The following is a 113733-nucleotide window of genomic DNA, read 5'->3' as shown; positions in this document are numbered from 1 at the left end:
CGGCGAAGGACTCCGAGGTCCCCGACCAGTCGGCGGCGAGCAGTCCGTCGGTGAGCGCGCCGTACTGCCACTCGTACCGCTCCCCCGCGGGCAGCCGTACGGAGCCGGTGTAGAGCACTCCCCCGCCCGGCGAACCGGCCCTCGCCAGCTCGGACTTGAGGTGGTGCAGCGCCCAGAGGTCGCCGCCGGGCAGCGGCGGCTCCGCGCCGTCCGCCTCGCCGGCGCCCCGGGCACCGCGTCGGCCCCCGGCCCCGCGATCGCCGTCCGCGCGCTCCAACGCCGTCAGTCTGCGCTCCAGTTCGGCGACGCGCTCCTCAAGCTCCACGCCTCGATACTACGTAACTACGTAATCCTTCGAGAAGGTGGTGCCCGTGCCGCGGCACACGGGAACACGGGAACACAGCTGAGCCCCCGCCCCGGAAACCCGGGACGGGGGCTCAACTCACGTCACGCCTCGCGCGGGCGCTCCAGCGTCAGCAGCAGTCCCTCGACCGCGCCCGGACCGATCCGGCCCTTGACGTCCGCCGCCGTGATGGACTTCAGCGCCCAGCCGTCCTCGGCGTGCTTGTTGAGGATCTTCTCCAGCTTGTCGCCGTCCAGGGCGTCGCCTATGAGCGATTCCCGGAACGTGACGACCTTGTACTCGTACGACATGGTGCCTTCCCCTCCTGGTTGATCCTGGTTGACGCCTGGTCGATCCTGGTCGACGCGTGGTTGACCTGACCGGACGGCGCTCAGGCCAGCAGCGCCGGAATCGTCGCCTCGTGCGCGTCCCTCAGCTCGCCCAGCGGGATGCCGAACTCGCCCTGCACCTCGATCTCCTCGCCGTCCACGACCCCGATCCGGGTCACGGGCAGCCCGCGCGCCCCGCACATGTCGGTGAAGCGGAGCTCCTCGCTGCGCGGTACGGCGACGACCGCGCGGCCCGCCGACTCGCTGAACAGGAGCGTGAAGGCGTCCAGCCCGTCCGGTACGACCAGCCGCGCGCCGTGCCCGCCACGCAGGCAGGACTCCGTCACCGCCTGGATCAGACCGCCGTCGCTCAGGTCGTGCGCCGCGTCGATCATGCCGTCGCGGGACGCCGAGATCAGGATCTCGCCGAGCAGCTTCTCGCGGTCCAGGTCCACGGCCGGCGGCAGCCCGCCCAGGTGGTCGTGGACGACCTGGGACCAGGCCGAACCGCCGAACTCCTCGCGGGTGTCGCCGAGCAGGTAGAGAAGCTGGCCCTGCTCCGCGAAGGCGATCGGCGTACGGCGGTTGACGTCGTCGATCACGCCGAGCACGGCCACGACCGGCGTCGGGTGGATCGCCGTCTCGCCCGTCTGGTTGTAGAGCGAGACATTGCCGCCGGTCACCGGCGTGCCCAACTGAAGGCAGCCGTCGGCCAGTCCGCGCGTCGTCTCGGCGAACTGCCACATCACGGCCGGGTCCTCGGGCGAACCGAAGTTCAGGCAGTCGGAGATCGCGAGCGGGGTGGCGCCGGAGGCTGCCACGTTGCGGTACGCCTCCGCCAGCGCGAGCTGCGCGCCCGTGTACGGGTCGAGCTTCGCGAAGCGGCCGTTGCCGTCCGTCGCCATCGCCACGCCCAGGTTCGACTCCTCGTCGATCCGGACCATGCCGGCGTCCTCGGGCTGCGCCAGCACCGTGTTGCCCTGGACGAAGCGGTCGTACTGGTCGGTGATCCACGCCTTCGACGCCTGGTTCGGCGACGCGACCAGCCGCAGCACCTGCTCGCGCAGCTCGGCCGAGGTGGCCGGGCGGGCCAGCTTGTTCGCGTCGTCCGCCTGGAGGGCGTCCTGCCAGTCGGGGCGCGCGTAGGGCCGCTCGTACACCGGGCCGTCGTGGGCGACGGAGCGCGGCGGTACGTCGACGATCTGCTCGCCGTGCCAGAAGATCTCCAGACGCTCGCCCTCGGTCACCTCACCGATGACCGTGGCGATGACGTCCCACTTCTCGCAGATCTCCATGAAGCGGTCGACCTTGCCGGGCTCGACGACCGCGCACATGCGCTCCTGCGACTCGCTCATGAGGATTTCCTCGGGCGAGAGGGTCGCGTCACGCAGCGGTACGGTGTCCAGCTTGACCCGCATCCCGCCGGAGCCGGCCGACGCCAGCTCGCTCGTCGCGCAGGAGAGGCCGGCGCCGCCGAGGTCCTGGATCCCGGCGACGAGCTTCTCCGCGAAGATCTCCAGGGTGCACTCGATGAGGAGCTTCTCCTGGAAGGGGTCGCCGACCTGGACGGCGGGCCGCTTGGCGGGACCGGTGGACTCGAAGGTCTCGCTGGCCAGCACCGAGACGCCGCCGATGCCGTCGCCGCCCGTGCGGGCGCCGTACAGGATCACCTTGTTGCCCGCGCCGGACGCCTTCGCGAGGTGGATGTCCTCGTGCTTCATCACGCCGATGCAGCCGGCGTTGACGAGCGGGTTGCCCTGGTAGCAGGCGTCGAAGACGACCTCGCCGCCGATGTTCGGCAGGCCGAGGCAGTTGCCGTAACCGCCGATGCCCGCGACGACCCCCGGCAGCACCCGCTTGGTGTCCGGGTGGTCGGCCGCTCCGAAGCGCAGCGGGTCGACGACGGCGACCGGGCGGGCACCCATGGCGAGGATGTCGCGGACGATGCCGCCGACGCCGGTGGCCGCGCCCTGGTAGGGCTCGATGTAGGAGGGATGGTTGTGCGACTCGACCTTGAAGGTGACCGCGTACCCCTGGCCGACGTCCACGACGCCCGCGTTCTCGCCGATGCCGACGAGCATGGCGTCGCTGGCCGGGGCCTTCTCGCCGAACTGCCGCAGGTGGACCTTGCTGCTCTTGTACGAGCAGTGCTCGGACCACATGACGGAGTACATGGCCAGCTCGGCGCCGGTGGGACGGCGCTCCAGGATCTCGCGGATCCGGGCGTACTCGTCCTCCTTGAGGCCGAGTTCCTTCCAGGGCTGCTCGGCGTCGGGGGTACCGGTCGCGTGCTTGACCGTGTCGAGGTTCTTGATGGTCATCAGGCGCTTACCAGCTTCTTCAGGATCGAGGTGAAGAATCCGAGGCCGTCGGTACGGCCCGTACCGATCAGCGGTTCCACGGCGTGCTCGGGGTGCGGCATGAGGCCGACGACATTGCCGGCCGCGTTGGTGACCCCGGCGATGTCGCGCAGCGACCCGTTCGGGTTCCCGTCCAGGTAGCGGAAGGCGACCCGGCCCTCGGCCTCCAGCGCGTCGAGCGTGCGCTCGTCGGCGACGTACCGGCCGTCGATGTTCTTGAGCGGTACGGAGATTTCCTGGCCGGCGGAATAGTCGGCGGTCCAGGCGGTGTCCGCGCTCTCCACCCGCAGTTTCTGATCGCGGCAGATGAAGTGGAGATGGTTGTTACGGAGCATCGCCCCCGGAAGGAGATGCGACTCGGTGAGGATCTGGAAGCCGTTGCAGATGCCGAGAACCGGCATACCGGCCTTCGCCTGCTCAATGATCGTTTCCATCACCGGCGAGAACCGGGAGATGGCACCGGCCCGCAGATAATCGCCGTAACTGAAACCGCCTGCCAGGACAACCGCGTCGACCTGATGGAGATCTTTGTCGCGGTGCCACAGCGATACCGGCTCGGCACCGGCGATACGGACGGCCCGCAGGCTGTCCCGGTCGTCGAGGGTGCCGGGGAAGGTGACGACTCCGATTCGAATGTTACTGCGGCCCGCAGGGCCTCCGTCGGGGGTGGCGGCGGGCGACGGGTGGGCGGTCACTTCGACCCCTCGGCCGTCGCGGTCGCGGCGGCGGCCCCGTCGAGCCCGCCGGCGTCGCCGGCCTCGTCAGCGTCGTCGATCTTCACGACGAAGTCCTCGATGACGGTGTTGGCGAGAAAGGTTTCGGCCATCTCATGGATGCGGGCGAGGGCGGCCTCGTCGACCGGCCCCGCCACCTCCAGCTCGAAACGCTTTCCCTGGCGGACGTCGGCGATCCCCTCGAAGCCCAGGCGGGGCAGTGCGCGCTGCACCGCCTGGCCCTGCGGGTCGAGGATCTCCGGCTTGAGCATGACGTCGACTACGACGCGTGCCACGTGCACTCCCGGTGGTGTGGTGCGGCTGGTTCTCGCTGTTGCGTTCTCCGGGGAATCCCCCAGACCCCCCGAGGTACCTCAGCGTACCCGGCCAGAAAATCTACGCGGGTAGATATGTCCGTTTTCTGGATCCGCGCGAACGGCGGGGCGGCCGGGCCGCCCCGGGACAACGCCGGGAAAAATCCCGGAAAAAAATCTCGCCAGCCATTGCCGCAGGACACGCTGATGTAATTGGCTGGGCTTCACAATGCGGTCTCTTTCGCTGTACAAAGGAATACAGCGGAAAGAAGCATTGCCCCATAAGAGCCGGAAGGCCGGTATCGCAGCACGTCAACACGTTTCCCGCACATGTCGGGCACGTTCGGACGTGAGCGGGTGCCGCAAGAAAGGACCTGAATCCGTGGCGCAGCGCGTAGTGGTCACGCTCTCCGACGACATCGACGGCGGGGATGCGGCGGAAACGGTCGCGTTCGGCCTGGACGGGAAGTCGTACGAGATCGACCTCAATCCCGCCAACGCGAAGAAACTGCGTAAGGCCCTGGCCCCCTTCGTGGCGGCGGGTCGAAAGCAGACAAATGCCAGTAAGCACGGCAAGGTGCGCGCACGTACGGCCTACCGGCACACGGCGCTCGCTCCCGACCCGGCGGCGGTGCGGGCCTGGGCGCAGTCCCACAAGGTGGAGGTGCCGGCGCGCGGCCGGATCCCGAAGCGGGTGTACGAGGCGTTCCACAAGGCGAGTTGAGCGACGGGCGGGCGCGGGCCCCGGAGGCGACGTGGACCGGGCGCGGGCCGGGCGCGGGGCCGGGCGCGGGTTCGTGCTCGATCCGGGCGTGGGCCCGCGCCCGTTCCGTACGCGGTTCACGTCCGTTCCGTACGCGGGTCCGCGCCCGGATCGAGCCCGGCTCACGCCTGGTTCGCACCCGGTTCGTGCCCGGGCTCACGCCGGTCGAGTGACCTGGCTCCGCACCGAGTTGCACAGCACCCCCACTGATCGGCTAGAGTTTGGAGCACGCCGAGGGGCAAGGCCGAAAAGCCGAAGCCCAGGCAGCGTGCGGGTGTAGTTCAGTAGTAGAACGCCCCCTTTCCAAGGGGGAGGCGCAGTGTGCAATTCCTGTCACCCGCTCTACATCACTTCCGGTCCGGCTCAATGGATCAGGTAGAGTGATGGACGCATCGGTCAGCCGGTGCGATGCGGACGTAGCTCAGTTGGTAGAGCGCAACCTTGCCAAGGTTGAGGTCGCCAGTTCGAACCTGGTCGTCCGCTCGTAAGAATGAAGGCCCTGGTCTCCGGACCAGGGCCTTCTTCGTGTCCTCCTCACCTGCTCTCCTCTCCTCTCCTCCTCATGAGCCTCCGCCCACCGCCGCACGTCCCGCGAAATGACAAATGTCATCGGAGACGGTGACAGGGCGCACTGCCGAAGGGCCCGCTCCGCCGGAACCCTGAAGACATGACTCAGGCATCGACGCAGGTTTCGGCTCACCCGCCCCGGGACGACGGCGCCGCACCCGCCCCGGTGATCGACGTGGACGCCCTGCGGCGTACGTACACCGGCGGATTCCACGCGGTCGACGGGATCTCCTTCTCCGTGCCGCGCGGCGAGCTGTTCGCACTGCTCGGGACGAACGGCGCGGGCAAGACGTCCACCGTCGAGCTGCTGGAGGGCCTGGCCCGGCCCAGCGGCGGCACGATCCGGGTGCTGGGGCACGATCCGTACACCGAAAGGGCCGCCGTGCGCCCCCGGGTGGGCGTGATGCTCCAGGAGGGCGGCTTCCCCTCCGACCTGACGGTCACGGAAACCGTGCGGATGTGCGCCGGGTGCACCAGCGGCGCGCGCCCGACCGGTGAGGCGCTGGAACTGGTGGGGATGGGCCACCGGGCGAACGTACGGGTCAAGCAGCTCTCCGGCGGCGAGAAGCGGCGCCTGGACCTGGCGCTCGCGCTGCTCGGGCGGCCCGAGGTGCTCTTCCTGGACGAGCCGACGACGGGGCTGGACGCCGAAGGGCGGCGCGACACCTGGGAGTTGGTGCGGGAGCTGCGGGCGGGCGGCACCACCGTGCTGCTGACCACGCACTACCTGGAGGAGGCGGAGACCCTCGCCGACCGGCTGGCGATCATGCACAGGGGCCGGATCGTGGTCTCCGGCACCCCGGCCGAGGTGACCGCGGCACGGCCCGCGCGGATCCGCTTCACGCTGCCCGCCGGCGTCCCCGCCGGACGGCTCCCCCTGTCGCTGCAGGCGGCGGAGCGCGGCGACGGGCAGATGGAGATCCGCACCCGGCGGCTCCAGCAGGACCTGGGGGAACTCCTGCGCTGGGCCGAGGGGTCGGACGTGGAACTGGCGACGCTGGACGCCCGGTCCGCCTCCCTCGAAGAGGCATTTCTGGATATCGCGTCGGAGCGCGCGGAAACGGGGGACTCACGATGAGCAGGACGGACGGCAGGACCGACGGCAGGACGGACGGCGGAACGGATGCTGGGGCGGATGGTGGGACGGTCGAGGTGATCGATCCACGAATGACGCGTCCGGCAGGCGCGGCGGGCACGGCGGGCACGGCGGAGGACCCGCCCGGCGGGCCGCGGACGACGGCCGCCGGGCGGCTCAAGGCGCTCGGGCGGGCGGAGTACGTCATGCTCGTCCGGAACAGGACGGCGCTCTTCTCCGCGCTGATCGTGCCGGTGGCCATGATCGGGGCGATCAAGGCGTCGCTCAGGGAGGTCGACCTCGACAAGACCGGAATGACCGGCATCGAGGTCGCGATGGCCGGCAGCATCGGCATGGTGCTGATCATGGGGGTGTACGCCAACCTCTCCGCCGCGTACACGGCCCGCCGCGAGGACCTGGTGCTCAAGCGGCTCCGTACGGTCGAGGCGTCCGACCGCGAGATCCTCGCCGGTACGGCACTGCCCGCGGTCGTGCTGGCCTTCGCGCAGTCCTGCCTGATGATCGCGGGCGGGGTGGCGTTCCTGGGGGTGCCCGCGCCGGAGAACCCGCTGCTGCTGCTCGGCGGGCTGCTGGCCGGGCTGCTGCTGCTCACCGCGCTGGCGGCCGCGACCTCGGCGTTCACCCGTACCGTGGAGAGCGCCCAGCTCACCACCATGCCGCTGTTCCTGATCTCGGTGGTGGGCTCCGGTCTCTTCGTACCGCTGGAGGTGCTGCCGGACCGGGTGGCCTCCGTCTGCGAACTGCTGCCCGTGACCGGCGTCATGACCCTGATACGGGCGGGCTGGCTGGGCGGTACGGAGGGGTACGACCTCCTCGGGGCGGCGCTGACCGCCGTGGCCTGGATCGTGCTGGCTGGCTTTGCCGTACAGCGGTGGTTCCGCTGGGAGCCGCGCCGCTGAGAACCGCCGAGGTCCGTCGGGCGCGGGGAAAGGACTCCGGAGGACATGATCAGGCTGACCGGCCGGTGGAATCCGCGGAACCTGGGCCACGGGTCCGCCACGACCAACTCCGCCAGGGTCGAGCTGTACACCCGCTACTCGTTCTACGGGATGGGGGGCCTCGAATTCGGGGCGCTCACCCCGAGTCTCGTCGGCCGGGGGGAGTCCTGGACGGTCCCGCTGGTCCTCGTCCAATCCGTACTGTGCTGCGCGCTCTGCCTACGGGCCATGGAGTGGCGGCTGGGCCGGTACCCGCAGCCCGTACGGCTGATGCTGGCGGCAGGCGGGCTGTCGGCGGTCCTGATCCTCGGGCTGCTCGTGCTGACCGGGACCGGGACCGAGACCGGCGAGTGGCCCAAGGACGGGGGCTTCGGCGCCCTGCTGATGGTCCTCGGGGGCTTTGGAGTGGCATCGACCATCCTGACGTGATGGGCCGCAATCTGGCAGTGATCGCGCTGAAGAGCGAACTGGCGGTGCAGCTCGCCGAGCGCGGGCGGCCGGAGGCGGTGGCCCAGATGACCGAGGTGCAGCGGATCGCGCGGGAGTCGCAGCGGGAGCTGCGGGAGGTCGTACGCGGCTACCGCGAGGCGAACCTGCACACCGAGCTGGAGGGCGCCCGGGGCGTGCTGGAGGCGGCCGGCATCGACTGCCGGATCGACGGGATCGAGACGATCGAGGGCGGAATGCTGAACGGCGGGCGGGTCGGCGGGGAGGGCGGTCGGCGGGACGGCGGACAGCGCGGGAGCATGGGGCTTCTGACCGGGGTCCAGTCCGCGCTGGGGTGGGTGGTGCGCGAGGCGACGACGAATGTCCTGCGGCACGGGGACCCGCGGCGGTGCACCGTACGGCTGTCGGAACAGCCGTCGGAGACGGGAGAATCCGGAGGGGCCGGGGAGCCCGTAAGGTCCGGGAGATCCGGGAAGTCCGGCGAGGCCGGGGAGTTCAGCGGCTGGGAGGCGGTTCTGATCGTGGAGAACGACGGCGTGCCGGAGACCGATCCGGTCGAGGGCGGCGCGGAGGCCGGGGGCGCCGCCGGCCGGCGCGCGAAGGGATCCGGGCTCGCAGGGCTGCGGGAACGGCTGGCCGCCGTGGGCGGCACGCTGGAGGCGGGCCCCACGAAGGGCGGCGGCTTCCGGCTGACGGCACGAATCCCGCTGCCGGAACAGCCGCGGCCGCGGTCCCGGCCGGGATCAGCGCGGGGGCCGGGGCCGGGGCCGGGAGCGGGGCCGATGGGCGCCGGTTCGGGCCCGGGTGCCGGTTCGGGCGCGGAGGTGGCGGTCTGATGTCCGTACCGTCCGAGCCACCCGTACCGTCCGTACCGTCCGAGCTGCCCGTATCTTCTCAGCCGTCCGGCGCTCCGCCGTCCCTCCCCACCGTCCCGGTACGGGTCCTCCTGGCCGATGACGAGCACCTGATCCGGGGTGCCATGGCCGCGCTGCTCGCCCTTGAGGACGATCTGGTCGTCGTCGCCGAGGCGGCCACCGGCCCCGAGGCGCTCGCGATGGCGCGGGCGCACCGTCCCGATGTCGCCGTACTGGATCTCCAGATGCCGGGAGCGGACGGTGTGAAAGTCGCCACATCCCTCCGGGCCGAACTGCCCGGCTGCCGGACGATGATCGTGACGAGCCACGGCAGGCCCGGCCACCTCAAGCGGGCGCTGGCCGCCGGGGTGCGCGGCTTCGTGCCCAAGACGGTCAGCGCGCGGCAGCTCGCCGAGATCATCCGCTCGGTCCACGCCGGTTACCGCTTCGTGGACCCGGAGTTGGCCGCCGACGCGATTTCCGCCGGGGACTCGCCGCTGACCGCCCGCGAGGCCGAGGTCCTGGAGCTGGCGGTCGACGGTGCGCCGATCGCGGAGATCGCCGAGCGCGCCTCCCTGTCGCAGGGGACCGTACGGAACTATCTGTCGTCGGCGGCGACCAAGCTGGGGGCGGAGAACCGGCATGCGGCAGCGCGTCTCGCACGCGACCGGGGTTGGGTATAGTTGGCCTCGCGCCACCGCGCAACGGTGCGGAAGCACAGCGGCGCATGCGGACGTAGCTCAGTTGGTAGAGCGCAACCTTGCCAAGGTTGAGGTCGCCAGTTCGAACCTGGTCGTCCGCTCAGAGAACGGGAAGCCCCCGGCCGAATGAATCGGCCGGGGGCTTCTCGCGTACACCCGCGCTACCCGCGCTACCCGCTCTACCAGCTCTTGCCGGTGAGGAGTTCGTACGCCTCCAGGTACTTCGCGCGGGTCGCGTCCACGATCTCCTGCGGCAGCGGGGGCGGCGGCTGCTCGCTCGCGCGGTCCCAGCCGGAGGCGGGCGAGGTCAGCCAGTCGCGTACGTACTGCTTGTCGTACGAAGGCTGCGCGCGGCCCGGCTCCCAGGTGGCGGCCGGCCAGAAGCGCGAGGAGTCGGGCGTCAGCACCTCGTCCGCGATCACCAGGCGCTCGCCGTCGAAGCCGAACTCGAACTTCGTGTCGGCGAGGATGATCCCCCGGTCGCGCGCGATGTCCCGGGCCCGGCCGTAGACGTCGAGGGTCGTCCGGCGCAGCAGGGACGCGTTCTCGGTGCCGATCAGGCGCACCACCTCGTCGTACGACACGTTCTCGTCGTGGTCCCCCACGGCAGCCTTCGTCGCCGGCGTGAAGATCGGGGCGGGCAGCTCGGAGCCGTCGACCAGCCCTTCGGGGAGCGCGAGCCCGCAGACGGTGCGGGACTCCCGGTACTCGGCGAGGCCCGAGCCGGTGAGGTAGCCGCGCGCGACGCACTCCACCTGGATCATGTCGAGCGACTCGCAGACGAGCGTGCGGCCGGCCCAGTCGGCGGGGGCGCCCGCGGGGACGTCGGTGGAGATCACGTGGTTCGGGACGAGGTCCGTCAGCCGTTCGAACCACCAGAGCGAGAGCTGGGTGAGGACCCGGCCCTTGTCCGGGATCTCGGTGGGCAGGACCCAGTCGTACGCGGAGATACGGTCGCTGGCGACCATCACCAGGTCGCCCGCCTCGTTCCGGTACAGATCACGCACCTTGCCGGTGTGGATGTGCACCAGACCCGGCACCTGAAGGGGCTCGGGCTTTTCTACGAATCCGGACACCGTTCCTCCGCGTGGTTCTGTCCGATCAAGGAGATCGTCTCGATTCTCCCGTATGCCGGAAGCCGCAGCTCGCAGGGGTGGCCGGAGAGACGCAGGAGTCGGGGGAATGTCCGGGGCCGGGAGGCGGTCAGTCCCGTTTGCAGATCCGGTCGAGGAGGTTGGCGGTCGCGCGCTGGATCCGCGGGTCGACATGGCCGGGGCGGTCCAGCGCCGGGGACCAGGCGAAGGTGCCGGAGGCGAAGACGAGGGCGCCGGACGGGGCGCGGTAGAGCGAGGTCTCCTGGTGGCGCTTGGTGTTCTCGCTGTCGCGGTACGGGGAGTGCGCGAGCAGGATCCGGTTCTGGTGCTCGGGCAGCGCCGTACGCGGGAAGTACCGGTCCGCCTCGCCCGCGACCAGCCCCGCGATCTCCTCGCCCTCGGCCACGCCGACGGCCTCCCAGAGCCAGTGGCCGGCGTTCCGTACGACGAGCGGGTGCGGCTCGGGGACCCGGCCCGCGTACTGGATGCCGAGGAGCTGCTGCTCCGCCCGGTCCACCTCACGCCAGAGGGCGGGGCGCCCGGGGCCGCGGCGCTTGCGGCAGGTCAGGAGGCGGTCGGGGACACCGGAGGCCGAAGGGCCCAGCTCGACCTGCCAGTAGAGGGAGTTGGCGGAGAGGAAGACGAGCGAGGTGCCGTGGTCGCGGGCGGCTTCGACGGTGGTCCGCATGGGGACGGACCAGTACTCGTCGTGGCCGGGGAAGATCAGGCCCCGGTAGCGGGTGGGGTCGACGCGGCCCGCGTGCAGGTCGCGGGCGTCGGCGTAGGCCAGGTCGTAGCCGTAGCGCTCGGCCCAGCGGATGAAGTCGTAGGCGTGGCCCACATGGAGGGGCAGTCCCGCGCCCGCGTAGGGGCGGTCGAAGGAGACGGTCGTCGCGGCGTCCTGCTCGCCGAGGAGCCGGCCCTGCTCGTCCCAGGCGTGGTAGAGGCTGGCGCCGGTGTGGCCGTCCTCGGGGTAGAGGTTGTACGCCTGCCAGGTGATGTCGGGGAGCAGGAGCAGCAGATCGGCGGGGTGACTGTCGCGGACCGTGAAGGGGATGTGGGAGCGGTAGCCGTCGACCGTGGTGAGGACGGCGACGTAGGCGCCGAGGGACCAGTACGACGGGACCTGGAGCCGCCAGGAGAGCCACCAGTGGTGGCAGGAGACCGTGCGGTCGACGGCGAGCGGCGCGGACTGGACGATGCCGGAGAGGCGCGGGCTGGTGGTGATCTTGCGGGCGCCGTCGCCGCCGTAGTGCCCGATCCGGTAGATGTCGACGAAGAACTCCTGGGGCGGGTCGACGGTGACGTGGAAGTCGATCGCCTCGCCCGGGGCCACGGCGCCGTTCGAGGCGAAGCCCTTGATCTGGCGCCGTACGTCGTCGGCGGTACGGGGGCCGCCGCTGCGGCCCGCGCCGAGCGTCGGGTCCGCGTACCAGGGGACGACCTGGCCTGTGTCGTCGATGTAGTTCTCACTGCCGCGCAGCCAGGGCAGCGGGCCCTGGCCGAACGGGTCGCTGACCGCGTGGGCGAGAGCGCCCGATTCCCATCGCCGGATCTGGTCCGCCCCCATGGTGCGCCCCTCCTCCGTGCCGCCGCGCCCGCAGGGGGCACGGATGTTGATGCACGCCTCGATACGTGCGCCGACGCGCCGGTAATACGACGGTAATACGGCCGTTTGGCCGGTCGGTAACGCGGTCGACGGTCGGCTCCGGACACCAGCACATCACAAAACGCGTGTGGCCCGTCACCGTTCGTCGTGAATTGACGTGAACGGAATACATCGCTCCGGAACGCGGGTCCGCGCGAGCCGGAGGGGGTGCTGGGTGATGAATATGTACGTAACGGGATGAACAGGAACGGGTGGCGGCGAGAAGGAGGAACATATTCGGCCACCACCCGGAGGCGGCGCTCACGGAGGGGCTTCGGCGGGTGTGCGGGCGGGGGCGGGGCGGCCGGGAGCGAAGGCGGAGGCGGCCAGGGGCCGGCGGCCGGGCCGGCGGCCGGGGCGGAGGCGGGCCGGCGGCGGGGCCGGGCCAGGGTCAGTGGTGGGGGGAGGCCAGGGGGCCAGTGGCGGGCGGGCGGGCCGGGGGCGGGGGCGGGCCGGCGGCCGGGGGCGGGCGGGCCGAGGGCCTACGGGCGGGCCGGGGGCCTACGGGCGGGCGTACGGGCCCGAGCCGGTACGCCGGGGGCTCACACGAGGCGTACGGGCTTCTCCGCGCGGACGCCGAGGGAGGCCAGCCACGAGCGGAGCGGCTCCGCGTCGCCGCCCTCGACCAGGCTGAGGACGCGCCCGCCGAGATCGGCTCGGCGCACGCCGTCGACCAGCAGCGCCGGGCCGTCCAGCCAGTCCAGGCCGGGGGCGGCGCCCGCCGTGTCGACGGCGGAGCAGCAGACCATCGCCGTGACGTGGTCGGCGAGCAGTTCGCGGCCGGTGCGGGGCGGCTGGAGGGGCAGGAGGGGCAGCGGGTCGGTGCCCCAGAACGCGAGGGCGTCGCCCCCCGCCTCGGCCGGGGCTACCGGGGCCGCCGCCTCCTCCCTGGCCAGCTCGGCGCTGATGCCGGCGGCCAGGGCCGCTCCGGTCTCGCCGTCCGCGTCGGCGGGGCGGGAGAGGTGGTCCATGACGCGCGCCAGGGTGGGCCCCGGCGCGGGAACGGAACTCCCCGTGCCCACACCCGTACCGACGCCGGCGCGGATGCCCGCACCGACCCCCTTACCGACACCGGTGCCTACGCCCGTACCAACACCCGCGCCGACGCCCGAACCGATGCCCGCGCCCCGCGCCGTACCGACTCCGGCGCCGACCTCCATGCGGTCCAGGACGCGGTGCAGCCGGGCGGCCTCCGTACGCCACTTGCGGTCGACGACCTCCTCCGGATACTGCTGCCAGTCCACCGGGGACCAGTCGGGGCCCGCCTCGGCCGGGCCGCCGTGGAAGAGGCGGGCGGCGAGCAGGGACGCCGCCTCGTCGACCGCGCCCGGTTCTTCGAGCAGATCGCAGGCGGGACGTTCGCCGAGCCGGGAGGCGAAGCCCTCGGCGAGGCGGTCACGCCGGGACAGCTCCGTCAGGGCCGAGACCACACCGGCGTCGAGCCGGGAGGGCCAGCGGCCCATCCGCCAGGCGGGCAGCGCGACGCGTGTGAGCAGCCGGTCCCACCCCGCGTACGCGAGGCCCACCTGCTCCTGGGCGACGATCCGCAGTCCGTAGTCCACCGCCTGGGCGCGCTCGGACGCGGCGGCGGCCACCCCGCGCTCCATCAGCGCGGCGTGCTCGCCGCAGCCGCGCAGCAGCACCCGGGCCACGCGCGCGACCGCGCCGAGGGCCACCCTGCGGACCGGGCCGAGGCCCGGGGCGGACGCGACGGCGACCGCCGCGTCGAGCCCCCGGACGAAGCGCCGGGCAGCGGCTATGTCCGGGTGCGCGGAGAGCCCCGTACCGGCGACGACCGGGGCGAGGACGGCGCGCAGCTCGGCGACGCGCATCCACCAGAGGAAGGGCGAGCCGATCACGAGGACGGGCGTGGCGACGACCGCGCGCCGGGCGCCGCCGCCCACCACGCCGCCCCCGGTGCCGGAGACCGGTTGCGCGGCCGATTCGACGACCGACTCGGCGGTGGGCGCGCCGGCGGGGCCGGCCGGCCGGGCCGCCGGCGGAACCGCCCGGCCGAGTGCACGGGCGAATATCCGTTCGCGCGGCCGGCCGTGCCCGGGATGCGTACGATCCTCCAGCCAGCTGTCGCAGTCCGGGGTCAGCGCTATGGCGGAGGGTGCGGGGACGTCGAGACGCTCCGCGAGATCGCGCACCAGACGGTAGAGATCCGGCGCGGCCTTCTCCGAGACCGCGACGGTGGGGCTGAGAGCGGGCCTGGCACGGACGACGACGGCGGCGACGGCGGCGGCCAGCGCCAGCACGACGACGGCGAGAACCGTCACCGCCCAGCGCGCGGCGTTCCACCCCGCGCCGGCGAGATGCCCCGTCGCCCCGCCTGCCAGCAGCACGACGGCGACGGCCGCCGGCAGCAACGCGACGGCCAGCGCCCGGCCGCGCAGCCGCAGCACGGCGAGCGCACGGACCCGGGCACCCTGAGCGCCCAGCTCGTCACCGATCCCGGAACCGGACATGGTCGGACCTCACCCCCTCTGCCGTGTCGGCTGCGTTGCTCACTCCCCCACTGTGGCACCCGCCACTGACATCGCAATGCCGGTGGGCCAAGTGCCGGAACGCATGCGCCGCACCCTAGTTGGACCCCGAAGACCCGTCATCCGGATGGCCCAACCGTCACCCGATGGAATGGCTCTGGTCAAAGCTGCTGACGAGCGGCGCTTCGGAGCTACCCGCGCGTAGGTGAGCGGCGGACGCGACGGTGAGCCGCGTACACAACTGCGCGCCGCAGCCCGGCGACGGGGCTGCGGCGCGCATACGTACGGAGAGCTTGCGTACAGAGAACCTGCGTACAGAGGACTACGGCGGTGACGGAGGTCGCCGGACCGCCCGGATCAGCCCTCCTGGGCGTCCGCGGCGGCGCGCGCGATGTCCGTACGGTGCTGGGAACCGGCGAGGCGGATCCGGCCCAGCGCCGTGTACGCGCGCTCACGGGCCTGTGTCAGGTCCTTGCCCGTGGCCGTCACGGACAGCACGCGCCCGCCGGCGCTGACCACCGTGCCGGCGTCGGTGGTGCCGCCTTCCAGCCTGGTTCCGGCGTGCAGGACGTACGCGTCGGGTCCATCCTGGTCCGCGACCTCGTCCAGCCCCTCGATCGGGTCGCCGGTGCGCGGAGTGTCCGGATAGTTGTGCGAGGCGACGACCACCGTGACCGCCGCGTCGTCGCGCCAGGCCAGCGGGGGGTGCGCCGCGAGGTTCCCCTCGGCCGCCGCCAGCAGGACACCGGCCAGCGGGGTCTTGAGCCGGGCCAGGACCACCTGGGTCTCGGGGTCGCCGAAGCGGGCGTTGAACTCGATGACCCGTACACCGCGGCCGGTGATCGCGAGGCCCGCGTACAGCAGCCCGGCGAACGGCGTGCCCCGGCGGCGCAGTTCATCGACCGTGGGCTGCAGAACGGTCTCCAGGACCTCTTCCACCAGCTTGGGATCGGCCCACGGGAGCGGGGAGTACGCGCCCATGCCACCGGTGTTGGGGCCCTCGTCGCCGTCAAGCGCGCGCTTGAAGTCCTGGGCCGGCTGGAGCGGCAGGACCGTCTCGCCGTCGGTGATCGCGAAGAGCGAGACCTCGGGTCCGTCGAGGAACTCCTCGATGACGACGCGGCCGCAGGCGAGCCCGTGCGCGCGGGCCACGGCGAGGTCGCCGGTCACGACGACGCCCTTGCCGGCCGCGAGCCCGTCGTCCTTGACGACATAGGGCGGGCCGAACGCGTCGAGCGCGTCGTCGATCTGCTGCGGGGTCGTGCAGACGTAACTGCGTGCCGTCGGTACGTTCGCCGCGGCCATCACGTCCTTGGCGAACGCCTTGGAGCCCTCCAGCTCGGCGGCCTCCTTCGAGGGGCCGAAGCAGGGGATGCCCGCGTCCCGTACGGCGTCGGCGACCCCGGCCACCAGGGGCGCCTCGGGTCCGACGACGACCAGCTCCGCCCCCAGCTCGGTGGCGAGGCGGGCCACGGCCGCGCCGTCCAGCGCGTCCACCGGGTGCGACTCGGCCACCTCTGCGGTGCCGGCGTTGCCGGGCGCGCAGTGGAGAGCGGTGACCCCGGGGTCGAGGGAGAGAGAGCGGCACAGGGCGTGTTCGCGGGCGCCGCCGCCGATGACAAGGACCTTCACGAGGGGCAGCCTAACCGGGCGGGGGCGCCGGCCCGTGTGCGGCCCATGGGACGAGACGCCGAGGGGCGGTCCGTCATTCGTTCGTATATTCCTCCACAACGGTCGCTCCCAGCTCGCGCACGATCAGGTCGTGGCCGGAGAGGGCGGAGTCGACGAGATCCGGATCGTCCTCCTCCGCCGTGTCGTCCTCCGGAGCCACGGTGTGCGGCGGGGGCGGTGCCGCGGGTCTGTTGTCGGCGCGCGGCGGCTCGGGGCGGGCGGGCGCGGGCGCCGCGGGCCGCGATGCCTGGGAGGCCGGCGCGGGTCCTGAGCCGGAGCCGGGACCGGGGCCCGGGCCGCCCGGTCCCTGGCCGGGGCCGGAGGGCGCGCCGTAGCCACCGCCGCCGGGCGGGGCTCCGTAACCGCCTCCCCCGCCGCCGGGCGGGGCTCCGCCTCCGGCGGGCGCGCCGTAACCGCCGCCGGGAGCCCCGTAGCCCCCGCCTCCTCCACCGCCGCCGGACGGTGCCGGGGGCGCGGTGCCGCCGGACGGGTCGACGATCGCCTCGATCTTCCACTGGACCTGGAACTGCTCGGCGAGGGCCTGCTTGAGCACCGCCTCGCTGCCGCTGCTCGTGAAGTTGTCGCGGGCGCCCGCGTTGATGAAGCCGACCTGGAGTGTCGTCCCGTCGAACCCGGCGACCTGCGCGTTCTGGCTGAGCAGGATCCAGGTGAAGCGGCGGCGGTTCTTGACGGCCTCCAGGATGTCGGGCCACATGTGCCGTACCTGCCCGGCGCCCTGCGCCATCCCTGGGCTCGCCGCCCCCGCGCCCGCCCCCGCGCCCCCGGCGGCGGGGCCGGTGCCGGGCGCGGGACCGGAGGCCGGGGCGGGCGGCTGCGCACCGGCGCCCTGGTGCACGCCCTGCCCCGGCGTGGAGGCGGTCGGCCAGCCACCGGGGCGCCGCCCGGTCTCGGCGGCCCCGGCACCGGCCCCGGCACCGGGCCAGGCCCCGGGCCGCTGGGGCTCGGCGGCGGGCGCGGGTGCTGGGGCTGCCGGGGCCGACGGGGCGGGGGCCGGTCCCGCGGCCTGGGCGGGCGCGGGCTGAGCGGCGGCCTGCGCTGCCTGCGCCGCGGCGGCGGCCCGAGCGGCGGCAGCGGCGGGATCCTCCACCGGAGCGGGCGGCGGTACGGGAGCGTGGCCGCCGGGCCCGGGAACATACCCGGCCGCGGGACCGGCCCCCGCGCCGGAGAAAGCGGCCCCGGCGACCGAGGCCGAGGCGGCGGCGCCCCGCTCCAGCCGGTCGAGGCGGGCCTGGACCGAACGCTCGTCGTCGAACGCCGCGGGCAGCAGCACCCGCGCGCAGATCAGCTCCAGCTGAAGCCGGGGCGAGGTCGCGCCACGCATCTCCGTCAGCCCCGTATTGACGAGATCGGCGGCCCGGCTCAGCTCGGCCGCGCCGAAGACGGACGCCTGGGCCTGCATCCGCTCGACGACATCGGCGGGGGCGTCGATCAACCCCTTCTCCCCCGCGTCCGGCACGGCCGCCAGAATCACCAGATCCCGGAGTCGCTCCAGCAGGTCGGCGACGAAGCGCCGCGGATCGTTGCCGCCCTCGATGACCTGATCCACGACCTCGAAGGCCGCGCCGCCGTCCCCGGCGGCGAACGCGTCGACCACGGCGTCCAGCAGCGAACCGTCCGTGTACCCGAGCAGGGCCGTCGCCATGGCGTACGTCACACCGTCGTCGGCCGCGCCGGCCAGCAACTGGTCCATCACGGACATCGAGTCACGCACGGACCCGGCACCGGCCCGTACGACGAGGGGCAGCACCCCGTCCGCGACGACGGCGCCTTCCCTGCCGCACACCTCGGCGAGATAGTCACGCAGCGTCCCGGGCGGCACCAGCCGGAACGGATAGTGGTGCGTACGCGACCGGATCGTCCCGATGACCTTCTCGGGCTCGGTGGTCGCGAAGATGAACTTGAGATGCTCCGGCGGCTCCTCGACCACCTTCAGCAGGGCGTTGAACCCCGCCGAGGTGACCATGTGCGCCTCGTCGATGATGTAGATCTTGTAACGACTGCCGGCGGGCCCGAAGAACGCCTTCTCCCGCAGATCACGCGCGTCGTCCACGCCACCGTGCGAAGCCGCGTCGATCTCGATGACATCGATCGACCCCGGCCCGTTCCTGGCCAGGTCCTGGCACGACTGACACGTACCGCACGGGGTGGGCGTGGGCCCCTGCTCGCAGTTCAGACACCGCGCGAGGATGCGCGCACTGGTCGTCTTCCCGCAGCCACGCGGCCCGCTGAACAGGTAGGCGTGATTGACCCGGTTGTTGCGCAGGGCCTGCTGCAGCGGGTCAGTGACATGCTCCTGCCCAATGACCTCGGCGAACGACTCGGGGCGATAACGGCGGTACAGCGCAAGGGACGACACACCTACGACGATATCGGCCCCCTACGACAAACCCGCCTCCCACCGCCACCCCACAACGCAAGCGCCCCCCACGCACCCGCCAGAGCCGACCTACCCTTGCTGCCTTCCGGCCCTGGGGGAGTTCAGTCAGATAGCGCCACGTGAGGGGCTCCGCACACAGTACCTGATCCGAGCCCCCGCGAACGAGTTCGCGAGCACGGCCCAGCGTCTTGTATTGTTTGCCGCGGAGGATTCGCCTAGTGGCCTAGGGCGCACGCTTGGAAAGCGTGTTGGGGGCAACCCCTCACGAGTTCGAATCTCGTATCCTCCGCCAGTGCCTCACCGGGCACTAACGTTGAAGGGCCCCACCGCTCGCGGTGGGGCCCTTCAACGTTGTCCGTCCCGGTTTCCATCTCAGGTGCCCTCCGACGGCTCCAGGAGCATGTCGCCAACCTGCTGCCCGACCTTCCGGAGCATGGGCCGGTGATGCGCGTGTACGGGGCGCCCTCCCGAGCTCGAAGCTGCACTTCTCATAAGCAGCGCCGCAGCTTCCGTTCCCCGCGCCGCACGCCCCTGAGAGTCTGCCGAAGGTGACCTCCTTTGGGCAGACCCAAGGTCCACGCCTCCGTTCCTGGCCGGCCAGGAGTTGCCGCCCCACCGCGTACAACACCGCAGTGCGGGCGCGGTGGGCCTCGTCGTTGCGGCCACCGCGGAGTTGCAGAGCGGCGAATTCCAGGGGTCGTCGCACCACGTGATCACGGGCGTGTGGCGGTGATCAGTTCAGGCAGACGCTCGGCTGGGGTTTCCCAGCCGAGCGTCTTGCGCGGGCGACTGCCGAGTTCAGCGCGCGACGGCAGTCAGGCGTCGCTGCCTGTAGGCGCGGCTAGGTCTCGGTCTGTCCACTGGCGAATCTCGCACCCGCGTCGATGTCGTCATAGAGCACCCGCACGTCCTGGATGCCGAGTCCACGCATCAGGTCAGGCAGACGCACGACATAGCGTCGTCCCACCTTCCGCAGGGCGCAGGGGAAGTCGCCGCGCTTGGCTCGCCGGTATGCAGTAGCCAATCCCAGGTTCAGCGCTTTCGCCGCCGTCCTGAGATCCACCTCGGCAGGGAGCCCGAAGATCTCCGAGAACGGGACGGACTCATCACGACGGCGTGTCATCTGCCGACCTCCGCATTTCGAATAATGAATCCTGTCCCATCGGTGTGGGGTGGGCTTCGGTACGTGCCGGGCGCGGCCGGGCGCGCCGGAGCTGGCGCACTCGGCGCACATGCGTCAGGAGTCCCAAGCGGTATGCCAGAGAACCCAAGCGCTCACCTTGCGCCCGCTGGGCGAGCGCGATGGACATCGCGTCGCCCCGCACGAGGTCGCAGTCTGCTGTCGTCGAAACAAGCTGGTCGGTTACCAGGCCTTTCATCACATCCCACTCCCCGATCGGCGTCTCCTGAGGGCTCCGCCGCCCTGTTTGCCATGCGACGGCGAACGCCGCATCAACCAGGTGCTGCTCGGCTCCCGCAGGGGCCGCCCTGCCGAGAGTCCGCACCCCCTCCAACGCTCCTTGCAGCAGCGCGGAACATACATCGGCCCGTTCCGCCCCCGTACGCCGGGCAATCACGCGTGCTGCCCCCCTCAAGCGGGGCGTGAGCAGCCAGAGGACGATCAATGTCCACCGCTCTTCCCGCCGGCTCCCAGTCTCTTCGCGAATGTGGTGCGCGATGTGACACCAGGCCTCGACGCGTGCAGGACTGCCCAAATCCTCGTGGAGAGCCTTGGAACGCAAATCGTTCAGCGAGCTGCGCTCCTCATCGCAGAGAGGCATGGCGTCCAACCCGGTGCGCAAGCACATGCGCGTGTCTGCATATTGGTCCTCCACCCATCTGCAGACGCGGGTGAATGCGTCGCTGGACAGCGGAACGGTCATTGCTGTGTCCTCTCACGTCCTGTTTCGGAGCTGTTCCGCGCCGAGTCGCCGGGACCGGATTGGGCAGGCACACCCACTCCCGAGACTTTCGGTCGGCGGCCCTGGAGCATCCAAAAGCCGCTGAACCAATCGCCTGTACAACCGGCGGTTGCCCCGGGCCATCTCCAACAGGGCCGGACGAGCAGCTGCCCCAGTGCTCTCGGTGCTTTCCTGCCGCCCAACCATCAGGCCGGTCCGAGTTGACGGTCGATGCGGCTGATCAGTTCTGTCCGGCGATCGCGTAACTCAGAGGGAGTGCATGTGACGGTGATTCGGTGAGCTTCGACCAGAGGTCCGAGTTCTGGCGGGGGCTCAACCACGCCGGAGAAGAGCGGCGCCATCCAGGCAGCCGCCGGCGCCGGCGCCTCCGTTCCGTCGAGCAAGACGGCCGGAGCGGGCGGGATGTGGCCGGCCTGGCCGTGCAGCATACGGGCGGCGAGGATCGCGGCCTCCCAGACTCGCATGCTCTCCAGTCGTACCTGTGAGGCCAGTTCGTCACGCAGCGCGCACAGGTCACTCCACGCTCTCTCCTGCTTGCGCAGGGCAGATCCCACCCTCCGCACCAGCAAGGCGTAGGTCATCCGAGCACGCAACAGGCCACGGCGAGCCTCGACCGCGCTGTCCGCGTACGGGTTGTAGGCCACGATCTTCATAGCCACCGCGGTGATCGCGAGCACGAGCATCAGCAAGGCGACCCACCCGGGCGCGAACCGGGCTCCCTCGATGCCTTCGTCCCCCACTCCCGCGTCACGGGCCCGCAGCAGGGCCCACACGGTGACAGTGGTCAGCACGGCGAGCAGGTAGAGAGCGGGCAGGCTGAGAGAACCGAGCAACGAGAGTACGGGGCGACGCGCGCGCAGGGCGTGCAGCCGCTCGCGTACACGGTGCAACGGAGCCGCGATCGTGTATCCGGAGAGCATCAGGGCCAGGGCGAGAACGACACCAGGCAGGAAGGAGACTGTCTGCTCGACCAAAGAGGCCGCTGCCTCATTGACGGTGAGGTACTGGAAGACCTGCATGAAATACCAGGCGTCGAACACCGCCATGGCGGCGACGACCGGCCAGCGCAGCACCCGTATCCACAGCTCACGGCGACGCCGGTCGTGGGCGCCATCCTCCGCATGACGTGCCTCGACTGCCTCTTGCGCCGTACGGGCCGTCCGGAGTGAAGCCATCGCCTCGAAACGAGCCAGGGCTTGGACGGCCTCCTCGGTCCGGGCGTGGGTGCGAATCGTACGCGCGCGGGCAGCTGCGAGTTGTTCCCGGTTGTGGCCGACAAGCTCTGCGACCTCGCGGGCCGCACGCAACAGCATCCGCATCTCACCGTTGTCCAGACGCTCCGGGGCGCGCTCCGGACCTTGCTCCGCGCTCTTCACCAGGTGCCGTATGTCGCATCCGCAGCCGTGATGGCAGGGGATGCCTTGATGGTTCCGGGACATGTATGACGTCCTTTTCTGCGAGTTGTGAAGGGGTGCCTCCTCAGCGCGGTGTGCACCAGGTGGGAGGCGGTCATCGGCGCACCGTGACAGCGATCTCCACCCGACGGTTGCAGGCCATGGCTGCGTAGTCCGGAGCCCCGTCTCGGTACTCGGGGGTGCAGATGGGCCGGTCGTCGGAGTAGCCGTGGGCGGAATCGACCGCGATCCCGCGTCCGGCGAGGGCTGACCGTACGGCCTGCGCCCGGGCCAGGGAGAGCTGCCTTCCGCGTCGTTCGCCCCCACGGGAATCGGTGTGCCCGGAGACCGCGACCACGAGGGGATCAAGTTCCCGGATACGAAGCGCCGCTCGGTCCAGGGCGCTCTGTGCCGCAGGTGACAGCTCCGCGCGGTCGGTGTCGAAGAGGACGGACCCGGGAAGGGTGATCGTGGTGACCCGGCCCTTCGGTCGTTCGGAGACAGTCGGATAGGTCACCTGGGGTTCCGCCGTGCCGGCCGTGGTTCCCTTCCCCACCTCGGGCTCTCGAGACCGGGCAGTAGCGGCCACCTCGCAGGACGATGCTCCGGTCGCCTTGCACAGCTGTGTCCACAGAGCGGTCAGCCAAGCGGTCTGTGAGGACGACGGCGCCTCGCCCCGAGGCGAGCGGCCGATGCCGAGGAGGGCCACCTCGGATCCCTTCAAGTCCGGCAGCTCGCCCGCCTTGCGGCAGCGTTCCACCGTCGCTCTGATCTCCTCCGCGCCGTCGAATCCGGCGGAGCGCAAGTCCGCGCAGCCGGTATTGGTCAGCCCGTCGGTCGCGACCACGATCTTGCGGTCACTACCGGCGGAGCTGAGCTGGTCGGCAGCTGCGGCCAGCGCGCCCAGCACATCAGTACGATCGGTGCCCGGCACTCCGGCGGACAGCTCCCGCAGTCGTTTCTCCAGACAGCGGCGCTGAGCGCTCCCTCGATCCTTCTTCAGCGTGTCGTTGCCCTTCACCGGTGTGACGGACACCTGGTCCACACCCCAATCGACAGTGGCCCGGGTTCCGCCGAAGCCGGCGACGGAGAGGAATCCTCCCTCCAGTTCCTGTGGCGCAAGCCCCTCGGCGGCCACGAGCGTGGCTGCCCAGTCCGGCACCCGTACTCCCGGCCCGCTCGCCTTGTCAGGCCGGGTGGAAGAGCTACGGTCAAGGAGCACGGCGGTACGTGGCCGACTCTTTCCCCTGTCGCCGGAAGCTTCGTCGGAAGCACGGTCCAGCCAGGCGCAGGGCCGCACGGTGGGTGCCTCGAAGGCGCTGCACCCGCTGCCTGCAACCAGGGCGGTCAGCGCGAATGCGGCAGAGAAGAGCCGAGGCGAGGGGATTCGCATCAAAGGACTCATTGAACTCTCCAGGGTGAAATGCGTATTTGTGACTTTTGTCGGACCGTTCTGAGGGAGTTACTGGGATCTCTCGACCACTCGGCTCCAGGAGGCCCTCGTGTCCAGTCCCGTACGCCCCACCGGGAGCCCAGCCGGATCGACCACCTCGGACACACCTGGGACCGCGGATCTGGAGACCGGGCTGGCCATTTGCGCCTCGCTTCGCGGCGCGGCCCAGTTCGCCGACGCGAAGGTCGGAGTTCTCAGCGCGGTGCAGGCAGGGCTGCTGGCCACAGCCCTGCCGCAGGGGGACGTCGCACAAGAGGCCTGGAGGCGTGGTGGGCCAGGAGCGTGGATCGCCTTCTGTTTGCTGCTCTTGCACGTGACCGGGTTCCTGCCGGCCGTCTACTGCGTCGTGCAGGCGCTGCGTCCCCGATTGGGGCCGCCCCCCGCCCCCAACCGGTTCAGCCTGCCGCTGCTGGCCATTGCCGACGGCACTCCGCCCCCGGCGGATCAGGACCGCGAACGGCGGGAGGTCTGGCAGCTGATCCCAGTACTGGCCCGGGTGGCGATGACCAAGCACCGGTACATAGCCCGGGGCGTGCTCTGGACGGGGCTGATGGCGGTGGCGGCCGGACTCTCCCTCCTCGCCGGCCCGCTGCTGTCCTGAGAGATCGAGCTGCGTTCCGTCAGTTCCTGTTCTGCTGAGGCAGCGGCTCGGCCGGGACGCCCCTGGAAGCGGGGGAGCCCGGCAGCTCAAGCCCGAACAGCCGCATAGCGTGGCCGAGCTGCTTCTCGTTGGTGATGACGAAATCGAAGAGGTCCCGGTCCTGGTACCCCTTCCCCTGCCGTTCCAGGATCTTGACGAACTCGTCGAGCTGTTTCTGCCTCTGCTGGAACATGTCCCCGACCTCGGTGGCCGCTTGATCCGGCCTCTCGGCGAGCAACACCGCCCACGGTGTCAGCCAGGACAGCACGTCATCGTCCTGGCGCACACCGGCGAGCCCACCGGCGAGGAACGTGCGCCACTTCTCGGAGACCTGCCCCAGCAACTCCACCTGGAGCGCGGACTTCGCGTACCGGTGCTCGATGTCCTGGAGTTCCAGGGCGGCCTTACGCTGCCGCTCGAGCACCTCCGGCGAGGGCTGGATATAGGCGACGGTACGGCAGCGCACGAGCCCGTTCTCGAAGCATGCGCCCTGTCGCAGGTCATCGTTGACAGCCAGCTCCGCCTCCTCCGCCCGGAACGGCTCGTAGAGGCGTGCGATGTCGCGAACCCGGTCGAGGAGGTACTGCGGCATGGCCTCCTGGTGACTGTCGATGGCACGATCCAACGTCTCCTGGTCCAAGCGCCCTTCGGCACACCACTCGCAGCGGATCTCGACCAGGAAGTCGAACCCGCCGCCCCTGGAGGGGGTTTCGAACGAAACGGTGGAGTTCCGGTGCACCTTCTCTGTTCCCGGCACGTCCGCTGCCGTAGCCGCGAAGGGCAGAAACGGCTCCGACAGACCGCCGAAGAAAGCCCGCAACCATGCCAGAGCACTGCGGCGCGGTGTCCTGATCACATCGACCACCTTTCCGTCACAAGAGAACCGATATGGGCTGCCGCTTCGCCGTCCGGCAGCTGATGACCCCACAGCCGTAGGTAGAACAGGAACCGCTCACGCATGTCGGCGCCCTCGGCACCCGGCTCGGGCAGCTCGGCGATGAACTCGGCTACGCGTTCATCGAGCCCCGGCTCCTCGCCGGCCCGCTCCACCCACATCCGGATGGCGTTCCACCCGTACCCGCGGTGCTGTCGGGTGGGACTGAGCAAGACCTGCCGAGTGAGCCGCAGAAGGTCGGCACGCGGGCCCTGCTCGCTCAGGAAGGCCGTGACCGCTTGCGCACCTCGAAATCTGCTGAGCCGAACAAGGCACCTCGCAGCGTCATCCCGCAGCCAATGACGGGACGATGCCGACCAGTTCGCCAGTCGCTCCAAAACCTGGTCCCGTGATCCGGCCGCATAGATCTCCCGCACGGCGTCCCCCACGCTCCACATCCCCGACTGGGCGATCTGTTCCAGACCACTCAGTGCCTCGGTGGGGAACATCGCGCCGATCCGGGTTCCGTACGCAGCCTGTGCGCATTTCCGGAAGCTTTGCCGCTGGGACCAACGCCGCAGCAGCAGCTGGACGCGGGAGGTGGGCAACCCTTCGGTCACCGCTCGCTCCAGTGCCCACGCCGCCGCAAACTGCCGCCGGGGGGCATGCTCCTTGTCGGCGGCCCAACTCACCAGGCACTCTTCGAGTACGTAGTTCCAGTCGAAGGTGGCAAGGAGACCGACCGTCTGCGCGGCCGACACCCGGATCTCCTCCTCCCCTCTGACGACGAGGCTGTCCAGCCACTCCAGCAGTGGGCCCCGTGCCCCGCTGTGGTCATGCCACAGCACCTCCATGACCGCCTCCCCGAGCCCGTGGTGACTGACCCGAACCCGGCACTCCGGATGCCGGGCGCCCACTCGGTGCCCGTTGCGGTCGATGAACTCCACATCGGCATCGCCCAGCCAGTCCTGCACGCTCTCCCGGAAAAGCGGCATCTCGGGCACGGAGGACGGTGAGCGCACGCCGTGCAGCAGCTCGGCAAGCCGGTGAGACTCCCGGCTGACCCGGCTCAGCGTTGTCCCGTCGAGCACCACACAGGCCAGCAGGAAAGCCCGGGACCACAAGGACACTTCCGTATTCCTGGCGTCGTCACCGTCTGCCGCGGGGTGCGGCCCCAGCAGCTTCGCCGCCTTGACCCGCAGCTCGTCCCCGAGCCCCTGCGCAATCCGGTCGATGTCATCACCGTCCCGCACACGCCGCGCCAGCCGACGGGCCAGAACTTTGATCTTCTGCATGGATCGGCGACCACGCAAGTCCTCTCGGAGGCGCTGGTGCTGCAGGAGCTTCTGGCAGCGCTCCGGCTGATCGGCGAGCAGGACCGTCAGGTGTCGCTCCAGCACCTCGAACCGCATATCGACCGCGATCTCGTGCTCGACCACGTGCCCGTCCAGGCCCCGGACCGCAACCTGATCGTCGACGACGATCACCAGCGGGGAGCGTCCGTAGGTCGCTTCCCGTAACCGGATGAGCAAGTGCGCACTCAGCTCGTTGGCCCACTTCCTACCGTCGCTCTGGACCACGTGCCCCCGGCTCGGTTGGAGTCCGCCGTCCTGCTTGACGAGTCGGCGCACCCCCGCGTCCGAGTCCAGCACCACGACACCGGTCTGCATCACCTTTCGCGCGGCGAGCAGTGCCGTGGTGTAACGCCCGGTACCGGGAGCGCCACGCAGCACCGCGACACCATGCTCAACCAGGTGCTTGACCAGACCTTCATGGCTGGCGGGCGGGACGTAGAACTCGCTGAGTTCATCCAGGTAGTCCTCGGGGATCCGGCCGTCGACCGGGTCGGTATCCGGGGCAGTGAAGTAGTTCTTGTACATCGTCCCGGCGGCGTCCCCACTGCCGAAGCCGACGGCTCTGCTCTTGATTCCTCCTTCGACAGAGGCCGCGAACAGGCCCTGTTCGCGCAACCGCCGGATGTGGTCTGCCTGATCGTCGGCCGTTTCCACGGACACGTCGTCCTGCCCGGTGGCAGACGGTTCCACCGATGGCTCATCAAGGGATTCGTTGACGGGATCGGTTATGCCGTCCATGGCAAGCACACCCGTCACCGCTGGTACTTTTTGTGCATGGTCTTCGCCGCGTCTCCGCTACCGAAGTGGAAGACGCCGCCCTTGTTCCGCTTCACCACATTGGTGGGTGCGGGAGACGGACCTTGGTCCGGCTCTGGCTCCGAGGCGGAGACCAACGGTTCCAGTTCTTCCGGGCCGTGTTCCGGCACGTGGATCCACCCGTAGCCGTTGAATTCCTTCTCCTGAACATGCACCTGGACGTACCGGGCCGGGTCCAGGCCCTCTCCCTCGCCTCGAAGCCTGACGACATCCTGGTAGAGCCGGTCGGAGACGATGACAGCAAGATCGGTCGAGTTGATGGCCTTCAGCACCCGTTTGAGCACGCCTGCATTGAGGTAGCGGGCCACGGAGACCGGCGCGGGGCCGCTGTGGCCAAGGGCGGCCGTACGTGCCACACCGAAGTCGATGGCCAGCCTGAGCCGCATCCGCTCCTTCTCGGCGCGGTTGGCGTTGGACTCGCCGAGCCGAGTGGCCAGATTCCGCACGAACCCACCGAGCACCTCCGGCTCAGGAGTATCGAGCGGCAGCACGGCGAACTCCTGGTCACCCTGCGGCTGACGATCCCACGCTGTACGGTCCAGGCCGCTGAGCACCGCGGCCTCCTCCAACACCCGGACCAGGTCGGCCTGGATCGTCTCCTGGTCCGGGGTGTCGCGGCAGCTGTACTTCTCCACGTCGGCGGCCATGCAGAGATGGCGGGTGATGATCTCCTGCGAGCGGGACCACGAATGCGACTGCGATGTCATGGGATCGGTTCTCCTGCCTGCCGTAGTTGGTGTGCGCGTCAACTGTGCGGCCGGGGATGGAGAACACCGCTCTAGGTCGTAGAAATACGGTTTTCCACAAGAGATACGGGTCATACACGCGTTACCGAAGAGGTGGCACCAGCCTGGCGATTTCCCGCAGTCGGGCCAGATCGAGGACCACGTTGCGTCGGTAGCCAGTGGTGATGAGGCCGTCTCGGCGCAACTCGGCGAGCGCCTTGTGGATCGTGACTTCCGCCGAGCCGGTGAGTGCGGCCAGTTCCGGCTGAGTGAGATCAACACCGATGGCTAACCCGCGAGGGACCGGATGTCCGTAAGACACGGCTAGTTCCGCGATTACGCGGGCGAGCCGCACCTTGACGGGATACCCTCCGAACTCCACCCGCCGCTGGTTCGCCCAGCGCAGCCGACGGACGACGATCCGGTTGACTGCCCGCGCGGCCTCGGGGTGGGAAGCAAGGAATACACGCAAGTCTGATTCGCGAACGACGCTGGCGGCGATCTCCCCACAGGCAGTGACCGTGGCCGACCGGGGCGCGCCGTCGTCCATGGCAGCCATCTCGCCGATTATGTCCCCGCCGACCCGGATGGCGAGCAGCGCCTCGTGGCCGCTGTCCAACTGGGCAGTGACCTTGACGAACCCGGAGCGTAGGAGCACCACATGGTTGGAGCGGTCGCCCTCACGGATCAAGACCTCCCCGGGCAGATAGCGGCAGCGGGTTCCCAGCCGCAGCAGACCAGTACGAATAGCTTCTGACAGCCCGCCTAGAAAACTTCTGACGGGCCACTCCTGCTGCCCTTGGGATTCGGACTCTGTTGTCAAGCTCCCACCTTCTCCGCCGCGACTGTGATCCGTGCCCGACTCGGGAGACCCCTTCGATCTCAGAAGAGCAGTTCAGAGCGCTGTACGACAGAGAACGAACATCATGAGTTGATGCGCCGGGCGCACACCCGGGCGCACAACGCCTCGCTCAGCTCCCCGGCATCGATCCGGCCGGTCCACCGCTGACCTGCCGCCCGTCGAACCTTCGAGCTGGGCTTCCTGGGCGTCGACTACACGGCGACGAGGCGTACCTTGTCGCCGCAGAGCTTCGTCATGTCATCGATGTCCGAGGTGAGCATGACCACTGGGCGGCGCTGCCGCAGCGCCATCTCGGCCACGGCCGCGTCGATGGCGTATTTGTGGCCATGCAGCCCGGCGTTGATCAGTATGGCCGAGGCACCCTTGGCCTCCTCGTCGCCGATATCCACGACCCGTACGCCGGACAGGACCCAGGAAAGCCGTGCCTTCTCGGTCCGGCGGTGTACCGCTTCGATGATGGTGAGTGCGCTGATGACCACCTCCATGCCCCGCTTGCGGGCTTCGGCGACGAGGGCGACGACAGGCTCGTCATCACTGACGAATTTCGACAGGCCCTCGCAGTCGAGAACGAGAGTGCCTTCGTGGCTCAGCTTGCGGCGGGCCACTGCCCCTCCTCGGCGAATACCTCGTCGAAGACCTGGCGTGCCCGCTCCTGCTCGTGCGCGGAGACCGGCCCCTGGCGGCGCTCGTAGTCGGCCAGGTACTCGTCGAGGATCTGGCCACGCAGTTCGCGCTCGACCGCTGCCGTGATGAACGCGGAGAACTCGCGCCTGCCGACCCGCCGACGGATCGCCTCAGCCGTTCCCTCGGGGAGGGAGAGGCTGACCCTGGTGGCCGGCCCTTCGCCAACGCTGTATGGGATCTCACTCATGGACCTAGATTATCAAATAAGTAGGAATCCGGGTCGTGCCGCAACGTCCAGCGCCTGGCGCGAGCCACACGCCCATCAGCTCGTGGTCTCAGTACTGGTCTCATTCACCTACGTTCAGTGACGTCCGGACGCCACTGAAAAGACCGCTCTGCCGCTGGTCCGGCGCTCACACCGCCTCCGAACCCCCGGACGAACAGTTGGAAAGCATGTCGGGGGCAACCCCTCACGAGTTCGAATCCCGCCCCGTCAATGCCCTCGATCAGCTCCCTGTATCCGGTCTCCGCGACGGTGGTCACGGGTTCTCCCTCCCGGGTCGGTCGGCAGGCCGCGGCGAGGTGGGCCCGACAACCGTCGGGCGCCGGCTCGGCGGGTGCGTGCCTCGGCCGTGCCGGTGTCTCGGTGCGGCGCGGCATCCGCGGGTGGAAGGGTTCTTCCTCCTCCCCCGGCGAGGCATTCCGGTGGTGGTGTCGCGTCACTGCGCTTTCTCAGCCGATGGTGACGACGCGGGCCCAGGGCGGCGGTGTGTCCGGGGCGTAGTCGGGGTCTTCCTCGTCCACGGCGCTCGCCGGACGGGGGAAGAGACCGACAACGGTGCGGCAGGGCGGCGGCGCGGAGGGCCAGGGGGTCTGACCGTCCGTCAGGGCGACGATCACATCCGGGCGGGGCCGGGAGCGGAGCGCCCGGGCGAAACCGGAGCGCAGGTCCGTTCCCCCGCCACCGATCAGTTCGATGCTCTCGGCGCGGCAGAGCGGGACGGCGACTCCGGCCGCCGCGTCGCAAGAGATCACCGACACCAGGTCTCGCCGCCCGCCCACCGATCGCGAGAGCGCCGCCACCTCCAGCAACGCGCTGCCCAGCTCGGCGTCGCTCACCGACCCTGAGGTGTCGATCACGACGCAGACCCGGGGCGGCATGCGGCGCAGGCTGGGCAGCAGCACCTTGGGAACAGCGGCCGACCGGCGGGACGGACGTCGGTAGCTGTGGTCCTCGCCCGGTCCCGACGCACCCACCGCGGAACGGACCGCCGCCCCCAGCAACTGTTTCCAAGGCTGCGGTGGATGGAACGCCTCGTCCGCCCACCGGCGCCATCCCTCCGGAGCATCGCCCGGCCGCCCCTTGATCCCCTCGGCAACCCGGAAGCGGACCGCGTCCCGCTGCTGCTTGCTCAGCCCGTGTGCCCCGTCGGGTCCCAGTTCCCACGAACGGTGCTCTCCGTCGGCCCCACTGCCGCAGTCCAGCCAGGCCAGGTCCGCGGCAGGCCCGGACATCGACGACCTCCGCAGATACTCTTCCATCAGCAGCCCGTCCGGCAGCCGCAGCAGCGACGGCAACACCGCCCCGGCAGGCAGGGGCAGACCGTCGCCGTAGATGTCGTCGTTGATCTCGAAGTCGGCCGCGATGTTCCTCCGCAGCCGCTCGCCCGGCCCGTTCTCCTCGTACTCCCGCGCATACCGCTCGCCCCGCCCATGGTGGTCCCGGAGCAGGTGGGAGACCTCATGCACCCAGACGCCCGCCAGCTCCTCCACCGGAGTGCGCGCCACGAAGCCGGGGGAGACGTAGCAGCGCCAGTACGCGTCCACCGCCATCGTCGGCACCGACCGGTCCTCCACCACGTGCAGTGCGAAGAGCGCTCCGGCCAGGTAGGGACGTACCTTCACCGCGTGCAGCCGCGCGGCCAGCAACTTCTCCATGTCCAGGGGGAGTCCGGTCCGGCCGTACGGTCCGCCGGAGCCGGTCGGCGCCCTCGGTGCGGTGGCCCGCGCCGGGCGCGGCGGCGAGGGCCGGGACATCGGGTACGGCACCGGGCGCTTCGTGACCCCCGTCATCGGTGCGCCCCCGTCGCACGCCCGGCATCGGCCACTGCCGTGGCCCGCCCCACCGACTGATCCGCCAGCCGGACGAGTCCGATCACCCCGGCCAACCGCTCCAGCGCCTCCGGCACCTCCCAGTCGTCGCGCCGCAGCGCGGCCAGCGCCGTAGCCGGAGCGACCAGCAGGTCCGGAGCGCCGGTCTCCAGCGCCCGGACCAGCACCGCCCAAGCCGCCTCCCACCGTGCCCGCTGCGGCCGTGCCCCTACGGCGGCCACCACCGCCTCCAGCGCGGCCTGCCGCAGATCGCCCCTCTCCGGCAGCTCGGCGGAGGCCGGATCGGCCAGCAACGACTCCGGGTCCGGCAGTTCCATCCGGTCCAGATGAGCGAGGAGTTCGAGCCCTGGCCCATCCCCCACCGCGCCTCGCACCAACAGCGCCAGCACCTCCCGGGAGGCAGAGGCCGCCGTGCCGAAGGCCAGCAAGGTCAACGCGGCCTCCCAGCTCCGGGGCGACGGCCAGGCCCCGCCGCGCCGCGTCTCGCTGCTCGGCAGCCGGTGGATCAGCGTCGGCCGGGCTTCCAGGAAACCGCACACTGCACGCCGGGCGTAGGCCACCGCCTCTGCCAGCCGCTCCGGCACCAGCCGGGGCAGCTCGGCCCGGGGCCAGATCCCGCCCAGCCCGCGCACCACCACCTCCCGGTCGTGCACCCAGTGCAGATGCACGAACCGGTTCGCCAGCGGAGGGCTCAGCTCCCAGCCGTCCGCCGCCGACGCGCGCGGATTGGCGGCGGCCACGATCCGTATTCCCGGCGGCAGCTGGAGCGCGCCGACCCTCCGCTCCAGGACAACACGGAGCAGCGCGGCCTGGACGGCCGGGGTGGCGGTGGAGAGTTCGTCCAGGAAGAGCAACCCCTGCCCGGCCCGAACGAGCTCCACGGCCCATTGAGGCGGCGCCATCGGCACCCCCTGCACCGCCGGGTCGTCGCCGATGACGGGCAGCCCGGAGAAGTCGGTCGGCTCGTGGACGCTGGCGATCACGGTCGTCAGCGGCAGGTTGAGAGAGGCGGTGAGCTGCGTCAGGGCCGCGGTTTTGCCGATGCCCGGCTCGCCCCACAGCAGCACGGGCAGGTCGGCCGCGACAGCCAGGGTGAGCGCTTCGAGCTGATCATCGGGGCGCAGCTCGGTGGTAGTCGTCCGCAGCAGGGACAAAAGGTCCTCGGCGACGCCGAGTTGGGGGCCGGTTCCGGATGCGCCTGCGGCGGTGGGCAGGGGCGTACCGGCAGGAGCGGGAGCGGGAGCGTCAACGGCCTGGACAGAGGCGGGCAGGAGGGTACTGGAGGTCATGGGCATCACCTGGGTGGGGATAAGGGGACGGAACGGGACGGCCCGTCCTGGGGATGGTGGGGTCGTGGGCCGGCGGGGTCGTGCGGCGCGGAACGCGCGGTGCGGGCGCGGGACGTGGGTGGGGCAGCCGGTCAGGCGGTCGCCCGGCAGCCAGGTCGGGTCAGGTCAGGCCGGTACGGGGCCTTGCCCGGCTGTTCCGCTTGAGACGCGTCACGGCGGGCATACGGCGGTCGGGCCGCGGCCGGTGGCCCGGCCCGGCGTGCCCCGGGCCGGAGGCGTTCCCGCCCCCGACCGCGCCGGCAGCGGGGTGCACGGCAACCAGCCCCGAGCGGAAGAGTCCGTGGTCGATGCGGCGGGCCGCAGCCGACTCCAGTTCCTCGCGGAGCGGCCCGTCACGCAGGACCGCACCGGGACCGAGCAACTTCTCGACCACGTCCAGCGCCCCGACGACGTCACCGTGGCCGAGCCGTTCCCGGACCGCGGGCAGTGCCTCCGGTTCGCGGTGCACCGCGTCGATGGCCCGCAGGCAGGGCAGCGCAGGCCCGCCGAGCGCCACCAGCAGTTCCTCCCGCCGCAGTTGTGCCGGATCGTGATCGATCGCCGTCAGTACGCCGTCCCGCAGCGCAATCCGATGGATGTCGCCCCGGCACTCCACCCGATGCGGGTCGCTGGGCCGGGGGGCGGAGCCGACCGCCGCCACCGAACCCGCCACCGCCAGTGCTGTGGCGACGAGCGGATGCAGCCGATCGGGCGCGACCAGCCCTGCCCGCAGCAGCTCCAGATCCGGCAGGACCCGGGCCGCCACTTCCGGCAGCACCGGAAGCACCGCGACCTCCTGCGGCGGCAGTGCCTCCCGGAGCGGCCGCATCGTCGGGGCATGGGCTTCGTCGGGGGCGACGAGTTCGAGCACGGCGCGGCTTCGCGCACCGAGCCGTACGGTGAAAGCCCCGCGAGGGCGACCCTCGTCTCCCAACAGCAGCTCGGCCTCGGCGGCCCACCGCGCCGACGCCCACGAGCAACCGTGGACAGCGGACCGATCGGGTAGGTCCGGCACGTCCGGCCGGGCCGGCATGTAGGGCCGATCGGGCGGCGCCAGGAACGGCGCACCGCCCGCGCCGCACCGCCACGTCAGTTCGCCGCAGCGCCCGGAGTCCCAGAGATGCCGGTGCAGGTCGAGCCGGAAACGCCGGTCGGGATGCGGGTGAGGATGATGCTTCGGGGCGCCGGTCCCGGACTCCTCCCACAGCGTCAGGGACATCCGCTGCCCGGCGTCCGCCCAGGCCGGCGGTGTCCGCACCACCAACTGCAACGGCGCGGCACCGGAACTCCGGTAACGAGCGAGGGAGATGGTCAGGCCGGGCCGGAGCCGCCCGTCAGGGGCGATCCGGGGCATGTGCCAACGGAGCAGATCCGGGGCCAGTCGACGCAGATCCGCACGAAGGCGGGTGACGAGATCGGTACCGTGGCGGTCGCGCACGGCGCGCAGATCGAGATCCGGGTCGACCCGGGCGGCAGCACAGGCCCCCGCCCAATCGCCGACCGCACGTCGTGCGGTCGCGATCTCGATCATGGACGGCGGCACGGCGTACTCACGTACGCGCTGCCACATCAACAGGTGGGCGGGAATCCGATTCGCGAGGTGATGTGCCATCAGCACTCACCTTGTGCGAATGATTCCCCCGATCCGTACGAGGAGGAGTTTTTCATCCCCGGGATCATAAGCACCACGATGAGGATCTGTCAGTCCCTTTGACCGCTGCTCACACCGGATCGGCTGAACCACGCCGTGCCCAGGGCGCCGCCACGCTTGTCCGCCGCCCTGGCCGCCGGCCGCCTGCCGTCGGCCGTCCGTACTGTGGGGCTACCGTCCGCTACGCGCCCGCGAGCAGCGGGTCGTAGGGGGTCGAGCGGCGGCGGCCCGACATGAAGGAGAGGAAGTCCTTCACGAACGCCGCGCGGGAGTACCTTCCTTCGGCGTCGGCCACGGTGCGTCGGAAGCCGGTGCGGAACAGGGTCCGGTACTCGTCCGCGTCGATGTACTGGTTGCCGTCCGCGTCGGTGGCGTCGAAGAGCACCTCGGCGACCCTGATCAGGGCGGGTCCGGCGAGGGAGGGGACGGCGGCGGCGTACTCCTCCTTGCTGACGCGGCCGTCGCCGTCGGTGTCGAGGGCCGCCTGGAGTTCCCGCCACCACTCGGCGAACGCCTGGTAGAGCCTGGTCTCGGCCGGCTCGTCCAGGTCGAGGCGGGTGGACAACTCCCGTGCCATGGAGGCGAGATCGGGCCAGTCCAGATAGCCGTTGCCGGTCTGGTCGAGCACCGCGGTGAAGAACTCGTCGGCGCTCCGCCGGGTCGGGGGATCCTCGGCGGGACCGGACGGCGGCACGGGGAAGGGGGTGACCAGCCGGAGCAGTGCTCCCGCCCGTTTCATCCGGCCGCGCAGCGCGGTGAGTGTCGCGGCCCGGGCGAGTTCACCGGCGTCGCTGTCCGGGGGCCAGGTCAGGGACAGCAGTTCGGTGAGGTTCTCGGTCCGCAGCCAGTTCTCGGGCAGGAAGCGGGCCAGGCCGGCGGCCAGGTAGGCGCCCTGCATCAGCGTCCGGGCGCCGGGGACTTCGGGGAGGCCCGCCCGCCGGCGGAAGGACTCGGGGAGGGACGCCACGGTGACCATGCCGATGACCGGGCCGGCGAACGCGCGGCCCGCCGCCCAGACGGTGGGCAGGCCGTTCAGCAGGGGCGGTGCCGGGAGATGGTCGAAGAGCTTGTAGAGGATGATGCGCAGCGCCTCCGTGTTCTCCAGTACCTCCTCGACCATGTGGTCGTAGTACGGCCAGAACTCCGCCAGGGTGGGCGGCAGATGGCCCGGAGCATCCCCGAGCGCCGCCAGGAACGCGTGGTATTCGGCGTAGAGCCGTTCCATCGTCTCCTGGTCGAGCGGCTGCCCGCTCAGCCGGCACATGGTGACGGAGCTCTCGAAGAGCGTCGCCACCACCCAGGCGCGGACCTCGGGGTCCGTCGCGTCGTACGGCCGGTCCCGCGCGTCGGTGCCGCTCAGCCGCGCGTGCAGGCGGTTGAGCCGCGCGGCCTCCTTGCGCCGCGCGTCGTCGTCGGGGCCGAACATGCGCTGGAGGCTCACGAGGGTGTTGCGCAGCCGCCGCCACGGATGGGCCACGAACGTGGAGTTGTCGGTCAGGGCGGCGCCGATCCGCGGATGGGCCGCCTCCAGGACCGTCGCCCTGACCATGGCCAGGGCCCAGCGCGGATCGTTGAAGAACCGGTGGAACTGCGAGTCGGGGCCGAAGAGGGACCCCGGCCGCGGTGGTTCGCTGACGTGCGTGTCCGTCACGGGTGCGGTTCTCCGTTCGTGTACGGCGCCACCGCGCCGAAGCGGCGGTCGCGCTGACGGTAGGCGCCCAGGCACTCCAGGAAGTGCGGCGCGCGGAAGTCGGGCCAGAGCACCTGCGGAAAGATCCACTCGGCGTAGGCCACCTGCCAGAGCATGAAGTTGGAGATGCGCTGTTCGCCGGAGGTCCGGATGACGAGATCCACATCGGGTGTGTCGGGAAAGGGCAGATGAGCGGCGAACCGCCGCTCGTCGACGGCGTCGGCCGGCACCCCGCTGCGGATGAGGGAACGTGCCGCCTCGACGATGTCGCCGCGCCCGCCGTGGTCGAACGCCACCGTCAGCGTCAGACCCCGGTTCGCGCCGGTCAGCGTCATCAGGTCGGCGAAGTCCCGGGCCAGCGGCGCGGGGATCCTCGGGTCCGTCACGCCGAGGAACCGGCAGCGGATGCCGCGCGCGTGCAGCAGCGGGGCGTGTTTGCGTACCACCCGGCGCACCAGACCCATGAGGAAGTCGACCTCACCGCTCGGGCGCCGCCAGTTCTCGGTGGAGAACGCGTACAGGCTCAGCCACTCCACCCCCGCCGTCCTGGCCGCCTCGATGACGTCGATCACCGTCGACTCCGCCGCCCGGTGCCCCGACGTACGCGGCAGGGATCGCCGCGCGGCCCACCGGCCGTTTCCGTCCATCACGCACGCGACGTGGCGCGGCACCCCGGCCGGCGAGGCGGACGTGCCGTCGGGCCGTTCAGGCCGTTCAGGCCGTTCAGGCGTCATACGTACGCCACCGGGCGGCGCCGTCGGCCTTGCCACTGCCGCCGTTGACACTGCCGCTTGTGCCAGTGTCGCCCTTGCCACTGCCGCCGTCGCTGCTGGCATTGCCGCAACGCACTTCCCCCTCCACCCGGCGTCACTCGGATCGACACTCAGCAGAGTGCCGGTATCCGGCCCCCGGCACGACGCGATCTCCGTCCGTTCACCTCTCGACCGTCCGTACGACGTGCAGGAGTACGTCTTGCGTACGGGTGTCGGCTTTTCGTAGGGGCCGGGGGCCGGGCGGGCGCCTTTACGAGGACCGGTCCCCCGGGCTCGCCGCCAGCGCGGCCAGCACCGATCGCACCGCTCGTGCCACCGCGTGCCGCGCCTGCCCGGCCGCCTCGGCGTCGGCGCCGTGGTCGAAGGCGTCGAAGCCGTGGTGGGCGAGCGGCACATCGATCACCTCCACCCTTGCCCCGCCGGCCTCGGCCGCGGTCAGGAACTCCTCGACCGTCGCCGCGATCTCCGGCCGCTCCCGGCCCACCCGGGTCAGCACGATCGGCAGCGGCCCGGCGCCGGCGACCGTCGCCGCGGGGCGGAAGCGCCGTTCCACCAGGCTCCAGCCGGGGAGCGGCGCGAGCACGGGGTACGTCGCCGCCACGCACCGGAGCCATGGCGGCGGCGCCGCGAGCCAGTCCGCCAGCAGGAGTCCGCCGCCGGAGAAGAACCACAGGGCGACGCGCTCCCCGTCTACGCGCGGATCGGCCCGTACGCGCTCGACCGCCGCGACGATGTCCTCGGCGGCGCGGGCGTAGTCGGTCAGCCCGTGCAGGCGGTGATCCACCGTGACGCCGACGGCTCCCAGGCTCGCCACGTACCGCCCGTAACCGGTGAAGAGCGGCCAGTCCCGGGGGGCGGGGCGGGTGTCGGCGGGGAGCGGGCCGCCGTGGACGAAGACGATCGCCGGGCTGGGCGGAGGGGCGGGGCGGGATGTAGGTGTAGGTGTGGGTGTGGACGTGGGCGTGGGCGTGGGTGTCTCGGGGAAGTAGGTGGTGGTGCGTTCCGTTCGTTCCACGCTGCCGGTTGACGCGGTCCGTTCCTTCATTCCGCCCGGTCCGTCCGGTCGGTCGGTTGCGTTCGGGACGGTCGGTACGTCCAGGATGAACGGCCGCTGGTTCGGGGGGTCTTCAGGCCTCTCCGCCGTGACCCGGTGCCCCTCGTCCGCCGCCGCCCGCAGGAGTACGCCGGCCAGCTCGTCCGGGACCGAGAGCATCGGCCAGTGGCCGGTGTCCAGTTCGAAGAAGCCCACCCGCGGTTCGGCCAGCGCCAGGAAGCGTGGCTGTCCCGTCGCCACCAGCATCTCGACCAGCGCGATGCCCGAGCCGTTGGCCGTGCAGAAGATGCCGGTCGTCGGCAGCGCGGCGAGCGCGTCCGCGTTCGGCAGGCGGAGCGGCTGGGTGAGCGTGCCCAGCGGCTGGGGCGCGGCGTGCCGGACCAGCCGGTCCAGCGCGGCCTCCGAGAGACCGGCCGTGCCGCCCCAGCGCTCGGGTTCGGCGGCCGGCGGCGGGTCCGCCAGCCACTCGTGCCCGTTCGGTGACGCCCCCGCCTCCCGGGCCGCCAAGCGGTCGCGGATCGCGTGGTCGGGGGCGAGCGCCAGCGCCACATCGCCGTCCTGGGGCAGGCCCGCGTCGAGGTGGACGATCCGGGCGACCCGCTCCGGGCGCCGGTCCGCCGCGCCGAGCACCGGGTGGATGCCGTAGCAGTGGCCCACCAGGACCACGCCCTCCGGAGCGGGGACGGTGTCCAGCAGGTTCACCAGGTCCTGGATGTGCGTCTCCAGGTCCGTGTCCGGGCCCGCCAGGTGCCGGCGGTCGCCCATGCCGGTGAGCGTCGCCTCGTACACCTGGGCGCCCGCCGCACGCAGCCGGGCGCTCACCTCCTGCCACACCCAGCCACCGGTATGACCGCCCGACACCAGCACGAACGTGGTCATGGCCACCGCCCCCTCCGATTCCGATCACCTGGTCACCGATCGCGTAGGCCGCTCTCGTAAGGCGATCTCGTACGCCGGTACCGTAGGAGCTCCCCTTGAGGGAGGTTCAAGCCGTGGATGACGGCACGTGGAGCATCGGGGAGCTGGCCCGGCGCGCGGGCGTCACCGTCAAGACCGTCCGCTTCTACTCCGACCGCGGTCTGCTGCCGGAGACCGCCCGCAGCTCCGGGGGCCACCGCCGGTACGGTCCCGAGGCGCTCGACCGGCTCCGGCTGATCCGCTCACTGCGTGCCCTCGACCTGCCGGTCCCCGATGTGGGCCGGGTCCTCGGGGAGGAAGCCGCGCTGGAGGACGTCGTCGCCCGGCGACTGCGGGAGCTCGGCTCGCGGCTGGCAGCCCTGCGCTGGCAGGAGGCCGCGCTCCGGTCGCTCCGGGAGTGCGCCGCCGGGGAACGCGCCGAGCGGCTGCGCCTCATCGGCGCCGTGACCGCGCCGCCCAGCACCGCAGCGCTGGCGCGCTTCTGGCGCCGTGAGCTGCCCGCGCGGCTGCCCGCCAAGCTGCGCGCCTCGATCGTGGACGCGGTGGTTCCGCAGCCGCCCGCCGATCCGGCGCCCGACCAGGTCCTGGCCTTCGCCCGGCTGCACGCGCTCGTCTCCGGCGCCAGGCCGCCGGCCGACCACTGGCGCTCCCCGGCCGGCCGGTCCATGTGTGGCAGGACCGACGAAGAGGTGCGCCCGGCAGTGCTCTACGAAGGGCTCAGCGAGGCGTTCGACCTGGCCTCCGCGGAGCTGCGGGCCCGGCGCGCGCCGTACGGGGGCGACGCGCTCGACTGCTTCGTCGCCGCGCACGCCCGTACGTACCGCGCCCGGGACACCCCCGAATTCCGGCGGCGGCTCCGCGTGCTGCTCACCGTGACCGCCGATCCCGTCCTCGACCGCTACTGGGAACTCAGCGGCGAACTGACCGGCCCCCTCGAACCGACGCTCGGCGCCGCCCAGGAGTGGCTGCGCGCCGCCCTGGAAGCACAGTCGGCCCGTCCGGGGCTTCCGGCATGACCGGGCGGCCTCCGGCACACGTCTCGCCGCCGGTCTTCCTCACCGCGCCCCGGCCGACCAGTACGACCGTGCTCCTGCGCGCCGCCGGCCCCGCGGAACGGGTGGCCCCGGCGGACCGTCCCTTCCTGCGCCCGGCGGGCACCAACTCCGCCGAATAGTGGATCCGGCAACTCACGTTACACAGACGTGAAAATGATGTGCCCCTGGTGTGCCCTAATCGCCGACGACCCGCGAATGCCTGACATTTGACACGTTGCAGCGGCGGCTCGGATCTGCGTAGCATTCACCACCGACGGAATCCGCGCCACGATCCCGTCTCGCGCCGATGGCCACCGCTGTCCGCCGGACGCCGAGTGGCGAAGACCTCCCCCGACGCGGAGTGGAATGAAACCCCGGTGGAATACCGGGGAAACAGGTCGTTCGCCACGCTCACCCCCACATGCAAGAATTGAGCGCAGGGCAGGCACGTGAAATTCACGAGTATGGACGAGTTGAATGTGACGCCGGGACTCCTGACCGTCTGGCGGGCCGTGCCGCGAGGTGTGGAGCAAGGGACGCCGCAGGGCGTGGAGGGCGCCGCCGGGTGGGTGGTCGATGGGCGGGCCGCCTCGTATGTGCAGGAGGCGCATATCGCCGGGGCGTTGGCGGGCGGGCGCGGCGCGGAACGGGATCCCGCCTGGCTGGCCACTGCTTTTGAGCTGCCCAGAGAGGCCAGGGCAGAGGGCGGGGACACGGGCGGGGGCGGGAACGGGGTGCTGGAAGCGGCGCTGCTCGCGTGGATCGATCGGCATGAGTCGCTGCGCAGTCGGCTGGTGCCCGAGAAGACGTCGCGGGGCGGGCTGCGGCGCGACACCCTGCCGGTCGGGGGAATCGCACTGCGGCGCACCGCCGAGGGGAATTTCACGTGCGGGAAGTCGCTCGCCTCCCGTATTGAGGAGGTGTTCGACGCGGAGACCGATCCGCTCGACTGGCCGTCCTTCGTGTTCGCGACGGTCGAACACACCGATGGCCACACGCTGTATCTCGGATTCGACCACTCAAATGTGGACGGGTATTCCATCCTGCTCATCGCCCATGAAATACATGAGCTGTACGCGGCGATCTCCTCCGGAACCCGGGCCGCGCTGACCGAAGTCGGAAGTTATCTGGACTTCGCCGACATCGAACGTGAATACGCGGCACTCGTGCACACCGAGCACGCGGCCGTCGTACGGTGGCGGGAATTCCTTGGCTCCGGGGGCGGCGGGCTTCCCGAATTTCCCGCACGGGGACGGGGTGAGCGGGGCGACCGGGGTGGTGAGCGGGGTGGCCCGGGCGGTCCCGGGCGGGAGCAGATCGGTGGGTGCGAGCGGCTGCTCGACGCCGACGCGGCCCATGCCTTCCAGCGCGCCTGCCGCCCCCACGGCGGCAATTTCCTCACCGGTGTCCTCACCTGTCTCGCCCTCGCGGCCCGTGAAGAGGAACAGGGGGAGGGGGAACAGGGGGAGGGGGAATTGAGGGAGGGGGAATTGGAGTGGGAGTCTGGTGAGTTCCGGGCGCTCACGCCGTTCCACACGCGCGGCGACGCCCGGTGGGCGCACTCCGTCGGCTGGTACGTCGGGCTGGCTCCGCTCCGTTTCGCCGTGCGTCGCGGCGACTCCTTCGCCGACATCCTGACCGCCGCCTCCACCGCGCTCGACGGGGCCGGGGAGATGGCGGCGATCCCCTTCCCCCGGGTCTCCGAACTGCTCGGGAGGCGGCTGGAGCCGCGGTTCGTCGTGTCGTACATGGACATGCGCAGGACGCCGGGCGCCCGCCGGTGGGGCGAGTGGAAGGCGGCGGCGCTGCGCAGCCGTCGCGTCCATCCCGACGAGGTCTACCTCTGGGTCAACCGCTCGTACGACGGTGTCCACCTGAGCTTCCGCCACCCCGCCACCGAACCCGCCCGGCACGCCGTCTCCCGCCTCGTCGCCGGGACCGGGCGGCTGATGCGCCGTATCGCCGCCGAGGGCGTGCCCGGCACGGCGGTCCACGTCCAGAACGTACTCCCGCGGGACCTCGTGCCCGCCCGACAGCAGGAGCCCGCCCCGTGTTGATGACACCCCTCGCCGAACTCACGCCCGCGCCAGGTGAGTTGGTGAGTTTCCAGGTGCCCGGGTCCGTCCCGGTCACCTCAGCCGTCTCACCGGTGCCGCCCTCGTACGTCCAGGAGAACCACGTACGGCGGCTGCTCGCCCACCGCGCGGCGGGCCGGGCCCAGTCCGCGTGGGTCGGGATCATGTACGACGTGCCGGGGCGGCTGGACACCGGCGCCATGGCCGCGGCGCTGCGCGCGTGGATGCTGCGCCACCCGACCCTGCTCAGCTGGTTCTCCGTCCAGGACGGCGGAGGCATTCTGCGCCATGTCGTCGATCCCGCGGGTGTGTCGGTCGAGGCCGCGTCCGCCGGCGCGTACGACTCCCCCGCCGCCATCCGCGACTGGCTGCTGGAGCTCTTCGACACCGGTACGGACCCGCTCGACTGGCCGCCCTTCGTGGTCGGTTCGGTGGTACGGGACGATGTCTCGACCGTCTACTACGCCGTCGACCACTGCCACGGCGACGGCCTCTCCGCGCTCCTCGTCTTCGCCGAACTGCGCGCGCTGTACGAGGCGGCCGTGGCCGGGACGGTCGCGGAGCTTCCCCCGGCCGGCAGCTACGTCGACTTCTGCGCCCTGGAGCGGGAGCGGTCCGCGCTGCTGACGCCCGGCTCGCCCGAGGTGCGGCGCTGGCTGGAGTTCTTCCGCGCCGGGCCGCCGCCCACCTTCCCGCTGGACCTGGGGACCGAGCCGGGCGCGGCCTACCCCAAGCTCTCGCTCTCCGTGGACCTGCTCGACGCCGCGGAGACGGACGCCTTCGCCAAGGTCTGCCGGACCCACGGCGCCGGGTTCTCCGCCGGGGTGCTCGCCGCGCTCGGCATCAGCGGGTACGAGCTGGGCGGCCACGACACGTACCGCGCGCTCTCCGTCGTCCACACCCGGGACGAGCCGCGCTGGCTGCTCTCCCAGGGGTGGTTCATCAATCTCGTCCCCGTCGAGTTCCCGGTCCTCCCGAGCGTCCCGGACGCGGGGGACGCGGCGGACGGCGGGCTCGCCGAGGTGCTGACCGGCGCGCGGACCGCCTTCGCACGGGCGCGCGAACTCGCCGGGGTCTCCCCGGTACGGGTCGCCGAGCTGGTCCCGGGGCTGGCGGTGCAGTCGGGCGCCGGGGCCGTACTGCCCATGGTGTCGTACGTCGACCTGCGCCACGCGCCCGGTTCCCAGGACTGGGCGGAGGCCAACTGCCACGGGCTCGCCGGGCCCGGGACCAGCACGGACGTGCCGATCTGGGTGAACCGCCTCTGGGACCGTACGTACGTCAAGGTCACCTACCCGGACACCGCGGCCGCCCGCGCGAACGTGCCGCGCTTCCTGGAGCGGCTGCGGGACGTGCTGCGCGAGATCGCCCGGACCGGTGCGTACCGGGTGCGGGCCACGGGGGACTGACTCCGTGCGCGTCACGACGATGGACCGGTACGAGCCCCCGCCCGGCCGGGCGGTCGAGTTCGTGCCGTCCCCCGCCGCCCTCCACGCGGCGGCCGGCTCCCCCGCCGTCCCCGTACCGCCCTCCGTCAACCAGCGGTTCCATCTCGCCACCGCGGAGCACACCCCGGCCGGCGCGGGGCACTGGCTCGCCTGCGCCTTCGACCTGCCGCCCGGTCCGGTCGATCTCGACGCGCTGCGCGCCGCGTTCGAGGCGTGGGGGCGGCGGCACGAGACGCTGCGCAGCGGCTTCCGGGGGAAGGGCACGGAGCCGGAGCGGTACGTCGTGGCGGCTTCCGCGTACGAACTGGTCGCGCGGGACGCCGGAACCTACCCGAGCGGCGGGGCCGTACGGGAGTGGCTGACCCGGCGACTCGGCGCCACCTGCCGGCCGCTGAGCTGGCCCTCGTACCTCTTCGCCGTGGTGGTGCGCCCCGGCGGCGGGACCGTGTTCTGCGGGTTCGACCACTGCAACGCCGACGCCTACTCGCTGGCCGTCGCGGTGCGGGAGATCCGGGAGGGGTACGCCGAGGCCGAGGCCAGAGCCGCGGGTGCCGGTCCCGCCGGTGCCGGTCCCGCCGGTGCCGGTCCTGTCGGTGCCGGTGCCGTCGGTACCGGTCTCGGTTCTCCGCCTGCTACCGGCAGCTTCGTCGACTACTGCGCCGAGGAGGCCGGGCAGGCGTCGGCGGCGCGGTCGGTGGACGCCGGGGATCCGCGGGTGCGCGGGTGGGCGGAGTTCTTCGCCGGCTGCGGCGGGACCACGCCCGCCTTCCCGCTCCCCCTCAGCGTACCGCCCGGCGCGCGGGCCCCGCAGGGCACCGACACCCGTCCCCTGCTCGGCGCGGACGCGGCGGACGCGTTCGAGGCGCGCTGCCGGGCGGCCGGGGGCAGCGGCTTCACCGGCGTGCTCACCGCCGTCGCGCTGGCAGCGCGCCGGCTCGGCGGCGGCGACGTCCTGCGGCTGTGCACACCGCTGCACACCCGGTACGAGGCGCGGTGGACGCACGCGGTGGGCTGGTTCACGACGGTCGCCCCGCTCACCCTGGACATCACCGGCGTACGCGGGATCGAGGACGGCGTACCCGCCGCGCGGGACGCCTTCCGGGCGGCACGGACGCTGGCCGAGGTGCCGTTCGCGCAGGTCCTGCCGGTGCTGGGCGGGGCCTTCCGGCGGACGCGGGACGACGTGTTCATGGTGTCGTACATCGACTACCGGCGGCTGCCCGGCTCGGAGCACCACCGGGCGGCCGACGCCCACCACATCAGCAGCGTCACCACCGCCGACGACGCGCAGTTCTGGTTCTCCCGTACGCACGAGGGGCTCTTCCTGCGCTCGCGCTTCCCTGCGGTCCCGGCCGCCGGAACGGTGGTCGGCGGGTTCGCCGACGCCGTCGGCCGGGCGCTGGCCGGGCACCGGTCCTGACTCCCGCCCCGACTCCGACCCGGCCCCGGCCCTGATGTGCCTCGTGGTTCTTTTCGTCGTTCTTTTCGTCATACGGTGTCAACCGGACCGCCTTCCCGAGGCGTATACCTCCTGAGATCCGTTCACGTCCGGGGAGCCGCATGACCGTCGAGACCGTCGAGGAGTTCCGCGAGGCGCTCGCGCGGGCCTGGAACCGACGCGTGCGGCGGGTCCAGGACACCGGGCCCCCGGCCGAAACGGATCAGGCTGAAGGGGCCGACCGGACCGACACGGCCGACCGGACACGGCATCCCCCCATACCCGGGCCGGCCCCGCGCCGGCCCCTGCGTGACCGGGTCCGCCATCTCCTGCGCGACCCGGCCGCCCTGGCCCCGTACGCCCTCGCGCTCGCCCTGTTCGGCGCGTACGCCACCCTCGCCGTCTGCCGCTACCGCAACATGGCGACCGCCTCCTGGGACCTGGGGATCTTCGAGCAGGCCGTACGGTCCTACGCCTCGCTGCGGACGCCCGTCGCCGACCTCAAGGGCCCCGGGACGAACATCCTCGGCGATCACTTCAGCCCCGTGACCGCGCTCCTCGCGCCCGCCTACCGGCTCTTCCCGACGCCCGTCACCCTGCTGATCGCCCAGGCCGCGCTGTTCGCGCTCTCCGCCGTCCCCGTCACCCGCGCCGCCGGGCGGCTCCTCGGCCGCCGCGCCGGGCTCGCGCTCGGCGCGGCGTACGGCATGTCCTGGGGCCTCCAGCGCGCGATCGCCGTCGACTTCCACGAGATCGCCTTCGCCGTCCCGCTGATCGCCTTCTCCCTGGAAGCCCTGCTCGCGCACCGCTGGCGGGCCGCCCTGTGGTGGGCCGTCCCGCTGGTGCTGGTCAAGGAGGACCTGGGGCTGACCGCCGCCGCCCTGGCGCTGCTGGTGGCGGTACGGGCCCGGCGTACGCCCGCGTCGGGACGGATCGTCGCGCTCGCCCTCGGGGTCGCGGCGCTGACGACGCTCGCCGCGTACCTCACCCTCACCGTCGTCATCCCGGCCTTCAACTCGGCCGACACGTACGACTACTGGGCCAAGCTGGACGGCGGGAGCGGTCCGCTCGACGGTGCCGACGTCAAGTTCCGTACGCTCCTGTGGCTGCTGCTGCCGACCACCGGCCTCCTCGCGCTCCGCTCCCCGCTGCTGCTCGCCGCCCTGCCCACCCTCGGCTGGCGCTTCCTCTCGGCGGAGGAGCACTACTGGGGCACCGCCTGGCACTACAGCGCCGTCCTGATGCCGGTCATGGCCCTGGCGCTGGCCGACGCGTGCGCGGGCGTGCGCCGCGCCCCGCGCGCCCGCCCGTGGGTGCGCTCGTACGCGTACCACCTCCCCGCGGCGACCGCCGCCGCCGCGCTCGCCCTGACGACGTCGCTGCCGCTCTCGGCACTGACCGAACCCTCCGCATACCGCGTGCCGGAGCAGATCAGACAGGCGGAGGCGCTGCTGGAGCGGATCCCCGACGGCGCGACCGTCGAGGCCAACATCGCCCCGATCAGCCGGCTCACCTCCCGCTGCCGGGTCTTCTGGGTGGGCGGCACGCGGGGCGTCACCCCCGACTACATCGCGCTCGACAACCGGGGCGGCCGGGTGACCGACCCGCCCGCGTACGCGAGGAATCTCCACCCGAAGGCGGCGTACCGGGTGGCCGGCGAGGCGGGCGGCTTCCTGCTGCTGGAGCTACGGTCTTGACGGCGGGGCGGGCCGGATGAAATGGGACGGGATCGGGTTGGGTCGGATGGCTGAGCAGGCGGCGGGGCCGCGCCGGGTCTGGTACACCTCGTACGGTTCCAACACGCATCTCGGCCGTCTGACCCACTACATCGGCGGCGGCCGTCCGCCCGGCGCCGCGCGCGCCCACCCCGGGTGCCGGGACCGGCGTCCGCCGGCCGTCTCCGTGCCGGTCGAGCTGACGGGCGCGCTGTACTTCGCCACCGAGTCGCTCCTGTGGGGCGGCGGCCGTGCCTTCTACGACCCGGACGCCCCCGGCCGGGTCCTCGCCCGCGCGCATCTCGTCACCGTGGGGCAGTTCTCGGACATCGCCGCCCAGGAAATATACCGGGAGCCGGGCGCCGACCTCGATCTGTCGCGGGTGCTGGCCACCGGCCGGCAGAGCCTCGGGGACGGGCGGTACGAGACGCTGGTCCGCCCGGGGACGCTCGACGGCCTGCCGCTCCTCACGTTCACCGCGCCCTGGCACCTGGACGACGTCCCGTGGAACCCGCCCTCCGCCGCCTACCTCGGCCATCTCCGGGCCGGCCTGCGGGAGACGGGCGCCTGGGACCCGGCCACGATCGCGGCGTACCTGGCGGGCTGCCCCGGCGCGGCCGGGCACTGGAGCGCGGCGGAGGTGGCGGCGCTGGACGAGGTCGGCTGACGACGTCAGCTGAGCCGGCCGGCCTCGCCTCGCGTGACACGGACCACGCGGCCCGTCGTCCTCGCCTCCTCCGCGGCCCACACCACCCGGTGCGTGGCCAGGCTCTCCTCGCCCGTGGACCGCAGCAGCGAGCGGTCCCCGGTGGCCACGGCCGTGAGGAACGCGTCGGTCAGCGTCTCGTCGCCGCCGCCGTGGCCGTCCTCCGCCGCGGTGTCCGTGCCGGTGAGGGGGTCGGCCACCGTGTCGGTCACCGTCTCGGAGCCGTCGCGGAAGTCGACCACCCGGAGCCGGCGCCCGTCACCGTCCACGAAGCCGTGCGTGCCGAGGAGCTGGGTACGGCGCTGCGCCATCGGCGTGAAGGCGCTCATCGTGAACGAGCAGGTGGCCCCGGACGGGAACTCCATCGCCACCACCTGGTGGTCGACCACGTCGTTGTCGCACGCGTACACGCACCGCCCGTACGGCCCGGTCCGCAGCGCGTCCAGCACGCCCCGCTCGGTGTGGTCGGCGGTGACCGCCGAGAGCGGCCAGAACTCGTCGTCCGGGTCGCCGAGACAGCCGAGGTAGAGCCGCTTCGCCGAGTACGGGCAGCCGGGCTCCAGCGGACAGTCGAGGCAGCGCGCGGTGGCGCCGGGCGGGGTGTCCTCGGTACGGAAGTGGGTCAGGCTCCCGAAGGAGCTGACCCGGTCCGGGAGTTCGCCGAGGACGTGCACCAGCCAGTCGATGTCGTGGCACGACTTGGTCAGCAGCATGGGGGCCGAGGTGTCCTGGCGGCACCAGTTGCCCCGTACGAAGGAGTGCGCGTGGTGCCACCAGCCGACGGGTTCGAGGTGCTGGACGCTGACCAGCCGCCCGATGCGCCCGCTGTCCAGCAGGTCCTTGAGGGTCCGGGTGTACGGGGTGTGGCGCAGGACGTGGCAGACGGCCAGCATGACGCCGGCGCGGCGGGCCGCCTCCGTGATGGCGGCCGCCTCGGACTCGGTCGTCGCCATCGGCTTTTCGAGGAGCAGGTGGTGACCGAGCCCGGCCAGCGCCACGGCGGGGCCGGTGTGCTCCCGGTCCTGCGTGGCGATGACGGCGGCGTCGGCCGTCCGCCCCGCCGCCGCGAGTTCACGCCACCCGGGGAACACCCGCTCCTCGGGTACGGCGAACTCGGCGGCGGCCGCGGCGCGTCGGCGCGGGTCGGGCTCGGCGAGCGCGACGACCTTGCCGGCTCCTCCGGCGACGGCGTGGCGTGCGTAGGTCAGCCCGCGCAGACCGGCGCCGACGAGCGCCAGCCGGACCGGGGGTGTCGTTCCGGGCATCCCGCTCTCCCTCCGTGGGTGATGTCAGCTCGCCGCGGGCTCGGGCTCGGGCTCGGGCCCTGGCTCGGGTTCAGGCCCCGGATCGGGCTCATGTTCCTCTACCGGTTCCGGTTCCGGTTCTTCCGCCAGCAGCCGCAGCAGCCGGGCCACCTCCCCGGCCATCGCGTCCCGCCCCGGGCCCAGATAGCGGCGCGGGTCCACGGTCCCGGGGCGGGCGGCGAGCCGGTCCCGTACCTCCGCGGTGAAGACGCCGTTGAGGTGCGTCGAGATGTTGACCTTGCGCATCCCGGCGCGCACCGCCGCCACCAGCGTCCGGTCGTCCACCCCCGACGAGCCGTGCAGCACCAGCGGCACCGGCACCGCCGCGTGGAGCTCCGCAACGAGGGCGAGGTCGAGCGCGGCCGTGCGCCGGGTCATCCGGTGCGCGGTACCGACCGCGACGGCCAGCGCGTCCACGCCCGTGTCGGCGACGAAGCGGGCCGCCTCGGCCGGGTCGGTCCGTACGCCGGGCGTGTGGGCGCTCTCCCCCGCGCCGTCCTCGGCCCCGTCCTTGCCGCCGACGGCGCCGAGTTCGGCCTCGACCCACACCCCGTGATCGTGGCACCGGCGGGTGATCTCGCGGGTGCGGGAGAGGTTCTCGCCCCAGGGCAGCAGGGAGCCGTCGTACATGACGGAGGTGAAGCCGAGCCGTACCGCCTCCTCGACCAGCTCGGTGTCGGTCGCGTGGTCCAGGTGGAGCGCCACGGGTACGCCGCTCTCCGCGATCGCCGCGTGCGCGGCGGCGGTGAGCGGGCCGAGGGCGCCCCGGTACGCGGCGGCGTTCTCGCTGATCTGGACGATGACGGGGAGGCCGGCCCGGGCCGCGCCCGCGAGGACGGCTTCGAGCTGTTCGAGGAGGACGACGTTGAACGCGCCGACGCCGCGCGCGGTGCGGCCGACCAGCTGGCCGGTGGGGGTCAGAGGCATGGTTCCTGTTCCTGGGACATGGTTCCTGTTCCTGGCGGATCCGGAGAGGGGGCGGAAGGACGGGCCGCGTCAGAGGAGGTCGACGGCCCGCAGCGACGGCTGGAGCAGATCGCCGTGGGCCAGCACCATGGCGTCGCACAGCTCCCAGATGCGTTCCACGGGCAGCGCGGCGGCGGTCGCCGGGTCCGCCATGGCGGCCTGCCGTACCGAGCGCGGGTCGTCCTCCAGCGCGGCCCTGACCACCAGGTCGTTCATGCTCAGATAGCCGCGGTTGAGCGCGGCGCACTGGGCGGGCAGGGCACCGATCCTGGTCGGCTGCACGCCCGACGCGTCGACCAGGCACGGGACTTCGACGGTGCCGGTCGCGGGGAGGTTGTCGATCAGCCCGTGGTTGGGAACATTGCCGTAGACGGTGCGCGGGGTGCCGGTGACGATGCTGTGGATGACCTGGGGCGCGTACTCCATCGTGGCCTCGACGTCGAGCGGGGTCCCGGCGCCGAGCGCCTCGCGGGTCTTCTCGTACAGGGCGACGTTCTCCTCGACGATCCCGAGGTACGCGCCGACGGGCAGCCGGAGCCGTTCGATCTCGCTGTCGTGGTGCAGGTACCAGGGCACGTACTCGGCGGAGTGCTCGCTCGTCTCGGTCGGGTAGTAGCCGAGGCGCCGGTACATGTCGACGCGTACGCGGCGCCGCAACTGCGGGTCGGCGGCGATGAGTTCGTCGAGCCGGGGGTAGAGATCCGTGCCGTTGTGCTCGAACCGCAGCAGCCACGCCTGGTGGTTGACGCCGGCGGCGCGGTACGTGACCTCCTCGTACGGGACGTTCAGCAGGGCGGAGAGGTCGCGCAGCGTCCAGTAGACGGAGTGGCACAGGCCCACGACCCGGGTCAGTCCGGTGGCGGCGGTGAGGTACTGGACGTTCATCGCCATGGGGTTGGTGTAGTTGAGCAGCCAGGCGTCCGGGCACAGCTCCGCGATGTCCGCGCCGAGCGCCTTCAGTACGGGGAAGGTGCGCAGCGCGCGGAAGATGCCGCCGACGCCGAGGGTGTCGCCGATGGTCTGGCGCACGCCGTGGCGGGCGGGCACGTCGAAGTCGGTACGGGTCGACCCGCCCATGCCGACCTGGATGATGTTGATGACGAAGTCGGCGCCTGCCAGGGCCTCGCGCCGGTCCGGGTGCGCCGTGACGGTGACGTACGGGGTGGCCTCGGCCCGGTCGGCGATGTGGCGGGCCGTGCCGTGGGCGGTCGCCAGCCGCTCCGGATCGATGTCGTGCAGGGCGATGTGGAGGTCGCGGAGGTCGGGAAAGGCGAAGAGGTCCGTCAGGAGCCCCTGGGTGAAGACGACGCTTCCGGCGCCGATGAAGGCGATCTTCGTGGTGGTCATGAGACGTTCTTTCCGTTGCGGGGACCATTGCGGGGACCGTTGCGGGTGTCGTTACGGGTGTCGTTACCGGTGTCGTTACGGGTGGAGACAGAGGGAAGCGCGGAATCCGCCTCGTCCCGGGTCGGCTGGGCGGGCGTGCCGCCGTACGCCCGGGTGGACAGGGCCCCGCAGACGGCGGCGAGTTCGAGCGCGTCGGCGGCGGAACGGCCCGCGAGCAGGCCGGCGACGAAACCCGCGTCGAAGCTGTCGCCCGCGCCGACGGTGTCCAGCGGCTCGGCCGGGATGCCCCGCGTACGGAGCGCGGCGCGGCCGTCGTGCACCAGGGCGCCGTCCGCTCCGTCCTTGACGGCCACCAGCGGTCCGCGCAGGGCGAGTCGGCGCGCCGCCTCCTCCAGGGGCGTGTCCTCGGGCAGTCCGGCCAGCGCGCGGGCCTCACGGGCGTTGGGCAGCAGGACGTCCGTGACGGCGAGCACCGCGCCGAGCCCACCGGAGCCGCCGGGACCGCCCGTCTCCCACTTCCCGGCCGGGTCGTCGTTGGTGTCCAGCGAGGTGGTGGCGCCCCGTTCGCGCGCCGTGCGGAAGAGCGCGGGCAGCGCCTCGGCCAGCCGTGGCAGCAGGAAGTACGAGGCCGCGTGCACATGGCGGCTGTCGCCGAGCAGCGCCTCGGGTACGTCGTCGGCCCGGGTGGCGGCGAGGGTGCCGGGGGCGGTGAGGATCGTACGGTCGCCGTCGCCGCGCGTCACCACGACCGTCAGCGGGGTGGACAGCGCGGGGTCGACCCGTACGGCGCTGGTGTCGACGCCCCGGGCGGCGAGCGCCGCCGTGACGAAGCGCCCCGCCTCGTCGTCCCCGACGCGCCCCGCGAAGGCGACCTTCAGCCCCAGCCGGGCGGCGCCCGCCGCCATGATCGCGGCGGAGCCGCCGAGGGTCAGCAGGCCGGTGTCGACGAGTTGTTCACGCTGGCCGAAGGCGAGGGGCGCGTCGAGGGGGCCGAGGACGATGTCGGGGTTGGCATCCCCGATGACCAGCAGATCGAAAGCGTGCGAGGTATGCGAGGCGTGTGAGGTGTCCGAGGCATGCGGCATCCGGTTTCCCTGGGCTTGAGAGTCGGAGAGGTGAGCGGCGAGGTGATCGGAGACGTGAGCGGCGAGGTGAGCGGGGTGATCCGGTCTCATCGCGGGCTCATCCCTTGAGCCCCGAGGAGGTGATGGACTGGACGAACGACTTCTGGGCGAAGAGGAACGCGAGCAGCACCGGCAGCACGGTGATCACGTTGCCCGCCATGACCGCCGACCACTGCGTGTGGTGCAGCCCCTGGAAGGTCGTCAGCCCGAGCTGCAGCGTGTACTGCGTGTCGTGGTTGATGGCGATCAGCGGCCAGGTGAGGTCGTTCCAGGTGGTCAGGAAGGTCAGCACCGCCACCGTGCTCAGCGCGGGCCGCGACATCGGCAGCACGATGAGGAACAGCACGCGCAGCCGGGAACAGCCGTCCATCCAGGCGGCCTCCTCCAGTTCCCTGGGCAGCGACAGGAAGAACTGCCGCAGCAGGAAGACCGCGAACGGCGTGACCAGCGACGGCACGATCAGCGCGCCGAGGGTGTCGATCAGCCCGAGTCGCTTCATGACCAGGAAGGTGGGGATCATCGTGAGCTGGAACGGGATCGCCATCGTCGCCAGCATCAGCCCCATCAGCAGCCGGGACCCGGCGAACCGCATCCGGGCGAACGCGTATCCGCCGAGCGCGCCGAAGACCAGGTTGGACGTGACCGCGACGGCCGAGACGATCAGCGAGTTGGCGAACCAGCGCGGGAACATCGCGTTGCCGAGGACGTAGCGGTAGCCGCCGAGGTCGATCCCCGAGGGCCACAGGGCGGGCGGGAAGCGGTTGATCTCGGCGTTGCTCATCACGGAGCTGAGCAGCAGCCACACCAGCGGGACCGCGAAGACCAGCGCGAGCGGGGCGAGCAGCAGGTGCCAGGCGCTGAAGGGCAGCCATGTCCGGGCCCTGGTGCGCGACGCGGGTGGGGTGGTGACCGTCACTTGCCGGCTCCTTCCAGGGGGACCGGGCGTACGGAACGGCTCCGTACCAGCCGCAGCCCCACGGTGACCACGCCGAGCGCCACCGCGAGCACATAGGCCGCCGCCGCGCCGTAACCGGCCGTGAAATTCTTGAAGGCCTGCTCCCAGATGAAGTAGACGATCACCGTGGTCGAGCCGAGCGGCCCGCCCTTGGTCGTCACGTACACCAGGTCGAAGACCTGAAGGGCGTTGATGGTCTGCCACACCAGCAGGAACACGGTCACCGGTGTCAGCGCGGGCAGCGTGACGTGCCGCAGCAGGTGCCACGGCCCGGCGCCGTCCAGCCGCGCCGCCTCGATCAGGGACGGCTGGACGTCCTGGAGGGCGGCGAGGAGGACGACGACGCAGAAGCCGGTGCCGCTCCAGAGCGAGATCGCCACCAGTACGAACAGGGCCTGACCCGGGTCGGAGAGGAAGCCCTGCGGGGAGATGCCGAGCTGGTGCAGTACGGAGTTGGCGGCGCCGAACTCCGGGTCGAGAATGAAGGAGAACAGCACGCCCTGCGCGGTGGCCGAGATGACGAACGGCACGAAGATCAGGGTCCGGTAGAGCCCCACGAGCCGGATGCGCCGGTTCAGTACGAGGGCGAGCGCCAGCCCGAGGCCGATGGAGAGCGGCACGTACAGCACCGTGTAGACCAGGGTGTTCCGTACGGCCTCGGCGAAGTGCGGATCCTGGCGCAGCGCACGGTAGTTGTCGAGTCCGACCCAGCGGCTGGGGGTGACCAGGTCGTCCGCCTGGAAGGAGAGCAGGAAGGACCAGACGACGGGGACGACGCTCAGCCCGAGGATGATCAGGACGGCGGGCGTGATGAACACCCAGGCGGTCGCGGACTCGCCACGGCGCAGCGGCGACCGGCCCGTACGGAACGGGCGCGCCCCGGCGGGACCGGCCCGCCGGCCGCGATCGGGGTCGGAATCGGGGGCGGAGTCAGGATCGGGGTCGGGGAGCGTGAGCGGGGCGGGCAGTCGCGGCATGGCGGTTCTCCTGAGCGCGGTGACACGGTGTACGTGATGTACGCGGCGTACGCGATGAACGCGGGCGTACGCGGTGTACGTGGGTGTACGCGGTGCACGTGGCGTACACGCGGGTGTACGCGGGTGCACGTGATGCACAAGGTGTGCACGGTGTACGTGATGCACGCCGTCCGCGCGGTCCGAGCGGCCTACGCGGGCGGCGCTGTCCGCGCACGCGACACGGTCAACGCGGGATGAGGAGCGCGGCGTCGGCCTCCCGCGCGCACCGGCGCAGTGCCTCGGCCGGACTGCTCCTGCCGAGGAGTACGGCGGAGATCGCCTGGCCGAGCGCCTGCGATATCTGCGGATACGCGGGGTGCGCCGGGCGTACGCGGGCGGAGTCCAGCGCCCGTGTGAACACCGAGAGCCCCTCGGTCTCCGCGTCCCGCGCCCGCCAGGCGGGCAGCGCCGCCGTCGGCCGGCTCAGCGGCAGGCTGCCCGCCTGGACGTCCCAGCGCACGTCCTGGGCCGGCCGCGTCAGCCAGGTCACGAAGGTACGCGCGGCCCGTACCCGAGCCGGGCCGTTGTCGAAGACCGTCCAGGTGTCGGGCCCTGAAATGGTCATCGGACGACGGCTGTAGCTGGGCAGCGGGACGACGTGGTACTCCATCTCCGCGTCCTGGATGTCGGGCAGCTGCCACGGTCCGGTGACGACCATGCCCATCCGTCCGGCGAGGAAGACCTGGTACATCTGCTCGCTGCCGGGCTTGGGGTCGACGTACACACTCCTCGCCCGGGCGAGCGCGTCCACCGTCTCCAGCGCCCGTACGCCCTCCTCGGCGAACCCGATCGACTTCCCGTCCGGCGCGATGACCTCACCGCCCAGGTCCCACACCATCGGCCACAGCCGCCACACCGTGTCCTCGTCGCCTACCCCCGGCCAGCCGGTGCCGAAGACGGAGCGCCGCCGGTCGGTGAGGCGGGCGGCCGTGTCGGTGAACTCCTGCCAGGTCCAGCCGGGTTCGGGCAGCGGCAGCCCGGCCGCGCGGAAGAGCTTCTTGTTGCAGACGACGGCGAGCGAGTCGATCAGGGCGGGGGCCGCCCGTATCCGGCCGTTGACGGTGACGGCGTCCCGCGCCGGCTCCCAGTAGTCGTCCCACGGGACGGGTCCCGAGCGGAACGTGTCGGTCAGGTCGACCACCGACGGGCTGCGGGCCACGCTCGCGAGGTCCGAGCCGAAGACGTACACGATGTCGGGGAAGGAGCCGGACGCGAGCGCCGCGGTGATCTTCTGGAGCATCGCGTCGGAGAGGACACCGCCACCGGCGTCGACGCGGATCCGGGGGTGGGTACGGTTGAAATCCCGGACCAGCGCCTCGATCGCGGTGCGGGCGTTGTCGGTCTGGCCGTGCCACAGTTCCACCGTGACCCGGCCGTCCGGGCCGACGCCGTCCGCCGCCCCCGCGCCGCACCCGGGCAGCGCGGCGGACGCGGCGGCGCCGAGCGCCAGTCCGGTGCCCCGGCGCAGGATCCCGCGGCGGGACGGGCGCGGCGTACGCGAGTCCGCGGCCATGTGCACCTCCAAGGAGGCGTGCGGAGGACGCACGCCGTGCCGTATCGCCGAAGGCCCTGTTCATCACAACGGGCCGGAGCGCCGGAGCGCCGAACAGAGGAGGTGGCGGGTCAGCAGGTCTGGCGGAGGTAGCCGCTGCTGCCGATCGGCGAGACGTCCATGTCACGGCGGACGATGGACAGCTTGTCCTTCCAGCCCTTGCAGGCGGTGGCGAGCCCCTTGGAGCTGTACTCGATGACGATGACGTTGTCGCCGAAGTGGTCGGTGAAGGAGTCGCACTCGTTCCACTCCCCGCACTCCTCCGCGATGGCGAAGTCGAGCCCGGTGGTGGAGCGGTACTCGGCGAGATCCGCGGTGTTCTTCTGCGCGATCGCCAGGCCCTTCGCGTGGGCGCGGGCGGAGAGCTGGGCGATGTACGCCATGGCGGCGTCGGTGCCGAACTTGCCCCGGCTCCGGTCGTAGCTGTCGTAGTTGTCGGGCTCGACCGCCTGGAAGCCCTTGCTCGCGCAGCCGTCGATCCAGCCGTTCACCTTGGCCGCGATCCGGTTCCGCTTGGCCTCCGTGCTCACGTCCAGGATGGCCTCGTCCCACTCCTCGTCGATGATGACGTTGCCCGCGGAGTCCCGCAGCAGGAGGTCCGCGTCCCACTCGTCCAGCTCGTCGGGCTGCACCTGGAAGGCGTTGACGTAACAGATGTTGTACAGGCCGGGGGCGGGCGACGCCTCGCGGTCACGGCTGACCACGGTCACCCCGGCGGGCGGGGTGTACGCGCCACCGATCTGGTAGTCGAACCCGGCGTGGGCCGGGGGGAGGGTGACGGCCGCGGCCGCCGCACCCGCGGGGGAGGCGGCGAGGAGGGGGGCGACCAGCGCTGCCGTGAGGGCCGCGACCGCGGCGGAGATCCGGCGGGTACGGGCACGATCGATGCTCACTGTCGAGCTCCAGAATGTGTGGGGGGTACGTCCCCGCCTCGGGCCCTGGAGTGACCCTGGCGACTGTGTCCGGGCTTGCGGGGCCGTGGGGGCCCGGGCGCTCACCGGCTAGGCGTACCTCTGACGCGCGGGCCCAGCTCCGAGGCTCGGCTCCGTCGTTTCGAGGAGTAAAGCGATCGAGCCTCCCCTGTGTCAACAGACCACAGAAACACAACTGCGCCCCACGGGCCCCGAGTCGGGTCCGCGCAGGCTCACAGGAGGCTGACAGCGCCGGGCCAACTCCTCCCCAGAATCGGCCCCTAGGGTCCCGTACATGACAGCGAGACACACGGACGAAAAGGACGGAAAGCTCGATAAGGGAGATAGAGGTGCCCAGGCGGAGGACGAGGCGCTGGCGCGTAGCGCGGCGGGCGCCCTGCTGGCGGAGGCGGAGCTGACCCCCAAGCCCGGTCTCCCCGACACCCGCGAGGCGGACTTCGGCGCCCTGCGCTGGTCGGCGGGGTCGCTGGTGCCCGGCCTCGCCGCGATGGCCGCGGCGGCCCGCCGGGCGCCGGACGGGCCGAGCCGGGGGCTACGGGCGGAGCTGGGCTCCATCGGCCGCTCCACCGAGCGCTCCATGGCCCGCGCCAACGCCGGGGCGCCGCTGCACCACGGCGCGGTCTGGCCGCTGGGGCTGCTGGTGGCCGCCGCCGCGCTGGAACCGGCGAAGGCACCGGACGAGCTGCCCGCCGTCGCCCGGCGGATCGTCACCTTCACCGACGGGGCCGCACCGCGCCGCGCCACCCCCGGCTCCGCGGTGGCGTCCCGCTACGGCGCGGCGGGCGCGCGGGGCGAGGCGCGGGCCGGATTCCCGCACGTACGGCGGGCGTTGGCGGCCCTGCGGGGCGCACGGGATGCGGGGGCGCGGGAACCCCGGGCCCGGCTGGACGCCCTGCTCACGGTGATGTCCACCCTCCAGGACACCGGCCTGCTCCACACGGCGGGCCCGCACGGGCTGCGCCTGGTGCAGAACGGCGCCCGTGACGTCCTCGACGCGGGCGGCACGGCCACCGACGCGGGCCGCGCCGCGCTGGACGCCCTCGACATCCGGCTGCGCGCGGCGGGGCTGCGCCCGAGGGGCAGCGCGCATCTGCTGGCGGCGGCGCTCTTCGTGGACGGGCTGTGGCAGCGCGGCGGGACTACTCCTCGGGGCGGGTCCCGGTCCCCCGGTCACCGGCGCCCCGGTCCGCGGGCGGGGTGAGGCGGCCGACCACCTCCGCCAGCTCCATGCAGGCCTGCTCCACCTTCCGCCGGATGTTCCGCTGCTCGGTGACGATCGCCGCCAGGAGCAGCCCGGTCAGCGCGACCGAGCCGTTCAGGGCCTGGATGCTGATCATCGTCTCCGTGAGATCGTGGTGGGTGAACGGGCCGACATGGTCGGTCGCCGCCCAGATCACCACGACGGAGACCAGCAGGGCGCACGGCGCACTGCCCGCCAGCTGGAAGCGCAGGGCCGCCCAGATCAGCAGCGGGAAGACGAGGAAGAGCAGACACAGCGGGCTCCTGGCGGCCACCGGGGTGACGACGACCGCCGTCACGAGCAGCGCCGCCGCCTCCACCCACCGCCGCCCGTGCCCCGGCCCGTCACCCGTCCCCGGCCCCGCACCCGAACCCGCCCCCGTTCCCTCCACGACTCCTTCCCCTCGTCGCTCGTCCCGCTCACGGCCGGCCCGGGGCAGCCGGACCCGGCGCAGCAGGAGCAGCAGCGGGGTGACCAGCAGGACCCCCATGGCGTCCCCGGTCCACCACGCCGTCCAGGTGGGCCAGAACCCGTGCTTCGGCAGCCGGTCGCTGAGCACCAGTACGCCCGTACCGATGGTCGCGCTGATCAGCATCCCGCCCAGCGCGCCGAGGAACACCAGCGCGACCCCGTCCCGCAGCCGGTCCAGTTCGAGGCGGAAGCCGACCCGGCGGAGCATCAGATACGCGCAGACCGGGCCCACCGTGTTCCCTGCGACGATCACGATGTCGGAGGGCCGGAACCCGGCGATGCTGACGATGGTCAGCAAGACACCGAGCGAGATCCCCGGCCAGATGCCGAGGCCCAGCCAGAGCAGGGAGCCCAGGGCGACGCCCGTCGGTGGCCACAGCGGCGTGACGACCACCCCTTTGACGTCCACCCCTCTCGCCAGCCCGAGCTGCGCGACGGCGTAGTAGACGGCGGCAACCCCGAGGACCGGGAGAACGCGAACGAGAGGACGACGGAAACGGCTGAGACGGCGGAATTCTTCGGTACGCACCACACCGGCCATCAGACCGTGCCCTCCGCCGTGCTCCGCCCAGATCGGCCGTGACACGCTGATGCGCCACCGAAGCGGTCACACCGTGTGACCGTACGGCGAGCGGGGCGGACTCACCCGGGCGGCCGTACGGTCAGTCGCGCGACCCTGCGTGCGCCGCCCCGAGCCCGTACGACGGCCTCGGCGGGTCCCGCGTCGTGGCTCAGGACCAGTACGGCGGCGTCGTCCGAGTGGCCCGTCAGCTCGGCCACCTTCATCACCCCGGCCGCCAGCTCCTCCGGAGCCGTGCCCCCGCACACGCCCGTGACCAGCACCTCCGCCACCGTCGCCAGCCCCTTGTCGATCGGGAACGACGGCCCCTCCACCACCCCGTCGGTCAGCAGCACGAAGGCGCCCGCCTCGGCGAGGTTGCGCCGGGTCACCGGATACACCTCGCCCGGCTGGATGCCCAGCGGCAGCCCGCCCGCGTCCTCCGCGATGCCCCACCGGCCGCCGGCCGTGGCCCACACCGAGGCGACATGGCCCGCGCGGGCGCTCTGCAGCTCCCAGGTGACCGGGTCGAAGCGGAGGAAGGAGCAGGTGGCGAAGAGGCTGGAGCCCACGGAGAGCAGCAGGTCGTTGGCCCGGCTCAGCACCTGGCCGGGGTCCGTCGCCGTCGCGGCCACCGCTCGCAGCCCGATCCGTACCTGGCCCATGATCGCGGCGGCCTCGACATCGTGGCCCTGCACGTCCCCGACGCAGAACGCGAGCGCGCCGTCGGGGAGGGTGAAGCCGTCGTACCAGTCCCCGCCGATGTCGAGCCCGGTCCGCGCGGGTGCGTACCGGGCCGCCGTACGCAGCCCGGGAAGCGCCGGCAGCACGGCGGGCAGCATCTCCCGCTGCAACGCCTCGGCCAGCTCCACCCGGGCATGCTGGAGTTCCGCGCCCCGGCGCGCCTGGGCGGTGAGCCGACCGAGCGTGGTCAGCAGGTCGTCGGCGCTGGTGGCCGGGGCGGACGGGGTGGACCGTGTGGGACGACGCCGGCTCATCCACCGCTCCGAGGTACGTCCGTCATGGACCGTGTGTCATGGACCGCCCCGGGTTTTCCACGCGGCGGCGTACGCACGGCGACCCGAGCGGGCACCCACCACCCAGCGGCCGGGCCCGTCCGGAACACCGCATTCATCATATTTCCGCCCGGCCCATTCCGCCCCACGAGATTTCGCGGGCGCGGGTCGGTACCGAGGGGTAACGGAAGAGGATCCACTGATCCGGACCGCCGTTGACAGGGCGATGAGCGGCATCGCGGAACTGTTTGGGCGAGGAGCCGACCACGCGGCGAAACGCGGTGCTGAACGCACTCTCGGCCTAGCCGGTGGCCGAGTTGACCGAGGAGGTGATCTTCTCGCCCCACTCCTTCGTGATACTGCCCTCGCCGTTGGCCTTGAGGCGGAGGTGGCCGAACTTCGTGCTGCGCTCGGCCTTCAGCTTCATCAGCCTCATGGCGCTCAGGTCGCTCTTCTCCTGATGCGAGACGAGGTCGAAGGTGTGGTTGTTGCTGCTCCGGGAAACGAACGAGAACTTGTGCGCAGCCGACCCCTCGCCCTTGATCACGGTGAAGCCGATGGTCATACCCGCGCTCTGCAGGTCGTCCGCTTCGAGGTCGTTGACGAGGTTCTTGTACTTCGCCTTCTCCTCGACACGGCCGGCGAGCTTGCCATGGCTGGACAGGGCACCTGATGCGGCGTGCGTGGTGTATTCGGGGGTGCGGTTCTGGTACACCCGCGACTCTTTCAGGATCTGCGGCGGGTTGTCCGGGTCCTCGCCCGGATGCTCCGCGACGCCCTGCTTCAGGTACTCGCCGGTGCTCTGGGTGGGGTAGAGGATGATCTTCGGTTCGGTCGGTGCGCCGTTGTTGTCGTGGCCACCGAAGCGCACCAGGCCGGTGAACGCGTGACCGGGTCGGCCGAGGCGGAAGCCTTCCAGGCTCCCCTTGTGGACCTTGACCTGCCCGCCGGGGACGACCGGCCAGTGTGGGGGCGCCTTCCCGTCCCCGGTACCGGCGATGTACGCGTCCGAGTCCTTGTACCCCGGCCGGTGCCTTTCACGAAGGGCGGCCATCTCCGGCGTCTCGACGAACGGTTCTTTGTGCACCTTCTGGTATTGGGCCTTGATCTGGTCCACGATGTCCGTCCGGTTCACGCCGTAATACTTCGTCAGCACCTGCTTCACCAACGGCTTGTTCCGCAGTGGCAGCCGGCCGTTCGGCACGGTGGAGCGGATCCCCTCGTGCTCGGGCGGGAGCTCGAACTCCGCTTCACCGGCGGCCGGGACACTCGTCCCGGCCGGGGCCTGCACGGACCTCGGCGGCGGGGGCGGCGGTGGCGGAGGCGCCGGGGGCGCCTGCAGCGGTGAGCGCTGGATGCTCGGTATGTGCCCCTCCCCGCTCAGCACGCGCGTGACGGCGGTGTTGCCTGCGGCCCTTTGCAAACGGAGGAGTTCCGCCGCGCCCGAGGTGGACGACGGCGCGGGGACGGCCGAACCCGGCCGGGCGGTCGCGCTCCGAGCCCGTGCCCCCGTATGTGCGGATTCCGGGCGCCCATGAACACGCATCACTGGCCCTTCTGTGCGGCGAAACCCGAGCAGACCACTCCAAGTCGGCCCGGACCTTCAGGCGTTGCGCCGGGCGACAGGGAGCAGGAACGTCTCTGCTGCTCCCGGGGCCCGAGCCGCTCTCCCCGTATTCGACAATTCGCGGTCATGGACAGGACTCTACGAAATCGCGGCCCCCTCAACCAGCCCGACACCTCGCCGCCCGGCGGATCGGCCCTATCCGTTCCCCGGCGCCACCAGCGGCCCCGGGATTCGGCCCCGGCGCCCGCCCCCGCCCGGTGCCTCAGGCCGCGAAGCCGCCGTCCACCGCGATGGCGGCGCCCGTGATGTAGCGGCCCGCGTCGGCCGCCAGGTGGGAGACGGTCGCGGCGACGTCCGACGGCTGCCCGTAGCGGCCGAGTGCGGTGAAGCCCTTCTGCATCTCGTAGCCCGGACCCTCGGCCGGGTTCATGTCCGTCTCCGTCGGGCCGGGGTGGACCAGGTTGACGGTGATCCCCCGGGGTCCCAGTTCGCGGGCCAGGGATTTGGTCAGGCCGGTCAGCGCGGTCTTGCTGGTGGCGTACAGCGAACCGCCGGGGAACGCGACCCGCTCGGCCATGCAGCTGCCGATGTTGATGATCCTGCCGCCCTCGCCGAGGTGTCGCAGCGCCGCCTGGGAGACGAGGAACGGCGCCCGTACGTTGATGTGGAGCACCCGGTCGACGTCCTCCGCCGCCAGTTCCTCGACGGGGCCGAGCACCCCGATCCCCGCGTTGTTGACCACGATGTCGAGCCGCCCGAGCTCCTCGGCGGCCCGGTCCACCGCCGCCCGTACCTCCGCCGGGTCCGCGCTGTCGGCCCGTACGGCCAGACCCCGGCGGCCCAGCGCCTTGATCCGGTCGACCACCTCCGCCGCGCGCACCTCACCGTGCTGGTAGGTGAGCGCGACATCGGCGCCGTCCTCCGCCAGCCGGAGCGCCACCGCCGCCCCGATGCCCCGGCTGCCGCCGGTCACCAATGCCACCCTGCCGTCGAGCACCGCAGTCATGTTCAGCCATCTCGTTTCTCTGTCGGCTTCGCGTACATGACGATGCTTCCGCGCCGCCGGAGAGGAGTCCGGCGGCATTCGGACGTCGCGGTGGGATGACGTGTCCGTCGCGGGCCCCGTGAACGGAGCCGAGCGGTGGCGTACGGAGCCGAGCGGTGACCCAGGGCCGATGGCCACGGGCTCCCTCAGCCCGCCCCCACCGCCGCGTGGCTCTGGGACGGAGTCGGCGCCGACTGCGACTGGGACTGCGACCCCGGACGTACCGGAGCCAGCCGCCGCTCCAGGGGCGTGACGACACTCCCCCAGAAGCGGTCCACCGCGTCGTCCACACTCCGGATGAAGCCGGACTCGGCGCTGCCGCGCGTGGCGCCCATGCTCTTGAACAGGGAGAGCCGGAAACCGGTGATCTCGCCGCCGCCCTTCGGCAGCAGATCCGCCGGCTCGGGGCGCAGCCGCTCCAGCGTGCCGCGCGGCCCGTCGCCGTGCTCCGCCAGCAGCGTCTGGACATGCAGGTCGGCCGGTGCCTCGTAGAGCTGCCGGATCAGCCGCTTCGCCCAGGTGAGCGGGTACCCCTGGTCGGGCGCGGGAACGTCGACGGAGGTACGGAGCCTGCCGGTACGCAGATCCGCGGTGAGCGCGAGGATCCCCTGGATGCCCTCGATCCGCAGCTCCGCCTGGAGCCGCCCCTCCCGGCAGAGCAGATCCGCGAGCGCGCCGCGCCGGGCCGCCGGATCCGCCGCGCGCCGTACCCGCTGCACGGGCAGCACCTTCTGGCCCAGCTCACCGCCGAGCCGCAGACAGACCTGGCGGACCAGCCGCTCCCAGCTCTCCACGACGTCGACGGCGCGCGCGTCGCCCTGACACAGCGTCTCGTCGTCGATGGCCTTGCGGACCGGGACCCAGGACGGGCCCATGTTCTGGAAGCCGTGGCAGCCGGAGTTCTCGTGCTGGAGGTAGTGCAGCAGTTCCTGGAGCAGCCAGGCGTGCGCCGCGTTCCCGACGCCCTCGTGACGGATGAGCAACTGCGCCTGGTGGGCGACCTCCGCCCAGGACAGGTGCCACAGCACGACCTTGTGCTTGCGCCGGCCGTCGATCTTGACGTCGACGAGCGGGCTGCCCTCCAGGGCGACGTCGTTGCCCAGCGTGATCACCGCTTCGTACCCGCGCCTGGCCGCTATGTCCAGATAATCCTGCACCTGCTGCGCCTTGAGCGGGTTGCCGTTCGTCTTCGTCTCGACCAGGGCCGTCCACAGCTTGCCCGCCCGCTCGACCCGGATCACCCCGTCGGGGCGCTTGCGGGTGCCGCCGCGCTGGGCGTCACCGTACGGGAGGGTGACCTCGGTGAACGTCTCCATCCGCCCGGCGGGCGCCCCGAACCCGGCGGTGAGCCGCCGTCCGAACTCGGGGACCTGCGCCATCACCGACAGCAGCACGGAGGTCGCACGCGTCTCGCGCTCGCGGTCGCTCTTGAGCGAGGGCACCGGGAAGAGCCGCGCGGGGCGCCAGGAGTCGTTCTCCGCGAGGGACTTCCTGACGACCTTGGGCAGGGTCACCTTCTTCCGTACGGTACGGGGCCGGCGCGCGGCCGGAGCGGCCGGTCGCGCGGGCGCGGCGGCGGCCTGCGCGGGCAGCGCGAGGGTGGGAACGGCCACGGCCCCCGGGCCGTTCAGGCCGCTCGGACCGCCCGGGCCGTTCAGGGCGCTCGGGCCGGCCGGGCCCGTCGGCGGCCCGGAACCGGTTCCGCTCGGGGCGCCCGCAGGACTCGGGGAAGCGGCACCCACCGCGGCGTCCTCCGCGGCCTCCATCGCCTCCGTCGCCTCCACCGCCCCGGCGACCTCACCGGCCTCACCGGCCTCGTCGGCGTCCGTCGCATCGTCGACGTCGATACCGAAGTCCGTCGCCAGCCCGGCCAGCCCCGTCTCGTATCCCTGCCCGACGGCCCGGAACTTCCACTCACCGCCCCGCCGGTAGAACTCGCCGAAGACGAAGGCACCTTCGGCCCCCGCGTCATCGATGGAGAACCCGAGCAGCCCCTCGCCGCCCTGATCGGCGACCGTCAGCCGCAGTCCGTTGAGGTCCCCGAACCGCTGGCCCTCGTCCCGGCTGGCCGCCACGACGATCCGTGTCACGTCCGCCGGGACGACCGACAGATCGACACTGATCCGGTCCTCGCTGCCGCTGTCCGTCGGCGCCTTGCCGAGCAGTTGCACACTGCCGTCGTCCGCCACCGGGTTGTTGTAGAAGAAGAAGTCGGCGTCGCTGCGGACCTTTCCCCGGTCCCCCAGGAGCAGTACGGAGACGTCCGCGTCGCCGTCACCCGTCTCACTGCTCCAACTCAGCCCCACCCGTACCGTGGTGGCGCCCTCGCTCAGGGACGCCAGCCCGACATTGGCCCCCTTGGTCATCTCGTGCATCGCCGCACGCACCCCCCACTGCGGGACCGCCGCGCCCCGAACGGGCGGTCCATCGCATCGCGCTCATGTGACACGCCGCTACAAGTGCGGCACGGGAAGTGAACCTTAGCGTCCGAAGTACCTGCTTGATAGCGCTTTGCAGGGATGAGCGTCGAGGTGCCTCGTATGCGAGGCCCGCGCCTCCAGTGTGCTCACCGCGCCGTGGGCGTGGCGTGCCGCCGCGCCCGGGAAGGCGCCGCGGGCGAACTGGGCCGCGCGCAGCCATGGTTGGGCGTAGACGTACCGGGCCCGGCGTTCGATGCCGGTCGCGAGGCGGTCCACCGCCGGGACCAGGGGGTTGACGCGGCGCGTGGGCCAGGGCAGGGACCTGCGCAACTCGCCCACCTGGTCGGCCTGTTCGGCGGCCCGCACCATGTCCGTATCCGTCCAGCTGAGATACGCGACCCCCGTTCGCGCCCCGTGGTGGGCGAGTTCGGCCCGGAGGCTGTGCGCGAAGGCCTCCACCCCGGATTTCGAGGCGCAGTAGGCCGACAGGACCGGGGTGGGCGCGAGGGCGGCGAGGGAGGCGATCTGGAGGTAGTAGCCGCGGGACCGGATCAGCGCGGGCAGGAAGGCGCGGGCGGTGTGCACACTGCCGAACAGGTTGACCTCGACGACGCGCCGCCACACGTCGGGGTCGGCGTGGCGGAAGAGGCCGCCCGTCCCGACGCCCGCGTTGGCGACGACGACGTCGACCGTGCCGAAGCACGCCTCGACGGAGCGTGCCGTGCGGTGCAGCATGTCCTCGTCGGTGACGTCGACCTTCCAGTACGCCGCCTCACCCGCCAGTTCGCCCACCACACACGCCAGTTCGGCCTCGCCCAGGCCGAGGAGGGCGACCCGGGCGCCGCGCGCGGAGAGGGTACGGGCGAGCTGGGCGCCAACGCCGCGGGCGGCTCCGGTGATGACGACGGTACGACCCCGGAGGGGCGGGCGCCTGCGCATGGATGGGGCCTCCGAACAGGGACAGGAGTGGGGGACAGGGGTGGGAGTGGGAGTGGGAGGAGCGGATGGTGTGACGGGCAGGGGGTGTGGTGCCGTACGCCTCGTCGCGCCGCGTCCCGCGATGGATGAGGCGTACGGGCCGCAGAAGCGGCGTCAGGCACGTTCCAGTGCCAGCACCGCGTTGTGGCCGCCGAAGCCGAACGAGTGGCTGACCGCCCGGTCGATCCGCTGCCGCAGCGGCTGTTTGGTCACACAGTCGAGGTCGAACTCGACGGCGGGCGCGTCCAGGTTGGCGATCGGTGGTACGACCCCGTGCTCGATGGTGAGCACGGTCAGCGCCGCCTCCATCGCCCCGGCCGCCCCCATGCAGTGCCCCAGCACGCCCTTGGGCGCGGTGACCGGCGGCCGGTGCGGATAGACCCGGCCGATCAGCGCCGCCTCGGTCGCGTCGCCCAGCGGCGTCGATGTGCCGTGCGCGTTGACGTGCTCGACGTCCCCCGCGTGCCACCCCGCGTCGCGCAGCGCCACCTCGACGGCCCGCTGCGCCACGGCGCCCGAGGGGTGCGGGCTCGTCGGGTGGTGGGCGTCGGTCGTGGCGCCGGCGCCGGCCAGCAGCGCGCGCGGCCGGGCGCCGCGGGCCCGCGCGTCCCGCTCCCGTTCCAGCACCATGATCGCGGCGCCCTCGCCCATCACCAGCCCGGCACGGTCCGCCGCGAAGGGGCGGCAGAGCAGCGCCGGGTCGTCGCCGGGACCGGCGAGCGCGGCGGCGCCCGACCGGGCGAACCCGATCATGGCGAGCGGGAAGACGGTGGCCTCCGTGGCCCCCGCCACCGCGATGTCGCACTGTCCGGTGGTGAGCAGGTCGCGCGCCACGGAGAGGGCCGTCACCCCGGAGGAACAGGCCGTGCAGGGCGCCATGCTGGGACCGGTGGCCCGCATCTTGATGGCGATCTCGGCCGCCGCCATGTTGGGGATGGTCAGCAGCGTGCCCGTCGCCGAGATGGCCTCGGCGCCGCGCCGGTCGAGTGCGAGGGCCTGTTCCGTCACGTTCGCGGAGCCGCCGCTGCTCGTTCCGACGACGACGGCGACCCGGGTTCCGTCCCAGCTCATCGGGTCGAGCCCGGCGTCGGCGACCGCCTCACGCGCGGCGAGCAGCGCGAACTTCACGTGCCGGCCCATCCGGAAGGCCGTCCGCCCGCCGATCGCGGCGTCCAGGTCGATGCCGTCGACCGTACAGGCGAAGTCGACGACGCACCCGCTCAGCCCGGGGACGGTACGGGCGGGGGAGATGCCCGCGCACACCCCGTTCCAGGTGGACTCCGTGTCGTTCCCGGCCGGGGTCATCATCCCCAGCCCGGTCACGGCGACGGCGGGACGGGCCCCGGCACCACCGGTCATCGGCCGACGCCCACGGCCGCCTTGTCGAGGAACGCGGTGATCTCGGCGAGCGTGGCGCCCTTGAGGAGCGTCTCCGAATCGGCGACGACGCCCAGCCGCTCCTTGATGATGACGGCGAACTCGGCGACCGCGAGGGAGTCCATCTCCAGGCTGTCCATGGTGGCTTCGGGGTGGATCTCGACGGCCGGCACCTTGAAGGTCTCGGACAGGACCTCCGTGATCTTCGGGTGGATCGCGATCGCGGAACGGGTCACCGGGCGGAGCACATGACAGGTCGCGTGGCTGGTGGCAGGACTGGTTGCATTCATGGCATGTCCTTTCAAAAGGTACTCAAAGCACTCAAGGGGCCTAGTACGGCAAGTTTCTCAAAGTGTTGATAAACCTCAAAAGCCGATGGACAACACGAAACCGATCTGATAAGGGCGGTACGGACGGCGGGGTCCGACGGCACCCGGCACACCGTGGCGGCGTCTCCGGTACGGCCCACCCGCCCTCCGGGTCGTCGTACGCGTCGGTGTACCCCGCGCCGGAGATGGGCCGGTCCGCGAGCATCTCCTCGGGCAGCGCGAAGGATTCGACCAGGGTGGGCGCGTACGTGGCCAGCTCGGCGATGAGCCGCTCGATCACCTCCGGGATCTCGTCGACGAGACGGGGCGTCAGCAGGGCATGGGCCAGCAGGTCACCGCTGTTCCGGTCGATCCACTGGAGTGCGAAGAGCCGGTGCAGCGACCGGAGCGGCCCGAGCGCCGAACCGGCCCCGCAACCGTCACCGGCCCCGGCCCCGGACCCGGACCCGCAACCGTCGTCGGACCCGGCCCCGGAGCCCGGCTCGGCCCCCAGCGGCTCCGTCTTCAGCTCCGTCTCCAGCTCCGTCTCCGGCTCCAGCTCCGGCTCCCGTTCGCGCAGCCGCCGCTCCGCCGCCGTGTACGCCTCGGCCGCCCGCCGGTACGCGTGCGCCTCCACCGCGCGGAGCGCCGCGCCGGACGCCGCGTTCCAGCGGGAGAGGGGGTCGCCCTGCGGTGCGCGGGCCATCCGGCGGCGGGCGCGGTCGAGCCACAACTGCTCGACGGCCACCAGGAGATCACCCAGATGGCCCGCGTCGTACCACTCCGGGGAGACACCGTCCGTATGTCCGGGAGCCGGCACCGGCCCCGGATCGTCCGTGCCCGGCCGCGCCGACCCGGTGGCCCGCTCCGGGGCCCGCGCCGAGAACAGCAGCTCCGCCGCCGCCTTCGCGTAGATCGCGGTGTTGTCGCCCTCCGCCGTGATCGCGCCCTCGATGTTCGCGAGCAGCTCGGTCATGCCGTTGCGTTCCAACAGCCCCTGGGCGCCGCACCGTTCACGGCACTCCACGATGATCTCGCGGGCCCGCCAGGTGATCCACCCCTTGGCGACCGCCACCAGCCGCTCGGTCTCGCCCCGGTTCGCCTCGGTACGCGTCTCCCACGCGTCGACCGCCGTACGGTGCAGCAGTGTCATCGCGAAGAGCGTCGCCAGGCCCCCGGCCAGCGGCCCGTGGTGGCTGCGGTGCGCGAAGACCGGAACCCGTTCCACCGCCCGGGGCCCCGAGATCATCCGGTGCCCGCCGTACCGTACGGCGAGCGCCAGCGCGACGCGCGCCCCGCCGAGGGCGCCCGCGCTCATCGAGAGCTTCCCCGCCGTGACCCGGCCGATCGAGGCCAGGAAGCGGCGCCTCCGGTTGTTCTCCGCGCTGCTGAACGCGCCGTCCCCGTCCACCCGGCCGAGCCGCCCCCGTACGCCGCCCAGCAGCGCGTCCCGCCCCACGAAGACCCGGTCGAACGAGGTCACACAGTGGTCCAGCGGGCTGCCGAACCGCTCGGACAGCAGCCGCACCCGGACCCCCGGGAGCGTCCGGGAGCCGTCCGTCAGCGGCGCCAGGAAGAGGAAGACGCCGTGGTCCGTCCCGTCCACGAGCAGCCGCGCGGCCACCACCCCGCTCTTCGCGCCGCCCGTGGTGCTGGTGTTGGGCATGAACTTCTGCGCACCCGCGTGCGGCGTGTGCAGGACGAAGCCGTCCCTGGCGCGGTCGTACGTGGCCGTCGTCTCCAGGGCGACCGCGTCGTTGCCGTGCGCCACCTCCGTGCAGAGGAAGGTGCCGATCCGGCGCAGCGTCAGGAAGTCCGTCAGATCGCGCTCCACGGCCCCGGGGTCGCCGTCGGCGGCGGCGTCGTGGTCGAGCAGGCTGCCGAGGAAGAGGTTGTAGTGGATGCCGGCCACGGTCGTGAAGGACGGGTCGATCGGCCCCAGCCACTCGTGCAGCGCCGCGACCCCGCGCGGATCGGCGGCGAGCCCCGCCGGGCTGTCGATCGCGGCGTTCACGGCCCGCAGCCGGTCGTACGCGAGGGCCAGCCGCTCGGCGTCCGTCGCGTCCGGACGGTCGCGGAACAGTCCGTCGGCGGCGAACCGGCGCCACAGTCCGTGCTCCCGCTCGAAATCGTCCCCGTACAGCACCCGCGTCAGCTGCCTCGCCATCGCCTTCCCGGCGTCCACGGCACCGCTGTTGATCATTACGCTCACCTGAGAAGAACGAGCGACGGTTGATGAAGAAACGAATTTCCCGCACCCAGGGCCACAAGACATTCGTTCGGCCGATCCGTCCCGCGCGCCCGTCACCAGCACGTTCCGCACCCCGTCAGACCCTCCCGAACGCCAGTGCGACGTTGTGCCCGCCGAAGCCGAAACTGTGGCTGACCGCGCTCCGCACCCGCTGCCGGCGCACCTGCTTCGTCACGCAGTCGAGGTCGAACTCGACCGCCGGGGCGTCCAGGTTGGCGATCGGCGGGATGAGTCCGTGTTCGAGCGTCAGGACGGTCGCCACCGCCTCGATCGCCCCCGCCGCCGCCAGCGTGTGCCCCACCACCCCCTTCGCCGCCGTGACCGGCGGCCCGTGCGGGAAGACGCGCTCGATCAGCGAGGCCTCCATGGCGTCGTTGAGCGGCGTGGAGGTGCCGTGCGCGTTGACGTGCTCGACGTCGTACGCGCTCCACCCCGCCTCCCGCAGCGCCGTCTCCACCGCCACCTGCGCGATCCGGCCGCCCGGCGCGGGCGCCGTCGGATGGTGCGCGTCCGTGCTCGCGCCCGCGCCGGCCAGCAGCGCGCGCGGCACCCGGCCCCGGGCGCGCGCGTCCGCCTCCCGCTCCAGTACGAGCATCCCCGCGCCCTCCCCGATGACGAACCCGTCCCGGTCGGCGGCGAACGGCCGCGACGCCCCCGCCGGGTCGTCCGTACGGGTCGACAGCGCGCCCATCCGCGCGAACGCCGTCACCACCAGCGGGGTCAGTACGGACTCGGCGCCCCCCGCGACCACCACGTCGCACTCCCCGCCGAGCAGCAGGTCCCGCGCGACGACGAGCGCGGTCGCCCCGGACGCGCAGGCGGTCACCGGTGCCAGGCTCGGCCCCCTGGCCTTGAGCGCGATGGCGACCTCGCCGGCCGCCGCGTTCGGGATCATCATCGGCACCAGCAGGGGCGAGACGGACTCCGGCCCGTGTGCCTGGAGTTTGAGCGCGTTGTCGGCGAGTACGGAGACGCCGCCCACCCCGACGCCGAGGACCACCCCCACCCGGGCGCCGTCCCAGGTCACGGGGTCGAGACCGGCGTCCGCGACCGCCTGCCGCGCGGCGATCAGCGCCAGCTTCACGAACCGCGCCATGCGCCACACGGAGCGGCCGCCCACCGCCGCGTCCACGTCGAGCACGCTGTACGCGGCGTCACGCGCCACGCCGGGCGCCGGGTCACGCGCGGTCCCGCTCGCCGTCCCGTTCGCGGTGCCGTACGCCCTTCCGCCTGCCCTTCCGTTCGGGGCCCCGTTCGCGGCACCGTTCGCGGCCCCGTTCGCGGCAGCCCCTAAGTCATGGCCGTCCAGGCCCCGTTCAGGTCCTCGCTCCGACGGGTCGCCGATCGCGCACACGAAGTCGACCGGCATCCCCGCCAGTTCGGGCCGCCGCCGGGCGACGGACCGGCCCGCGCACAGCCCCGCCCAGAAGGCCGGCTCGCCGACGCCCGCCGGTGTCACCACCCCGAGCCCGGTCACCGCCACCCCGGCCCGCGCCACCCGCTCAGCCGTCCCCGTCATGATGCGTTCCTTCCCATGGTGCGTACTTTCCGTCGTCGAAAGGCGCGGCCCGTACGGTTCCGGGCCAGCTCAGGGCTGCCGTCCCCCAGGTGAGGCCGCCGCCGAAAGCGGTGAGCAGCACGCGGTCGCCCGCGCGGAAACGCCCCTGCGCCGCCGCGTCCGCCAGGGCCAGGGGGATGGAGGCCGCGCCGGTGTTGCCGACGCGGTCGAGGTGGGTGACACAGCGTTCCGCGCCGATGCCCACCCGTTCGGCGACGGCCCGCAGGATGCGGGCGTTGGCCTGGTGCGGTACGAAGTGGTCCACCTGGGCCGGATCCCAGCCCACGGTGTCCAGCAGGGCGCGGCAGGAACCGGTCATCCGCTCCACCGCGTGCTGGTAGACGGCCCGGCCCCGCATCCGGAAGAACTCGTCACCCGCCGCGACCGGAGCGCGGGGGCCGCCGAGTCCGCCGGGAGCACCGGTGTTGCCGAGGCCGCAGGGACCGTCGGGACCGGGACCTCCGGAGCCGACCGCCTGGGAGCGGGCCCGTGAGCCGCCGCCCGCCACGGTGATCAGTTCCCGTCCCGAGCCGTCGCTGCCCAGGTCGAAGCCGAGCAGCTCGCCAGGCGAACCGGTTCTGCCCGCGCCGATCAGCGCCGCCCCCGCGCCGTCCCCGAACACCACGCCCGCCGCCCGGTCCCGGGGGTCCAGCCAGGTCGAGTACACATCGGCGCCCACCAGCAGCACCCGGTCGTAGAGCCCGGACACCACCAGGCCGTGGCAGACGGCGAGGCCGTAGACGAACCCGCTGCACACGGCGCCCAGATCGAACGCGGGCACCGCGCCGAGCCCCAGCCGCGCCGCGAGTTCGGGCGCCGTCGCGGGGCAGGGGTGGTCGGGGGTGGCCGTGGCCAGCACGACGGCGTCCACGACATCGACCCCGTCCACGGCCCGGTCCACCGCCGCCCCGCACACCCCGCCCCGGCAACCGCCCCGGTGCGCCCCGGATCCGCCGACGCCCCCGTGTCCCCGCTCCTCGTCGCCGATCAGCAGCCGGGCCGCCTCGTACGCGAGATCCCCCGTCGCCATCCCGGGCCCGGCGCGGTGGCGGGCCGCGATGCCCGTGCGCCTGCGGATCCACTCGTCGTCCACGCCCCACGCGGCGGGCAGCGCCTCGTTACGGACCGGCTCGCCCGGGACCCATCCGGCGACGGCCTCCAGCACCGCCGTCCGCGCACCCGGCACACCCCGCGCACCCCGCACATCCCGCACATCCCGTGTATCCCTCACACCCCGCACGACCCGCGAGTCCCACCGACTCCGGGCCTGCCCGCTCGCCACTCACGGCCCCCATCCGGTTCACGATCACGATCGACCACTTCGACCGGATGTCAAACGCCCTGTCCGGCAAGGGGGTTACTGGGCCATTCGGGGGACAGCGGAGGAGAGCACGGACGGCATGGACCCGCTTGGCACGGACGGCGCGGACCCGCCGGTCGCGGACCACCCCGGGAAGTGGATGCGCGCCGCCGAGACACCGATGCCCGTCGGGACCGGGGGCGCCCAACGGCCCGTACGGCTCCGGTCCTCAAGGATCTCGTGCTCCTTGTAACGCCTGCAGCCGTGATGCCAGTTGAGGATCCCCGCCAGCCAGTTCTCCAGCTCCCGCACCCGGCCGTCCAGCATCCGCCGTGTATCCGCGTCCAGCTCCAAGTCGTCGTACAGAACCGGAAGTTCCTCCGCGACAACATGCTGGAACTGGCGCATCCGCGACTTCATCAGGTCGTCCACGATGGTCAGGGCCGCCGGATATTCGCAGTTGAAGAAGGACTGCACGACCAGCAGTGCGTTGTGTACCTCGCCCTCGAACTCGATCTCCTTCTGGTACGAGAAGACGTCGTTGAGCAGGCACGCGTAGTCCTGCGCCGCCTTCTCCAGGGACCTCATCGGCCCCGACCTGCGAACCTCCGGCGGCAGCGCGCGGCCGTGGCCCAGCCGCGCCAGGGCCATCGTCAGGTCCGAGCCGAAGGTCGCCCGGCGCATCTCCAGATAGTCGACGGGGTCGGGGATACGGTTCTGCGCCTGGTTCGTCAGCTCCCACACCCAGGACGCCGTCATGTCCTCGACCGCCGTGCGCAGCGCGCACCGCGCGGGCTCCGCCATCGGACCGGCCGTACGGACCCACAGATCGGCCAGCCCGCGCTCCAGCGCGGTGGCCGGCGGCGGCGTCGGCCCCGACCCGGTCGGCATGAAGAGGGCCAGCCGCTCGTTGCACGCCTTCGCGCCCGCGACATCGCGCGCGGCGCCGTAGACCACCGGGTAGTAGTCGTCCCCGTACGTCCCCCAGGTCAGCCAGTCCGAGGTCAGGTCGAGCTCCTCCGGGGTGGCCTCCGGCCGGATCCCGGCCGAGCAGAGCGGCAGATCGATCCGGCGCAGCCGCTCCTCGTCCCAGATGCCCGACCCCGGCAGCCCCGGTTGGGCCGCCAGGAGCCCCATCCGGTGGGCCCACTCGACCGTGTGCGCGCGCGAGCGGTCGAGATGCGGGCTGAGGGAGAGCGCGTACGGCATCTCGAAGTCGGGCAGCACGGAGGGCCCGACGCGCCGGAACGGCACATGGCTGTGGCTCCGCACCCGCGCCGCCGCGCCCACGCCGAGACTGCGCGCGGTGACCGTACCCAGCCCCATGGCGCGCGCGATGTCGGCGGCGGCCGTACCGAGCCCGACGGGCGTCATGGAGAATCCGGGCCACCCGCCCCCGGCGCCTGCGCGGTCCCCGTCCTTCCCCGGGTCGCCCGCCCCGGACTCACCCACCCCGTTCATGTAGCGGCTGGAGCGCAGGTGCCACTCGTGGCCGCCCGACTGCCAGTCCTGGAGGCCCTTCACATAGGCGAGCGTGTCGGCGCACTCCCGCGGCCCGAGCCCCCGCTCCGCGAAGAGCGGTGCCAGTTCGGTCAGCGCCGTGTTCTCGAACTGCTGGATCCGGGAGGTCAGCAGGTCGTTGACCGCGTCGGCCGCCTCCTGCGTCGTACAGCCGAGGAAGGTCTCCAGGACGAGCACGCCGTTGCTCAGCTCGCCCTCCTCCTCGATCTCCCGCTCGTACGAGAAGAGGTCGTTGCGCAGATGGACCGCGTCCGAGAACGCCTCCTTCAGCACCCGCAGCGGCCGGGAGTCCGCGACGGAGTCGGGCACTTCGGCCCCGGCCGCGTACTCGACGAGCCCCGCCGACCAGGGCGCCCCGCCCACCTTGCGGCGCATCTCGATGTACTCGACGGGGTTCGCGACGCGCTCCGCGTCGATGTTCGCCAGTTCCCAGTCGGACTCGTTGAGCAGGTTCTCCGTCGACTCGGCGAACCGCCGGCGCCACGCCATGGACATGCTCGGGACCGTACGCGCCCACAGGTCGGCGAGCCCCGCCTCGACGGGGTTGGCGGGCTCGGGGAAGCCGGCCGACAGGTCCATCGGCATGAAGGCCGCGAGCCGTTCGAGATACGCCTTGCCGCCCGCCCGGTCCTGCGGGCGTTTGTAGACCTCCAGGAAGTGGTCGTCGAAGAAGAAGACCCACACGTACCAGTCGGTGACCAGCGACAACGCCGGTCCGTCGCAGTCGGGATGGGTGTACGCGCAGAGCAGCGCGTAGTCGTGGGAGTCGAGGTCGCGCTCCTCCCAGACTCCCGAGCCCTCCAGCATCCCCATCGTCCTGGCCCACTCCTTGGAGTGCGCCCTGGCCTCCTCCAGGTGCGGATTGAGCCGGGCCGGATGGGCCAGGTAGAAATCCGGCAGTTCAAAGGGGTGCGTCACGGTCGGGCGGCCTTTCACGGATGCGACGGCGAATTACCTGCACCACGGTCTACCCCTCGCCCCACTCCCCCATACGGCCCATAAAATAGTCATATGAGCGTATTGCCAGTGCGTGTTGTTCACCCGCCTCCTCCGCCCCGGGCGATCATCGCCCCATGAGCACCACGATCCGGCTCGCACAGCAGCCCGAGGCCGACGAACTGCTCGGCCGCAGCCCCCTGGCCGCCCTGGTCGGCATGTTGCTGGACCAGCAGGTCCCCATGGAGTGGGCGTTCTCGGGCCCCTACACCATCGCCGTCCGCATGGGCGGCGACGACCTCGACGCGCGTGAGATCGCCGCGTACGACCCCGACGCCTTCACCGCCCTGCTCTCCGGCAAGCCCGCCGTGCACCGCTACCCGGGGTCGATGGCCCGGCGCGTCCAGCAGCTCTGCCAGTACCTGGTCGAGCGGTACGACGGCGACCCCACGGCGATCTGGCGCGACATCACCACCGGCGCCGAGGTACGGGACCGGCTGAACGAACTGCCCGGCTTCGGGACGCAGAAGTCCCAGATCTTCCTGGCGCTGCTGGGCAAGCAGTTCGGGGTACGGCCCGAGGGCTGGCGCGCGGCGGCGGGCGCCTACGGCGACGAGGGGTCGTACCGTTCGGCGGCGGACATCACGGGCCCCGAATCGCTCGCGAAGGTACGGGCGTTCAAGCAGGAGGCCAAGCGCGCGGCGAAGGCGGCGAAGGCGGCGAAGCAGCACTGATCCGGACCGCCCGGCGGTCGCCGGACGGGGTCGTTCCACACATGATCGACCGAAACGTTCCGTGACCTGTGCCACACCTGTTCCCAGGCGGCGCCGCCCCAGCTACTTTTCTCCGACATTCGCTCACATTCGTTCGCACCGGAAGGACCCTTGTGAACGCAACGTCCCGCAGACTCATGGCCGCGGCGGCCGCCACCGCGCTCGCCGCCCCGCTTCTGCTCTCCGCCTCCTCCCCCGCCGCCGCGCGAGCGCACGACCCGGCGAAGGAAGCCGCGCGGAACGCCGCGAAACTCTCGAAGAAGCTTGTGCGTTCGGCCTCCGCGAAGGACGCGTACCGCCACCTGGAGAAGTTCCAGCAGATCGCCGAGGAGTCGGACGGCAACCGCGCCGCCGGCACCGCGGGCCACGAGGCCTCCGCCGCCTATGTGTACGGCCAGCTCAAGAAGGCCGGCTACAAGGTCTCGTACGACACCTTCGACATCACGTACATCGAGACGCTCGCCGAGAAGCTCTCGGTCACCGCGCCGACGCCGCGCGACATCACCATCACCGCCATGTCGTACACCAAGTCCACCCCGGAGGGCGGCGTGCGGGCCGAGCTGGCCGCCGTACCGCTCGACGCCACGACCGGGTGCGAGCCGGGCGACTACGCCTCGGCCGACTACACCGGCAAGATCGCGCTCATCCAGCGCGGGGGCTGCGCCTTCGCCGACAAGCAGCGGGAGGCGGGCGCGGCGGGGGCGGTCGCCGCCATCATCTACAACAACACCGAAGGCGCGCTCAACGGCACGCTCGGCGGCCCGGAGGCCGGTGTGATCCCCACCGGCGGCGTCACCCAGGAGGCGGGCGAGGCGCTGGCCGCCGAGGCCGCGGCCGGCCCCGTGACGGTCTCGCTCGACGTGCGCCAGCTCCAGGAGGAGCGCACCACCCGTAACGTGATCGCCGAGACCAAGGGCGGCAGGTCCGACCGTACGGTGATGCTCGGCGCCCACCTCGACTCGGTCACCGAGGGCCCCGGCATCAACGACAACGGCTCGGGCTCGGCGGGGCTGCTGGAGGTCGCGCTCAAGCTCGCCAAGACACACGACAAGCCGGCGAACAAGGTGCGCTTCGCGTGGTGGTCGGCGGAGGAACTGGGCCTGCTGGGCGCGGAGTCGTACGTCGGGAAGCTCACCGACCGGCAGCGCGCGGACATCTCGCTCTACCTGAACTTCGACATGATCGCCTCACCGAACTACGCCCAGTTCGTCTACGACGGCGACGACTCGGACGGTGAGGGCGCGGGCCCGGGCCCCGAGGGCTCGGCGCAGATCGAGAAGGGCATCACCGACTTCCTCGACAGCAGAAACGTTTCGCACGAGGGCACGGACTTCGACGGCCGCTCCGACTACGGCCCCTTCATGGACGCGGGCATCGCCTCGGGCGGCACGTTCACCGGCGCGGAGGGCGTCAAGTCGGAGGAGCAGGCGAAGCGGTACGGGGGCGAGGCGGGGGTGGCGTACGACAAGTGCTACCACGCGGCCTGCGACGACCTCTCGAACATCAGCATGCGGGCCTTCGACGTCAACGTCGACGTGATCGCGAACGCGGTGGGCACCTACGCCCACGACCTCGGCTCGCTGAAGAAGCCGGCGGCCGCGCAGCAGTCGGCCCAGGCCGCACCGACGGCGGCCACGGGTACCGACGGCTCGGCCGGAAAGACGACGGCCCCGGTACGCGACAAGGGCCACACGCCCGCCTCGTAACACGAGGTAGGACGAGCAACACAAGCAACACGAGCGGCGGAAACAGAAGCAGAAGCGGGGCGCGCGGGGAGTCGGTATCCCCCGCGCGCCCCGCCCGCTTCCGCCACGCGGCCCGGTCCGTACGGCTACCCCTGCGGCGGGGCGGGCCTGATGACGGCGAAGCGCGCGCCGAAGGGGTCGGCGAGCTGCGCCATGCGGCCGATGTCCGGCGCGTCCGTCGCGGGCACGACGACGGAGCCGCCGTTCCCCTGGACCGCGGCGACCACCGCGTCGGCGTCGTCGACGGCGAAGTACGGCAGCCAGCGCGACGCCTCGCCGCCCTGGACCGGAGCGACCCCGCCGAACGAGGCGTCCTGCTGGTCGCCCTCGCCGGTGGAGAGCACGGTGTACGTCATGCCGGGCGCCGGCAGCTCCTGGAAGCGCCAGCCGAAGAGGGCCCGGTAGAAGGCGAGCGCGCCCGCGCCGTCACCGGTGTGCAGTTCGGCCCAGCAGAGGGTGCCGGACTCGGAGGTGGTTTCGAGGCCGCGTACGGAGACGGGCTGCCAGACGGCGAAGTCCGCGCCCTGGGGGTCGGTGAAGCAGGCCATGCGCCCGGCGTCCATCACGTCCATCGGCGCGACCCGTACGGCGCCGCCGTGCTGGGTGACCGAGCGGGCGGTGGAGTCGGCGTCCGGGCTGTTGAAGTACACGGACCAGGCGGCTTCGGCGCCGTCCCCGCCGAGCGGCCCGATGGCCGCGAGCGTCCTGCCGTCCTTCTGGAAGAACCCGTAGCCCCCGGCGTCCGGACCGGCCGACTGCACGGTCCAGCCGAAGACGGCGGTGTAGAAGGCGGCCGAGGCGTCGATGTCGGGGGCGGCCACGTCGAGCCAGTTGGGCGAGCCGGTCACGAACTCGGTGCTGAGCAAGTCGTACACCCTGCCTTTCCTGCATTCCTGAGGAATTCGGAGATGTCGGAGATTCCGCCAGAGATTACGGTGAAATCGGCCGGAAGCACCTCGCCGAAACGCCAGGACGCCCGGTAAGAGGGAAGAGGCAGGTCAAGCGGGCTAAGTCGGGGCGGGGCCGCTCAGGAGAGGGCTCAGGAGAAGACTCAGGAGAGGGGTCTCTTGACGCCCGAAAGGAAGGTGTCGAAGGCTCCGGTACGAAAAACCAGCACGGGACCTCCGGCGCTCTTGCTGTCACGAAGGGGAACGGAGCCGGGGATACCGAGGCCTATTTCCACGCAGTTTCCGCCGTTGTTGCTGCTGTAGCTGCTCTTGACCCACGCCGCCGCCACCCACGCCGCCGCCGTCACATCGCGGTTCCTCATGGTGGCCATACCCTTCCATCGCGTCACGGATCAGCGCGGCAGACTCGGAAGCGGATAGGGCATCCGCCCTGAGCACATCATAGGACTGCGCATGACGGGCGGTGACTTCCGGATCATCGCTGAAGTGTCCGCGGTCGAGGGATTCCGAGTACACCCACAACTGACCGTCGGGCATGGTGATGAGCGACATGGAGGTACTGGGGCGCACCACGCCCCGGGAGCTGGCCGGGACGACTTGCACACGAATGTTGGGCAGCTTCCCCACCCGCAGCAGATGCGCACACTGATTCCGCATGACGGCATCACTGAATACGGCGTTCCGGATACAGCTTTCGTCCAGGACGGCAATGAGAAGCGGTCCTCCGGTCGAAAGGAACCGGTGCTGCCGGCTGAGGCGCGCGCGGACCATCTCCTCCAATTCCTCGCCGGTGGCGACCTGGGCGAAAAGGTCGCGCGCGTAGTCCTCGGTCTGCAGCAGTCCCGGCATCACCTGGTTCTGGTACTCGCGCAGCGCGACCGCCTGGGCGTCCATGGCGGCACGGCGCTTGAACCAGTCCGGGTGTTCCACCTCCGGATACCAGTCGATCTTCTCCCAGAGCTTGCGCAGGATCCCGCCGGTCCGCAGCACCACGTCACACGTGTCGGTGAACTTGTCGTCGGGAACGCGCGACCCGGCCTCCACCCGTGCTACGAACGACCTGTCGCACGGCACTCTCTCCGCGAGCCCGGCCTGGGTGATGCCGACGGAGTCCCGTGAATGCTTCAGCACTTCACCGAATACGGCCGCCGTACCGGCCGTCTTCTCCCCACCATCCGCATTGCGCCGCCCCATTGGGCCTTCCTTTCTCGGGTGACAGATCGCGTCTGGCACGCACGGGGCGTTGCGCACGCGCCTGGCGCAGAGCAACGCTAGTAGCACGCAATGTAGTTGCACCGCCCCGAGGACGACAATGCGCAGTGATTCGAACGCAATCCCTATCCCCGCACCGGAATTGGGCACCGTCACGGCGGACCCGCTCGCACCTCTCCCGCCCCTTCGCACACCCGGTGTCTCCCCGGCCTCTCCTCTCCACCCCACTCGCCCCACCACCCTCACCACCCGCACCGACCCCACGGCCCTCATCGCCCCTCTCTGAGCCGACTCACGAACTCCGTCGAGGAACATTCCGCCGAGGAAAGGTGACCCGTTGCCCAGAGCGACCGTGCTGCTGTCGAAAAGGGATTGCTGGTACTGCGAGGCATGCTGGAAAAACAGCGTCGAGGCGGTACGCACCACACCGGACGGCACACGAGATCTTCTCTGTCTCGAATGCGCGCAGGGAAACTATCCGAGGCGGGTCGACCTCTTTCCGCCGCTGGGAATCTACGGACTCATGCCGCGCAGGGTGAGAGTGAAGGTGCCGGCGCACGACGGCAGAGGCGCCCGCCCGGTCGCCCCGTCGTTCTCCGCGAGCCCCGGGGCCTTCTCCGCGAGCCCCGGCCCGCACCCGCCACCGCACCCCCGCCGCCAGTCCCCGCCGGGCACGCCTCCGGTGTAGCACTCAGGGTCGCCCGGGCACGCCTCGTTCCCGCTTCGTTCGCGTCCTGCCCACACTTCGCTCCCCCTATGTCACCGAATGAGACCTTTGCGCTCCTGCGTCATGGCTGCGCCCGGAGCCGCTCGCCCGGTAGGCTTTCCGTGTGATCTTCAAGCGCATCGGTAACGGGAGGCCGTATCCCGACCACGGCCGGGAAAGCACCCGGCAGTGGGCGGATGTCGCGCCGCGCCCGGTCCGCCTCGATCAGCTCGTGACGACGAAGGGTCAGCTCGACCTGGAGACGCTGCTCGCCGAGGACTCCACCTTCTACGGGGACCTGTTCGCGCACGTCGTGAAATGGCAGGGCGACCTCTATCTGGAGGACGGACTGCACCGCGCCGTGCGCGCCGCGCTCCAGCAGCGCCAGGTGCTGCACGCGCGCGTGCTGGAACTGGAGCTGGGAATGGGCTGACGGGGGCCGGGTCCCCGCACCCCCCGCCGTGGCCTCCGCTGAGCCTTTTGGGCCCATTCCCGCACTCCAACCGCCCAAACGGTTGATCATTTAGTAGGAAACGAACACGGCGCGCACTACGCTGCGCCCATGAGCATGCTCACTCCCCCCGGCATGGGCGGAAAGTACCGCATCACGGGTTCCAAATACCCCCGTATGCGCCGCCCCCGTCACCGCCGCAGGATCGTGCTCGCGGCCGTCGCCGCCGTCGTCGCCCTCGGCCTGGCCGGCTGGGGAACACTCCAGCTCATCGACGTCTTCTCCGGCGGCAGCACGAAGAGCACGGCCGCCGGCGGCCGGGACACGCCCCGCTGCACACCGTCCCCCACCCCCACCACACCCGTCAGGGCCCTCCCCAGGCCCGGCCAGATCACGGTCAACGTCTACAACGCGACCCCGCGGGAGGGACTCGCCAAAACCACCGCCGACGAGCTGAGAAAACGCGGCTTCGTCATCGGGAAGGTGGGCAACGCCCCCGAGACGTACGACCAGAAGGTTCCGGGCGCCGGGATACTGCTCGGGGCGACGACCGCCACGGACAGCACCCTCACCGTCCTCGGGACCCAGCTCAAGGGCGCCACGTCCAAGGCCGACACCCGTACGACGAAGGACGTCGACCTGATCATCGGCACGGCCTTCAAGGCGCTCGACGTACAGAAGGACGCGGACCAGGCGCTGGCCACACTGAGCACCCCGGTGAAGCCCTCCTGCTGACGGAGCGGGCCGGGCCTCCCACGGAAGACCCGGCCCCCTTACCGTCCAAAAACAGCCCTACTAGTCGACGGTGCCGTACATCCGGTCGCCCGCGTCGCCCAGACCGGGCACGATGTAGCCGTTCTCGTTGAGCCGCTCGTCGACCGCCGCCGTCACGACCGTCACCGGCGTGCCCGCCAGCTCGCGCTCCATCACCTCGACGCCCTCGGGCGCCGCGAGCAGCACCACGGCGGTCACGTCGTCCGCGCCGCGCTTGATCAGCTCCCGGATCGCCGCGACGAGCGTGCCGCCGGTCGCGAGCATCGGGTCCAGTACGTACACCTGCCGGCCGGAGAGGTCCTCGGGCATCCGGGTCGCGTACGTGGACGCCTGGAGCGTCTCCTCGTCGCGGATCATGCCGAGGAAGCCCACCTCGGCGGTCGGGAGCAGCCGCACCATGCCGTCGAGCATGCCGAGACCGGCCCGGAGGATCGGGACGACCAGGGGCCGCGGATGGGAGAGCTTCACCCCCGTCGTGCCCGTCACGGGGGTCTCGATGTCGACCTGTTCGGTCCGTACGTCCCGGGTGGCCTCGTACGCGAGCAGGGTGACCAGCTCGTCGGCGAGCCGCCGGAAGGTCGGGGAGTCGGTGCGCCGGTCGCGCAGGGTGGTGAGTTTGTGCGCGACCAGCGGGTGGTCGACGACGTGAATCCGCATGGCGTCCACAGTAACCGGGGGCCAATGCCTCACGCGCTGCCAGGATAGGTCTGGAATGCCGGGAACGGGCTGGCATCAACCCCCATGGGCGAGGGAAGGTAGAAGGGCCAAGGACACAGCCTTGAGGTGGTGAGGCGTCGATGAGTCGCGAGTCACCCCCGGATCCGGGGCCGGAGCCGGAGCCGGACACCACGGGGGACGGCGAGAGCGAGACCGAGGCGGCGCGCCGCCGGCGCCGCGCGCAGTTCCTGCGGGAGCTGAACGAGGCAAAGGCGCTGCGCGAGCGCGTGAAGCCCCGGCAGGCACGGGCGGCACGGATGCGCCAGCAGATGCGGATGCGTACGTTCCGCTGGTAGCCACGCTCGACCCGCCGGCGCCACACCCGCACCGCCGGGAGCCACGCCCGGCCACGGGACCGGATCCCGAACCCCCCCGGACCGCCCACCGGACCGCTCTCCGGACCACCCGCGGGCCCGGAGGAAGGCATCCCGCGCCCAGGTCCGAACAGGGGCCTAATAAAATGGCGCCACGACGCAACGGCGGAAGACCTCTCGCGAAGCGCCGGTTTCTGCCACGATTCCGAGTAGGCGGCGCCGAGCAGCGCACCGCCGGACCGTCACACCTCTGACCAGTGGGAGAGTCACGGTGTACTTCGCCGCACTGCTCGCGCGCACCGAAGACGGGTGGGAAGCGAGCGATACAGAGCTCGACGATGTGGAGACCTTGTCGGACCTCACCGACCTGGCCCGCGAAGCCTCGGTGGACGAGGACACGGTGCTCGTCTTCATCGAGCAGGAGGACGCCTGGTTCGGCATCCTCCGCGTGGACGGCGAGGAAGATCCTCGTATCTACGTCTCCGACGCGGCCGCGGCCGCACGCTCCTCTTACGGGGAGATCCTCATTGATGAACTGCTCGGCGGGGACGAGGACGACCCGGCCGACGACCTCGACGCGCTGGACCTCGACGGCACGGAGGACGGCGAACCGGACGACGAGTACGAAGGAACCGATACCGACACTGACACCGACACCGACACCCCCGCCAAGGCCGCGGAAACCGTGCCCACGGGCGCCGTCGGCGACCGGGAGATCCTGTCCGACCTGGGCCTCTCCGAGGCCGATCTGCTGGCGCTGGAGACCGACGCGATGGCCGAGATCGCGGAGGCCCTGGGCGCGGCGGAAGTACTGGAGACCGTGCGCTAGATGGACGAGCCCGACCCGGTACGCGCACCGTGGCCGGCCCCCATGCGCCTCGCCCTGGACGAGGCCGTACGGGCCGGCGGGTCCGGTGACGTACCGGTCGGCGCCGTCGTGCTGTCCCCGGACGGCACGACACTGGCCACGGCCCACAACGAACGCGAGGCGACGGGCGACCCGACGGCCCACGCGGAGATCCTGGCGATCCGCAGGGCGGCCGAGAAGCTCGGCGCGTGGCGCCTCACGGGCTGCACCCTGGTGGTGACCCTGGAACCGTGCACGATGTGCGCGGGCGCGATCGTCCAGTCCCGGCTGGACCGGGTGGTGTTCGGCGCACTCGACGAAAAGGCGGGCGCGGCGGGCTCCCTCTGGGACGTCGTACGCGACCGCCGCCTGAACCACCGCCCGGAAGTGATCCACGGCGTCCTCGCCGAGGAGTGCTCCACCCTCCTGACCACCTTCTTCCGATCCCGCTGACCCCCGACCACCTATCGATTTCAAACCACGGCCCACCTTGGGCTAAGCTCTCTCTCGGTAGCGTGTCCGAGCGGCCGAAGGAGCTCGCCTCGAAAGCGAGTGTGGCGCAAGTCACCGAGGGTTCAAATCCCTCCGCTACCGCTCTCACACCCTCCTGACCTGCGGAATCGCGGTCAGGAGGGTGTTTTGCGTGCGGAACGTGCCGCACGGCCGTGCGGCACGGGGGCCGACAGGAGCACAACCGGCCCGCGCGCCAAGCGCGTTACGCCTTCCCACGGAGGGATCTGCCACCCGCGGCCCCTCCGAAGCGATGCCCCACGGCCGGCCCCGTCACCCGATCAAGTCCGCCATCACGATGGGCCCACTCAGATGCGGCTGCGCCGCCCGCGAGGAACCTGGCTGGACAGAAGTCCTACTCTTGGTGGGATAACGCGGGTATGGCTATCGAGTACGCACCTCCGGACGAGACCACCGTCAAGAAGTCCGTCACTATCCCCAGGTCGCTTGCCCGCGAGGTCGAAGCCCGCACAGGCGCCCGGGGTTTCTCCCGCTTCGTCTCCGACGCCGTCGAACACGCCCTCGCCCTGACCAAAACCAGGGAGATCGCCGAGGCCTACGAGGACGAGCACGGCTCCTTCACTCCCGAGGAGATCGAGGAGGCCCGTCGGACATGGCACGGCGAGTAGCCCCAGCGTTCCCCCGCGCCCTCCTCATCCTTGACGCACAGCCGCTGTCCCTCCTGGCCGACCAGGACAGAAGAATGATCTTGATGCTCAAGGTCGCCGAAGCCGAGGGGTACGCGGCCGCGATCTCCACGGTCAGCATCGCCGAAGTCCGCCGCACCGGACAGGCCGCGAACCACCTGCGCTGGCTCCGCTCCCGACTCACCGTCATCCCCGCGACCGAGATCATCGCCGACCGCGCGGCGAAACTGCTGGAGGACGCCGGCCTGGACGGTCACGAGAACGTCGTGGACGCGCTCGTGGTCGCCACAGCGGCTTGCTCCGGCGGGCCGATGAAGGTCGCTTCCACCGAGGGTTCCCACATTCCGAAGCTCTGCCATGCGGCATCCGCGGGCCGCAGCAGCCCCGTGGAATGGGTCCGAGTCTGACCACGGCCGGCCTTGCCCGCGCCTTGAAGGGGCGCGACCTGTCGCGCACTCCGAAGCCACCCTCGCCTGGGCTGACTCCGCCTACGTCGAGGGCGACCTCATCAACTGGTCCCACACGTTCCTGGACCTGACCTTGCAGACCGTCAGAGTGCGAAGGCAGAGAGGGGGTTCGCGGTGCTACCGAAACGCTGAATCACGAGTGCGCCATCGGGCGGATCACGAGAGCGCGCAGGAATGTTCGCGTCGCCTGGAGCACGATCACGCTGATGAGCAGGCGCCTGACCAACCCACCAGCACACGGCCCGGGTACCGGCCCGAAACCGGTCCAGGCGTCGCCCCGGCCGGTGCGCATCCGGACCGGCGGCGGAATCCGCCTTGTACAGGCACCCTTGCACTGCCCCCTTGCTCGTCAGAGTCCTGCAGAGCCGGGGTGTCACCTGGCCGATGTGGTTTCAGGGCTGGTGGTGAGGGGCGCGGGGGTAGAGGGGAGGTCACCGGTGTTGACCCAAGCCGCGCGGCCAGTTGGCTGAAACGACCAACGCCTACGAAATTTCTTGGACGACACGTATTGCGGACGCACTGCTCGCGCGGAAGTCGAACGGCGGCCGGATTCAGTCCCGGTGGACGGGGACTACGGTCACCTGGTCTGCGGCCAGGATCGCTCGCAGCAGGCCCGGAAACCGGGTTTCCAAGTCGTCTGCGCGCATCTGGTTGAGGATCTTGTTGCCGCGGTAGTGCTGCGTGATGACGCCCGCCTCGCGGAGCACCCGGAAGTGATGGGTCGACGTCGATTTGGTGACCGGCAGGTCGAACGCACCACAGGCTTGTGCCTCGTCCCCTTCGGAAAGCTGACGCACGATGCGTCGGCGCAAGGGGTCGGCGAGCGCGGCGAGGACAGTGTCGAGCAGGACCGCTTCCGTCGCGGGGTGGGGCAGCGTTCGCATGAGTTCAACTCTACTCAGCATACTCGTGGTACGGTCATCGTCGTACTACGAAGTGCGTCGTACAACTTTGTCCTCTCGGGCGCTCGCAGCCCTTGCGACCAGGGGACAAGTGTCGCCCCGTGCCGATTCCGGGGCTTCGAGTACGTCACTTGACAGCTGCCGGAAGCAATCCGGCCGAACGCGGAAGAATCCCCAAATGAACATCGCCGTCGTCTTATTCCCTCGCCTCACCGCCCTGGACGCAATCGGGCCCTACGAAACGTTGCAGCGACTGCCTGACACCACCGTGACCTTCGTGGGTCATCGGCGCGGAGAGGTCCGGACCGAAAACGGATACCTCGGCCTGACCATCGACAAGACCTTCGACGAGGTCGTCGCGCCGGATGTGGTCATCGTGCCCGGTGGAATCGGCGTTCTCGATCTGCTGGAGGACAAGGTCCTGCTCGACTGGCTGCGGTCCGTCCACGCCACCAGCCGCTTCACCACCTCGGTCTGCACCGGATCCCTGCTCCTGGCGGCCGCGGGACTCCTGCCCGGTCTCGAAGCGACCACGCACTGGGCCTTCATGGCCAAACTGACCGAACTCGGCGCCGTTCCGACCTCCACCCGAGTGGTCGAGCACCCGGAGCACCGGACCATCATGGCAGCCGGCGTCTCCTCCGGGATCGACATGGCTCTGCGCCTGGCAGAGCTGCTCACCGACCAGGTGACAGCGCAGGCCATGCAGCTGATGGTGGAGTACGACCCGCAGCCGCCCTTCGACGCGGGCAGCGTGGAGAAGGCCGGCCCCCTGGTCACGGCCCGAGCCAAGGAACTGTTCCTGGAAAAGGACTGAGTACGCGGTGCGCGGGCGACCCCGGCGATCTCGCCCGCGCACCAGCCACTGCCCGGCCTAGCTGGAAGGACTCGGTGCTGATGCGTGAGAGCCGGACACGTAGTAGCGCAAGCTCTTGGCCACTTAGCCCTGGTACGTGAGTGTCGGGGAGAGATCCGAGGAGTTGAAGGCAGTCATAGCAGGCCGACCACTCAGCCTCTGGTAGCGCTTCGGACATCAACCATCTCCTGGCAGCGACCCAGCAGCACAAGCCGAGAGATGTAACTCTCCGTAGATCAAGGTGTTCGTTCCCCCGCCGCCGATCAACTGCGATGTCCCCGCCATCGAGCACAGTTCTCGTTCAACTGCCGGAGCCGCTCTGCACACCGTGAGGCACGTGCCTCACGGGAACCACCAGAGGCCGATCGAGCCGGATCCAGCAGGATCCAGCAGGATAGAAACAAGGTGGCATGTCCCACTCTCAGGAAAAACCGCAGGTGAGACGCATCACGTAAGCGGGTTCAAATCCCTCCGCCACCGCTCTCACACCCTCCCGACCTGCAGAAATGCGGTCAGGGGGGTGTTTTGCGTGCGGAACGTGCCGCACGGCCGTGCGGCACGGGGGTCGACAGGGGCACAACTGGCCCGCGCACCGGCCGCGTTGCTGCCCCTCACAGAGGGATCCCCCCTGCGATCCCTCCGGGATGATGGCTCGTACGGTCACGCACCGGGATCCGTGGACTGCGGATCTTGGCTGGTTTCAGGGAAGCAGGCCGCACCCTGTCACACGCTTCCCCCCAGCACTGCCGCGGCCGCGCGTATCTCCTGGTGCGCGCCCGAGTTGACGGTCGGATGTCCAGCCAGGCCGCTGGAACAGGCGGCTGAATGTTCCCCCACACGACTGAAAACAGAACGGACAACTCCTCCTTTATGCCACTCCAGGCTTACCGACTCGATCATCAAGCCGGAGACTCAGCGCAGGCAATCGCGTACTCACAGTGATAGCCACTGGTGCGAATCGGTAAGGAGACCTTGTGTTCTCATCATGGGCCAAGAGCTTGATCAAGCAGGCGGCACGCGAAGCGGCCAAAAATGGAGCGCTCAAGCGCGCGGCAGAGAAGCGACTGAAGGAACTCGCCGCCGAGGCTGCGAAGAAGGAGAAGGTGTGATGACGAACGCCGCTGAAGAGATCAGTGCGGAGGAGTTCGGGGACTTCCTGGTCCTCCTCGCGGACAGGGGACTCGCCGACGAGGTCGGTTCCTGGGTGAGCGACCAGGTGGGGAACCGGTCCATCACCGGCGAGCAACTGCTCTCCGTGCTGGACGCCGACGAGGTGGCGGCCGCCGCTGCGGAGGCCGGTGTGTCGGTGCAGGAGTACGCCGACGGACTCGCGGAACAGCTTCCGCATGTCGTGGACAAGGCGACCCCGCAAGGAGAACTGCCGGACGACGAGGAATTCCGGCACCTCCAGAACGCCTGAGCGGACCACTTCAGACGCCGGGGCCTGGCACTGCGATGCTGCCCCCACCCGCCGCCGGCCGGGGCCCGGCAAGGCGCTCTCGCCGCGCGACCGTGCTCGGACGCCGGGCCGGCCCGGCTGCCGTACGGGCAGGCCCGCGCGCTGCTGGACCAGCACACCGCCGCCGGCGGTGTGCTGGGTACCGGCTGGGACCTGCACGAGTGCCCGCACTCCGGCCTGCGTGTTCAGCTCAATGTCGGCGAACGGCAGCTCCCGCGAGCCGGGGATCGGCGCCGATGTCCTCGCCGCGCGGTGAACTTCTCCTTCACCTCGATCGAGCTGGACCGCCCCGACCCGTTCGGCCCCACCGTCGTGGACCCGGAGTCCGGGACCTGTTACGACATGGCACCGGGAGAGTTCTCCACCGCGAGCAACGACACGGACGCCGTCGCGCACACCTTCCCCGCCGCCGGGTGCCGGGCACGGGCATCCGCGAAGCGGCCCGGCAGGGTGTGCGGACCTGGTAAAGGCGTCCGGGGCCGATGGCGCCGGTCAATCGGCGGGGACGACGTAGTCGCCGGGCGAAGCCTCGCCGGGCAGGTCGTGTGCGGTGACGGCTGAAGAGTTTCCTCGATCAGCGGCCCGGCCGCGGCTCCGACGCCTCCCTCGGCGGTTTCCCGCCCCCGGTCTCAAGGGGCGATCTTGTACGGGCGAACAGACAATGAGCGCGAGGAATCTGTCACGGCTGTGGCGGGATGGGTGGTTCCGCGGTCCGGAGGTCGTGGGAAGTGGGACACATGCGGCCATGACGGTCGAAGAACAGACTTCGGACGTCGGTGAAGGCCTCCCCGCCGGGGCTTGAGCCGCCACCCCGGGCCGGGGAAGCGCACCGATCCCGCAGTGCCTGCAACTGTCCCGCCGCTCGGCTCGCAAGACGAACCGGTGTCCATCCGGAACATGGTGGCGCGGCTGAAGGCCGTCTGTCCCTCGGCCGACGCGGTCACCGTCGACCGCAGAGCGGCCCCCGAGACCCGCCGCGCTCACCCCGGACCAGAGAAGGACTGATCGTGATGTCGGACAAGAGAGCCGAACGCATCGCGGATTTCATCGCGCCCCTACGGGTGAAACCGGGGTCGAAGGTGCGCCTTGACCGGGACTTCGATCCTCGCTACAAGGCAGGTCTGAAGAAGCGGGAGGGGATCGAGCTGCTGCGGACCGGGGTGTCTCTGCTGGCCGAGTACCAGGAGCGGCTGGCCGCCCAGGACACCTACGGCGTACTCCTGTGCCTCCAGGCACTCGACGCCGGTGGCAAGGACGGGACGATCCGCCATGTGATGAGCGGCGTCAATCCCCAGGGCGTACGGGTCAGCAGCTTCAAGGTGCCCTCCGCCGAGGAACTCGACCACGACTACCTGTGGCGTTACGCCCAGCGCCTGCCCACGCGCGGCGAAATCGTCATCTTCAACCGCTCGCACTACGAGGAGGTCCTCGTCGTACGCGTCCACCCCGAGAACCTGGTCCGTCAGAAGCTGCCGGACGGCACGCGCGGGCCGGACATATGGCAGCGGCGCTACCGGGAGATCAACCACTGGGAGCGCTATCTCACGGACAACGGGTTCAAGGTGGTGAAGGTCTTCCTGAACCTGTCCAAGGAGGAGCAGCGCACCCGCTTCCTGAAGCGGATCGACCGGCCGGAGAAGAACTGGAAGTTCTCCGCGGCCGACGTCCGGGAGCGGCGCCACTGGGACGACTACCAGCGCGCGTTCTCCGAGATGCTGTCGGCCACGAGTACGAAGTGGGCGCCGTGGTACGTCGTGCCGGCGGACCGGAAGTGGTTCGGGCGGATCTGCTCGGCGGCGATCCTCGCGCACACCCTGATGGACATCGACCCTCAATACCCCGACGTGGGGAAGGCGGCACGGAAGGACCTGCTCGTCACCAAACGGGACCTGGAGCGGGAGGCCCCCGCCGGGGCATCGGCCGATCCGTACGCCGACCGGCATCCGTCGGCCAGGAAGAAGCACGGCTGAGACCCGTCGAACCCAGCGCGCGATCGGCCCGGACGCATCCGCGGCCACGGATCGGAGGCAGAGCGATGACGGTGCGTTCGAATTCCGTGGGGGAACAGCCTCGGGCTTCGGAGGACGACTGGTACACGCGCACTCCCGAGGAGGTCGTAGCGGCTTTCGGCGTAGATCCGGCGTTCGGGCTCTCCGCGGCACGGGCCGCGCAACTTCTGGACGCGCACGGCCCGAATTCACTTCCCGAGGAGAAGCGGCCTGCGGCCTGGCGCCGGTTCCTCGCGCAGTACCGCAGTTACATGCAGATCGTCCTCGTGGCCGCGGCGGTCGTCTCACTGCTCATCCAGGAGTGGACCACAGCAGTCCTCCTGATCGTCCTGACCCTGCTGAACGCGGTCGTGGGCCTGCGCCAGGAGGGCAAGGCCGAGAGCGCGATGAACGCACTGCAGTCGATGATGGAGGCGACGGCGCGGGTGCGCAGGGACGGCACGGAGGCCGAGATCCCCGCCGAGCAGCTCGTCGTCGGCGACATCGTGCTCATCGCCGCCGGTGACCAGGTGGCGGCGGACGGACGCATCATCGAGGCCAGTGCCCTGCAGATCGACGAGTCGGCACTCACCGGCGAGAGCGTTCCCGCCGCGAAGGACGCCGACACGCTGGCGGGCCCCCTACCGGCGCCCGGCGACCGGACGAACATGGCGTTCATGAACACCCCGGTCACCCACGGCAGCGGCGTACTCGTCATCACCGCGACCGGCGCCGCAACCGAGGTCGGCAAGATCTCCGGAATGCTGTCGGCCACCGGGAAAGAGGTTCCGCCACTCACCAGGGAGCTCGACAGCCTGACACTGTGGATCACCGGAGCGGCGGCCCTGACCATGGTCGTGATGTTCGCGCTGGGACGGCACCGGGACCAGGCTTGGGACGTCCTGTTCGTCAGCGCGGTCTCGCTGGCCATCGCCGCCATCCCCGAAGCCCTGCCGACCGTGACCCAGGCGATCCTGTCCGTCGGCAGCCTCAACCTGGCCAAACGGAACGCCATCGTCAAAGAACTGCCGTCCGTCGAGACCCTCGCGTTCACCTCGGCGATCAACTCGGACAAGACCGGCACCCTGACCATGAACCAGATGACCGCCGTCGAAGTCGTGAGTCCTACCGACCGGTACACCGTCTCGGGCACCGGCTACGGGCTCGACGGGAAGATCCACCATGCCGCGGGCTCCTCCGCGGGCATCGAGGACGCGATCCTCCCGTACGTGGTGGCCAGCGACGCGAAGCTGGTGGACGGCGAGGTGGTGGGCGATCCCACCGAGGGCGCGCTGCTGGTGCTCGCGCACAAGGCCGGGCTGGACATCGACGCCACCAGGGAGGACCTTCCCCGGCTCGCCACGCTGCCGTTCGACCCGGACTACAAGCTGATGGCCACCTTCAACCAAGCGGTCGACGCCTCTGGGCGGCACGTCGTCCGTTGCTTCGTCAAAGGCGCGGTCCCGGCGGTGGTGGCGCGGGCCGCCACCGCGCTCGCGGCGGGCGAGACCATCCCCTGGGACGCCGAACTGATCGCGCGCGCCGAGGCACAGACCCGGCGGATGGGCGGCGAGGGGCACCGGGTGATGGCCGCGGCCACCCGTGATCTGGACCCGGCCGGCTTCGATCCGGACGGCGACCTGCTCGCGTACATCACCGAGCTGTGCATGACCAGCCTCGTCGGCATGGTCGATCCGCCCCGCGAGGACGCCAAGGCAGCCGTGGCCGGCGCGCAGGCGGGGCACATCCGGGTCCGCATGGTGACCGGTGACGACGTCACCACCGGCGCGGCGATCGCCCGGCAGCTCGGCATCCCCGGCGAGGCGGTCCTCGGCGCCGACTTCGCCGCCATGAGCGAGGACGAGCAGCTCGCCCGCATCGACGGCATCGGTGTGGTGGGCCGCGTCGCGCCGGAGCACAAGGTGCTGCTCGCCAACACCCTCAAGAAGAAGGGCGAGGTCGTGGCGATGACCGGGGACGGCGTCAACGACGCGCCCGCCATCAAAGCCGCCGACATCGGTATCGCCATGGGCAGCGGCACGGACGTGGCGAAGAACGCCGGACGCATGATCCTCTCCGACGACCGCTTCGCCACCATCGTCTACGCCGTGGAGCAGGGCCGGCGGATCTACGACAACCTCACCAAGTACATCCGGTTCGTCCTGCTCCTGCTCGTCACCTTCGTCCTGACCTTCCTCGGGGCCACCGTCTTCAACATCGCCGCAGGTGAGCCGTTCACCCCGCCGCAGGTGCTGTGGATCCACTTCGTGGTCAACGCCTCCTTCGGCTTCGCGCTCGGCTTCGACCGGGAGAGCCCCGGACTCATGCGACGCAGGCCGCGTCCACGAGGGGAGTCCGTCCTCACCCGGCCCGTACTGGTCACGGTCGGAATCGGCGGACTGGCGATCACCGCCCTCCTGCTCGGACTGATCAAGCTCGGGCAGGCCCACTTCGACAGCGCCGGGACCGGTCAGTCCATCGCGTTCACCGCCTTCGCCCTCTGTCTGATCGTCGCCGCGTTCGAATGCCGCAGCGAGACGGACTCGGTGCTGACGACGTCCACCTTCGACAGCAGGCAGCTGAACTGGGTGGCACTGGCCCAGTTCGTACTCGCGGTCCTGGTGACCCAGATGGACGGTTTCCGCCGCATCCTCGGGACGACCGAGATCAACGCGCGGCAGTTCGGCTGGGCGCTGCTGGCCGCTCTCGCGCTCCTGCTCGTGTGGGAACTGGGAAAGTTCCTGGCCCGTCGCTCAAGAGGTACCTGATGGGTCTGCACTTATGGCTTGCCGGTAATCAACACATCGGTTTGATCTTGGTCTTATCGAGGTCGAGGAATCTGGCGATGCCTTCCGGCGTGCGGAAACAGGCTGTTGAGGCGACGGGCCTGGGCGGGTTCCCGCCTCCGAGAGAGGACCCGCCAGAGGCATGCGGGGCATAGGTGGCGGAAGCGTAAACCTTGACCTTCGGAAAGGCATGCACGGAGGTCCGTCGGTAAGTGGGTGAACAAGAAGCGCCCGGCCTGGCAGTCCGGTCAGACGTTACCCGGGCCGACGATGAGGAACCGTCGGCGGTTGCACTGCCTCACCTGCACCGCGTTCCACCACTGTGAGTGGCCGGCAGGTGGCCCCGGTTCCCGCTTCAAGATGCCGAACAGCGTCGCTGCCGTTTCACTGGTGGGGTGGATCCGTCAGCCACGGACTCACACATACCGGCCGGACTGAAGTCGGCACGGCCGGTAGCGAGAGCCGCCTCGGGGTCCGGCTGCTCCGGCGCCGCACCGGCGCTTCGGAGACCGGAAGCGTGGCTCCCCGTCCGAGGGAGAGGAAAACGGCATGAAACCCACTCACGTGCGTACCACCGGCATGGCGGCAGCCACGCTTGCCCTGCCCATGGCACTCGGCGTCCTGGCGCCGCACGCGTCCGCGGACACCCCCTCACCCAGCCCGTCCACGTCCATGTCGACGCCATTCGGGCCCGGATGCTCGTCGATGCCCCACAGTGGCACCGGTAGCGCCGCCGAGATGGCCAAGGTACCGCTCGCGACGGCGGCGGCGCAGAATCCCGAACTGTCCATGCTGGTGAGCGCGGTGAAGAAGGCCGGTCTGACCGACACGCTCAACAAGGCGAAGGACAGCACCCTGTTCGCCCCGACCAACGACGCCTTCAACAAACTGGGCAAGGCCAAGGTCGACGCGCTCCTCAACAACAAGACCGAGCTCAAGAAGGTGCTGACCTACCACGTGGTCGGCAAGAAGATCACCCCGAGTGAACTCCCCCACGGCAGCTTCACCACCCTGGAGGGCGGCAAACTCACCACCTCGGGCTCCGGCACCTCGTTCAAGGTCAACGACACCGCCGCGATCACCTGTGGGGACATCAGCACGGCCAACGGCAAGGTCTACGTCATCGACGGCGTACTGACCCCGCCCAGCTCATAACCCACGGCTCCTGGTCCGGCCGAACGGCCGCGACTCGCCCGGTGTTCGCCGCACCGGGCGAGTCGGCATCAGGGCAATCCTTGCGGTTGTTCGACAACGATGCCGAGTTGATGGCGGAGCTGCTGGGTGTGCCGGCGGAGGAGTTGGAGCGTGAGTCGAAGCCTGTTACCGCTGCTCGCGCCAGGGAGGTCATCGAGACGCCGCGGGCCGTGCCGAGCGCGCGTCGGGCTCGCGTTCCCCGGACGGAGCCGTCGACCTCTCCGTCGCCGTCGGATGCTGTTCAGGCCCCGGCTTCCACGCCGGATGACGGCCGGGTTGCTCGCCCGCGCGACCCGCGCAGTCGGAGGCGGGACCTGCTCACCGGAACGGGGGCGAAGGGACAACGGGCACCTCGACAGCTTCGTCGGTCGGCGGAACTACCCGAGCGTGCCCGTTGATCACGCAGCCGCACCGGGAAATTCCAAGATCCCCGCATCCAGCGGCGCACTCGGGTCGTCTCCTACAGCTTGACGATCTATAGAAGCTTCAGAGTCAAGTCAGGAAGAAGAATGGCCGTAGGTGGTCTCACGTTGCCGGCGATCCTCGGCGATCCATTGGGCCAAGGACGCCAAGGTGGTTTCGACGCTGCCTTCCATGTAGCGGCGTAGGGCGTCCAAGTCCGCGCGGGTCGTGCCCAGGACCGGGTCGAGGCGCAGGAGCTGCCAGGACTGCTGGACGATGGTGCCGCGACCCTGGGGATGGAAGGTCCAGTCCCATTGCACGATGCCGTTCTCGTGCCCGCCCACAACGAAGCCGAATGCGGTTGCGGGGTCGGCTCGCACGACTTGGGAGCGGGTGGTCCACTCCCTTCCGTCCTTGCGGTTGCGGCCGCTGAACCAGGCGCCGACGCGGGGCCCGGCGCCGTGGTCGTAGGCGACGTCGTTCGCGTTGAGGCTCCATCGGCTGATCGCCGACACGTCGCTGACCAACTCGTAGACGCGGGCGGGTGCGGCGTCGACCCATGCCCTTCTGGTGAAGGCGTAGTCGGCTGCGTCCAGAGTCTCGATGGGGTCGTGTTCGCTGATCGTGGCGCTCAAAGCGTGCTCCTGGGTGTACGTGGGATGTCGGATCGGCAGTACCCACTTCACCGGTGGTGTCGCCGGGTAGCCACACCCGCCGGTTCCTATCCACAGCTGGGGCAGGCAAGGCGTTTTGAACGGGTCGATACTCGGAGCCATGAACGGACAAGCACAGCTCGGAGACTTCCTGAGGACGCGGCGTTCCCAGCTGCGTCCCGCGGACGTCGGAGTGCCCACCTACGGCGAGCGCCGGCGCGTGCCGGGTCTGCGGCGTGAGGAGCTGGCGCAGCTGGCGGGTGTGAGTGTCTCCTACTACACGCGGCTGGAGCAGGGTCAGTCCCGGAGCGCCTCGCCCGAGGTACTGGACGCGATCGCCCGGGCCCTGCAGCTGGACGAGTCCGAGCTGCGGCACCTACACGGCCTGGCCGAGGCGGACCGTCATCGCCCTCGGAACCGGCGGCCCGTGCCGGAGCGCGTGACCGAGGCGGCACGTCAGTTGCTGGACGTCCTGGGGGACGTTCCCGCCGTCGTGCTCGGCCGGCGCAGTGACGTGCTGGCGTGGAACCGCCTGGGCCACGCACTGTTCGCCGGGCACCTGGACCCCGACACCCCGGAGAGCGTGGGTGAGCGTCCCAACATGGCCCGACTGGTGTTCCTCGACCACCACACCCGCGAGCTGTACGCGGACTGGCCCAGTAAGGCCAGGGCGGTAGTGGGGAATCTGCGGCTCGTGGCGGGCCAGCACCCGCAGGATGGTGCGCTGCACGCGCTGGTGGGTGAACTGGGTTCGAAAAGCACTGAGTTCGCGTCGATGTGGGCCGACCACCGGATCAAGCCATGCACTGTCGCGGCTTATGAGATGCGGCACCCACTGGTCGGAACTCTCACTGTCGTCCAGCAGACCCTGAGCCACGGGCCCGGCCCCGTTGTCGTCGTCGCCACCACGGAGGCGGACTCACCCTCACGTGCCGCACTGACCCTGCTCACCCAGGCCACCCTACCGTCCACCACCCGGCCTGTGACGCAGGAACCCCGCCGGGCGGACCCGGCGCTGCCGGGATCTCGACTGCTCGCCGACTGACACCCGCACAACCCGCCCGACACCGCGCACCCGCGCATATCGGGGCGCATCCGGACGCCCGGCACGGCCCACAAGCCGCTGCCGAGCAGCCACATGATTGCCAGCCCGGCCCCCCTCTCTCTCACCCGGCCACACATTGCGTCGGCGTGCCGCTGCCGCATGCCCGAAACCAGTGAAGGAACCATGTCCGGCAAGAAGAAGCTCCTCACTCTCTCGGCGGCGTCAGCCGTCCTGGTCGCGGCCATCGCCGCAGCGCTCGGCCCGGCCCCGGCCTCGGCCTCGACCGTTGCCGCGCCACTGAACGGCCCACGGGTGTCCGTGCACTTCGACCTGGCCAAGGGACAGACACCGGAGAACATAGCCCTGGCACCGGGTGGCGACGCGTATGTCACCTTCGCGGCGGGCCGCCAGGTCGCCAAGGTCTCCCGCGACGGCACCACCCGGATCCTGGCGACCCTGCCCAAGCCCGCCGACGGCGGCATCCACACCCCGGTGCTGGGCTTCCCGCTGACGGTGGGCATCGTACGCGCCCACGACGGCACCCTGTACTTCCTGTACGCGACAGGTACCCCCGACCTGACCGGCGTGTGGCGCCTGCGCCCCGGCGGCAAGCCGCAGCGGATCGCCGCGCTCCCCGCAAACGGCCTGCCCAACGGCCTGGCCCTGGACGCACGTACCCGCATGCTCTACATCACCGACTCCGTACTCGGCACCATCTGGAGGGTGCGCACCACGGGCGGCACCCCCACCGCCTGGTCCAGCGCCCCCGAGCTGGCCTCCACCGGCTTCCTCGGCGCCAACGGCCTGAAGATCCACAAGGGTGCGGTCTGGGCCACCAACCTCGACAAGGGCACGATCCTGCGTATCCCCATCCGCCCGGACGGTTACGCCGGCCGGGTCCGGACCGAGGCCAGCGGCCTGCAGGGCATCGACGACTTCGCCTTCACCGGCCGCGGCGACCAGCTGCTGGCCACCCTCAACGGCACGAGCCAGGTCGCGCTCGTCCAGCCCGACGGCAGGCACTCCATCGTGCTGACCTCGGCCGACGGCCTGCAGAACCCCACATCCATTGCTGTGCGTGGAGACACCGTCCACGTGACGAGTGCCGCCTACCTCACCGCCAAGGATCCCAACCTGCTCCGCGTCCGCCTGAAGCGCTGAGCGCCGCGGGCACCGACCCGACGGGGAGCGCACCGGCTCGTCCCGGACGACGTGTCCTTGTCGACGGTCCTGTCATGCCACCCCGATCCCCCTCAGAACCCTCACAGTACGGAGACACACCATGCAGTACACGAACGAGATCACCCTGGGCGATGTCACCATCACCCGGATCGAGGAGATGCACGGGCCGGTCATGCCCACGGACCAGTTCTTCCCTGACATGCCCGAGCAGGCGTGGAAGGACCACCGGGATACCCTAGTGCCCGACCACCTGGGGGCCGACGACGCCATGGTCCACGTCGCCATGCAGACCTGGCTGCTGCGCAGTGGTGGCCGGACGATCCTGGTCGACACCGGTGTCGGCAACGACAAGCCTCGTCCGGCCGTCGACGGGTGGGACCACCTGAATCTCGACTACCTCGGCGATCTCGCCCGCGCGGGGGTACGTCCCGAGGACGTCGACCTGGTGGTCAACACCCACCTCCACGTCGACCACGTCGGGTGGAACACCCGCTTGATCGACGGCACCTGGGTATCCACGTTTCCGAACGCCACCTACCTGATGCCCAAGGCCGACTTCGAGTTCTGGAACCCGGCGAACAACCCGAACATCACCGGCGGGGTCAACGAGAACGTCTTCGAGGACAGCGTCGCCCCCGTCCACGCCGCAGGCCAGGTCCAGCTGTGGGAGGGAAGCCACACCATCGACGCCCACCTGCGCCTGGTGGCAGCCCCCGGCCACACTCCCGGCTCAAGTGTCGTCGAACTGGCCTCGGGCAGCGACAGGGCCCTGTTCGCCGGCGACCTGATACACACTCCCCTGCAGGTCACCCACCCGGATCACAACAGCTGCTTCTGCCACGACCCGGCGCAGGCCCGGACAACCCGGCGCGAGCTGCTCGGCTGGGCCGCCGACGCCAACGCACTTGTCCTGCCTGCCCACTTCAGCGGCCACAGCGCTCTCGAAGTCGAGCACAAGGGCAACGGTTTCGCGATCAAGAACTGGGCACCGATCAGCCGGTACTGACCCATCGGATTCAGCGCCGCCGCCCCGGCCACCCGAGGCGGCGGCGCCGCCGTAGCAGCCAGCGAAGGGACACCAGATGACGTCCACCCACTGCACCACCGTCACCACCACCCACGGCCCGATCCGCGGCCGCCGGGACAAACACGGCGTGGTCTTCCTCAACGTGCCCTACGCCGCGCCACCCGTCGGACGCACGCGTTTCACCGCGCCGAGCCCGCACTCCGGTTGGACCGAGATCCGTGACACGACACGGCCAGGGCCGACCGCACCCCAACCCGCCCGGAACTCCTTCGGCGTCCTTGACATGTCGCCCTACTTCGGTCCGGGCTGGCAGCGCGGCGAGGACTACCTCACCGTGAACATCTGGGCCCCGCAGCCGGAGGGACCGACCCGGCCGGTCATGGTCTTCGTGCACGGCGGAGGCTTCGTGGCCGGCTCCAACCGCGCACCGCTCTATGACGGAACGGCCTTCGCCCGCGACGGCGTGGTCCTGATCACCGTCAACTACCGTCTCGGCATCCCCGGCTTCCTCCACCTCTCGGACGCACCTGACAACCGCGGCATGCTCGACGTCCTCGCCGCCCTGCGCTGGATCCACGACAACATCGCCCACTTCGGCGGCGACCCCGGCAACCTCACCCTCTTCGGCCAGTCCGCCGGCGCCATCATCGTCGGCGGCATCCTCGCCGAACCCGCCTCCTCCGGCCTCGTCCGACGGGCGATCATCCAAAGCGGCAGCGGCACCGCCGCGTTCACACCGGAACAAGCGGGCATCGTCACCGCCGCGGTCGGACGCGAGTTGGAGATCGAGCCCACAGCCGAAACCCTGGCGGACGTCCCGGACGCGGACCTCGTCGACATCCTGCCCCACCTGGCCGGACTTGACCTGCGCACTCCCACCCACCACCACCCCCTCGCAGGCATCACCTCCTTCAGCCTCGTCAGCGAGCAACAGCCCGCCACGACGCTGGCCACCCGTGGATCCGGCATCGACCTGCTGATCGGCTCCAACCTCGACGAGGGAAGCCTCTACCTCGCCCCGCTCGGCGTCCTGGCAGGCAGCATCGAAGCCGATCTCCTGGACACCGCGGCACGGTTCCACTTCCGTCCCGCCGACGCCGTGCGTGATTATCAGACACAGCACCCGACCGCCACTACCGCCGAGCTGCGCACGCTCATCCTCGGCGACGGACTCTTCGGGGCGGGCACCCGGCGGATGGCCGCCGCGCACGCGAGTGCCGCGTCCGGGCGGACGTACTGCTACGAGTTCGGCTGGCGCTCCAACTCGATCGACGGACAACTCGGCGCCAGCCACGTGATGGAGCTGCCGTTCGTCTTCGACCGCCTGTCCCTGCGCTCGCTGCACGGCCCACGAAGGCTCCTCGGCAGCACCGAGCCGCCCGCCGAACTCGCCAGCAGGATCCACAGGTCATGGGTCAGCTTCGCTGAGACCGGCAGCCCCGGCTGGCCCAGCCGCCACCCAGCGGGAGGACACGTCGAGCGCCTCGACTCAGACTGACACGCGAGCATCGACGGGGTCGAGGTGCAGATCCCTGAACCGCTGCGGGAAAATTCGCCGGTTGGCGACCTTCAGCCATGCCTGCAACTGGGTGTTGAAGTTGTCGTGGAGGACTGGGCAGAGATCCGCCGGCTGCACCGGGGCGAGCGGCCTCGGGTCGCGGATCCGGTCTTTGAGGATGGTCATCCCCCTGTCCCAGCGGGCCTCCTCCGCCTCGCGCGTCTACTGGGCCATGACCCAGGTCATGGCCCGACGGCTCACCGACACGACCACGCTCACCTGGCGTGATCCCCAGGCGACCGACCCGGCCAGAGATCAGGGACTGCCCGAGCACCTGGACTACCCGCGCATCCTCCATCGCCTCACGGACCACCCACTCAGCGCTACGGCCGCGTCGCCTTCACGCCTGGCATGTTCGCCGTCGATTGCGCTTGCGGCTGATCTTGGCGAGCCCGGTCCACGGCCCGAGGCCATCCACCGCAGGTCGTGGGAGATCTTCGCCAGTGGGCCGGCGATGGTCCGCAGCTGTCCGCTGGTCTCATCGACGCCGCCCTTCCGGTTGGCACCGGACTACATCGAAACATGTGACCCGAGTCACAGCGTGGCCGTGCAGCAAATGAGGCGGTGTTCACGTCGAGGAGGGATGACAAGGAGGGAGGGGCGTATGGAGACGAACTTTGAGGCTTTCGTCGCCGCGAGGTCGACCCCGCTGTTCCGGGGCGCCTTTGTCCTGACGGGTAACCGTGAGGCGGCGGAGGACCTGGTCCAGGAGACCCTGGAGCGGGCCTGCCGCAAATGGCACACCATCGCAGGGAAGGACTCTCCGGACCTCTACGTGCGGTGGATCATGGTGAACCTGGCCAACGATCGCTGGCGCAGGTTCCGCCGTCTGGTCATGACCTCCGATCCGAAAAGCGGTGACAAAGCCGCCTCGGGAGACGAGTTCGGGCAGGTGGACAACCGGGACCAGTTGGTGCGCGCCCTGCAACAACTGCCCATGCGGATGCGCACGGTTGTGGTGCTGCGGTACTTCCACGACCTCTCCGACGCCGAGATCGCAGCCGACATGGACATATCGCCCGGTACGGTGCGCTCCCAGCTCGCTCGCGGGATCGAGAAGCTCAGAGGCCAGATCCCCGTCCCCTCCACCCCTTCACCACGGCAGCACACGGAAGGAATCCGATGACCTCAACCGGCGACACACGACCTTCCGGCTGCACACCTTTCGAAGAGGAACTGATGAACGCCATGAACCGATTCGCGAACTCCACCGAAGCCCCCGACTTCGACGCGCCCCAGATCCTGCGCCGCACCCGGCGCAGGCGCACCATGGGCATCGCCGCCGTCACCGCCGCCCTCGTCGCGGCGGCCGGGGGCACGGCTCTGGCCACCTCGGTCGCCGGCGGCGGCAGCAGCTCGACCCCGGCGGCTACCAGCACGGCTACCAACCCGGCCACCGACACGGCCACCGACAGCGACGCCACCACCATGCTGTACCTCTTCCCTGACGGCCAGAGCGTCCCGATCGACTTCGCGGGCTGGAGCCTGGACGGGGCCAAGGCGTACGTGGAGAAGACGCAGACGAAGCTCGGCACCGTCAACAAGAAGGCCGTCAAGGGCTGCAAGCCGGGCTCGGTGCTCGGCGTGTCCCCACACGCCCCGAAGACCGTCAAGACGGGCGACACGGTCGACTTCACCGTCTGCGCCGGCTGACCAGGCCCTGAGCCGATAGGACGCCCGCCCCCGCGTCAATCAGGGGGCGCCCGTCACAGCATCGCACCGGACCGGGCCCCCGCACCGGTGCCGCCCGACGCCACCTGGTACGTGGGGCAGGAGTGCATCGCGTCGAAGATCTCCCCGATGCCCTTGGACAGCTTCGCGGCGCTGTCGCTGCAGAGTTCCTCGATCACCTCGGAACGGGAACTGCTGCTGTCGGCGTACGTGAAGGACGCTTTCGCTTTGCGGGGGAAGCTGAGGCCGCTGCCGGCGGCTGTGTCGCCGCCGAGCTTCTCCAGCGCCGGGCAGCCGATCACGGTGACGTCATCGTGCCGGGCAGCAGACTGCTTGCGGGTGCAGCCCTCGCCCAGGTGGTGACCACCATCAACGGCACGCTGAAATCGGGCAAGTCCTCATCCGTGGTGGCCCCGAGGCCCGCCGGCAGCTGACGCCGCAAGGAGGTGGTCCGGAGAGTCGTGCCGTCTGCCAGTTGGGCGCCGCACACCAGACACGACTTTCCGGACACGCCCCAGGACCTGCCTCCCACCGGCCACCGAGGCGTTCGTGAGGTACTACGGCATCTGGACCCACAAGTCCGTCAACTACCGGCTGGCCTGGGACCGCACGGGTGACCTGTCAGGCTTCACCAAGAACGTCAAGCCCGACCAGCTCACCAAGGTCAAGATCGTCGTCGGGACGCCCGCCAAGGGCAAGACCACGGACATCAGTGCCTCGCCGCTGATGCCCGGGGGCTTCTACAACCCCTTCGAGACCAAGGGCCGCCTGCCGCTGACCGGCACCGACTACGTGCTGCCCAACAAAATCAAGTGGTTCTGCCAGGCCTCCCAGCGGGGCGCCCCCGACGCCGAGGGCGACCCGGCCTGGGAGAGCACCCAGAGCAGCATCCCCAGGGCGTACGCGGCAGGCAAGGACCACACCCAGCGCTTCAACGTCGGCGTCTTCGGCCCGTCCCTCCCGCCGGGCGACCTCCCGAACGTCGTGGACCGGCCCGGAGCGGTCCGCGTCGGCGACACCTTCGCGGCGTACATGCCACTGTTCTCCGACGGCGCCGGCAACCTGGGCACCTCCGCCCATACCAAGGCCAGGAGCTCGCTCCACGCCGACGGCAAGGAGATCTGCGCCTTGAACGACACGCTGAACGGCGACTCGTACACGCTCCCCGCGGGCAAGCGCACGTACAAGCTCAACGTGGACGTCTCCCGCGATCCGGCCCAGTCCGCGGTCAGTACGCGTACAACCGCCACCTGGACCTTCACCTCGGCCCACGTCCCAGGTGACACCCCCAAGCAGCTCCCGCTGACCGTCGTCCGCTACACGTCCAGCCTGTCGACGGCCAGCACCGCCAAGGCCGGTACGACCCTCAGCGTGCCCTTCGCCCTCCAGGGCGCGGCCACCAAGGCCGGCACGCTGCGCAAGCTGGCCTTCGCCGTCTCCTACGACGACGGCAGGACCTGGAAGCAGACCACCGCCATGAACACGATGGAGTGCTGTGGGTCGCTTTCCCTTCTGTCACCACTTCTGCGGACATCGGTAAGTGGTTCCGCGGTGATGCAGTTCCGGGGTCGGCCTACTGCAGAACGGCCAGGTCACCGGCGGCGCCCCCGCGCCATTCGATCAAGAAGAGAGTCGCATCGTCGCTGGTGAACCAGCCCCGCTCCGCCATCAGCGACTGGGAGAGCCAGCGCACCCCGGCGCGTACCCCGCTCGCCCGGCCTGTCATGCGATTGGCGCAGCGGATGAGCTGTTCCTCGCCGAACGGCTCCTGTCCGGCAACGTGCTCCTCGATGACGCCGTCCGTATAGGACAGCAGCCGGTCGCCGTGCCGGAGCTGGTTCTCTGTGCCCGGTGCGGCCGGGAGGCATTCAGGATGTGTTCAGGTCCCGGCGGGCAGGGTCGGACCACATGACCTGCCCGACAGCCTCGATCACCGGGGCGACGACGATGCCTTTCCTTCGGTTGCTACGGCCTCCGTCATCGCCTCCGCCATCGCCTTCGGCGGATCCGCAGGGCTGGAACCGCCATTCGTACGCCCTTGCCCCAGGAGGGCCGGGAGCCGAATGGCCGTCGAAAGTGACAGAAAATGACACAGCCAGAGCTCTTGACCGATTCGGGGGTAACCGGCCCCGTGAGGTACGTGCCGAGGAAGCTGCCGGAGGTCACTCTGGCCTTCTGGATCATGAAGATCGCCGCGACAACCTTGGGCGAGACGGCCGGCGACCTCTTCGCCCAGACCCTCAAACTGGGCTACTTCCTCACCACGATGGCGTTGTTCCTGGTATTCGTGGTGACACTGGTCGTACAGCTCAGGTCCAAGCAGTACAACCCCTTCTTCTACTGGACCGTCATTCTGTCCACCAGCATGGCCGGCACGACTATGTCCGACTTCATGAACCGTGACGCCAGCGGCAAGTACCTCTCTCTCGGGGCCACGTCGCTGGGCTGGGGGCCGCAAGGACTGGGACTGGGGTATCCCGTCGGTGCCGCGATTCTGATCTCGATCCTGATCGCCATCTTCGTCCTGTGGAAATCCACGGGGATGACGTTCGTCATCCGTGACATCGTCACCTTCCGGGCCGAGGCCCTCTTCTGGTCGGCGATCCTTGTCTCGAACACGCTCGGCACGTCCATGGGTGATTTCCTGTCCGACAGTTCCGGACTCGGCTACGCGGGTGGCGCTCTCCTCATCACCGGGCTGCTCGCGGTACTCGTCGCCCTGATGCGCGTACGTGTCGTGCCGAACGTTCTGCTGTTCTGGATCGCCTTCGTGCTCACCCGCCCCCTTGGGGCCACCGCCGGTGACTTCCTCACCAAGCCCATCGCCAAGGGCGGCCTCGACCTCGGCACGGCGGGCTCGTCTGCCGTGCTCCTCGCGATCCTCGTCGGTCTCGTGGGCTACGCCCGTGTGCGGGACCGGAGGAACAGTGCCCCGCGCGACGAGGTTCTGGCGAAAAGTTCCGGGTGACGTCACCTCCTCGAATCGATCGAGGGTGGGACGTCACCCGGGCGAGGAGCTTTTCGTGGTGGCGGTCGGCCTCGGCGCCGGGGTTGTTCTTTCCTTCACGTCCTCCGCCACGGACTTGTCGAGCGCCGCCCGTACGAGGGCCGCGGCGAAGGTGGCCAGCTGCTGTGCCGGCACCAGCTTCGCCAGTTCGCCGGGGTTCGTGGGGAGCCCGAGGCGCTGGGCGCCCTGCGCGGCCTTGGCGTCGACGTACGGTTCGAGTTCGGGCCAGACGCCCTGCACCTCGCGGAGGAAGATGTCCGCGCCGGCGGGGCCGATGCCGGGCAGTTCCTGGAGGAGTTCGCGCATGCGGCCGGGGTCGCCGCCGGCCTTCTCGCGCAGGCGGCGGAGGTCGCCGCCGTAATGCTCGCGGAGGTATACGGCGCCCTTGCCGAGGGTGGTGGACGTGCTCTCGTCGTAACGCCGGTAGTGGCCCGCGCCCAGTGCGTCCACCCGCTGCTGCCAGGTGGCATCCTCCATCCGGCGAGGGGTGCGCAGGTCCGCCTCGAAGAGCTCGTGGGCCGCGCTGACGGCGACCGAGGCCCGGATACGGGCGCTGAGCAGGCAGGCGAGGACGAGTAGTTGGTAGAGCGGCTGGGGGGTGTCCCTGAGCCGGATGCCCGCCTGGGCCGCGTAGGTCTGTCCATGGGTGTCGAGCAGTGCGCGGGCGGTCTCGCGGCGCGTGGCCGTGGCGCTCATGGTGTCCTCCCTGAGCGGTGGTGCGGCGCTTCCCGGATTCCGTATGAATGTGCGGATAAATTATTTCAGAAGGGGTGCTCTGTCGCAGGTCGGAGGCCGGGGACTACCTCGAACGCCAGCGGTAGCGGCGTTCCGGGCGGCCGGCCATGCCGTAGGTGAACGGCCGGTCCGGTACGCGCAGAGACATTGCCGAAGGCGGTGACCCGGGTCACTCTTGCGGAGGCAGTGCTCTTATTGAACTTTGTGTTCGCCCCTTCTCGGGGGCCGTCCTTGTTCTCGGCGGCCGTCCTTGTTCTCAGGGGCCGCCTTTGACGATCTTCATCGTCTGGTGGGACTCCACCCGGTGCACGGCGGGCAGCCGGGCCAGGCGGTTCATGAGGAACTCCTCGTACGCCGCGAGGTCGGCGACGTTGACGCGGACGAAGTAGTCGGGCCGGCCGAGCAGGCGTCTCACCTCGGTCACCTCGTCGAAGCGTGTCACCGCCTCCTCGAACTCCTCGGTCGTCTGACGGTCGTTGACGGTGATGTCGACGGCCACGACGATCTCGCAGGAACGGCCGGTCGCCACGGGATCGAGCACCGCCCGGTAGCCGGTGATCACCCCCTCCTCCTCCAGACGCTTGACACGGCGCAGGCAGGGGGCGGGCGTCAGGCCGATGCGGCGGGCGAGTTCGATGTTGGTGATCCGGCCGTCCTGGCTCAGCTCCGCGAGGATGGCCCGGTCGAGTGCGTCGAGCGCGGGTCGCTCGGAATCGGTGGCCACGTCGACAGGATAGCGACCGACGGTCAGCCGGCAGTTGTGCCGTGAGGGGTCAACGCCGCCAGGCGCCCGCCGCCGTGGCCCGCGCGGCGTACTCCTCGAAGGTCCGGGGCGCGCGGCCCAGCAGGGTGGCGACGCCGTCCGCCGCGCCGGTGAGCAGCCCGCGCTCCATCAGCTCGAACATCGCGGTGAGATGGCGGGCGTCGTCCTCGCCCCAGCCCTCCTCGACCAGCGCCGCGGTGTACCCGGCCGGGGAGACCTGCCGGTAGGTCATGGGCAGCCCGGACGCCCGGGAGATCAGCTCGACGGCCTCGGCGAAGGTCAGCGCGCGCGGCCCGGTCAGCTCGTAGGTCCGCCCGGCGTGCCGGCCGGGCTCGGCCAGTACCGCGGCCGCGGCGTCGGCGACATCCTCCAGGTCGACGAACGGCTCGGGGACCGCACCGGCCGGGAGCGTCAGTTCGCCGGCGGTCAGCGGGGCGTGGAAGAGGTCCTCGTCGAAGTTCTGCATGAAGTTCGACGCCCGCAGGACGGTCCACTCCAGGTCCGAGCCGCGCACGGCCTCCTCGGCCGAGCGCATGTCCAGCCCGAACGGGGAGTCGCCCCAGGTGTCGGCGCCGTGCCCGGAGAGCAGCACCAGGCGCCGGGCGCCGGCGGCCTCGGCGCGCGCCACGAGTTCGTGCACCGGTCCGGGCACGGGCGGCGGCACCACGTAGACGGTGGTGACGCCCTGGAGGACCGGATCCCAGCCCGCGGGCTCGGACCAGTCGAAGCGGGTCCGGCTGGACCGGGACGCGGCGCGCACCCGCGTGCCGCGCAGTCGGAGCCGGGCGGCGACCCGCCGGCCGGTCTTGCCGGTGGCGCCGAGGACAAGGGTGGTGTCGTTGTTGCTCATGGCACCGATTCAACGGCGCCCGCTCGGACGAATCCATGGGTGAGAAGCCGGATTGCCTGTGTCATCGTCTAGCCTGCGTGGGGTGGACGCGTTCGGTGATCTCTTCCGCGGGGTGCGGGCCCAGGGCTCGTTGTTCGGCCTCTCGGCCCTGTCCCCGCCCTGGGCCCTGCGCTTCGTGGACGGCGCGCCGCTGACGTTGTGCGCGGTCCTCGGCGGGGCGGGCTGGCTCGTGCCGGAGCACCGTCCGCCCGAGCGGCTCGGCGCCGGCGAGACGGTCATCGTGCGGGGCCCCGCTCCGTTCACCTTCGTCGACGAGGTCGGTACGCGGGCCGAACCGATCGTGTGCGGCGAGGACTGTGCGACGCCCGAGCAGGGCGGTACCCGGCACCGGCTCGGCTGGAGCGATCACGCCGGTACGGGTACGGGTACGGGTGCCGACGTTGGTGCCGGTGCCGGTACGACGACGCTGGTCGTCGGCGCCTACCCGGTGCGCGGCGAGATCAGCCGCAGGCTGCTGGACGCGCTGCCCGTCGTGCTGCGCGTCCCCTCCGGTGGCGGGGCCGACCCCGTACTGGACCATCTGGCGGCCGAGGCCGCCGCCGACATCCCGGGTCAGCAGGTGGTCCTCGACCGGCTGCTGGACTGGCTGCTGGTGTGCGCGCTGCGGGAGTACTTCGACCGTCCCGGCGGCGAACCGCCCGCCTGGTACGCCGCCCAGCGGGACCCGGTGGTCGGCGACGCGCTGCGGCTGCTGCACGCCGAGCCGGCAGCGCCGTGGACGGTCTCCTCGCTGGCCGGGCGGACCGGGGTGTCGCGGGCCACCCTGGCGAAGCGGTTCGCCGACCTGGTCGGCGAACCACCGCTGACCTACCTCACCCACCGGCGCATGACGCTCGCGGCGGACCTGCTGGCCGAGCGGGACGCGACGACCGTCGCGGAGATCGCCCACGCCGTGGGCTACTCCGACGCGTTCGCCTTCAGCGCGGCGTTCAAACGGATCCGCGGCGTGAGCCCGAGCGAGTTCCGGCGCACCGCGACGGCCGTTCCGGACGGGCGCCTACTCCCCGGGGCGTAAGCCAGCTCCACGGGGCGGGAGCCAGGACCGCAGGACGGGAGGCAGGACCGCAGGACGGGAGCCAGGACCCGGCGCGGAAGCCAGGACCCCGGCTCGGAAGCTAAGCCCCCGCCCCCGAGCCATGTCCGGGGCCGGACGCGGGCGGAAGGGCCGCCAAAGTTCGGGTGCCCGCCGGGAGGCCCGCGCGGAGTTGGGCGACGCTCTCCCGGACGAGGCCGGCGAGGCCGGCCGACCCGTCGCCGGCCGCCCAGGTCTCGACGGAGGCGCGTATCGCCGCGCCGGCCGCCTCGACCAGCAGCCGGGACGACAGGCCGTCGCCGCCGGAGCGTTCGGCGATCGTCTCCGCGAGGAGTCTCTTGGCGGCTTCGACGGCGGTCAGGTGCTGGGCGAGGATGGCCGGGTTCTCCTGGGCCACCCGCATCAGCACGACGACGTCCGCGTGGCTGCCGACCATGGCCGTCACCTCGCCCGGCAGCACCTCGGCGAGGCTGTCCCACACCGGCTCACCGGCCGGGCGGGCGCGCAGCGCGTCCGCGATCGACCCGGCCCGGGGGATGACCGCCTCGACGATCGCCTCCTCGCGGGAGCCGAAGTAGTTGCGGAACGTGTTGCCGGACACGCCGACCCGGGCCGCCACGTTCTCCGGCGTCACGGCGGCCAACCCCTCGTCCGCCAGCAGCTCCCAGGCTGCGCGGCTGAGTGCCGTACGCGTCTCCTGCTTCTTCCGCTCACGGAGACCTGGTCTTCGCGTCATCTTCTTCCACCGTCGTCGGATTTCGGGAACCGGTACCTCGTCCCGGGGAGCACGTCCCGGCAAACGCGTCCCGGGGAACACGTACGGGCCCCGTACGTGTTCCCCGGGGCCCGTACCGCACACCGTCCGTCAGGACTGGGCGCGCATCGCCTCCAGCGGCTGCCCCCACAGGACGCGGCCGGCCGGGACCCGGATGGCCAGGAGGGCGGTCAGGACCACCGTCGCCACGATCGCCGCGAAGACCCACGGCGGGCCCGCGGGCAGGAGGCCGCTGGTAAGGCGGAAGGAGAGGACGGCCAGGGGGACCGCCGCCGTCACCGTGCCCAGGAGCACCGCCGTCGCCGCCAGGAACGAGGTCTCCGCCGTCAGCATCCGGGCGATCTGGGCGCGGGTGCCGCCCGAGAGCCGGAGCAGGGCGAGTTCGCGGGTCCTGGCCGTCGTGGCGGTGACCAGCGTCGTCGCCGACGAGAGGGCCACGTACCCGAGGATCACCGCCAGCAGCAGCCGGTTCAGCCAGTCCTGGGAGCGGGTCTGGGCGTCCTGGGCCGCCTGAAAGGCCGTACGGTCCCCGACCGCCAGGCCCGGGTGGTCCGCCGACAGGGCGCCCAGGGCCGTGGTCAGCGCCGCCCCGTTCGCGTCGGGAGCCGTGGCGACGAGGACGGTGTCCGCGAGCCGGTCCGTGGTGTGCGGGATGACGGTGGCCGCCGGGAGCAGGACATCGCCGAAGCCCAGGTTGGGGCGGAACACGGCGACCACCCGGGGCTTCGCGCGCGTGCCGTCGCCGAGGACGAGGTTCACCCGGTCACCGATGCCCTTGCGCAGGTAGCCCGCCTCCGTCTCGCTCAGGGCGACGGTGTCGCCGCGCAGATCGTCCAGGGTGCCCTCGGCCACCGGCAGATCGAGCGTGCCCCGCAGGCCGTCGGCGTCGACGCCGTACGCCCGCGAGCGCGACATCGGCTCGTCGAGCGAGGTCCGTTCGACGGCCACCACCTCGGTGGCGACCAGCGGGGTCGCCGCCGTCACCCCCGGTACGCGCCGGGCCGCCGCCGCGACGTCCGGAGCGACGCCACCCGGTCCCGTCACCACGTACGGCGCGACGGTCGCCGCCCGCGCCTGGTACTGCGTCGCGTCGGCCAGCGTGGTCTGGCTGTAGAACTGGCTGCTCGCGAAGCCGATCGTCAGCGCGAGCGGGGTCACGGCCGCCGCCAGCCGCCGGGAGCCCGCCGCGCTGTTGGCCGCCGCCAGGTAGCCCGCCACCCCGAAGCGCCGCAGCAGCCCCGCGCCGGCGATCCGGGCGAGCGCGGCCATCAGGCGCGGGCCGAGCATCGCGATGGCGATCAGGGCCAGCATCGAGGAGAGCGACGCGGGCAGTGTGGCCAGGTTCTGCGGTACGAAGGCCACCGCGACGAGCGCGACGGCCGCCAGGCCCAGTACGGCGTACCCGCCGGCGATCCGGCCGCGCCCGATGTCCGGGCGCTCCACCGCGGACTCCCGCAGCGCCGCCACCGGCCCGATCCGTACCTGACGGCGGACCGCGGCCCACACCGCCAGCCGCGCCGCGCCCAGGCAGAGCAGCACGGCGGCCACCGCGGGAACCGGGCCGAGCGAGAGCGTGAAACCCTCCTCGATCACGCCGATCCGGGCGAACCCGTCGCGCAGCGCCTGCGCCGCGAGATAGCCGGGCGCCACGCCGAGCAGCGCCGCCGCGCCGGCCACCAGCAGCACCTCGGTGGCGAGCATCCGGTGGATCTGCCGGGGGGTGGCCGCCACCGCGCGCAGCAGCGCGATCTCGCGCCGGCGCTGGTGCACCACCAGCGAGAGCGTGCCCGCCACGACGATGATGACGATCATCAGGACGAAACCGCTGAACGAGCCCGACACCAGGTTCAGTACGAAGCGGGACTGCGCCGCTCCGAGGAACTCGACCTCGCCGCGCTCCACGCCCGAGCGGACCACCGCGCGGTCGGCACCGTATCCCTGTTCCTTCAGGGCGTCCTCGACGCGCTGCGTGAGCGTGCCCTCCGAGGACGCGAAGAGCCCACCCAGGCCGGTCGGCGCGGCTGTCCGTACGCCCGGGTCCGGGAGGACACCGACCGCCGTGACCTTCCCGGGATTCCCGGACAGGGCGCGCGCCCGGTCGTCGGTGAAGAACAGGGCCGACTGGCGCGGCAGCCCGTCGGCGCCCCGCGCCGCCGCCACTCCGACGACCCGGTATGGTACGACGCCGTCCGCCGTCGCGATCCGCACCGTCGACCCGGCCCCGGCGCCCGCGCGCCCGGCGGTCGCCGCGTCGAGCACCACCTCGCCGTCGCCGCGCGGCGCCGCGCCCTCGCGCAGCGTGTACGGGGTCAGCTCCGCCGAGCCCCAGCCGTGGCCGAGCACCTCGTGCCCGGACGGGGCGGGGACCGGGCGGCCGTCGTCCGTCAGGAGCGTGGCCGGGAAGCTGATCTCGCCGACCGCCGCACGTACGCCGGGCACCCCGGCGACCTTCTCCACCAGCTCCGCCGGCAGCATCGCCCGCTCGGGCAGCGTCTCCACGAGGTCAGGGCCCTCGGGCTCCTTCACCGTGACCGACTGCGTGGCGCCGACCACGACCGGGGCCGCCGCGTACCGCTGCGGCGCGATCCCGGCGAAGAGGCTCGACTGGAGGAGTACGCCGCAGGCCGTGACGAGGACGGCGCCGCCGAGCACCGCGAGGAACGACGCGACGTACCCGGCGCGGCGGGCCCGGATGGACTGCCAGGCGAAGGCGAGGCCGGAGGTCATGACCGGTCCCCCAGGTGCGTCATCCGCGCCGCCACCGACTCCGCGGTGGGCGCGTCGAGTTCGCCGACGAACCGGCCGTCCGCGAGGAAGAGCACCCGGTGCGCGTACGACGCGGCGACCGGGTCGTGGGTGACCATCACCACGGTCTGGCCGAGCGTGTCGACCAGCCCCCGCAGCAGCCGCAGCACCTGCGCCCCGGTGTTGGTGTCGAGCGCGCCCGTCGGCTCGTCGGCGAAGACGACGTCGGGGCGGGTCACCAGCGCGCGGGCGACGGCCACGCGCTGCTGCTGGCCGCCGGAGAGTTCATTGGGCCGCCGGTCCAGCAGCCCGTCGAGGCCGACCGCGGTCACGATCTGGGCCAGCCGGTCGGGGTCGGCATGGCGCCCCGCGAAGCGCAGCGGCAGGGTGATGTTGTCGGTGACACCGAGCGCCGGTATCAGGTTGTACGCCTGGAACACGAAGCCGATCCGGTCGCGCCGCAGCTCCGTCAGGGCCGTCTCCTTCAGCGTGCTCAGGTCGGTGTCACCGAGGAACACCCGTCCCGACGCGGGCCGCTCCAGCCCGGCCGCCAGGTGCAGGAAGGTGCTCTTGCCCGAGCCGGAGGGGCCCATGACGGCGGTGAACCGGCCGCGCGGGATCCCGGCGGACACCTCGCGCAGGGCGATGACCGCGCCTGCGCCGCCCGCCGTGCCGGGTCCGTCCGCGCCGCCGGGCCCGTACACCGCTGTCGCGGCCTCCAGCCGTACGGCGAAATCGGACGACTGCCCCGGAGTGCGCGCCCCTCCCGGCTCCTTGAGCCACCCCTTCATCGCCATGCCCCGACCTGACCCTTCGTCCGCTCAACTCGACAGTGGAGACGCCGACTTGGAGCGGGCCGTCGGGCCGCGTGCGTCGACGCATCGACGGTAGGCCGCGGGCATTGACACGAACCATCCCGTACATGCCATGATCGAAGGTAGAGCCAACTCCACCATGCGTGCGCCAGGGAGCATCCCAGAAGTGACCGACCCCGCCCCGGGCCGAGAGCGGCCCTGGCTTCAGACGCGGGCGCGGAACACGCTGCGCCAGGGGAAGTTCCTCGCCGTCGGCGTCTGTTCCGGCGTCGTCGCCTGGTTCGCCCTCACCGCGCTCCTGCTGACGGCCTCGCTGATCGTCACGCTGCCGCTGCTGCCCCGCACCATCCGGCTCATCCGCCGGCTCGCCGCGTACGAACGCCGCCGCACCGGCGCGTTCCTCGGGACGCCGATCCCCTCGCCCGAGCGGGGGAGGGCGGGGGAGGGCGACGACCTCGTCGACGCGCTGGCCGACCGCTCCACCCGGCGCGACATGAGCTGGCTGACCCTGCAGGCCACGTTCGGCCTGCTGACCGGGCTGGTGGCCGTCGGCTCGCCCGCGGGCGTGCTGCAGAACGTGGGGATCGCCGTGCTCTGGCCTGTCGTCCCCGGCGCCACGACCACGCTGGACATGCCCGTCGAGTCGTGGGGCGACGCCGTTCTCGCGCTGGCCACCGCCGCCGGGTACGGGGCGCTCGGCGTGCTCCTCGTCCCCCCGCTGGCCCGCTGGTACGCGCGGAGCAGCGCGGCGCGGCTCGCGCCCCCGGCGGCCTCCCTCGTCGAGCGGCTCGCCGAGGTCACCGCGACCCGGGCCGCCGCGCTCGAAGCGCACGGCACCGAACTGCGGCGCATCGAACGCAACCTCCACGACGGCACGCAGAACCGTCTCGTCGCCGTCGTCATGCACCTCGGGATGGTGGAGCGCGCCCTGCACCGCGACCCGGAATCGGCCGCGCCCATGGTGCTCACCGCCCAGAACGCGGCCACCGAGGCGCTCGCCGAACTGCGCCAGGTGGTCCGCTCCATCTATCCGCCCGTACTGGCCGACCGCGGGCTCTCCGGCGCGGTGGCCGCGCTGGTC

102 protein-coding genes, 5 tRNA genes, 1 other RNA gene and 2 pseudogenes (2 of these 110 only partly in view) are annotated in these 113733 nt (G+C 71.2%); 48 read left to right on the top strand and 62 right to left on the bottom strand.

From position 1 onward, the window contains the following. From ACFXKG_RS06935 to purS, 5 genes are all read right to left on the bottom strand, one after another. Positions 1–325, bottom strand: the 5' portion of a protein-coding gene (locus ACFXKG_RS06935) for an ArsR/SmtB family transcription factor (RefSeq protein ID WP_384833520.1). Its footprint begins 230 nt before the window's first position; 325 of the gene's 555 nt are visible here — the first part of the coding sequence; it begins with the start codon at positions 323–325; its stop codon lies beyond the left edge, outside the window. A gap of 122 nt (positions 326–447) precedes the next feature. After that, positions 448–654: a DUF4177 domain-containing protein gene (locus ACFXKG_RS06930; RefSeq protein WP_365810593.1), complete on the bottom strand. Its 207-nt coding sequence runs from the start codon at positions 652–654 to the stop codon at positions 448–450. Between the two features lie 80 nt (positions 655–734). Then, positions 735–2993 (bottom strand): phosphoribosylformylglycinamidine synthase subunit PurL, encoded by a 2259-nt coding sequence (purL, locus tag ACFXKG_RS06925; protein ID WP_384833517.1) that lies wholly within the window; start codon positions 2991–2993, stop codon positions 735–737. Further along, entirely contained in the window at positions 2993–3667 is a 675-nt protein-coding gene (gene purQ, locus ACFXKG_RS06920; protein ID WP_384833735.1) for a phosphoribosylformylglycinamidine synthase subunit PurQ, read from the bottom strand. Before purQ ends, purL begins: the two co-directional genes overlap by 1 nt. 56 nt (positions 3668–3723) lie before the next feature. Next, positions 3724–4041 carry a phosphoribosylformylglycinamidine synthase subunit PurS gene (gene purS, locus ACFXKG_RS06915; RefSeq protein WP_384833514.1) on the bottom strand — a complete coding sequence of 106 codons (318 nt, stop codon included), beginning with the start codon at positions 4039–4041 and terminating at the stop codon, positions 3724–3726. 400 nt (positions 4042–4441) lie between these two features. On the opposite strand from purS, the gene ACFXKG_RS06910 reads away from it, so the two are divergent. From ACFXKG_RS06910 to ACFXKG_RS06870, 9 genes and pseudogenes are all read left to right on the top strand, one after another. Further along, positions 4442–4783, top strand: a complete 342-nt coding sequence (locus ACFXKG_RS06910) for an Lsr2 family protein (protein ID WP_384833511.1) — start codon at positions 4442–4444, stop codon at positions 4781–4783. Between the two features lie 309 nt (positions 4784–5092). Beyond that, positions 5093–5164 (top strand) — tRNA-Gly (locus ACFXKG_RS06905). 68 nt (positions 5165–5232) lie between these two features. Further along, positions 5233–5305 (top strand) — tRNA-Gly (locus ACFXKG_RS06900). Positions 5306–5489: 184 nt separating this feature from the next. Further along, entirely contained in the window at positions 5490–6467 is a 978-nt protein-coding gene (locus ACFXKG_RS06895; protein ID WP_384833508.1) for an ABC transporter ATP-binding protein, read from the top strand. An 89-nt stretch (positions 6468–6556) separates the two neighbouring features. Next, positions 6557–7384 carry an ABC transporter permease gene (locus ACFXKG_RS06890; RefSeq protein ID WP_384833505.1) on the top strand — a complete coding sequence of 276 codons (828 nt, stop codon included), beginning with the start codon at positions 6557–6559 and terminating at the stop codon, positions 7382–7384. Positions 7385–7429: 45 nt separating this feature from the next. Beyond that, positions 7430–7852: a hypothetical protein gene (locus ACFXKG_RS06885; protein ID WP_384833502.1), complete on the top strand. Its 423-nt coding sequence runs from the start codon at positions 7430–7432 to the stop codon at positions 7850–7852. Further along, positions 7831–8706 (top strand): annotated as a pseudogene (locus tag ACFXKG_RS06880) (sensor histidine kinase); the annotation flags it as partial. The gene ACFXKG_RS06885 and the pseudogene ACFXKG_RS06880, both read left to right, overlap by 22 nt. Next, positions 8706–9407 carry a response regulator gene (locus ACFXKG_RS06875; RefSeq protein WP_384833499.1) on the top strand — a complete coding sequence of 234 codons (702 nt, stop codon included), beginning with the start codon at positions 8706–8708 and terminating at the stop codon, positions 9405–9407. The pseudogene ACFXKG_RS06880 and the gene ACFXKG_RS06875, both read left to right, overlap by 1 nt. Positions 9408–9453: 46 nt before the next feature. Continuing rightward, positions 9454–9526 (top strand) — tRNA-Gly (locus ACFXKG_RS06870). A gap of 78 nt (positions 9527–9604) precedes the next feature. On the opposite strand, the gene ACFXKG_RS06865 is transcribed toward ACFXKG_RS06870, so the two are convergent. The 6 genes from ACFXKG_RS06865 to ffs all read right to left on the bottom strand — a co-directional run bounded on the left by ACFXKG_RS06865 (position 9605) and on the right by ffs (position 18857). Further along, a complete protein-coding gene (locus ACFXKG_RS06865) occupies positions 9605–10501 on the bottom strand; it encodes a phosphoribosylaminoimidazolesuccinocarboxamide synthase (RefSeq protein ID WP_384833496.1) in 897 nt (298 codons plus the stop codon). 127 nt (positions 10502–10628) lie between these two features. Continuing rightward, entirely contained in the window at positions 10629–12089 is a 1461-nt protein-coding gene (locus ACFXKG_RS06860; protein ID WP_384833493.1) for a N,N-dimethylformamidase beta subunit family domain-containing protein, read from the bottom strand. Positions 12090–12709: 620 nt separating this feature from the next. Beyond that, positions 12710–14638, bottom strand: a complete 1929-nt coding sequence (locus tag ACFXKG_RS06855) for a hypothetical protein (protein ID WP_384833490.1) — start codon at positions 14636–14638, stop codon at positions 12710–12712. 375 nt (positions 14639–15013) lie between these two features. Further along, positions 15014–16288: a phosphoribosylamine--glycine ligase gene (gene purD / locus ACFXKG_RS06850; RefSeq protein WP_384833487.1), complete on the bottom strand. Its 1275-nt coding sequence runs from the start codon at positions 16286–16288 to the stop codon at positions 15014–15016. A gap of 73 nt (positions 16289–16361) precedes the next feature. After that, positions 16362–18704: a DNA polymerase III subunit gamma and tau gene (locus ACFXKG_RS06845; RefSeq protein WP_384833484.1), complete on the bottom strand. Its 2343-nt coding sequence runs from the start codon at positions 18702–18704 to the stop codon at positions 16362–16364. A gap of 54 nt (positions 18705–18758) precedes the next feature. After that, positions 18759–18857, bottom strand: an RNA gene (ffs, locus tag ACFXKG_RS06840) — signal recognition particle sRNA small type. Positions 18858–18929: 72 nt separating this feature from the next. On the opposite strand from ffs, the gene ACFXKG_RS06835 reads away from it, so the two are divergent. Continuing rightward, a tRNA-Ser gene (locus ACFXKG_RS06835) sits at positions 18930–19017 on the top strand. Between the two features lie 549 nt (positions 19018–19566). Here the strand turns inward: ACFXKG_RS06835 and ACFXKG_RS06830 are convergent. The 4 genes from ACFXKG_RS06830 to ACFXKG_RS06815 all read right to left on the bottom strand — a co-directional run bounded on the left by ACFXKG_RS06830 (position 19567) and on the right by ACFXKG_RS06815 (position 23203). Beyond that, on the bottom strand, positions 19567–19848 hold the full coding sequence (locus ACFXKG_RS06830; protein WP_384833481.1) for a helix-turn-helix domain-containing protein: 282 nt from the start codon (positions 19846–19848) through the stop codon (positions 19567–19569). Then, positions 19832–20608: a hypothetical protein gene (locus tag ACFXKG_RS06825; RefSeq protein WP_384833478.1), complete on the bottom strand. Its 777-nt coding sequence runs from the start codon at positions 20606–20608 to the stop codon at positions 19832–19834. The genes ACFXKG_RS06830 and ACFXKG_RS06825 overlap by 17 nt, the downstream gene beginning before the upstream one ends. A gap of 224 nt (positions 20609–20832) precedes the next feature. Further along, positions 20833–22086: a hypothetical protein gene (locus ACFXKG_RS06820; protein ID WP_384833475.1), complete on the bottom strand. Its 1254-nt coding sequence runs from the start codon at positions 22084–22086 to the stop codon at positions 20833–20835. A 70-nt stretch (positions 22087–22156) separates the two neighbouring features. Further along, a complete protein-coding gene (locus ACFXKG_RS06815) occupies positions 22157–23203 on the bottom strand; it encodes an OmpA family protein (protein ID WP_384833472.1) in 1047 nt (348 codons plus the stop codon). 340 nt (positions 23204–23543) lie between these two features. Here ACFXKG_RS06815 and ACFXKG_RS06810 point away from each other — a divergent pair, with 340 nt between their 5' ends. Next, complete coding sequence (locus ACFXKG_RS06810) at positions 23544–24095, top strand: hypothetical protein (RefSeq protein WP_384833469.1); 552 nt, start codon at positions 23544–23546, stop codon at positions 24093–24095. A 19-nt stretch (positions 24096–24114) separates the two neighbouring features. Here ACFXKG_RS06810 and ACFXKG_RS06805 read toward each other — a convergent pair whose 3' ends face one another. The 12 genes from ACFXKG_RS06805 to ACFXKG_RS06750 all read right to left on the bottom strand — a co-directional run bounded on the left by ACFXKG_RS06805 (position 24115) and on the right by ACFXKG_RS06750 (position 38877). After that, a complete protein-coding gene (locus ACFXKG_RS06805) occupies positions 24115–24999 on the bottom strand; it encodes a hypothetical protein (protein ID WP_384833466.1) in 885 nt (294 codons plus the stop codon). Beyond that, positions 24987–27119 (bottom strand): hypothetical protein, encoded by a 2133-nt coding sequence (locus ACFXKG_RS06800; protein ID WP_384833463.1) that lies wholly within the window; start codon positions 27117–27119, stop codon positions 24987–24989. The genes ACFXKG_RS06805 and ACFXKG_RS06800 overlap by 13 nt, the downstream gene beginning before the upstream one ends. Next, positions 27116–27886, bottom strand: coding sequence for a hypothetical protein (locus tag ACFXKG_RS06795; RefSeq protein ID WP_384833460.1), 771 nt, complete (start codon positions 27884–27886; stop codon positions 27116–27118). Before ACFXKG_RS06795 ends, ACFXKG_RS06800 begins: the two co-directional genes overlap by 4 nt. A 121-nt stretch (positions 27887–28007) precedes the next feature. After that, the gene (locus ACFXKG_RS06790) at positions 28008–28727 is read right to left on the bottom strand and encodes a Crp/Fnr family transcriptional regulator (protein WP_384833457.1); all 720 of its coding nucleotides are present in this window, start codon (positions 28725–28727) and stop codon (positions 28008–28010) included. Positions 28728–28957: 230 nt separating this feature from the next. Next, entirely contained in the window at positions 28958–29371 is a 414-nt protein-coding gene (locus tag ACFXKG_RS06785; protein ID WP_384833453.1) for a DNA-binding protein, read from the bottom strand. Further along, positions 29353–29637: a hypothetical protein gene (locus ACFXKG_RS06780; RefSeq protein ID WP_384833450.1), complete on the bottom strand. Its 285-nt coding sequence runs from the start codon at positions 29635–29637 to the stop codon at positions 29353–29355. The genes ACFXKG_RS06785 and ACFXKG_RS06780 overlap by 19 nt, the downstream gene beginning before the upstream one ends. Before the next feature lie 485 nt (positions 29638–30122). Further along, a complete protein-coding gene (locus ACFXKG_RS06775) occupies positions 30123–31328 on the bottom strand; it encodes a VWA-like domain-containing protein (protein ID WP_384833731.1) in 1206 nt (401 codons plus the stop codon). A 131-nt stretch (positions 31329–31459) separates the two neighbouring features. Then, positions 31460–32791: an AAA family ATPase gene (locus ACFXKG_RS06770; protein WP_384833447.1), complete on the bottom strand. Its 1332-nt coding sequence runs from the start codon at positions 32789–32791 to the stop codon at positions 31460–31462. A gap of 160 nt (positions 32792–32951) precedes the next feature. Beyond that, positions 32952–34442: a hypothetical protein gene (locus tag ACFXKG_RS06765; protein ID WP_384833444.1), complete on the bottom strand. Its 1491-nt coding sequence runs from the start codon at positions 34440–34442 to the stop codon at positions 32952–32954. 220 nt (positions 34443–34662) lie between these two features. Next, entirely contained in the window at positions 34663–36132 is a 1470-nt protein-coding gene (locus tag ACFXKG_RS06760; protein ID WP_384833441.1) for an oxygenase MpaB family protein, read from the bottom strand. Then, on the bottom strand, positions 36129–36905 hold the full coding sequence (uppS, locus tag ACFXKG_RS06755) for a polyprenyl diphosphate synthase (protein ID WP_384833438.1): 777 nt from the start codon (positions 36903–36905) through the stop codon (positions 36129–36131). The genes ACFXKG_RS06760 and uppS overlap by 4 nt, the downstream gene beginning before the upstream one ends. A 289-nt stretch (positions 36906–37194) precedes the next feature. After that, entirely contained in the window at positions 37195–38877 is a 1683-nt protein-coding gene (locus ACFXKG_RS06750; RefSeq protein ID WP_384833435.1) for an alpha/beta fold hydrolase, read from the bottom strand. Between the two features lie 113 nt (positions 38878–38990). Here ACFXKG_RS06750 and ACFXKG_RS06745 point away from each other — a divergent pair, with 113 nt between their 5' ends. From ACFXKG_RS06745 to ACFXKG_RS06715, 7 genes are all read left to right on the top strand, one after another. Then, on the top strand, positions 38991–39932 hold the full coding sequence (locus ACFXKG_RS06745; RefSeq protein ID WP_384833432.1) for a MerR family transcriptional regulator: 942 nt from the start codon (positions 38991–38993) through the stop codon (positions 39930–39932). Continuing rightward, on the top strand, positions 39929–40090 hold the full coding sequence (locus tag ACFXKG_RS06740) for a hypothetical protein (RefSeq protein WP_384833429.1): 162 nt from the start codon (positions 39929–39931) through the stop codon (positions 40088–40090). Before ACFXKG_RS06745 ends, ACFXKG_RS06740 begins: the two co-directional genes overlap by 4 nt. Before the next feature lie 324 nt (positions 40091–40414). Next, complete coding sequence (locus tag ACFXKG_RS06735) at positions 40415–42007, top strand: hypothetical protein (protein ID WP_384833426.1); 1593 nt, start codon at positions 40415–40417, stop codon at positions 42005–42007. Continuing rightward, entirely contained in the window at positions 42007–43434 is a 1428-nt protein-coding gene (locus ACFXKG_RS06730) for a condensation domain-containing protein (protein WP_384833728.1), read from the top strand. The genes ACFXKG_RS06735 and ACFXKG_RS06730 overlap by 1 nt, the downstream gene beginning before the upstream one ends. A 4-nt stretch (positions 43435–43438) precedes the next feature. After that, a complete protein-coding gene (locus tag ACFXKG_RS06725; RefSeq protein WP_384833423.1) occupies positions 43439–44893 on the top strand; it encodes a hypothetical protein in 1455 nt (484 codons plus the stop codon). A 140-nt stretch (positions 44894–45033) separates the two neighbouring features. After that, entirely contained in the window at positions 45034–46608 is a 1575-nt protein-coding gene (locus ACFXKG_RS06720) for a DUF2079 domain-containing protein (protein ID WP_384833420.1), read from the top strand. Between the two features lie 46 nt (positions 46609–46654). Continuing rightward, on the top strand, positions 46655–47293 hold the full coding sequence (locus tag ACFXKG_RS06715; RefSeq protein WP_384833417.1) for a histone deacetylase: 639 nt from the start codon (positions 46655–46657) through the stop codon (positions 47291–47293). A gap of 5 nt (positions 47294–47298) precedes the next feature. Here ACFXKG_RS06715 and ACFXKG_RS06710 read toward each other — a convergent pair whose 3' ends face one another. The 8 genes from ACFXKG_RS06710 to ACFXKG_RS06675 all read right to left on the bottom strand — a co-directional run bounded on the left by ACFXKG_RS06710 (position 47299) and on the right by ACFXKG_RS06675 (position 56489). Beyond that, positions 47299–48597, bottom strand: coding sequence for a Gfo/Idh/MocA family protein (locus ACFXKG_RS06710; RefSeq protein ID WP_384833414.1), 1299 nt, complete (start codon positions 48595–48597; stop codon positions 47299–47301). 24 nt (positions 48598–48621) lie between these two features. Continuing rightward, entirely contained in the window at positions 48622–49563 is a 942-nt protein-coding gene (locus tag ACFXKG_RS06705) for a ketose-bisphosphate aldolase (protein WP_384833411.1), read from the bottom strand. 69 nt (positions 49564–49632) lie between these two features. After that, on the bottom strand, positions 49633–50949 hold the full coding sequence (locus tag ACFXKG_RS06700) for an alpha-glucosidase/alpha-galactosidase (protein ID WP_384833408.1): 1317 nt from the start codon (positions 50947–50949) through the stop codon (positions 49633–49635). After that, entirely contained in the window at positions 50946–52034 is a 1089-nt protein-coding gene (locus tag ACFXKG_RS06695; RefSeq protein ID WP_384833405.1) for a carbohydrate kinase family protein, read from the bottom strand. Before ACFXKG_RS06695 ends, ACFXKG_RS06700 begins: the two co-directional genes overlap by 4 nt. A gap of 97 nt (positions 52035–52131) precedes the next feature. After that, positions 52132–52989, bottom strand: a complete 858-nt coding sequence (locus ACFXKG_RS06690) for a carbohydrate ABC transporter permease (RefSeq protein ID WP_384833401.1) — start codon at positions 52987–52989, stop codon at positions 52132–52134. Next, complete coding sequence (locus ACFXKG_RS06685) at positions 52986–54005, bottom strand: carbohydrate ABC transporter permease (protein WP_384833398.1); 1020 nt, start codon at positions 54003–54005, stop codon at positions 52986–52988. Before ACFXKG_RS06685 ends, ACFXKG_RS06690 begins: the two co-directional genes overlap by 4 nt. 223 nt (positions 54006–54228) lie before the next feature. Further along, the gene (locus tag ACFXKG_RS06680) at positions 54229–55557 is read right to left on the bottom strand and encodes an ABC transporter substrate-binding protein (RefSeq protein ID WP_384833395.1); all 1329 of its coding nucleotides are present in this window, start codon (positions 55555–55557) and stop codon (positions 54229–54231) included. Positions 55558–55667: 110 nt separating this feature from the next. Continuing rightward, positions 55668–56489, bottom strand: coding sequence for an endo alpha-1,4 polygalactosaminidase (locus tag ACFXKG_RS06675; protein WP_384833392.1), 822 nt, complete (start codon positions 56487–56489; stop codon positions 55668–55670). Between the two features lie 313 nt (positions 56490–56802). On the opposite strand from ACFXKG_RS06675, the gene ACFXKG_RS06670 reads away from it, so the two are divergent. Beyond that, complete coding sequence (locus ACFXKG_RS06670; protein ID WP_384833388.1) at positions 56803–57729, top strand: triphosphoribosyl-dephospho-CoA synthase; 927 nt, start codon at positions 56803–56805, stop codon at positions 57727–57729. On the opposite strand, the gene ACFXKG_RS06665 is transcribed toward ACFXKG_RS06670, so the two are convergent. The 12 genes from ACFXKG_RS06665 to ACFXKG_RS06610 form a co-directional block, all read right to left on the bottom strand. After that, positions 57668–58780, bottom strand: coding sequence for an MASE1 domain-containing protein (locus tag ACFXKG_RS06665; RefSeq protein ID WP_384833725.1), 1113 nt, complete (start codon positions 58778–58780; stop codon positions 57668–57670). The two genes, ACFXKG_RS06670 and ACFXKG_RS06665, sit on opposite strands and share 62 nt — an antisense overlap. 101 nt (positions 58781–58881) lie before the next feature. Then, the gene (locus tag ACFXKG_RS06660; RefSeq protein ID WP_384833385.1) at positions 58882–59796 is read right to left on the bottom strand and encodes a PP2C family protein-serine/threonine phosphatase; all 915 of its coding nucleotides are present in this window, start codon (positions 59794–59796) and stop codon (positions 58882–58884) included. Between the two features lie 319 nt (positions 59797–60115). Then, positions 60116–61237, bottom strand: a complete 1122-nt coding sequence (locus ACFXKG_RS06655) for a hypothetical protein (RefSeq protein WP_384833382.1) — start codon at positions 61235–61237, stop codon at positions 60116–60118. A gap of 406 nt (positions 61238–61643) precedes the next feature. Then, the gene (locus tag ACFXKG_RS06650) at positions 61644–62387 is read right to left on the bottom strand and encodes a 3-oxoacyl-ACP reductase family protein (protein ID WP_384833379.1); all 744 of its coding nucleotides are present in this window, start codon (positions 62385–62387) and stop codon (positions 61644–61646) included. A gap of 185 nt (positions 62388–62572) precedes the next feature. Continuing rightward, on the bottom strand, positions 62573–64801 hold the full coding sequence (locus ACFXKG_RS06645; protein ID WP_384833376.1) for a TerD family protein: 2229 nt from the start codon (positions 64799–64801) through the stop codon (positions 62573–62575). Between the two features lie 105 nt (positions 64802–64906). After that, positions 64907–65785: an SDR family oxidoreductase gene (locus tag ACFXKG_RS06640; protein ID WP_384833373.1), complete on the bottom strand. Its 879-nt coding sequence runs from the start codon at positions 65783–65785 to the stop codon at positions 64907–64909. 153 nt (positions 65786–65938) lie between these two features. Then, on the bottom strand, positions 65939–67183 hold the full coding sequence (locus tag ACFXKG_RS06635) for a beta-ketoacyl-[acyl-carrier-protein] synthase family protein (protein ID WP_384833370.1): 1245 nt from the start codon (positions 67181–67183) through the stop codon (positions 65939–65941). Beyond that, positions 67180–67422 (bottom strand): acyl carrier protein, encoded by a 243-nt coding sequence (locus ACFXKG_RS06630; protein WP_384833722.1) that lies wholly within the window; start codon positions 67420–67422, stop codon positions 67180–67182. Before ACFXKG_RS06630 ends, ACFXKG_RS06635 begins: the two co-directional genes overlap by 4 nt. Before the next feature lie 109 nt (positions 67423–67531). Continuing rightward, the gene (locus ACFXKG_RS06625) at positions 67532–69712 is read right to left on the bottom strand and encodes an acyl-CoA dehydrogenase (RefSeq protein ID WP_384833367.1); all 2181 of its coding nucleotides are present in this window, start codon (positions 69710–69712) and stop codon (positions 67532–67534) included. 124 nt (positions 69713–69836) lie between these two features. Further along, positions 69837–71279, bottom strand: coding sequence for a beta-ketoacyl-[acyl-carrier-protein] synthase family protein (locus tag ACFXKG_RS06620; RefSeq protein WP_384833364.1), 1443 nt, complete (start codon positions 71277–71279; stop codon positions 69837–69839). Further along, a complete protein-coding gene (locus ACFXKG_RS06615; RefSeq protein ID WP_384833362.1) occupies positions 71263–72504 on the bottom strand; it encodes a beta-ketoacyl-ACP synthase 3 in 1242 nt (413 codons plus the stop codon). The genes ACFXKG_RS06620 and ACFXKG_RS06615 overlap by 17 nt, the downstream gene beginning before the upstream one ends. A gap of 171 nt (positions 72505–72675) precedes the next feature. Next, complete coding sequence (locus tag ACFXKG_RS06610; RefSeq protein ID WP_384833359.1) at positions 72676–75057, bottom strand: germacradienol/geosmin synthase; 2382 nt, start codon at positions 75055–75057, stop codon at positions 72676–72678. A gap of 155 nt (positions 75058–75212) precedes the next feature. On the opposite strand from ACFXKG_RS06610, the gene ACFXKG_RS06605 reads away from it, so the two are divergent. Next, positions 75213–75809 (top strand): HhH-GPD-type base excision DNA repair protein, encoded by a 597-nt coding sequence (locus tag ACFXKG_RS06605; protein WP_384833356.1) that lies wholly within the window; start codon positions 75213–75215, stop codon positions 75807–75809. Between the two features lie 176 nt (positions 75810–75985). Beyond that, positions 75986–77554, top strand: coding sequence for a M28 family metallopeptidase (locus tag ACFXKG_RS06600; RefSeq protein WP_384833719.1), 1569 nt, complete (start codon positions 75986–75988; stop codon positions 77552–77554). A gap of 125 nt (positions 77555–77679) precedes the next feature. Here the strand turns inward: ACFXKG_RS06600 and ACFXKG_RS06595 are convergent, their stop codons facing one another. The 3 genes from ACFXKG_RS06595 to ACFXKG_RS06585 form a co-directional block, all read right to left on the bottom strand. After that, positions 77680–78459 (bottom strand): VOC family protein, encoded by a 780-nt coding sequence (locus tag ACFXKG_RS06595; protein WP_384833717.1) that lies wholly within the window; start codon positions 78457–78459, stop codon positions 77680–77682. 185 nt (positions 78460–78644) lie between these two features. Beyond that, entirely contained in the window at positions 78645–78776 is a 132-nt protein-coding gene (locus ACFXKG_RS06590; RefSeq protein WP_384833353.1) for a DUF397 domain-containing protein, read from the bottom strand. After that, complete coding sequence (locus ACFXKG_RS06585; protein WP_384833350.1) at positions 78733–79695, bottom strand: Scr1 family TA system antitoxin-like transcriptional regulator; 963 nt, start codon at positions 79693–79695, stop codon at positions 78733–78735. The genes ACFXKG_RS06590 and ACFXKG_RS06585 overlap by 44 nt, the downstream gene beginning before the upstream one ends. 848 nt (positions 79696–80543) lie before the next feature. On the opposite strand from ACFXKG_RS06585, the gene ACFXKG_RS06580 reads away from it, so the two are divergent. Next, entirely contained in the window at positions 80544–80852 is a 309-nt protein-coding gene (locus tag ACFXKG_RS06580) for a type II toxin-antitoxin system VapB family antitoxin (protein ID WP_365810684.1), read from the top strand. Between the two features lie 129 nt (positions 80853–80981). Then, entirely contained in the window at positions 80982–81605 is a 624-nt protein-coding gene (locus ACFXKG_RS06575; protein WP_384833346.1) for a LytR C-terminal domain-containing protein, read from the top strand. A gap of 60 nt (positions 81606–81665) precedes the next feature. Here the strand turns inward: ACFXKG_RS06575 and upp are convergent, their stop codons facing one another. Continuing rightward, positions 81666–82301 (bottom strand): uracil phosphoribosyltransferase, encoded by a 636-nt coding sequence (gene upp / locus ACFXKG_RS06570; protein ID WP_384833343.1) that lies wholly within the window; start codon positions 82299–82301, stop codon positions 81666–81668. Between the two features lie 140 nt (positions 82302–82441). On the opposite strand from upp, the gene ACFXKG_RS06565 reads away from it, so the two are divergent. The 6 genes from ACFXKG_RS06565 (at position 82442) to ACFXKG_RS06540 (ending at position 85086) form a co-directional block, all read left to right on the top strand. Continuing rightward, positions 82442–82657, top strand: a complete 216-nt coding sequence (locus tag ACFXKG_RS06565; RefSeq protein WP_384833340.1) for a hypothetical protein — start codon at positions 82442–82444, stop codon at positions 82655–82657. 289 nt (positions 82658–82946) lie between these two features. Next, complete coding sequence (locus ACFXKG_RS06560; RefSeq protein ID WP_384833337.1) at positions 82947–83504, top strand: hypothetical protein; 558 nt, start codon at positions 82947–82949, stop codon at positions 83502–83504. After that, complete coding sequence (gene tadA / locus ACFXKG_RS06555) at positions 83505–83975, top strand: tRNA adenosine(34) deaminase TadA (protein WP_384833334.1); 471 nt, start codon at positions 83505–83507, stop codon at positions 83973–83975. Between the two features lie 56 nt (positions 83976–84031). Further along, positions 84032–84116 (top strand) — tRNA-Ser (locus tag ACFXKG_RS06550). Between the two features lie 296 nt (positions 84117–84412). After that, positions 84413–84661, top strand: coding sequence for a hypothetical protein (locus ACFXKG_RS06545; protein ID WP_384833331.1), 249 nt, complete (start codon positions 84413–84415; stop codon positions 84659–84661). A gap of 74 nt (positions 84662–84735) precedes the next feature. Beyond that, entirely contained in the window at positions 84736–85086 is a 351-nt protein-coding gene (locus ACFXKG_RS06540) for a type II toxin-antitoxin system VapC family toxin (RefSeq protein ID WP_384833328.1), read from the top strand. A 611-nt stretch (positions 85087–85697) separates the two neighbouring features. Here ACFXKG_RS06540 and ACFXKG_RS06535 read toward each other — a convergent pair. After that, positions 85698–86030 (bottom strand): ArsR/SmtB family transcription factor, encoded by a 333-nt coding sequence (locus ACFXKG_RS06535; RefSeq protein WP_384833325.1) that lies wholly within the window; start codon positions 86028–86030, stop codon positions 85698–85700. Positions 86031–86226: 196 nt separating this feature from the next. On the opposite strand from ACFXKG_RS06535, the gene ACFXKG_RS06530 reads away from it, so the two are divergent. The 9 genes and pseudogenes from ACFXKG_RS06530 to ACFXKG_RS06490 all read left to right on the top strand — a co-directional run bounded on the left by ACFXKG_RS06530 (position 86227) and on the right by ACFXKG_RS06490 (position 94292). Further along, on the top strand, positions 86227–86865 hold the full coding sequence (locus tag ACFXKG_RS06530) for a DJ-1/PfpI family protein (protein WP_384833322.1): 639 nt from the start codon (positions 86227–86229) through the stop codon (positions 86863–86865). 1013 nt (positions 86866–87878) lie between these two features. Beyond that, positions 87879–88013 (top strand): hypothetical protein, encoded by a 135-nt coding sequence (locus tag ACFXKG_RS06525; protein ID WP_384833319.1) that lies wholly within the window; start codon positions 87879–87881, stop codon positions 88011–88013. After that, on the top strand, positions 88013–88324 hold the full coding sequence (locus tag ACFXKG_RS06520; protein ID WP_384833316.1) for a YidB family protein: 312 nt from the start codon (positions 88013–88015) through the stop codon (positions 88322–88324). Before ACFXKG_RS06525 ends, ACFXKG_RS06520 begins: the two co-directional genes overlap by 1 nt. Positions 88325–88370: 46 nt before the next feature. Then, positions 88371–88543 (top strand): annotated as a pseudogene (locus ACFXKG_RS06515) (site-specific integrase); the annotation flags it as partial. A gap of 72 nt (positions 88544–88615) precedes the next feature. Continuing rightward, entirely contained in the window at positions 88616–88924 is a 309-nt protein-coding gene (locus ACFXKG_RS06510) for a hypothetical protein (RefSeq protein ID WP_384833753.1), read from the top strand. A gap of 321 nt (positions 88925–89245) precedes the next feature. Then, positions 89246–89368: a hypothetical protein gene (locus ACFXKG_RS06505; RefSeq protein WP_384833313.1), complete on the top strand. Its 123-nt coding sequence runs from the start codon at positions 89246–89248 to the stop codon at positions 89366–89368. Between the two features lie 5 nt (positions 89369–89373). After that, entirely contained in the window at positions 89374–90333 is a 960-nt protein-coding gene (locus ACFXKG_RS06500) for a polyphosphate kinase 2 family protein (RefSeq protein ID WP_384833310.1), read from the top strand. A gap of 65 nt (positions 90334–90398) precedes the next feature. Next, positions 90399–93119, top strand: a complete 2721-nt coding sequence (locus tag ACFXKG_RS06495; RefSeq protein WP_384833307.1) for a cation-translocating P-type ATPase — start codon at positions 90399–90401, stop codon at positions 93117–93119. Between the two features lie 567 nt (positions 93120–93686). Then, positions 93687–94292 (top strand): fasciclin domain-containing protein, encoded by a 606-nt coding sequence (locus ACFXKG_RS06490; RefSeq protein ID WP_384833304.1) that lies wholly within the window; start codon positions 93687–93689, stop codon positions 94290–94292. Between the two features lie 536 nt (positions 94293–94828). Here the strand turns inward: ACFXKG_RS06490 and ACFXKG_RS06485 are convergent. Beyond that, positions 94829–95368, bottom strand: a complete 540-nt coding sequence (locus ACFXKG_RS06485; protein ID WP_384833301.1) for an SRPBCC family protein — start codon at positions 95366–95368, stop codon at positions 94829–94831. 139 nt (positions 95369–95507) lie between these two features. Here ACFXKG_RS06485 and ACFXKG_RS06480 point away from each other — a divergent pair, with 139 nt between their 5' ends. The 4 genes from ACFXKG_RS06480 to ACFXKG_RS06465 all read left to right on the top strand — a co-directional run bounded on the left by ACFXKG_RS06480 (position 95508) and on the right by ACFXKG_RS06465 (position 100138). Continuing rightward, entirely contained in the window at positions 95508–96431 is a 924-nt protein-coding gene (locus ACFXKG_RS06480; RefSeq protein ID WP_384833298.1) for a helix-turn-helix domain-containing protein, read from the top strand. A gap of 183 nt (positions 96432–96614) precedes the next feature. Beyond that, complete coding sequence (locus tag ACFXKG_RS06475; RefSeq protein ID WP_384833295.1) at positions 96615–97592, top strand: SMP-30/gluconolactonase/LRE family protein; 978 nt, start codon at positions 96615–96617, stop codon at positions 97590–97592. Between the two features lie 121 nt (positions 97593–97713). Continuing rightward, positions 97714–98619 carry an MBL fold metallo-hydrolase gene (locus ACFXKG_RS06470; RefSeq protein ID WP_384833292.1) on the top strand — a complete coding sequence of 302 codons (906 nt, stop codon included), beginning with the start codon at positions 97714–97716 and terminating at the stop codon, positions 98617–98619. Between the two features lie 76 nt (positions 98620–98695). Beyond that, positions 98696–100138, top strand: coding sequence for a carboxylesterase/lipase family protein (locus tag ACFXKG_RS06465; RefSeq protein WP_384833289.1), 1443 nt, complete (start codon positions 98696–98698; stop codon positions 100136–100138). Here the strand turns inward: ACFXKG_RS06465 and ACFXKG_RS06460 are convergent. Beyond that, positions 100130–100324, bottom strand: a complete 195-nt coding sequence (locus tag ACFXKG_RS06460) for a hypothetical protein (RefSeq protein WP_384833286.1) — start codon at positions 100322–100324, stop codon at positions 100130–100132. The two genes, ACFXKG_RS06465 and ACFXKG_RS06460, sit on opposite strands and share 9 nt — an antisense overlap. 478 nt (positions 100325–100802) lie before the next feature. Between ACFXKG_RS06460 and ACFXKG_RS06455 the strand changes: the two genes are divergently transcribed. Together ACFXKG_RS06455 and ACFXKG_RS06450 are read left to right on the top strand one after the other, a co-directional pair. Then, a complete protein-coding gene (locus ACFXKG_RS06455; RefSeq protein WP_384833283.1) occupies positions 100803–101324 on the top strand; it encodes a SigE family RNA polymerase sigma factor in 522 nt (173 codons plus the stop codon). A gap of 62 nt (positions 101325–101386) precedes the next feature. Then, the gene (locus ACFXKG_RS06450) at positions 101387–101851 is read left to right on the top strand and encodes a PASTA domain-containing protein (RefSeq protein ID WP_384833280.1); all 465 of its coding nucleotides are present in this window, start codon (positions 101387–101389) and stop codon (positions 101849–101851) included. A gap of 53 nt (positions 101852–101904) precedes the next feature. Here the strand turns inward: ACFXKG_RS06450 and ACFXKG_RS06445 are convergent, their stop codons facing one another. Continuing rightward, on the bottom strand, positions 101905–102171 hold the full coding sequence (locus ACFXKG_RS06445) for a hypothetical protein (protein WP_384833277.1): 267 nt from the start codon (positions 102169–102171) through the stop codon (positions 101905–101907). Between the two features lie 247 nt (positions 102172–102418). Here ACFXKG_RS06445 and ACFXKG_RS06440 point away from each other — a divergent pair, with 247 nt between their 5' ends. After that, a complete protein-coding gene (locus ACFXKG_RS06440; protein WP_384833274.1) occupies positions 102419–103519 on the top strand; it encodes a hypothetical protein in 1101 nt (366 codons plus the stop codon). On the opposite strand, the gene ACFXKG_RS06435 is transcribed toward ACFXKG_RS06440, so the two are convergent. Continuing rightward, entirely contained in the window at positions 103443–103661 is a 219-nt protein-coding gene (locus tag ACFXKG_RS06435; protein WP_384833714.1) for a hypothetical protein, read from the bottom strand. The genes ACFXKG_RS06440 and ACFXKG_RS06435 overlap by 77 nt on opposite strands. 348 nt (positions 103662–104009) lie before the next feature. Here ACFXKG_RS06435 and ACFXKG_RS06430 point away from each other — a divergent pair, with 348 nt between their 5' ends. Continuing rightward, positions 104010–104837 carry a hypothetical protein gene (locus tag ACFXKG_RS06430; RefSeq protein ID WP_384833271.1) on the top strand — a complete coding sequence of 276 codons (828 nt, stop codon included), beginning with the start codon at positions 104010–104012 and terminating at the stop codon, positions 104835–104837. A 33-nt stretch (positions 104838–104870) separates the two neighbouring features. Here the strand turns inward: ACFXKG_RS06430 and ACFXKG_RS06425 are convergent, their stop codons facing one another. The 3 genes from ACFXKG_RS06425 to ACFXKG_RS06415 form a co-directional block, all read right to left on the bottom strand. Then, complete coding sequence (locus tag ACFXKG_RS06425; RefSeq protein ID WP_384833268.1) at positions 104871–105572, bottom strand: endonuclease; 702 nt, start codon at positions 105570–105572, stop codon at positions 104871–104873. A gap of 295 nt (positions 105573–105867) precedes the next feature. Continuing rightward, entirely contained in the window at positions 105868–106335 is a 468-nt protein-coding gene (locus ACFXKG_RS06420) for an Lrp/AsnC family transcriptional regulator (protein WP_384833265.1), read from the bottom strand. A 49-nt stretch (positions 106336–106384) separates the two neighbouring features. Continuing rightward, positions 106385–107224, bottom strand: coding sequence for an NAD(P)H-binding protein (locus ACFXKG_RS06415; RefSeq protein WP_384833262.1), 840 nt, complete (start codon positions 107222–107224; stop codon positions 106385–106387). A gap of 82 nt (positions 107225–107306) precedes the next feature. Here ACFXKG_RS06415 and ACFXKG_RS06410 point away from each other — a divergent pair, with 82 nt between their 5' ends. Then, positions 107307–108299, top strand: a complete 993-nt coding sequence (locus ACFXKG_RS06410) for an AraC family transcriptional regulator (protein WP_384833259.1) — start codon at positions 107307–107309, stop codon at positions 108297–108299. A gap of 100 nt (positions 108300–108399) precedes the next feature. Here ACFXKG_RS06410 and ACFXKG_RS06405 read toward each other — a convergent pair whose 3' ends face one another. The 3 genes from ACFXKG_RS06405 to ACFXKG_RS06395 all read right to left on the bottom strand — a co-directional run bounded on the left by ACFXKG_RS06405 (position 108400) and on the right by ACFXKG_RS06395 (position 112628). Beyond that, positions 108400–109053, bottom strand: a complete 654-nt coding sequence (locus tag ACFXKG_RS06405) for a TetR/AcrR family transcriptional regulator (RefSeq protein WP_384833256.1) — start codon at positions 109051–109053, stop codon at positions 108400–108402. A 129-nt stretch (positions 109054–109182) separates the two neighbouring features. Continuing rightward, a complete protein-coding gene (locus tag ACFXKG_RS06400; protein WP_384833253.1) occupies positions 109183–111819 on the bottom strand; it encodes an FtsX-like permease family protein in 2637 nt (878 codons plus the stop codon). After that, complete coding sequence (locus tag ACFXKG_RS06395; protein WP_384833711.1) at positions 111816–112628, bottom strand: ABC transporter ATP-binding protein; 813 nt, start codon at positions 112626–112628, stop codon at positions 111816–111818. Before ACFXKG_RS06395 ends, ACFXKG_RS06400 begins: the two co-directional genes overlap by 4 nt. Before the next feature lie 190 nt (positions 112629–112818). On the opposite strand from ACFXKG_RS06395, the gene ACFXKG_RS06390 reads away from it, so the two are divergent. After that, positions 112819–113733, top strand: partial view of a sensor histidine kinase gene (locus tag ACFXKG_RS06390; RefSeq protein WP_384833250.1) — the 5' portion only. 333 nt of this gene lie beyond the right edge of the window; 915 of the gene's 1248 nt are visible here — the first part of the coding sequence; its start codon is at positions 112819–112821; its stop codon lies beyond the right edge, outside the window.

It is taken from the genome of Streptomyces sp. NPDC059255, assembly GCF_042752355.1.
Classification (GTDB): domain Bacteria; phylum Actinomycetota; class Actinomycetes; order Streptomycetales; family Streptomycetaceae; genus Streptomyces.
Note: the sequence above shows the minus strand (reverse complement) of the source record. Positions and strands in the feature narration are given on the sequence as shown.

Bases quoted from the DNA above. Each gene is read 5' to 3' on its own strand.
- ACFXKG_RS06750 (WP_384833435.1), bottom strand. From the start codon at position 38,877: ATGACCACGTTCGTGCTGGTGTCGGGCGGTCATACCGGTGGCTGGGTG.
- ACFXKG_RS06705 (WP_384833411.1), bottom strand. From the start codon at position 49,563: ATGCCTCTGACCCCCACCGGCCAGCTGGTCGGCCGCACCGCGCGCGGC.
- ACFXKG_RS06660 (WP_384833385.1), bottom strand. From the start codon at position 59,796: ATGAGCCGGCGTCGTCCCACACGGTCCACCCCGTCCGCCCCGGCCACC.
- ACFXKG_RS06520 (WP_384833316.1), top strand. From the start codon at position 88,013: ATGACGAACGCCGCTGAAGAGATCAGTGCGGAGGAGTTCGGGGACTTC.
- ACFXKG_RS06670 (WP_384833388.1), top strand. From the start codon at position 56,803: ATGACAGCGAGACACACGGACGAAAAGGACGGAAAGCTCGATAAGGGA.
- ACFXKG_RS06795 (WP_384833460.1), bottom strand. From the start codon at position 27,886: ATGACATCGCAGTCGCATTCGTGGTCCCGCTCGCAGGAGATCATCACC.
- ACFXKG_RS06665 (WP_384833725.1), bottom strand. From the start codon at position 58,780: ATGGCCGGTGTGGTGCGTACCGAAGAATTCCGCCGTCTCAGCCGTTTC.
- ACFXKG_RS06585 (WP_384833350.1), bottom strand. From the start codon at position 79,695: ATGGGGCGGCGCAATGCGGATGGTGGGGAGAAGACGGCCGGTACGGCG.
- ACFXKG_RS06415 (WP_384833262.1), bottom strand. From the start codon at position 107,224: ATGAGCAACAACGACACCACCCTTGTCCTCGGCGCCACCGGCAAGACC.
- ACFXKG_RS06465 (WP_384833289.1), top strand. From the start codon at position 98,696: ATGACGTCCACCCACTGCACCACCGTCACCACCACCCACGGCCCGATC.
- ACFXKG_RS06710 (WP_384833414.1), bottom strand. From the start codon at position 48,597: ATGCCCGGAACGACACCCCCGGTCCGGCTGGCGCTCGTCGGCGCCGGT.
- ACFXKG_RS06830 (WP_384833481.1), bottom strand. From the start codon at position 19,848: ATGACACGCCGTCGTGATGAGTCCGTCCCGTTCTCGGAGATCTTCGGG.
- ACFXKG_RS06885 (WP_384833502.1), top strand. From the start codon at position 7,430: ATGATCAGGCTGACCGGCCGGTGGAATCCGCGGAACCTGGGCCACGGG.
- ACFXKG_RS06825 (WP_384833478.1), bottom strand. From the start codon at position 20,608: ATGACCGTTCCGCTGTCCAGCGACGCATTCACCCGCGTCTGCAGATGG.
- ACFXKG_RS06455 (WP_384833283.1), top strand. From the start codon at position 100,803: ATGGAGACGAACTTTGAGGCTTTCGTCGCCGCGAGGTCGACCCCGCTG.
- ACFXKG_RS06600 (WP_384833719.1), top strand. From the start codon at position 75,986: ATGGCCGCGGCGGCCGCCACCGCGCTCGCCGCCCCGCTTCTGCTCTCC.
- ACFXKG_RS06470 (WP_384833292.1), top strand. From the start codon at position 97,714: ATGCAGTACACGAACGAGATCACCCTGGGCGATGTCACCATCACCCGG.
- ACFXKG_RS06565 (WP_384833340.1), top strand. From the start codon at position 82,442: ATGAGTCGCGAGTCACCCCCGGATCCGGGGCCGGAGCCGGAGCCGGAC.
- ACFXKG_RS06685 (WP_384833398.1), bottom strand. From the start codon at position 54,005: ATGCCGCGACTGCCCGCCCCGCTCACGCTCCCCGACCCCGATCCTGAC.
- ACFXKG_RS06700 (WP_384833408.1), bottom strand. From the start codon at position 50,949: ATGACCACCACGAAGATCGCCTTCATCGGCGCCGGAAGCGTCGTCTTC.
- ACFXKG_RS06730 (WP_384833728.1), top strand. From the start codon at position 42,007: ATGACACCCCTCGCCGAACTCACGCCCGCGCCAGGTGAGTTGGTGAGT.
- ACFXKG_RS06720 (WP_384833420.1), top strand. From the start codon at position 45,034: ATGACCGTCGAGACCGTCGAGGAGTTCCGCGAGGCGCTCGCGCGGGCC.
- ACFXKG_RS06775 (WP_384833731.1), bottom strand. From the start codon at position 31,328: ATGGAGAAGTTGCTGGCCGCGCGGCTGCACGCGGTGAAGGTACGTCCC.
- ACFXKG_RS06895 (WP_384833508.1), top strand. From the start codon at position 5,490: ATGACTCAGGCATCGACGCAGGTTTCGGCTCACCCGCCCCGGGACGAC.
- ACFXKG_RS06930 (WP_365810593.1), bottom strand. From the start codon at position 654: ATGTCGTACGAGTACAAGGTCGTCACGTTCCGGGAATCGCTCATAGGC.
- ACFXKG_RS06395 (WP_384833711.1), bottom strand. From the start codon at position 112,628: ATGAAGGGGTGGCTCAAGGAGCCGGGAGGGGCGCGCACTCCGGGGCAG.
- tadA (WP_384833334.1), top strand. From the start codon at position 83,505: ATGGACGAGCCCGACCCGGTACGCGCACCGTGGCCGGCCCCCATGCGC.
- purL (WP_384833517.1), bottom strand. From the start codon at position 2,993: ATGACCATCAAGAACCTCGACACGGTCAAGCACGCGACCGGTACCCCC.
- ACFXKG_RS06640 (WP_384833373.1), bottom strand. From the start codon at position 65,785: ATGCGCAGGCGCCCGCCCCTCCGGGGTCGTACCGTCGTCATCACCGGA.
- ACFXKG_RS06780 (WP_384833450.1), bottom strand. From the start codon at position 29,637: ATGAGTGAGATCCCATACAGCGTTGGCGAAGGGCCGGCCACCAGGGTC.
- ACFXKG_RS06645 (WP_384833376.1), bottom strand. From the start codon at position 64,801: ATGCACGAGATGACCAAGGGGGCCAATGTCGGGCTGGCGTCCCTGAGC.
- ACFXKG_RS06735 (WP_384833426.1), top strand. From the start codon at position 40,415: ATGGACGAGTTGAATGTGACGCCGGGACTCCTGACCGTCTGGCGGGCC.
- ACFXKG_RS06635 (WP_384833370.1), bottom strand. From the start codon at position 67,183: ATGACCGGTGGTGCCGGGGCCCGTCCCGCCGTCGCCGTGACCGGGCTG.
- ACFXKG_RS06890 (WP_384833505.1), top strand. From the start codon at position 6,557: ATGACGCGTCCGGCAGGCGCGGCGGGCACGGCGGGCACGGCGGAGGAC.
- ACFXKG_RS06405 (WP_384833256.1), bottom strand. From the start codon at position 109,053: ATGACGCGAAGACCAGGTCTCCGTGAGCGGAAGAAGCAGGAGACGCGT.
- ACFXKG_RS06425 (WP_384833268.1), bottom strand. From the start codon at position 105,572: ATGAGCGCCACGGCCACGCGCCGCGAGACCGCCCGCGCACTGCTCGAC.
- ACFXKG_RS06545 (WP_384833331.1), top strand. From the start codon at position 84,413: ATGGCTATCGAGTACGCACCTCCGGACGAGACCACCGTCAAGAAGTCC.
- ACFXKG_RS06740 (WP_384833429.1), top strand. From the start codon at position 39,929: ATGACCGGGCGGCCTCCGGCACACGTCTCGCCGCCGGTCTTCCTCACC.
- ACFXKG_RS06475 (WP_384833295.1), top strand. From the start codon at position 96,615: ATGTCCGGCAAGAAGAAGCTCCTCACTCTCTCGGCGGCGTCAGCCGTC.
- ACFXKG_RS06650 (WP_384833379.1), bottom strand. From the start codon at position 62,387: ATGACTGCGGTGCTCGACGGCAGGGTGGCATTGGTGACCGGCGGCAGC.
- uppS (WP_384833438.1), bottom strand. From the start codon at position 36,905: ATGACGCCTGAACGGCCTGAACGGCCTGAACGGCCCGACGGCACGTCC.
- ACFXKG_RS06450 (WP_384833280.1), top strand. From the start codon at position 101,387: ATGAACCGATTCGCGAACTCCACCGAAGCCCCCGACTTCGACGCGCCC.
- ACFXKG_RS06625 (WP_384833367.1), bottom strand. From the start codon at position 69,712: ATGATCAACAGCGGTGCCGTGGACGCCGGGAAGGCGATGGCGAGGCAG.
- ACFXKG_RS06535 (WP_384833325.1), bottom strand. From the start codon at position 86,030: ATGCGAACGCTGCCCCACCCCGCGACGGAAGCGGTCCTGCTCGACACT.
- ACFXKG_RS06860 (WP_384833493.1), bottom strand. From the start codon at position 12,089: ATGGGGGCGGACCAGATCCGGCGATGGGAATCGGGCGCTCTCGCCCAC.
- ACFXKG_RS06855 (WP_384833490.1), bottom strand. From the start codon at position 14,638: ATGTCCGGTTCCGGGATCGGTGACGAGCTGGGCGCTCAGGGTGCCCGG.
- upp (WP_384833343.1), bottom strand. From the start codon at position 82,301: ATGCGGATTCACGTCGTCGACCACCCGCTGGTCGCGCACAAACTCACC.
- ACFXKG_RS06620 (WP_384833364.1), bottom strand. From the start codon at position 71,279: ATGACGGGGACGGCTGAGCGGGTGGCGCGGGCCGGGGTGGCGGTGACC.
- ACFXKG_RS06680 (WP_384833395.1), bottom strand. From the start codon at position 55,557: ATGGCCGCGGACTCGCGTACGCCGCGCCCGTCCCGCCGCGGGATCCTG.
- ACFXKG_RS06495 (WP_384833307.1), top strand. From the start codon at position 90,399: ATGACGGTGCGTTCGAATTCCGTGGGGGAACAGCCTCGGGCTTCGGAG.
- ACFXKG_RS06480 (WP_384833298.1), top strand. From the start codon at position 95,508: ATGAACGGACAAGCACAGCTCGGAGACTTCCTGAGGACGCGGCGTTCC.
- ACFXKG_RS06540 (WP_384833328.1), top strand. From the start codon at position 84,736: ATGATCTTGATGCTCAAGGTCGCCGAAGCCGAGGGGTACGCGGCCGCG.
- ACFXKG_RS06605 (WP_384833356.1), top strand. From the start codon at position 75,213: ATGAGCACCACGATCCGGCTCGCACAGCAGCCCGAGGCCGACGAACTG.
- ACFXKG_RS06530 (WP_384833322.1), top strand. From the start codon at position 86,227: ATGAACATCGCCGTCGTCTTATTCCCTCGCCTCACCGCCCTGGACGCA.
- ACFXKG_RS06400 (WP_384833253.1), bottom strand. From the start codon at position 111,819: ATGACCTCCGGCCTCGCCTTCGCCTGGCAGTCCATCCGGGCCCGCCGC.
- ACFXKG_RS06490 (WP_384833304.1), top strand. From the start codon at position 93,687: ATGAAACCCACTCACGTGCGTACCACCGGCATGGCGGCAGCCACGCTT.
- ACFXKG_RS06460 (WP_384833286.1), bottom strand. From the start codon at position 100,324: ATGACCATCCTCAAAGACCGGATCCGCGACCCGAGGCCGCTCGCCCCG.
- ACFXKG_RS06500 (WP_384833310.1), top strand. From the start codon at position 89,374: ATGTCGGACAAGAGAGCCGAACGCATCGCGGATTTCATCGCGCCCCTA.
- ACFXKG_RS06715 (WP_384833417.1), top strand. From the start codon at position 46,655: ATGGCTGAGCAGGCGGCGGGGCCGCGCCGGGTCTGGTACACCTCGTAC.
- ACFXKG_RS06695 (WP_384833405.1), bottom strand. From the start codon at position 52,034: ATGCCGCATGCCTCGGACACCTCACACGCCTCGCATACCTCGCACGCT.
- ACFXKG_RS06575 (WP_384833346.1), top strand. From the start codon at position 80,982: ATGAGCATGCTCACTCCCCCCGGCATGGGCGGAAAGTACCGCATCACG.
- ACFXKG_RS06875 (WP_384833499.1), top strand. From the start codon at position 8,706: ATGTCCGTACCGTCCGAGCCACCCGTACCGTCCGTACCGTCCGAGCTG.
- ACFXKG_RS06765 (WP_384833444.1), bottom strand. From the start codon at position 34,442: ATGGCACATCACCTCGCGAATCGGATTCCCGCCCACCTGTTGATGTGG.
- ACFXKG_RS06770 (WP_384833447.1), bottom strand. From the start codon at position 32,791: ATGACCTCCAGTACCCTCCTGCCCGCCTCTGTCCAGGCCGTTGACGCT.
- ACFXKG_RS06820 (WP_384833475.1), bottom strand. From the start codon at position 22,086: ATGTCCCGGAACCATCAAGGCATCCCCTGCCATCACGGCTGCGGATGC.